Origin of the sequence: Marinobacterium sp. xm-d-579, assembly GCF_013282935.1 — a bacterium.
Taxonomy (GTDB): domain Bacteria; phylum Pseudomonadota; class Gammaproteobacteria; order Pseudomonadales; family Balneatricaceae; genus Marinobacterium_E.
Genome location: NZ_WBYP01000002.1, coordinates 115,343 through 230,685 on the forward strand (window position 1 = coordinate 115,343; position 115,343 = coordinate 230,685).

The 115,343-nt window shown below is 48.1% G+C and carries 105 protein-coding genes (2 of these 105 running past the window's edge); 57 read left to right on the forward strand and 48 right to left on the reverse strand.

All coding sequences use genetic code 11. The features are described 5' to 3' along the window. On the reverse strand, positions 1 to 262 hold the beginning of the coding sequence (locus tag XMD579_RS04260; RefSeq protein ID WP_173505900.1) for an alpha/beta hydrolase. It extends 539 nt beyond the left edge of the window; only the first 262 of its 801 coding nucleotides appear in the window; the start codon lies at positions 260 to 262; its stop codon lies off the left edge, out of view. A gap of 140 nt (positions 263 to 402) precedes the next feature. Between XMD579_RS04260 and XMD579_RS04265 the strand changes: the two genes are divergently transcribed. Beyond that, a complete protein-coding gene (locus XMD579_RS04265; protein WP_173505901.1) occupies positions 403 to 2,118 on the forward strand; it encodes a long-chain fatty acid--CoA ligase in 1,716 nt (571 codons plus the stop codon). A gap of 132 nt (positions 2,119 to 2,250) precedes the next feature. On the opposite strand, the gene pgi is transcribed toward XMD579_RS04265, so the two are convergent. From pgi to gap, 11 genes are all read right to left on the reverse strand, one after another. Next, a complete protein-coding gene (gene pgi, locus XMD579_RS04270) occupies positions 2,251 to 3,837 on the reverse strand; it encodes a glucose-6-phosphate isomerase (RefSeq protein WP_173505902.1) in 1,587 nt (528 codons plus the stop codon). Positions 3,838 to 4,208: 371 nt separating this feature from the next. Further along, complete coding sequence (locus XMD579_RS04275) at positions 4,209 to 5,093, reverse strand: porin (RefSeq protein WP_173505903.1); 885 nt, start codon at positions 5,091 to 5,093, stop codon at positions 4,209 to 4,211. A gap of 594 nt (positions 5,094 to 5,687) precedes the next feature. Further along, positions 5,688 to 6,728 carry a LacI family DNA-binding transcriptional regulator gene (locus tag XMD579_RS04280; RefSeq protein WP_254443753.1) on the reverse strand — a complete coding sequence of 347 codons (1,041 nt, stop codon included), beginning with the start codon at positions 6,726 to 6,728 and terminating at the stop codon, positions 5,688 to 5,690. Between the two features lie 139 nt (positions 6,729 to 6,867). After that, entirely contained in the window at positions 6,868 to 8,484 is a 1,617-nt protein-coding gene (locus XMD579_RS04285; RefSeq protein ID WP_173505905.1) for an alpha-amylase family glycosyl hydrolase, read from the reverse strand. A gap of 182 nt (positions 8,485 to 8,666) precedes the next feature. Further along, complete coding sequence (locus tag XMD579_RS04290; protein WP_173505906.1) at positions 8,667 to 10,004, reverse strand: glycoside hydrolase family 32 protein; 1,338 nt, start codon at positions 10,002 to 10,004, stop codon at positions 8,667 to 8,669. Positions 10,005 to 10,207: 203 nt separating this feature from the next. Next, the gene (locus XMD579_RS04295; RefSeq protein ID WP_173483174.1) at positions 10,208 to 11,359 is read right to left on the reverse strand and encodes a carbohydrate ABC transporter permease; all 1,152 of its coding nucleotides are present in this window, start codon (positions 11,357 to 11,359) and stop codon (positions 10,208 to 10,210) included. After that, a complete protein-coding gene (locus XMD579_RS04300) occupies positions 11,359 to 12,357 on the reverse strand; it encodes a carbohydrate ABC transporter permease (RefSeq protein WP_173483173.1) in 999 nt (332 codons plus the stop codon). The genes XMD579_RS04295 and XMD579_RS04300 overlap by 1 nt, the downstream gene beginning before the upstream one ends. A gap of 136 nt (positions 12,358 to 12,493) precedes the next feature. After that, positions 12,494 to 13,852 carry an ABC transporter substrate-binding protein gene (locus tag XMD579_RS04305; RefSeq protein ID WP_173494355.1) on the reverse strand — a complete coding sequence of 453 codons (1,359 nt, stop codon included), beginning with the start codon at positions 13,850 to 13,852 and terminating at the stop codon, positions 12,494 to 12,496. 99 nt (positions 13,853 to 13,951) lie between these two features. Beyond that, positions 13,952 to 15,055 carry a sn-glycerol-3-phosphate ABC transporter ATP-binding protein UgpC gene (locus XMD579_RS04310; RefSeq protein WP_173505907.1) on the reverse strand — a complete coding sequence of 368 codons (1,104 nt, stop codon included), beginning with the start codon at positions 15,053 to 15,055 and terminating at the stop codon, positions 13,952 to 13,954. A 421-nt stretch (positions 15,056 to 15,476) separates the two neighbouring features. Beyond that, positions 15,477 to 16,925 carry a pyruvate kinase gene (gene pyk, locus XMD579_RS04315; RefSeq protein WP_173505908.1) on the reverse strand — a complete coding sequence of 483 codons (1,449 nt, stop codon included), beginning with the start codon at positions 16,923 to 16,925 and terminating at the stop codon, positions 15,477 to 15,479. A gap of 128 nt (positions 16,926 to 17,053) precedes the next feature. After that, a complete protein-coding gene (gap, locus tag XMD579_RS04320; RefSeq protein ID WP_173481556.1) occupies positions 17,054 to 18,058 on the reverse strand; it encodes a type I glyceraldehyde-3-phosphate dehydrogenase in 1,005 nt (334 codons plus the stop codon). Between the two features lie 294 nt (positions 18,059 to 18,352). On the opposite strand from gap, the gene XMD579_RS04325 reads away from it, so the two are divergent. Together XMD579_RS04325 and glk are read left to right on the forward strand one after the other, a co-directional pair. Beyond that, positions 18,353 to 19,204 (forward strand): MurR/RpiR family transcriptional regulator, encoded by an 852-nt coding sequence (locus XMD579_RS04325; RefSeq protein ID WP_173481555.1) that lies wholly within the window; start codon positions 18,353 to 18,355, stop codon positions 19,202 to 19,204. Between the two features lie 2 nt (positions 19,205 to 19,206). Continuing rightward, positions 19,207 to 20,160: a glucokinase gene (glk, locus tag XMD579_RS04330; RefSeq protein ID WP_173494357.1), complete on the forward strand. Its 954-nt coding sequence runs from the start codon at positions 19,207 to 19,209 to the stop codon at positions 20,158 to 20,160. A gap of 97 nt (positions 20,161 to 20,257) precedes the next feature. On the opposite strand, the gene XMD579_RS04335 is transcribed toward glk, so the two are convergent. Further along, complete coding sequence (locus tag XMD579_RS04335; RefSeq protein ID WP_173505909.1) at positions 20,258 to 21,130, reverse strand: helix-turn-helix domain-containing protein; 873 nt, start codon at positions 21,128 to 21,130, stop codon at positions 20,258 to 20,260. A gap of 143 nt (positions 21,131 to 21,273) precedes the next feature. Here XMD579_RS04335 and XMD579_RS04340 point away from each other — a divergent pair, with 143 nt between their 5' ends. Genes XMD579_RS04340 through XMD579_RS04350 form a run of 3 tightly spaced genes read left to right on the forward strand, consistent with a single transcriptional unit; the run spans position 21,274 to position 24,012 of the window. Continuing rightward, on the forward strand, positions 21,274 to 22,314 hold the full coding sequence (locus XMD579_RS04340; protein WP_173505910.1) for an aromatic ring-hydroxylating dioxygenase subunit alpha: 1,041 nt from the start codon (positions 21,274 to 21,276) through the stop codon (positions 22,312 to 22,314). Next, complete coding sequence (locus XMD579_RS04345; protein ID WP_173505911.1) at positions 22,307 to 23,248, forward strand: PDR/VanB family oxidoreductase; 942 nt, start codon at positions 22,307 to 22,309, stop codon at positions 23,246 to 23,248. Before XMD579_RS04340 ends, XMD579_RS04345 begins: the two co-directional genes overlap by 8 nt. 5 nt (positions 23,249 to 23,253) lie before the next feature. Next, positions 23,254 to 24,012 (forward strand): CLCA_X family protein, encoded by a 759-nt coding sequence (locus tag XMD579_RS04350; protein ID WP_173505912.1) that lies wholly within the window; start codon positions 23,254 to 23,256, stop codon positions 24,010 to 24,012. A gap of 141 nt (positions 24,013 to 24,153) precedes the next feature. On the opposite strand, the gene XMD579_RS04355 is transcribed toward XMD579_RS04350, so the two are convergent. The 12 genes from XMD579_RS04355 to purM all read right to left on the reverse strand — a co-directional run bounded on the left by XMD579_RS04355 (position 24,154) and on the right by purM (position 35,751). Then, the gene (locus XMD579_RS04355; RefSeq protein WP_173505913.1) at positions 24,154 to 25,611 is read right to left on the reverse strand and encodes a deoxyribodipyrimidine photo-lyase; all 1,458 of its coding nucleotides are present in this window, start codon (positions 25,609 to 25,611) and stop codon (positions 24,154 to 24,156) included. A 134-nt stretch (positions 25,612 to 25,745) separates the two neighbouring features. After that, positions 25,746 to 26,393: a phosphatase PAP2 family protein gene (locus XMD579_RS04360; RefSeq protein WP_173483167.1), complete on the reverse strand. Its 648-nt coding sequence runs from the start codon at positions 26,391 to 26,393 to the stop codon at positions 25,746 to 25,748. Then, complete coding sequence (locus XMD579_RS04365; protein ID WP_173505914.1) at positions 26,383 to 27,840, reverse strand: glycosyltransferase family 39 protein; 1,458 nt, start codon at positions 27,838 to 27,840, stop codon at positions 26,383 to 26,385. The genes XMD579_RS04360 and XMD579_RS04365 overlap by 11 nt, the downstream gene beginning before the upstream one ends. After that, positions 27,840 to 28,841, reverse strand: coding sequence for a glycosyltransferase family 2 protein (locus XMD579_RS04370; protein WP_173498113.1), 1,002 nt, complete (start codon positions 28,839 to 28,841; stop codon positions 27,840 to 27,842). The genes XMD579_RS04365 and XMD579_RS04370 overlap by 1 nt, the downstream gene beginning before the upstream one ends. Positions 28,842 to 28,915: 74 nt before the next feature. After that, positions 28,916 to 29,815: a lysylphosphatidylglycerol synthase domain-containing protein gene (locus XMD579_RS04375; RefSeq protein ID WP_173505915.1), complete on the reverse strand. Its 900-nt coding sequence runs from the start codon at positions 29,813 to 29,815 to the stop codon at positions 28,916 to 28,918. Between the two features lie 61 nt (positions 29,816 to 29,876). After that, a complete protein-coding gene (locus tag XMD579_RS04380) occupies positions 29,877 to 31,634 on the reverse strand; it encodes a sulfate permease (RefSeq protein WP_173506133.1) in 1,758 nt (585 codons plus the stop codon). A 26-nt stretch (positions 31,635 to 31,660) separates the two neighbouring features. Beyond that, complete coding sequence (locus XMD579_RS04385; RefSeq protein ID WP_173483163.1) at positions 31,661 to 32,080, reverse strand: TIGR01244 family sulfur transferase; 420 nt, start codon at positions 32,078 to 32,080, stop codon at positions 31,661 to 31,663. 15 nt (positions 32,081 to 32,095) lie between these two features. Continuing rightward, positions 32,096 to 32,959, reverse strand: coding sequence for an MBL fold metallo-hydrolase (locus XMD579_RS04390; RefSeq protein ID WP_173483162.1), 864 nt, complete (start codon positions 32,957 to 32,959; stop codon positions 32,096 to 32,098). 158 nt (positions 32,960 to 33,117) lie between these two features. Then, the gene (locus XMD579_RS04395) at positions 33,118 to 33,354 is read right to left on the reverse strand and encodes a YfcL family protein (protein WP_173498112.1); all 237 of its coding nucleotides are present in this window, start codon (positions 33,352 to 33,354) and stop codon (positions 33,118 to 33,120) included. Beyond that, entirely contained in the window at positions 33,347 to 34,033 is a 687-nt protein-coding gene (locus XMD579_RS04400; protein WP_173505916.1) for a DUF3108 domain-containing protein, read from the reverse strand. Before XMD579_RS04400 ends, XMD579_RS04395 begins: the two co-directional genes overlap by 8 nt. A gap of 18 nt (positions 34,034 to 34,051) precedes the next feature. Then, entirely contained in the window at positions 34,052 to 34,690 is a 639-nt protein-coding gene (gene purN, locus XMD579_RS04405; protein WP_173498110.1) for a phosphoribosylglycinamide formyltransferase, read from the reverse strand. Between the two features lie 2 nt (positions 34,691 to 34,692). After that, entirely contained in the window at positions 34,693 to 35,751 is a 1,059-nt protein-coding gene (gene purM / locus XMD579_RS04410) for a phosphoribosylformylglycinamidine cyclo-ligase (protein ID WP_173505917.1), read from the reverse strand. A 127-nt stretch (positions 35,752 to 35,878) separates the two neighbouring features. On the opposite strand from purM, the gene XMD579_RS04415 reads away from it, so the two are divergent. Genes XMD579_RS04415 through tcdA form a run of 6 tightly spaced genes read left to right on the forward strand, consistent with a single transcriptional unit; the run spans position 35,879 to position 40,407 of the window. Then, positions 35,879 to 36,892, forward strand: a complete 1,014-nt coding sequence (locus tag XMD579_RS04415; protein WP_173505918.1) for a hypothetical protein — start codon at positions 35,879 to 35,881, stop codon at positions 36,890 to 36,892. Next, on the forward strand, positions 36,892 to 37,965 hold the full coding sequence (locus XMD579_RS04420; RefSeq protein ID WP_173505919.1) for an AI-2E family transporter: 1,074 nt from the start codon (positions 36,892 to 36,894) through the stop codon (positions 37,963 to 37,965). The genes XMD579_RS04415 and XMD579_RS04420 overlap by 1 nt, the downstream gene beginning before the upstream one ends. Then, positions 37,965 to 38,693 (forward strand): DnaA regulatory inactivator Hda, encoded by a 729-nt coding sequence (gene hda / locus XMD579_RS04425; RefSeq protein WP_173505920.1) that lies wholly within the window; start codon positions 37,965 to 37,967, stop codon positions 38,691 to 38,693. Before XMD579_RS04420 ends, hda begins: the two co-directional genes overlap by 1 nt. Beyond that, complete coding sequence (locus XMD579_RS04430; protein ID WP_173489116.1) at positions 38,690 to 39,373, forward strand: TIGR01621 family pseudouridine synthase; 684 nt, start codon at positions 38,690 to 38,692, stop codon at positions 39,371 to 39,373. The genes hda and XMD579_RS04430 overlap by 4 nt, the downstream gene beginning before the upstream one ends. 13 nt (positions 39,374 to 39,386) lie before the next feature. Then, positions 39,387 to 39,602 carry a hypothetical protein gene (locus tag XMD579_RS04435; RefSeq protein ID WP_173481538.1) on the forward strand — a complete coding sequence of 72 codons (216 nt, stop codon included), beginning with the start codon at positions 39,387 to 39,389 and terminating at the stop codon, positions 39,600 to 39,602. Further along, positions 39,592 to 40,407: a tRNA cyclic N6-threonylcarbamoyladenosine(37) synthase TcdA gene (gene tcdA / locus XMD579_RS04440; RefSeq protein WP_173505921.1), complete on the forward strand. Its 816-nt coding sequence runs from the start codon at positions 39,592 to 39,594 to the stop codon at positions 40,405 to 40,407. The genes XMD579_RS04435 and tcdA overlap by 11 nt, the downstream gene beginning before the upstream one ends. Before the next feature lie 29 nt (positions 40,408 to 40,436). Here tcdA and XMD579_RS04445 read toward each other — a convergent pair whose 3' ends face one another. Continuing rightward, complete coding sequence (locus XMD579_RS04445) at positions 40,437 to 40,616, reverse strand: RSP_7527 family protein (protein ID WP_173481536.1); 180 nt, start codon at positions 40,614 to 40,616, stop codon at positions 40,437 to 40,439. Between the two features lie 122 nt (positions 40,617 to 40,738). Here XMD579_RS04445 and gcvA point away from each other — a divergent pair, with 122 nt between their 5' ends. Further along, complete coding sequence (gene gcvA / locus XMD579_RS04450; protein WP_173505922.1) at positions 40,739 to 41,650, forward strand: transcriptional regulator GcvA; 912 nt, start codon at positions 40,739 to 40,741, stop codon at positions 41,648 to 41,650. A gap of 5 nt (positions 41,651 to 41,655) precedes the next feature. Beyond that, positions 41,656 to 42,123 carry a hypothetical protein gene (locus tag XMD579_RS04455; RefSeq protein WP_173484270.1) on the forward strand — a complete coding sequence of 156 codons (468 nt, stop codon included), beginning with the start codon at positions 41,656 to 41,658 and terminating at the stop codon, positions 42,121 to 42,123. Between the two features lie 419 nt (positions 42,124 to 42,542). On the opposite strand, the gene XMD579_RS04460 is transcribed toward XMD579_RS04455, so the two are convergent. Both XMD579_RS04460 and nhaB read right to left on the reverse strand, forming a co-directional pair. Then, positions 42,543 to 43,409, reverse strand: a complete 867-nt coding sequence (locus XMD579_RS04460) for a prephenate dehydratase (protein WP_173481533.1) — start codon at positions 43,407 to 43,409, stop codon at positions 42,543 to 42,545. A 143-nt stretch (positions 43,410 to 43,552) separates the two neighbouring features. Beyond that, positions 43,553 to 45,055 carry a sodium/proton antiporter NhaB gene (gene nhaB / locus XMD579_RS04465; protein WP_173505923.1) on the reverse strand — a complete coding sequence of 501 codons (1,503 nt, stop codon included), beginning with the start codon at positions 45,053 to 45,055 and terminating at the stop codon, positions 43,553 to 43,555. A gap of 148 nt (positions 45,056 to 45,203) precedes the next feature. Here nhaB and nudC point away from each other — a divergent pair, with 148 nt between their 5' ends. Continuing rightward, a complete protein-coding gene (gene nudC / locus XMD579_RS04470; RefSeq protein ID WP_173505924.1) occupies positions 45,204 to 45,959 on the forward strand; it encodes an NAD(+) diphosphatase in 756 nt (251 codons plus the stop codon). A gap of 20 nt (positions 45,960 to 45,979) precedes the next feature. Here the strand turns inward: nudC and XMD579_RS04475 are convergent, their stop codons facing one another. Next, positions 45,980 to 46,303 carry an SCP2 sterol-binding domain-containing protein gene (locus XMD579_RS04475; protein WP_173483150.1) on the reverse strand — a complete coding sequence of 108 codons (324 nt, stop codon included), beginning with the start codon at positions 46,301 to 46,303 and terminating at the stop codon, positions 45,980 to 45,982. 76 nt (positions 46,304 to 46,379) lie between these two features. On the opposite strand from XMD579_RS04475, the gene sohB reads away from it, so the two are divergent. Genes sohB through XMD579_RS04495 form a run of 4 tightly spaced genes read left to right on the forward strand, consistent with a single transcriptional unit; the run spans position 46,380 to position 50,065 of the window. Next, positions 46,380 to 47,444, forward strand: coding sequence for a protease SohB (gene sohB / locus XMD579_RS04480; protein ID WP_173505925.1), 1,065 nt, complete (start codon positions 46,380 to 46,382; stop codon positions 47,442 to 47,444). Then, a complete protein-coding gene (locus tag XMD579_RS04485; RefSeq protein ID WP_173505926.1) occupies positions 47,444 to 47,920 on the forward strand; it encodes a L,D-transpeptidase in 477 nt (158 codons plus the stop codon). Before sohB ends, XMD579_RS04485 begins: the two co-directional genes overlap by 1 nt. A 12-nt stretch (positions 47,921 to 47,932) precedes the next feature. Further along, the gene (gene nagZ / locus XMD579_RS04490; protein WP_173481527.1) at positions 47,933 to 48,934 is read left to right on the forward strand and encodes a beta-N-acetylhexosaminidase; all 1,002 of its coding nucleotides are present in this window, start codon (positions 47,933 to 47,935) and stop codon (positions 48,932 to 48,934) included. 24 nt (positions 48,935 to 48,958) lie between these two features. Further along, complete coding sequence (locus XMD579_RS04495) at positions 48,959 to 50,065, forward strand: mechanosensitive ion channel family protein (protein ID WP_371815182.1); 1,107 nt, start codon at positions 48,959 to 48,961, stop codon at positions 50,063 to 50,065. On the opposite strand, the gene XMD579_RS04500 is transcribed toward XMD579_RS04495, so the two are convergent. Both XMD579_RS04500 and mfd read right to left on the reverse strand, forming a co-directional pair. Next, complete coding sequence (locus tag XMD579_RS04500) at positions 50,062 to 50,727, reverse strand: CsiV family protein (protein WP_173505927.1); 666 nt, start codon at positions 50,725 to 50,727, stop codon at positions 50,062 to 50,064. The two genes, XMD579_RS04495 and XMD579_RS04500, sit on opposite strands and share 4 nt — an antisense overlap. Positions 50,728 to 50,752: 25 nt before the next feature. Continuing rightward, positions 50,753 to 54,202 (reverse strand): transcription-repair coupling factor, encoded by a 3,450-nt coding sequence (mfd, locus tag XMD579_RS04505; protein ID WP_173505928.1) that lies wholly within the window; start codon positions 54,200 to 54,202, stop codon positions 50,753 to 50,755. 309 nt (positions 54,203 to 54,511) lie between these two features. On the opposite strand from mfd, the gene XMD579_RS04510 reads away from it, so the two are divergent. From XMD579_RS04510 to XMD579_RS04520, 3 genes are all read left to right on the forward strand, one after another. Further along, positions 54,512 to 57,841, forward strand: a complete 3,330-nt coding sequence (locus XMD579_RS04510; RefSeq protein WP_173505929.1) for a hybrid sensor histidine kinase/response regulator — start codon at positions 54,512 to 54,514, stop codon at positions 57,839 to 57,841. A 63-nt stretch (positions 57,842 to 57,904) separates the two neighbouring features. Then, positions 57,905 to 58,852, forward strand: a complete 948-nt coding sequence (locus tag XMD579_RS04515) for an AEC family transporter (RefSeq protein WP_173494373.1) — start codon at positions 57,905 to 57,907, stop codon at positions 58,850 to 58,852. Between the two features lie 44 nt (positions 58,853 to 58,896). Further along, complete coding sequence (locus tag XMD579_RS04520; protein WP_173505930.1) at positions 58,897 to 60,246, forward strand: class II 3-deoxy-7-phosphoheptulonate synthase; 1,350 nt, start codon at positions 58,897 to 58,899, stop codon at positions 60,244 to 60,246. A 550-nt stretch (positions 60,247 to 60,796) separates the two neighbouring features. Here the strand turns inward: XMD579_RS04520 and XMD579_RS04525 are convergent. Continuing rightward, on the reverse strand, positions 60,797 to 61,729 hold the full coding sequence (locus tag XMD579_RS04525; RefSeq protein WP_173481522.1) for a LysR family transcriptional regulator: 933 nt from the start codon (positions 61,727 to 61,729) through the stop codon (positions 60,797 to 60,799). 264 nt (positions 61,730 to 61,993) lie between these two features. Here XMD579_RS04525 and XMD579_RS04530 point away from each other — a divergent pair, with 264 nt between their 5' ends. The 11 genes from XMD579_RS04530 (at position 61,994) to fba (ending at position 74,095) form a co-directional block, all read left to right on the forward strand. Next, entirely contained in the window at positions 61,994 to 63,412 is a 1,419-nt protein-coding gene (locus tag XMD579_RS04530; protein WP_173481521.1) for a form I ribulose bisphosphate carboxylase large subunit, read from the forward strand. Positions 63,413 to 63,481: 69 nt separating this feature from the next. Then, the gene (locus tag XMD579_RS04535) at positions 63,482 to 63,838 is read left to right on the forward strand and encodes a ribulose bisphosphate carboxylase small subunit (RefSeq protein ID WP_173481520.1); all 357 of its coding nucleotides are present in this window, start codon (positions 63,482 to 63,484) and stop codon (positions 63,836 to 63,838) included. 61 nt (positions 63,839 to 63,899) lie between these two features. After that, the gene (locus tag XMD579_RS04540; RefSeq protein ID WP_173484313.1) at positions 63,900 to 64,712 is read left to right on the forward strand and encodes a CbbQ/NirQ/NorQ/GpvN family protein; all 813 of its coding nucleotides are present in this window, start codon (positions 63,900 to 63,902) and stop codon (positions 64,710 to 64,712) included. A gap of 14 nt (positions 64,713 to 64,726) precedes the next feature. Next, complete coding sequence (locus tag XMD579_RS04545; protein ID WP_173484260.1) at positions 64,727 to 67,069, forward strand: nitric oxide reductase activation protein NorD; 2,343 nt, start codon at positions 64,727 to 64,729, stop codon at positions 67,067 to 67,069. Positions 67,070 to 67,077: 8 nt separating this feature from the next. Next, positions 67,078 to 67,386 (forward strand): hypothetical protein, encoded by a 309-nt coding sequence (locus tag XMD579_RS04550; protein ID WP_173481517.1) that lies wholly within the window; start codon positions 67,078 to 67,080, stop codon positions 67,384 to 67,386. Between the two features lie 169 nt (positions 67,387 to 67,555). Then, complete coding sequence (locus XMD579_RS04555) at positions 67,556 to 68,263, forward strand: HAD-IA family hydrolase (RefSeq protein WP_173505931.1); 708 nt, start codon at positions 67,556 to 67,558, stop codon at positions 68,261 to 68,263. Between the two features lie 37 nt (positions 68,264 to 68,300). Then, positions 68,301 to 69,392 carry a class 1 fructose-bisphosphatase gene (locus XMD579_RS04560; RefSeq protein WP_173505932.1) on the forward strand — a complete coding sequence of 364 codons (1,092 nt, stop codon included), beginning with the start codon at positions 68,301 to 68,303 and terminating at the stop codon, positions 69,390 to 69,392. Positions 69,393 to 69,415: 23 nt separating this feature from the next. Continuing rightward, positions 69,416 to 70,300, forward strand: a complete 885-nt coding sequence (locus XMD579_RS04565) for a phosphoribulokinase (protein ID WP_173481514.1) — start codon at positions 69,416 to 69,418, stop codon at positions 70,298 to 70,300. A 25-nt stretch (positions 70,301 to 70,325) separates the two neighbouring features. Next, positions 70,326 to 72,344 (forward strand): transketolase, encoded by a 2,019-nt coding sequence (gene tkt, locus XMD579_RS04570; RefSeq protein WP_173505933.1) that lies wholly within the window; start codon positions 70,326 to 70,328, stop codon positions 72,342 to 72,344. Positions 72,345 to 72,355: 11 nt separating this feature from the next. Next, on the forward strand, positions 72,356 to 73,018 hold the full coding sequence (gene gph / locus XMD579_RS04575; RefSeq protein ID WP_173505934.1) for a phosphoglycolate phosphatase: 663 nt from the start codon (positions 72,356 to 72,358) through the stop codon (positions 73,016 to 73,018). 42 nt (positions 73,019 to 73,060) lie between these two features. Then, positions 73,061 to 74,095, forward strand: coding sequence for a class II fructose-bisphosphate aldolase (gene fba, locus XMD579_RS04580; protein ID WP_173481511.1), 1,035 nt, complete (start codon positions 73,061 to 73,063; stop codon positions 74,093 to 74,095). 278 nt (positions 74,096 to 74,373) lie between these two features. On the opposite strand, the gene XMD579_RS04585 is transcribed toward fba, so the two are convergent. Next, positions 74,374 to 74,829, reverse strand: a complete 456-nt coding sequence (locus XMD579_RS04585; protein ID WP_173505935.1) for a PaaI family thioesterase — start codon at positions 74,827 to 74,829, stop codon at positions 74,374 to 74,376. Between the two features lie 114 nt (positions 74,830 to 74,943). Between XMD579_RS04585 and grxB the strand changes: the two genes are divergently transcribed. From grxB to htpG, 11 genes are all read left to right on the forward strand, one after another. Beyond that, a complete protein-coding gene (grxB, locus tag XMD579_RS04590) occupies positions 74,944 to 75,594 on the forward strand; it encodes a glutaredoxin 2 (protein ID WP_173505936.1) in 651 nt (216 codons plus the stop codon). A 128-nt stretch (positions 75,595 to 75,722) separates the two neighbouring features. Continuing rightward, positions 75,723 to 77,108, forward strand: a complete 1,386-nt coding sequence (locus XMD579_RS04595; RefSeq protein WP_173505937.1) for an MFS transporter — start codon at positions 75,723 to 75,725, stop codon at positions 77,106 to 77,108. Between the two features lie 413 nt (positions 77,109 to 77,521). Continuing rightward, positions 77,522 to 78,856 carry a DEAD/DEAH box helicase gene (locus XMD579_RS04600; RefSeq protein ID WP_173505938.1) on the forward strand — a complete coding sequence of 445 codons (1,335 nt, stop codon included), beginning with the start codon at positions 77,522 to 77,524 and terminating at the stop codon, positions 78,854 to 78,856. A gap of 99 nt (positions 78,857 to 78,955) precedes the next feature. Further along, positions 78,956 to 80,905 carry a GGDEF domain-containing protein gene (locus tag XMD579_RS04605; protein ID WP_173505939.1) on the forward strand — a complete coding sequence of 650 codons (1,950 nt, stop codon included), beginning with the start codon at positions 78,956 to 78,958 and terminating at the stop codon, positions 80,903 to 80,905. A gap of 42 nt (positions 80,906 to 80,947) precedes the next feature. Further along, positions 80,948 to 81,283: a thiol-disulfide oxidoreductase DCC family protein gene (locus XMD579_RS04610; protein ID WP_173481506.1), complete on the forward strand. Its 336-nt coding sequence runs from the start codon at positions 80,948 to 80,950 to the stop codon at positions 81,281 to 81,283. Between the two features lie 49 nt (positions 81,284 to 81,332). Then, positions 81,333 to 81,656, forward strand: coding sequence for a DUF3301 domain-containing protein (locus XMD579_RS04615; RefSeq protein WP_173505940.1), 324 nt, complete (start codon positions 81,333 to 81,335; stop codon positions 81,654 to 81,656). A 2-nt stretch (positions 81,657 to 81,658) separates the two neighbouring features. Continuing rightward, positions 81,659 to 83,101, forward strand: coding sequence for a YdiU family protein (locus XMD579_RS04620; RefSeq protein ID WP_173505941.1), 1,443 nt, complete (start codon positions 81,659 to 81,661; stop codon positions 83,099 to 83,101). Positions 83,102 to 83,145: 44 nt separating this feature from the next. Continuing rightward, a complete protein-coding gene (locus XMD579_RS04625) occupies positions 83,146 to 84,234 on the forward strand; it encodes a DUF2235 domain-containing protein (RefSeq protein ID WP_173481503.1) in 1,089 nt (362 codons plus the stop codon). Between the two features lie 10 nt (positions 84,235 to 84,244). Beyond that, on the forward strand, positions 84,245 to 84,724 hold the full coding sequence (locus tag XMD579_RS04630) for a YaiI/YqxD family protein (protein WP_217362031.1): 480 nt from the start codon (positions 84,245 to 84,247) through the stop codon (positions 84,722 to 84,724). Continuing rightward, positions 84,721 to 85,446, forward strand: coding sequence for a DUF599 domain-containing protein (locus tag XMD579_RS04635; protein WP_173505942.1), 726 nt, complete (start codon positions 84,721 to 84,723; stop codon positions 85,444 to 85,446). Before XMD579_RS04630 ends, XMD579_RS04635 begins: the two co-directional genes overlap by 4 nt. A 67-nt stretch (positions 85,447 to 85,513) precedes the next feature. Further along, the gene (gene htpG / locus XMD579_RS04640; RefSeq protein ID WP_173481501.1) at positions 85,514 to 87,427 is read left to right on the forward strand and encodes a molecular chaperone HtpG; all 1,914 of its coding nucleotides are present in this window, start codon (positions 85,514 to 85,516) and stop codon (positions 87,425 to 87,427) included. A gap of 223 nt (positions 87,428 to 87,650) precedes the next feature. On the opposite strand, the gene rarD is transcribed toward htpG, so the two are convergent. From rarD to XMD579_RS04655, 3 genes are all read right to left on the reverse strand, one after another. Then, positions 87,651 to 88,547, reverse strand: a complete 897-nt coding sequence (gene rarD, locus XMD579_RS04645) for an EamA family transporter RarD (protein WP_173505943.1) — start codon at positions 88,545 to 88,547, stop codon at positions 87,651 to 87,653. Continuing rightward, a complete protein-coding gene (hisC, locus tag XMD579_RS04650) occupies positions 88,544 to 89,620 on the reverse strand; it encodes a histidinol-phosphate transaminase (RefSeq protein ID WP_173505944.1) in 1,077 nt (358 codons plus the stop codon). Before hisC ends, rarD begins: the two co-directional genes overlap by 4 nt. 219 nt (positions 89,621 to 89,839) lie before the next feature. Continuing rightward, a complete protein-coding gene (locus tag XMD579_RS04655; protein ID WP_173505945.1) occupies positions 89,840 to 90,028 on the reverse strand; it encodes a PA3496 family putative envelope integrity protein in 189 nt (62 codons plus the stop codon). 212 nt (positions 90,029 to 90,240) lie between these two features. Here XMD579_RS04655 and XMD579_RS04660 point away from each other — a divergent pair, with 212 nt between their 5' ends. Further along, positions 90,241 to 90,915, forward strand: a complete 675-nt coding sequence (locus tag XMD579_RS04660) for an AzlC family ABC transporter permease (protein WP_173484244.1) — start codon at positions 90,241 to 90,243, stop codon at positions 90,913 to 90,915. After that, positions 90,894 to 91,205 carry a branched-chain amino acid transporter permease gene (locus tag XMD579_RS04665; RefSeq protein WP_173481496.1) on the forward strand — a complete coding sequence of 104 codons (312 nt, stop codon included), beginning with the start codon at positions 90,894 to 90,896 and terminating at the stop codon, positions 91,203 to 91,205. Before XMD579_RS04660 ends, XMD579_RS04665 begins: the two co-directional genes overlap by 22 nt. Here XMD579_RS04665 and XMD579_RS04670 read toward each other — a convergent pair. Next, the gene (locus XMD579_RS04670) at positions 91,202 to 91,525 is read right to left on the reverse strand and encodes a metalloregulator ArsR/SmtB family transcription factor (protein ID WP_254442871.1); all 324 of its coding nucleotides are present in this window, start codon (positions 91,523 to 91,525) and stop codon (positions 91,202 to 91,204) included. The genes XMD579_RS04665 and XMD579_RS04670 overlap by 4 nt on opposite strands. A 204-nt stretch (positions 91,526 to 91,729) precedes the next feature. Between XMD579_RS04670 and XMD579_RS04675 the strand changes: the two genes are divergently transcribed. After that, positions 91,730 to 92,632 carry a universal stress protein gene (locus XMD579_RS04675; protein WP_173505946.1) on the forward strand — a complete coding sequence of 301 codons (903 nt, stop codon included), beginning with the start codon at positions 91,730 to 91,732 and terminating at the stop codon, positions 92,630 to 92,632. Between the two features lie 5 nt (positions 92,633 to 92,637). Here the strand turns inward: XMD579_RS04675 and xthA are convergent, their stop codons facing one another. Next, positions 92,638 to 93,453: an exodeoxyribonuclease III gene (gene xthA / locus XMD579_RS04680; RefSeq protein WP_173505947.1), complete on the reverse strand. Its 816-nt coding sequence runs from the start codon at positions 93,451 to 93,453 to the stop codon at positions 92,638 to 92,640. Between the two features lie 299 nt (positions 93,454 to 93,752). On the opposite strand from xthA, the gene gorA reads away from it, so the two are divergent. Beyond that, complete coding sequence (gorA, locus tag XMD579_RS04685) at positions 93,753 to 95,111, forward strand: glutathione-disulfide reductase (RefSeq protein WP_173505948.1); 1,359 nt, start codon at positions 93,753 to 93,755, stop codon at positions 95,109 to 95,111. A 55-nt stretch (positions 95,112 to 95,166) separates the two neighbouring features. Here the strand turns inward: gorA and XMD579_RS04690 are convergent, their stop codons facing one another. After that, positions 95,167 to 96,333: a cation diffusion facilitator family transporter gene (locus XMD579_RS04690; RefSeq protein ID WP_173481492.1), complete on the reverse strand. Its 1,167-nt coding sequence runs from the start codon at positions 96,331 to 96,333 to the stop codon at positions 95,167 to 95,169. A gap of 119 nt (positions 96,334 to 96,452) precedes the next feature. Here XMD579_RS04690 and XMD579_RS04695 point away from each other — a divergent pair, with 119 nt between their 5' ends. Then, the gene (locus XMD579_RS04695) at positions 96,453 to 97,988 is read left to right on the forward strand and encodes a chloride channel protein (RefSeq protein ID WP_173505949.1); all 1,536 of its coding nucleotides are present in this window, start codon (positions 96,453 to 96,455) and stop codon (positions 97,986 to 97,988) included. A gap of 17 nt (positions 97,989 to 98,005) precedes the next feature. Here XMD579_RS04695 and XMD579_RS04700 read toward each other — a convergent pair whose 3' ends face one another. Next, positions 98,006 to 98,218 carry a hypothetical protein gene (locus tag XMD579_RS04700; RefSeq protein ID WP_173481490.1) on the reverse strand — a complete coding sequence of 71 codons (213 nt, stop codon included), beginning with the start codon at positions 98,216 to 98,218 and terminating at the stop codon, positions 98,006 to 98,008. A 206-nt stretch (positions 98,219 to 98,424) separates the two neighbouring features. On the opposite strand from XMD579_RS04700, the gene XMD579_RS04705 reads away from it, so the two are divergent. The 5 genes from XMD579_RS04705 (at position 98,425) to XMD579_RS04725 (ending at position 105,086) form a co-directional block, all read left to right on the forward strand. Continuing rightward, positions 98,425 to 101,577 (forward strand): DUF3427 domain-containing protein, encoded by a 3,153-nt coding sequence (locus XMD579_RS04705; protein ID WP_217364084.1) that lies wholly within the window; start codon positions 98,425 to 98,427, stop codon positions 101,575 to 101,577. Between the two features lie 37 nt (positions 101,578 to 101,614). Beyond that, positions 101,615 to 102,595: a hypothetical protein gene (locus tag XMD579_RS04710; RefSeq protein WP_173505950.1), complete on the forward strand. Its 981-nt coding sequence runs from the start codon at positions 101,615 to 101,617 to the stop codon at positions 102,593 to 102,595. A 112-nt stretch (positions 102,596 to 102,707) separates the two neighbouring features. After that, positions 102,708 to 103,478, forward strand: coding sequence for a type IV toxin-antitoxin system AbiEi family antitoxin (locus tag XMD579_RS04715; protein ID WP_173481488.1), 771 nt, complete (start codon positions 102,708 to 102,710; stop codon positions 103,476 to 103,478). Beyond that, positions 103,475 to 104,374, forward strand: coding sequence for a nucleotidyl transferase AbiEii/AbiGii toxin family protein (locus tag XMD579_RS04720; protein WP_173482312.1), 900 nt, complete (start codon positions 103,475 to 103,477; stop codon positions 104,372 to 104,374). The genes XMD579_RS04715 and XMD579_RS04720 overlap by 4 nt, the downstream gene beginning before the upstream one ends. Positions 104,375 to 104,393: 19 nt before the next feature. Continuing rightward, the gene (locus tag XMD579_RS04725) at positions 104,394 to 105,086 is read left to right on the forward strand and encodes an aspartate/glutamate racemase family protein (protein ID WP_173482313.1); all 693 of its coding nucleotides are present in this window, start codon (positions 104,394 to 104,396) and stop codon (positions 105,084 to 105,086) included. Positions 105,087 to 105,234: 148 nt separating this feature from the next. Here the strand turns inward: XMD579_RS04725 and XMD579_RS04730 are convergent, their stop codons facing one another. Then, the gene (locus tag XMD579_RS04730; RefSeq protein ID WP_173481485.1) at positions 105,235 to 106,596 is read right to left on the reverse strand and encodes a TrpB-like pyridoxal phosphate-dependent enzyme; all 1,362 of its coding nucleotides are present in this window, start codon (positions 106,594 to 106,596) and stop codon (positions 105,235 to 105,237) included. Between the two features lie 210 nt (positions 106,597 to 106,806). Between XMD579_RS04730 and XMD579_RS04735 the strand changes: the two genes are divergently transcribed. Genes XMD579_RS04735 through XMD579_RS04745 form a run of 3 tightly spaced genes read left to right on the forward strand, consistent with a single transcriptional unit; the run spans position 106,807 to position 109,554 of the window. Continuing rightward, positions 106,807 to 108,213 carry a DUF2130 domain-containing protein gene (locus XMD579_RS04735; protein WP_173505951.1) on the forward strand — a complete coding sequence of 469 codons (1,407 nt, stop codon included), beginning with the start codon at positions 106,807 to 106,809 and terminating at the stop codon, positions 108,211 to 108,213. Further along, positions 108,213 to 108,710 carry a hypothetical protein gene (locus tag XMD579_RS04740; RefSeq protein ID WP_173505952.1) on the forward strand — a complete coding sequence of 166 codons (498 nt, stop codon included), beginning with the start codon at positions 108,213 to 108,215 and terminating at the stop codon, positions 108,708 to 108,710. Before XMD579_RS04735 ends, XMD579_RS04740 begins: the two co-directional genes overlap by 1 nt. Positions 108,711 to 108,720: 10 nt before the next feature. Beyond that, complete coding sequence (locus XMD579_RS04745; RefSeq protein WP_173505953.1) at positions 108,721 to 109,554, forward strand: SDR family NAD(P)-dependent oxidoreductase; 834 nt, start codon at positions 108,721 to 108,723, stop codon at positions 109,552 to 109,554. 537 nt (positions 109,555 to 110,091) lie between these two features. Here the strand turns inward: XMD579_RS04745 and queE are convergent. From queE to hemN, 7 genes are all read right to left on the reverse strand, one after another. Further along, the gene (queE, locus tag XMD579_RS04750) at positions 110,092 to 110,742 is read right to left on the reverse strand and encodes a 7-carboxy-7-deazaguanine synthase (RefSeq protein ID WP_173481156.1); all 651 of its coding nucleotides are present in this window, start codon (positions 110,740 to 110,742) and stop codon (positions 110,092 to 110,094) included. Next, the gene (locus tag XMD579_RS04755) at positions 110,742 to 111,659 is read right to left on the reverse strand and encodes a recombination-associated protein RdgC (protein WP_173482390.1); all 918 of its coding nucleotides are present in this window, start codon (positions 111,657 to 111,659) and stop codon (positions 110,742 to 110,744) included. The genes queE and XMD579_RS04755 overlap by 1 nt, the downstream gene beginning before the upstream one ends. Positions 111,660 to 111,758: 99 nt before the next feature. Then, on the reverse strand, positions 111,759 to 112,163 hold the full coding sequence (locus XMD579_RS04760; RefSeq protein ID WP_173482391.1) for a thioredoxin fold domain-containing protein: 405 nt from the start codon (positions 112,161 to 112,163) through the stop codon (positions 111,759 to 111,761). A gap of 25 nt (positions 112,164 to 112,188) precedes the next feature. Next, positions 112,189 to 113,067: an alpha/beta hydrolase gene (locus XMD579_RS04765; protein WP_173505954.1), complete on the reverse strand. Its 879-nt coding sequence runs from the start codon at positions 113,065 to 113,067 to the stop codon at positions 112,189 to 112,191. A 100-nt stretch (positions 113,068 to 113,167) separates the two neighbouring features. Next, positions 113,168 to 113,686, reverse strand: coding sequence for an adenine phosphoribosyltransferase (locus XMD579_RS04770; RefSeq protein ID WP_173505955.1), 519 nt, complete (start codon positions 113,684 to 113,686; stop codon positions 113,168 to 113,170). A 13-nt stretch (positions 113,687 to 113,699) separates the two neighbouring features. Continuing rightward, a complete protein-coding gene (gene fnr / locus XMD579_RS04775; protein WP_173480778.1) occupies positions 113,700 to 114,461 on the reverse strand; it encodes a fumarate/nitrate reduction transcriptional regulator Fnr in 762 nt (253 codons plus the stop codon). A gap of 121 nt (positions 114,462 to 114,582) precedes the next feature. Continuing rightward, on the reverse strand, positions 114,583 to 115,343 hold the 3' portion of the coding sequence (gene hemN / locus XMD579_RS04780) for an oxygen-independent coproporphyrinogen III oxidase (RefSeq protein ID WP_371815184.1). It continues 625 nt past the right edge of the window; 761 of the gene's 1,386 nt are visible here — the last part of the coding sequence; its start codon lies off the right edge, out of view — the gene reads right to left on this strand; it ends in the stop codon at positions 114,583 to 114,585.

Here is a 115,343-nt window from a genome sequence, read left to right on the forward strand (position 1 = left end):
CACGTGTACTCAGGTTGCGAGCATTGCCGTGCAGATAGACAAGTGTCTCTCGTCCAGGCTTAGCTGGTTTGTACCAAGTATGAAGGCGGTTGCCATGTGGGGTATTGATAAAGAGCTCGCTTGCACCGGGGAATACCTTCTCAACCGACTTCGTTTCGTAGGTCGGCTTAAAGATCAAAGAGTCCTGCGCAAAGTACATATACCCACAAGCGGATAGGTAGATGAGTGTTAGCAGGACTGAAGTGCGTTTAATCAATTTCATTGGTCAATTATTCTCTTTAGTACAGCTTTACACTGTCATCCGCCCTTGAATAACAATTTATATTCAAATCTAATACGCACATAGCACCAAGTTAACACTAAACGCGTATTTCCATTAAATTTATAAGAAAAAAGACAAACATGAACCTAGTATCCCGCTTCTACAAACAGGTTGATCGTTATCAAGATCGTACCTTCCTTGGCTATAAATCTAACGGAGAGTGGAAGACGCTCTCTTGGCAAGAGACAGCCGATCAAATTTCAACACTCAGTCACTATTTAACCCAGTACGGCGTCGGTAAAGACGATCGCGTTTTGATCCTCTCTGAAAACCGTCCTGAGTGGGCCATCAGTGATTTAGCGATCATGTCTGTGGGTGCTTATGTGGTTCCAGCTTATACAGCACACACTGTTGATGATCTTCGCCATATTCTCTCTTTGACCAGCCCTAAATTTGCCATTGTCTCCTCTCAGGAGTTGGCAGATAGAGTACTAGAGGCCAATATTAGCCACGAATGTGTCACACATATGATTGTGATCGACCAGGGTGAGCATGATAAACCGGATTGGCACACAGAGATTCTGTCCTGGCCAGAGGTTCAACAAGGAGCCGAGCGTCCAGATCTGTCAGCCATAGAAACTGACGATGTCTGTACCCTGATCTTTACCTCGGGCACGGGCGGTCATCCTAAAGCGGCGATGCTGACCCACAAGAACATCATTCATAACGTCGAAGCTGCTGCGCGAGTGTTGGATACCATTCCGGTTAATGAGGAGGATCGATTCCTCTCATTCTTGCCACTTGCTCACGCGTACGAGCATACAGCTGGCCTGCACATGCCGATTACACAAGGGGCTGAGATCTTCTACTGCGAATCAACCGATAGGCTCGCGCAGTATCTAACCGAGGTCTCTCCATCTATAGCAACAGCGGTTCCTCGCCTCTACGACATGCTCTATGCGCGTATCAAGTCGGGTGTGGATCGAGCCAGCGGTTTCCGAAAAGGGCTCTTTTACAGGGCTTTGGCGATTGGCACGAAAAAGCTTAATGATGAAAAACTCTCGCTACTCGAAGCCATTCTTGATCCTCTATTAGAGAAATTGGTTCGTAAAAAACTGCGTGATCGTTTTGGCGGCAAGATTAAATACTTTGTTTCAGGTGGTGCACCGCTGAACCCAGAGATTGGTAACTTCTTTGCTGCTTTGGGGATTGGCATTATTCAGGGCTATGGCCAGACAGAAGCCTCGCCTTTGGTGACGGTCAACCGTCCAGGCAATATCCGAATGACAACCGTTGGCTTGCCGTTGGATTGTGAGTTAAAAGTAGCGGACGATGGTGAGCTGTTAGTCCGTGGTGACAACGTCATGAAAGGGTATTGGCAGAATGAGTCAGCTACGGCAGTCACCATCAAGGATGGTTGGTTGCATACGGGTGACCTGGCCGAAATCGATGAAGAGGGATTTGTTTCTATTGTAGGGCGTTCGAAAGACCTTATCGTCACTTCAGGTGGTGATAACGTTGCGCCTGCCAAGCTAGAAGCGAAGCTGACACTGGAGGAGGAGGTGGATCAAGCAGTTGTGCTTGGCGATGCCAAACCTTGGTTGTCCGCGATTATCGTTCCGTCTGAAGTCCTGCAAAAAGCAACAGACTCCGATGAAGAGCTAGAAAAGATCATCTCGAAAGCGGTCAAACGGGTTAATCAAGAACTTAACGGTACTGAACGTATCCGTAAGTTCATTGTGCAACGCCAGCTCTTTTCGATTGAGAATGGCTACGTAACACCCACACAGAAGATCAAACGCTCTAGGGTAATAGAAGATAACCAGGCTGCGATTGATCGGTTGTATGGGAAGTAGCAACCTATGTTGTTGGAGCGGTCTTAAAAAGGCCGCGATAAGCACAGTTTGACTTATTTGTTGGAGCTAGCCGAAGGCGAAGCGATTAAATCGCCTCATCTTCGATAAGGCTCCAACAACCTCGGCTGGTCTTTAACCCATATGCTTCCGCACCAACGCCATCAACCCCTGCGTTGACTGATCATAACCTTGCGTCGACTCTCCAATCTGTTGGCTGATCTCATTCGCCAAACGCTTACCTAGCTGAACACCCCACTGGTCAAACGAGTTGATGTTCCAGATCGCGCCTTGTACAAACACCTTATGTTCGTAGAGTGCAATCAGCGCCCCTAGGTTGCGGGGGCTAATTCGATCCATTAACAGTACGTTACTTGGGCGGTTACCTTGACAGCTCTGGTACTCTAGCAGACCGTCTGAATCATCACCGTTCATAAAGGCGTTGGCTTGCGCTAGCATATTGGTTAGCAGTGCGAAGTGATGCTCTTCCGTCTGCTCGTCTGCCTCAAGCGAGGCGATAAAGTCGATCGGTACGAATCGTGTCCCTTGGTGCAGTAACTGGAAGAAAGCGTGTTGGCCATTCGAGCCGGTCTGACCCCAGACGATAGGTCCCGTTGCATAATCGACAGGGTCGCCATTGATATCCACCGACTTACCGTTTGACTCCATATCTAACTGCTGTAAGAAGGCCGGCAGTTGGTGAAGAGCCTGGTCATAAGGAATCACTGCCTGAGTCTCAGCACCCAAGAAGTTGATGTACCAGATACCGATCAGCGCCATAATCACCGGCATGTTCTGATCCATTGGCGCCTCCACAAAGTGGCGATCCATCTCGTAGGCGCCTTCCAGCATATCAATGAAGTTGTCATAGCCAATCGAAAGCGCAATCGGCAGACCGATTGCAGACCAGAGCGAATAACGTCCACCGACCCAAGCCCAGAACTCAAAGATGTTCTCTTGTGCAATGCCAAACTCCATTGCAGCGGCTTGATTAGTCGATACCGCCACAAAATGCTGGCTGATATCTTCGTGGCCGCCGGTCTGTTCACGGAACCAGCGACGAGCTGTTTTAGCATTCAGTAGAGTCTCTTGGGTAGAGAAGGTCTTAGTCGAGACAACAAATAGTGTCGATTTAGCATCCAAATTTTTAAGCGTCTTCTTAATATGCTGGCCATCGACATTAGAGATGAAGTGGAACTTGATATCTGGGTGGCGGAATTGGAGTAGGGCGCGTACCACCATATTAGGTCCAAGATCTGAACCACCAATCCCGATATTAACCACATCGGTAATGCGGTTGCCTTTATAGCCTTTCCAGTCGCCGTTACGAACCTGCTCACTGAATACCTTCAGTTTGTTTAAGCTAGCGCGAATCTCAGGCATCACATCCACACCCTCCACAATCACCGGCTCATCACCGCGGTTACGCAGTGCGGTATGTAAAACAGGACGTTTCTCGGTCACGTTAATAATGTCCCCCGAGAACATCTGGGCACGGCGTTGGCGTAAGGATGAGTGTTCTACTAGATCGATGAGCGCCTTAAAGACATCGTCATTAATCTTGTTTTTAGAGAAGTCCAAAAATAGCTCGCCCAATCGGACACTCATCTTATCGAAGCGTTTAGCGTCTTGGTTAAAGTATTCGCTAATACGGTCATCTTGAGTCTCTTGCGCAAGCTGCTCCAGCTTTTTCCAAGTCACAGATGAGGTGAGAAGATTCATTTTTGGCCCCCTAAAATAAGGTTTTTTGTTTAAGTTACGTTAATTCTACGGGAGTTAAGCGATTAAATGAATATATTTACGTAATTTTACTACATACTTTGTTGCAGGGCTTATTACGGTGACTGGCTTTAGCCTGTCAACCGCTGTTGCAAGTGGCAGAGATTCTGGAAAACGCTGCTGGACAGTTTTACCCAAGTCTCTGGAAGTCGCTTGGTAGAGCCGATGACAGGCTGAAGGCCAGTCACGGTTACTCCGTAGTGGGTTTAGCACACCGGAGATAGGCTGAAGGCCTGTCACGGTTGCTATGTACAGGCGAAAAAAAACCCGCTGCGTGAGCAGCGGGTCCTGTATGTTGTCTATCTAAGAAGATCTTAGAAAGAGAAAGACATACCAGCAGTGTACGAATCAACGTCTGAAGCAGTACCGTCTGCGTCAGTGTTAGCGTACTCAGCGTAAGCAGATAGACCGCCACCTAGGTTGTGAGCAACTTTAACTGCAGTTAGGTCAGAGTTAGTCTTAGCTGTAGCTGAAGTGTACTCTTCTTGGTCAGCTAGGATTGCAGAGATAGTAGTTGCACCCATAGTGTAAGAACCAGTCACACCGAATACATCGATATCGCCATCGTTAGTGCCAGCAACGTCTAGGTCAGCTTTGTAAACAGCAACAGAGTAAGCGTCTGCAGTGTAAGAAGCTTTAAGACCAGTGCTCTCTTGAGTACCGTTTGAAGTTTCGTAACCGTAGTTGAATGCGAAACCGTCAACCGCGTAGCCTAGAGCAGCAACGAAACCGTCGTTGTCAGTTACAGCATTAACTGCAGCGTTCTGGAACGCACCGATAGACGCTGTGAAGCCGTTTGAAGAAAGTGTTAGTGCAGCAGCGTTGTCGATCTCACCAGAGAATACGCCTAGCTCAGCCGTGTCAGAGAAACCAGCCGTTTCAGCAGCGTTTGCTGGGTTGCCGATTTTACCAGCGCTTAGAGTAACCATGTCGTTACCAACAGTTAGGTATGCTAGAGTAGGTTCTGCGAAAGTACCTTCAGTTTTGATTTCAGCACCAACAGTTAGGCCACCGTCAGTAGTTGAAGAGCCTTTCATACCGAAAACAACGTCATCTCTCTGAATCTGTGAATCAGTAGATGAAGTAGTAGCGCTTTCAGCAGAGATGAAGTCAACTGCTACGGTACCGTAGATAGTCATGTCAGCCATTGCTGGCGCAGAGATAGCTGTAGCAACAGCAACTGCAAGTAGTTTTTTCATTTTGGAAATCTCCAGAATTTTTAATTTAAGCCTCAAATATCCGGCCAAATCTAAGTTTAAGTTAAAACCCAAACCCGTTCGGCTTTGGACAGAATGCACTTTATCCCCCGAAATACCTGGGGTCAACCCGCTTTTTAAAAAAGTTCCTAGAAAATAGACTTTTTTTTGTTAATTTTCTGTTCAGAAAAGCATTGGGTTGTAAAAGTTATTTTAAATCAATAGTTTATCTATACCGTTAAGTTTCGGTTAACTTTGAGATCTTTTGGTTATATAAATTATTCTTTTTTGGAATATGTAGATTTTTTAGGATGTTGGAGCGGTCTTATAAAGGCCGCGATGATGATCGCCTCATCTACGATAAGGCTCCAACGGGGTGTCGGTTGTTTTGTTGGAGCAGTCTTATAAAGGCCGCGATGATGGCGGTTTTCCAACAGTAGATGACAGGCTGAAAATGTTGGGTCAGACCGGAGGTCAGACCCAGTGGTGTGAAGTTATGTTGGCGCTCCGGTGTCTGACCTCTGGTCTGACACCACTCTCAAATTAAGCTTATTGGCTGTGTTCATCGCTTCATCTACGATAAAGCTCCAACCGTTTTTACGGACAAGACTCGCCGATCAACAATTCTGTCGGCATCACAATATCCTCACTCATACGATTCTCTATAAGCAGCTTTGCCGCCATACGGCCTTTTTCGAACGAGTGTTGTTGTATGGTGGTGATCGCTTTGGGCATGGCTTGTGCCTCTGGAATGCCGTCAAAGCCTGTGATTCTTAGATCCTCTGGGAACTTGATGCCCATCTGCAGGGCGGCTCGCATGGCGGCGATGGCCATGACGTCTGATTGGCAGAGCAGCAGGTCAGGGCGGTTGGGTTGGCTTAGTACTTGGTAGGCCAGTTTGAACGCTTCGTCGTAGTCGTTAACGTGAAGGTTCCAGATTTGATCCATGGGTCGTTCTATTCCCGCTTCATCGAAGGCATCAAAGTAACCGTTCAAGCGATCCAGTGAGAGGCGAAGGCCGACGGTTTTTAGGGTCTCTTCGTTTGCTTGGGTAATGCCATCATCTGAGGTGATACGTAGAGCTAGGACAGCAGGGTTTTTCGGTGGCTGTTTTAGGGCGTGTCTAGCGATTTGGTAGCTCGCTTCGCGGTTATCGATGTTAACCGACCCATAGCCCTCTATCTTATGATCCACAACAATCAGGCGCTTCTGCTGACGTTTTAGGTGTTCTAGCGTTGGGCCAGGTGGGATAAAGCCGTAGACAATAAATCCATCAACCATCGATTCATGCAGGCGCTGACGGTTTGCGTGATCCAAGTCCCTTGCCGAGAGCAGCAGCATATTGAGATGCGCCTTATCGAACTCATCGGCTAAGCCAGAAAGAAAGTGGCTAGCGACGTAGTCGTTCATTGAATAGGCAAGACGATCGGTTAGCACAATACCCACTACCCCCGAGCGACCGGTGCGTAGGTAGCGTCCAGCCGCGCTAGGGCCGACGTAACCTAGCTCTTGGCACTGAGCTAAGATTTTGGTGCGAAGCGCTTCAGAGAGCTGATCAGGGCGGTTAAAGGCGTTTGAGATGGTGGCTGTAGAGACACCAATCGCTTTCGCCACCTCTTTTATTGTCATTTTTTTCATAATCATCTCTACCTGTTGGAGCCTTATCGCCTCTACCCGTTGGAGCCTTATCGAAGATGAGGCGATCCCATTTAAGTTAAAAGCATCGCGACCTTTTTAAGGACGCTCCAACAGTCTGCTAAGGGCACATCTACGTTATTCAAACCTCTGCAAACAACGCCTGATAGGGCGGCAGTACCATCGCACCATTTTCGTATCTTCCGCTAAAACCGTGCTCGGTTAACACTGAGTTGATCGCTCCGCTGTAGGGCACCGTTAACTCTTTACTGGTCATATTGATCGCAACTAACAGTGACTGTTCCTCAGATTGACGCGTGAATACAAAGGCTTCGCCTGTCTCTTCAATAAGTTCTATATCACCTTGAATCAGTGCCGGCTGTTGCTGGCGCCATTGAATGAACTGACGCATTTTCTGAAGCAATGAGTCGTTCTGCTGTTCCTGCGTCTCAACAGACAGTGGTAGATGTCTTGGATCGACTGGCAGCCATGGCTTAGCGTGGGAGAACCCCGCTTGCTCGCTGTTATCCCAGACCATTGGGGTACGACAGCCATCACGGCCTTTGTATTCGGGCCAGAATTCTATGCCATAGGGATCTTGTAGAGCTTCAAAGGGGACATCCGCTTCTGGTAGCCCAAGCTCTTCGCCTTGATAGAGACAGACGCTACCGCGCAGGCTCATTAGCATGGCCATGGAAACGAGTGGGAATTGGTTTGGATCCTCTTGCTCACCCCAGCGTGTCGCGCTGCGCTTCACGTCATGGTTGGATGCCGCCCAACAGGGCCAAGCATCACCCGCGTTCGCTTTAAAGGTAGTTATCACTTGACGGAAGTAGTCAGCACTGTGTTCTGATGACAACAGGTCAAAGGTGTAGGCCATGTGCAGCTTATCACCACCGGCCGTATACTCAGCCATACGTTGCAGTGGATCAGTATGGTCGACGCCGATCTCACCGACCATTCCACGATCGTCATACTCATTGAGCAGGTCTCGCATCGCTTTCAGGAAGTTCAGGTTTTCCGGCTGACTTAAATCGTACTGGTGAGTTTGGCGAACATATGGGTTCGAAGCGTCAACACTGTTAATGTACGGCATGCCCTCTGGATGAGGAGGGTTATTCTCTAGCCCAGCGCTATGGTAGTAGAGGTTCACGGTGTCCAAACGGAAGCCATCAACACCCAAATCTAACCAGAAGCGCATGTTATCCAAGTTTGCTTGGAACACCTCTGGGTTGTGGAAATTAAGATCCGGCTGGCTCGTTAGGAAGTTGTGCAGGTAGTACTGCTGGCGCTGGGTATCCCACTGCCATGAAGAACCGCCAAAGATCGATAGCCAGTTATTGGGCGGTGTGCCATCCGGTTTTGGATCGGCCCAGACATACCAGTCGGCTTTCGGATTGGTTCTATTAGATCGGCTTTCGGTAAACCAGGGGTGTTGATCCGAGGTGTGTGATAGCACCTGATCGATCATAACTTTTAACCCCAGTTCGTGTGCGCGAGCAACCAGCGCTTTGAAGTCATCAAGCGTGCCAAACATAGGGTCGACATCACAGTAGTCAGAGACGTCGTAGCCAAAGTCTTTCATCGGTGACTTGAAGAAAGGGGAGAGCCAGATGGCATCAACGCCCAGTGAAGCGATGTAATCCAGCTTGGATGTGATACCGGGAAGATCACCAATCCCGTCGCCGTTGGAGTCCATATAACTGCGAGGATAGATTTGGTAGATGATACCGCCTTTCCACCAGGGGTTGTTGCTCATAGTCTTGTCTCTACTGTTTTCTATTATTGCGGATGACAGGCTGAAGCCAGTCACCGGTGTTTCTTTTCGGGTGACTGGCCTTCAGCCTGTCACCCCGCTTTTGTTGGTGCCTTATCGAAGATGAGGCGATCCCAGATCTATTTAAAGCATCGCGACCTTTTTAAGGACGCTCCAACACTCTTTTAAGGGCGCTCTGGAAATGACCTTTGCGTAATACTCATCAATCCATCGGCCAGCAGCATCTCCAGCCCCGCTTCACTGAAGATCCACTCAGCGTATAGTGGCCCGTTCACGTTTAACTCTCGGCTGTATTGATGCGAAAAGTGTCGGTTTAACTCGTCATCATCGGTATCAACAGAGCGACCAATACTTATCTGGTAACGCTCTTCTATTCGCTTAATCTCAATTCGATGTGCATCATCGTCTGATGCAAAATAGGCAGATTCACCGACGTCCAAATTGAATTGAGTGCTCTGGTGTTTGCCCTTGTTCAACCTAATAGAGTCGGTTGGCTGAATGGCCTCGGCTTCTGAACGACTCGCAAACTGTTGTGCAATTCTTAATCCATCAGCGGTCTCTATCAGTCTTAACTGACGGGGTAGAGTCATCTGGCCATTGGTGACCGAGCAGGGGAGTTCATTGGCGTAGCGCCAGTTGCTAAACCAAGAGATGGCCTGTCGTTGTTGATTGGGGGCGTCTGACCAGCTCTGTGTCGCATAGTAGTCGCGCCCCTCATCTAACAGCAAAACCGTGCCGGCCGGGTTTCGGTTAGTAAACTGTATTCCGTCAAAGTCACCGATAAAGTATTGGGTGTACGAACCGTAGTGGATGTCGGGTGTCATACCAATTCCCACTACCAATACCCAAGCGGTTAGACCATTCTCGGTGGTCAGTTCGAATAGATCAGGGCACTCCCAAGGGTGCCATTCGTGTGCCCCTTGGCCTTCTCCAAACTCTGAGCAGAAGCTCCAATCGAGCAGATTTTTGGAACGGTAGAAAGAGATGGTTTGACGTGTTGCCAGACACATAATCCAGTGCTGACTCTCTTCGTGCCAAAAGACTTTAGGGTCACGGAAGTCAGAAAAACCGGGGTTGCTCAAAACAGGGTTGTTTGAATATTTGGTCCAGGTCTCACCACTGTCGCTAGAGTAGGCGATGCATTGATCTTGCTCGTAGTCGCGATCAAACCCCTCTTTGTCACGATGAGCGGTATAGAAAGCGATCAGGCCCACTTGGCCATCAAATAGGCCCGAGTCATCCTTCCAATCGACAATGGCGCTTCCAGAGAAGCACATACCCTGTTCGTCAGGCTCTAAGGCAATGGGTTTATGCTGCCACTGATTCAGATCGGAGCTGACGGCATGTCCCCAGTGCATAGGGCCCCAGGTCAGTCCTTCTGGGTAGTGCTGGTAGAAGAGGTGGTAACGACCGTCAAAATAGACCAAGCCGTTTGGATCGTTGATCCAACCGCGCTGAGCTTTAAAGTGCTCGGGTAGTGTTTGGTCTGGTTTGTTGGTCATGTTTTATTCGCTGTTTTGGTGACAGGCTGAAGCCAGTCACCTTTGTTTTTTTAATTCACCAGTGACAGGCTAAAGCCAGTCACCTAATTCAGTTCATATCAACAGTGACAGGCTTTAGCCTGTCATCTGCTTTCTCAGTAATTTCCACACAGTGGGTGACAGGCTGAAAGCCAGTCACCGTGAAAGGCGGCAGCCATTTAGGCTTAGCCTTTCACTGATCCTGCTACTAAGCCGCGTACGAAGAATCGTTGCAGTGCAAAGAAGACGAGCAGCGGCAAGATAATACTGATGAAGGCGCCTGAGGTTAGCACTTCCCAGTTGGAACCGCGGGTGCCGAGTAGGGCACGCAGTTGGGCAGTCAGTACAATCTGATCTTCGCCCTGTCCTAGGAATACCAGTGCCACCAACAGGTCATTCCAAACCCAAAGGAACTGGAAAATCGTGAAACTGGCCAGTGCTGGGAGAGACAGTGGCAGAATGATTCTAGTGAAGACCTGGAAGTGGCTAGCTCCATCGACACGCGCACTCTCGATCAAATCTCCAGGCAGACTCTTCATGTAGTTACGCATCAAGTAGATTGCCAATGGCAAGCCGAAGCCCGTATGCGCCATCCAGACGCCGGGGTAGCCCTTACTCTCAAAGCCGAACATCTGACCTAGATCTGAGTAGAGACGCAGTAGCGGAACCAGTGAGGTTTGTAGCGGCACGACCAATAGACCGATAACCACAGCGAACAGCCACTCACGACCGGCAAACTGCATCCAGCTGAAGGCGTAGGCCGCAAAGGCTGCGATCAGAACCGGAATAACGGTCGCTGGGATGGTTACGGCCAGTGTATTAAGAAACGCCTGACCGATTTTGCCTTTATCCAAGACATTGTCGTAGTTCTCTAGCGTAAAGCGTGGCGGTTGACCGTAGGCGAAGAAGATACGCTTGCCACGGCTGCCGGTAATCTCTTTGTCCTGGACATAGGTGTAGCTACCGTCACTGTTCACCGTTAGCTGCGCACCATTTTTTAGCGTTGCTGTCTCACCGGCTGGAACCTCTTCTGGATCCCGTGAGCTGCTGCCGAACGCTAAGATGTTTGTGAATGCAGTGCCATCGTCAGCCGTCAGTTGACCGCTTAAGACAAACTGACCATCAATCTGCTGTTGTGTCTCAGGTAGATCGGTCCGGGCAAAGGTGACCTGTTTTGACTCATTAAACGAGGTCCACCAGCCCGATGCCGCCAACTGATCTTTGTCACGGATAGAGCTGACAAACAGACCCAGTGTTGGGACTAGCCAAAGAATAACCAGGGCGGTTAGTGCGGTGCCGTTAAAGAACCTTGGCAAGAAAGAAGATTGTGTACTCATTAGCGTCCTGCCTCATCTTTACGGAAACGGTAGATGTTCCAAGCCATGATTGGTGTCACTGACAACATGATAATGATGGCAATGGCACTGCCTCGGCCAAAGTCACCGGCACCGCGGAACATCCAGTCATACATTAGGTTGGCCAATACTTGGGTTTCCCACTGGCCATTGGTCATCGCTAAGACGATGTCGAATACTTTCAAAACCAGAATGGCGATGGTGGTCCAAACCACGATGACGGTTGGCATGATCTGGGGTAGTGTGATTCGGAAGAATAGCTGACGACGGTTAGCGCCATCGATGATCGCTGCTTCTAGTGTCTCTTCAGGAACACTGCGAAGTGCAGCACCTAAAATCACCATCGCAAAACCGGTCTGAATCCAAATGAGGATGACCATCAGCAGTACAGAGTTCCAGATCTCCATCGATAACCAGAACTGCGGTTCGCCACCGAACGCCACCACTATGGCGTTAAGAATGCCGATTTGAGTATCGCCTTCACCGTTGTAGTGGTAGACAAACTTCCAGATAACCGAGGCACCAACAAATGAGATCGCCATCGGCATGAAAATAATTGATTTGGCGATGGTGCCGAACTTGGCACGATCGGCTAACACAGCTACTGCGAGACCAAAAACAGTAGAGAGTGTAGGCACAATGATCAGCCAAAGTAGGTTGTTGCGCAGCGTAATATGGAACTGTCCATCATTAAACAGCCATGCGTAGTTGGACCAGCCAACAAACTCTGTGGAGTCGGAGTTTTGGAACGACAGCCACAGGGTTTCGAAAACAGGGTAGACAAGGTAGAGCGTCAAGAAGAAGAGTGCCGGCCCCGCAAATAGCCATGGGCGGATTTTCTCGCGAAGTACCTCTTTGTTAGCGCGTGATGATTTTGAAATCAGCGCATCTAGAATCCAGTTGCTGCCCCAGAAGTAGATAATAACCGCGGATACACCAATAAGGATCGCGATTAGGGCAGAGTAGATCTGTTCAGTCATAGTGGTCTCAATATGAGTCGATCAGAGAGTGGGATCAGACCTTGAGTCTGATCCCTCTTTTGAATCGCGACCTCTGCGAGATCGCTCCTACAAGAGTGTAGGAGCTTTATCGCAGATGAAGCGAAGGTGGGCGCTATTACTTGATAGCATCCCAAGCTTTTTGGATGTCGGTAGTGACTTCTTCAGCCGATTTGCCTGAAGTGAAGTCAACCATACCTGTCCAGAATGCACCGGCACCGATAGCACCTGGCATTAGGTCAGACGCATCGAAGCGGAAGGTTGTTGCATTCAAGAAGATCTCACCTTGCTTACGTAGCGTGTCGCTTGAGTAAGCTTCAAGCTTCGCGCCTTTGTGTGGTGTTAGGAAGCCTTGGCCAGCCATCCACAACTCGTGTGCGATTGGTGAAGTCAGGTAGTCCATGAAGACTTGTGATTCTGGTGAGTCCTTCATCATCGTGATCAACGTACCACCGCCAAGAACAGGGTTACCTAGATCTTTGCTTTCGTACGATGGGAAGTAGAAGAAGTCAGAATCTGTACCGATCGTCTCTTTGTACTGATCTGGGAAGAATGCAGGGATGAACGACGCCTGACGGTGCATGTAACACTTAGGTGGTGTATCGAACAAACCTTTTGGTGAGTCACCGAAGAAGATCGAAGCAACAGCAGAAGATGAACCATCCACGTAGTCGTCGTTCAGCACGAACTGACCGAAGGTGTTCATGACTTCAATCACTTTAGGATCGTTGAATGGCATCTCGTTTGAAACCCACTGATCGTAGACAGAAGGTGGCTGAGTGCGAAGCATTAGATCTTCCATCCAGTCAGTACCAACCCAACCGGTTGCACCACCAGACTCCATGCCGATACACCAAGGTGTGCCGCCATCTTTAACGATCTGATCAGATAGGGCAATTAGCTCTTCCATCGATTGTGGAATTTCGTAACCCATCTCTTCAAAGTTCTCTGGTACGTACCAAACGAGTGACTTCAAGTTAACGTTGTATGGAAGACCAAACATCGCCTCTTTGCCGTCAGCGCCTTTGTAAGTACCTAGATCAACCCAGCTTTGGCCTGCTGCGTAGTTAGTTGCTACCGCTTGCTCAACACTGTCAGATAGAGCGACTAGGTTACCCTGTGATGCTAGCTCAGACACGGTACCAGGTTGTGGCCATGCTGCTAGGTTGGGTGGGTTGCCCGCTTTCATATCAACTAGAACAAGCTGTTCGAAGTCGTTAGAGCCGTTGTATTCAACAGTCGCGCCGGTCGCTTCTTCGAAGTAGGCAATCACTGTGCGAAGGTTAGCTTCGTCACCATCGATCCATGGGCCGTCAAAGCGAATTGTTTTGCCATTTAGATCCATCTTTTCGAATTTTGACAGTGAATCCCAAGAGAAACGGTTGTCTGCTTTATCGAACTTTAGACCTTCAGCTGCCGCTGTGCCTGAAAGAGTAGCAAGTGCGATTGCTACCGAAAGAGTCTTACGTAGAGTCATCAGGGTAAACCTCTGTTTTGATTTTATTGTGTGAGCGGCTTGCACTATGCCGGGTGCTCAACCCGTGAAAATCATGCCGAATGCACGAAACTCAAATTCTTATTCAACCGGAAGCACACGCTGATCGTTCTGATCAAACAGGTGACAACGTTCAACCGGAATGCCGAGCTTTAATGTTTGGCCGCTCTTTGCAGTGACATCGCCATCAGCGACAACAACAACGGGTGATTCCAAACCTTCCAAATCCATATATATCATGCACTGGTCACCAAGATGCTCGACATGGCTGACGGTGCTCTCAATAAAGAGATCGCCGCTACCATCTACTGTTAGGTGTTCTGGGCGAATGCCAAGTGCGGCTTTATCGCAGGCAAAAGCATCAGTTTGGCGATCTAGCGTCAGAGAGTGACCATCAAGAGAGATCGTGATCTGATTTTTCTCGACTGCATCGACACTCACTTCTAGGAAGTTCATCTTCGGTGAGCCAATGAAACCAGCGACAAAACGGTTAGCAGGGCGGTGGTACAGTTCCAGTGGCGCACCCACCTGCTCAATGCGGCCTGCGCTTAGAACGACGATTTTGTCTGCAAGCGTCATCGCTTCGATCTGATCGTGAGTCACGTAGATCATAGTGTTCTTTAGCGTACCGTGAAGACGAGCAATTTCGATACGCATCTGAACACGTAGTGCCGCATCTAAATTAGAAAGAGGCTCGTCGAAAAGGAAGACTTTAGGCTCACGAACTATGGCGCGACCTATAGCAACACGTTGGCGCTGGCCACCTGATAGAGCTTTAGGCTTACGATCCAGTAGATGATCCAGTTGCAGAGTCTTAGCCACTTCAGTTACGCGGCTGCGGATCTCATCCTTAGGCATGCCAGAGAGTTCAAGACCAAACGCCATGTTGTGGTAGACGGACATGTGCGGATAGAGCGCATATGACTGAAAGACCATGCCGATGCCACGCTCTTTAGGTGTGTGATCGTTGACGCGCTCACCAGCGATATTCAGGTCGCCTGAAGAGATCTCTTCAAGTCCTGCAATACAACGAAGTAGGGTTGATTTACCACAGCCTGAAGGCCCAACGAATACCACAAACTCACCGTCGGTGATGTCGAGATTAACATCATGAAGAATGTGGACCGGCGTTTTGCTTTTTTCGCCGTAAATTTTGTTTAGGTTGCTCAGATTGACCGATGCCACCAAAAACCTCCAGTTGCTTATTATTAATACTGCTTCCTGCAGTTATAAGATTATGCAAAACAGACGTTTTACTTAATCGATTTAGTAGCTACGTAATTTAGTCAGGGAACGATTAAGAAACAAGTCAAAAATACCTCTTAACGGCTTCTTAAATTTTTTGCAGTGCGTTAAGAGTGTGGCGTAGGAAAGCGTTGGAGCGGTCTTGAAAAGGCCGCGAATCGGCTTATTTTGTTAAGTTCGCTTCGCCTTTGGCTAGCTCCTACATAACTACTTAGCGGTGTAGGAGCTAGCCCTGGGTGAAGCGAGAAGGCTATCGCCTCATCTTCGATAAGGCTCCAACAAAAATGGGCCAGACTGTTGGTCTGACCCATTCAATAAATAAGGGTGTCAGGCTGAAGGCCAGACACCTCAAGTGATGCGGTTACTTAATATTCGGTCCGACGCGAACGATCTTCATGGTGTTGGTACCACCCTGAGCGTTGACGTAGTCGCCCTTAGTAATCAAGACGATATCACCCTCTTTTACTACCTTACGACGCTGTAGCTCTTCGACAGCACGTTGGTTGATCTCTTCGTTGGGAACCGCTTCTGAATCAAACGGAACGGTTTTAACGCCACGGTAGAGTGCCACGCGGGTCTGTGTCTTTGGATTCTTTGAGAAGGCGAAGATCGGTAGGCCAGAGCGAATGCGTGACATCAGAAGGGGTGTAGCCCCTGATTCAGTCATAGAAATAATCGCAGTGACACCCTCTAAGTGGTTAGCCGTATACATAGCCGCCAAGGCGATCGATTCATCGATTTTGTGGAACCGCTCGTTCATACGGTGCTTAGAGACTTGAGATTGACGATTCTTCTCAGCGCCAATAATGACGCGAGACATCGCCTCGACGGTCTCTATTGGGAATTCACCAGCGGCGGTTTCTGCTGAAAGCATTACAGCATCGGTTCCATCTAGAACAGCGTTGGCTACGTCAAAAACCTCTGCACGTGTCGGCATTGGGCTGGAGATCATCGACTCCATCATCTGCGTTGCTGTGATTACGGTGCGATCCAGTGTGCGTGCACGATCGATGATCAATTTCTGAATACCGATCAGTTCTGCATCGCCGATCTCTACGCCCAGGTCGCCACGAGCCACCATGACGCTGTCGGATGCCAGAATGATCTCATCGATATTTTCGACACAGCTAACCGTCTCTGCCCGCTCGATCTTGGCAACAATACCTGCGTCACCACCGGCCGCATTCATCAGTTCGCGCGCTTCTGTGATGTCAGCACCTGAGCGAGGGAAGGAGACCGCTAGGTAGTCCACATCGATCTCTGCTGCGGTAATGATGTCTGCCTTATCTTTTTCAGTCAGAGCGGCCGCTGAAAGGCCACCGCCCTGTAGGTTGATGCCCTTATTGTTTGAGAGTGGGCCACCCACGGTCACTTCACACTCTAAGCGGTTTAGCTTCTTCTCAACAACGCGCATCTGTACACGACCGTCATCAAGCAGTAGCACATCACCTGGTTTACAATCTTCTACCAGTTGCTCGTAGTCGATACCAACAGCCTCTTGTGTGCCGGCCGTTTTGTCCATGCTTGAGTCCAGAGCAAAACGATCACCCACTTTGAGATGGATCTTAGTGTCTTTGAATCGAGCAATACGAATCTTAGGGCCTTGTAAGTCACCCAGGATCGCAACGAATCGACCCGCTTTAGCGGCTGCTTCGCGAACCATTGCTGCGCGCTTCTTGTGATCATCCGCCTCGCCGTGCGAGAAGTTTAATCGGACAACGTTCACACCCGCTTGAACGAGGCGTTCAAGTACCTCTGGTGAATCGGTTGCTGGGCCAAGGGTAGCGACAATTTTGGTTCTGCGTTGCATCTTAAATCCTTAAGCAATCTGCTTTCGGTGGGTAAGCAGGGCTAACCGGTGTTAGCCCTCAGTTGTAGATAGTTGTAGAGATCTTATACCACGATTAGATGGCGTTTGTATGAAATGGTTGTTCAGTTTTATTGAGCAACGACTTTAGCAAAACGAAGCATGTTACAAGTGTAGCCATACTCGTTGTCATACCAAGCGACCACTTTCACAAAGGTATCGTCCAGTTGGATGCCAGCCTTGCAGTCGAAGATCGATGACTTGTTACAACCACGGAAATCCGTTGCAACAACGGCATCATCAGTAAAGCCTAGCGTTTCACCCAGAGCACCTGTCTCTGAAGCTTCACGCATTGCGCAGCAGATATCCTCGTAGCTCGCTTCACTGTTTAGCTCAACGGTCAGGTCAACGACTGAAACGTCTGTTGTTGGTACACGGAATGCCATACCGGTAAGTTTGCCGTTGAGTTCAGGAAGTACCACACCCACTGCCTTCGCTGCACCAGTTGAGGAGGGGATGATGTTCTCTAGAATGCCACGACCGCCGCGCCAATCTTTTGCCGATGGGCCGTCAACGGTTTTTTGAGTCGCTGTAGCGGCGTGAACCGTTGTCATTAGACCGCGTTTCACACCCCATTTGTCGTTTAGGACTTTAGCCACGGGTGCAAGACAGTTGGTTGTACAAGAGGCTGCAGAGACGATCGCTTGGCCTGCGTAGGTTTCATGGTTTACGCCATAAACGAACATCGGAGTGCCGTCTTTTGATGGAGCCGACATGACGACTTTCTTAGCGCCTGCTTCAATATGTTTTTGACAACCCTCTTCGGTTAGGAAGAAGCCAGTACACTCAAGGACGAGATCGACATCGATATCACCCCAAGCAAGATCAGCAGGATCGCGCTCAGCGGTTAGGCGGATGGTTTTGCCGTTCACAATTAGGTTGCCGTTGTCGGTTTGGATATCGCCTTTAAATTGACCGTGCACTGAGTCGTATTTCAGCATGTAAGCCAGGTATTCAGAGCCAAGTAGGTCGTTAATACCAACCACCTCAATATCACCATTGAACTCTTGGTAGATTGCACGGAACGCCATGCGGCCGATACGGCCAAAACCGTTAATGCCAACGCGAATTGTCATTTCAAAACCCTCGTAACTAATTTTATTATCAGTTTATGTTGTAAATTTACGTACAGTTTTGCCGACTTTCGTCTAAAGTTCAATCGTATGGGTTATAAAATCCCTATTCTTTTTTGCAATAATGACCCTATTTATAGCGTATATAGCCAATTTTCATAGGGTTTACGCTATTTAAGGCTACTCTCATAAAAGTTATTAACTTACGTAATTTCTTTTAATTCGTAAGTTTTTTACTAACCTTTGGTGTGTTAAAGTAACTTAATTAGATTTCGATGAAATTTGTTGAGGTAGCTAATGCCATCTAACATCATGCAGCAGATCAGTGCAGAGCTTGAGTCGCTGAACCGATCCGAGCGTAAAGTCGCTGAAGTCATTCTTGCAGACCCGCAGGCGGCGACAAGATCCTCTATTGCCGTATTAGCTCGCGCTGCTCAGGTGAGTGAGCCGACGGTTAATCGTTTTTGTAAACGTTTCAATACAGCCGGTTTCCCAGATTTTAAACTGCATCTAGCTCAGGCGTTAGCACACGGTGTTCCCTATGTTAGTCGCAGTGTCGAACCTGATGACGACTCAGAGAGCTACACCAACAAGATCATCGACGCGACCATCGCTGCGTTGGTCACTGCTAAGAAGACCGTTGATCCACAGATGATCAATCTAGCGGTGGATCAGTTGATTCAGGCTAAGCAGATCATGTTTTTTGGCTTGGGTGCCTCTTGGCCGGTTGCGCAAGATGCTCAGCACAAGTTCTTCCGCTTTAACATCCCAGTCGTCGCTTACGACGACGTACTGATGCAGCGTATGACTGCGGCTGCTTCTTCTACAGGCGATGTTATTGTCATTATCAGTTACACCGGTCGTACTCGTGAGTTAGTTGATATTGCTGAGCTAGCCCGTGCGAGTGGTGCCACCGTGGTTGGCATTACCGCACCGAATTCACCACTGGCACAGCACTGTTCTATTGTTGTTGAGGTTGATGCACCAGAAGATACCGATGTCTACATGCCAATGACCTCTCGTATTATGCACCTGACCGTAATCGATATACTGGCGACGGGTGTCACGTTACGTCGCGGACCGGACTTCCTTAAGCACCTCAAGAACATCAAAGACTCATTAAAAGAGACACGTTACCCAGCAAAATAGGTATGAGTGTGGACAACTTCTCTCTAATTGCCGATATCGGTGGCACCAACGCGCGTTTTGCCATGGTTGAAACGGGTTCTATTAATCCGACTAATATTCGTAATTTAGCAGTCGATGACTTTGCATCGATTGATCTGGCGATTAAACAGTACCTTAGTGATCTTGGAAGTGATGTTCCCGATCGTTGCTGTATTGCCATCGCTTGTCCTACTCACAACGATAGGATTTCGATGACCAACAACGGTTGGGTATTTTCAAAGCGAGATCTGCAGAACCATTTTGGTATTGAACAGCTCTCTGTCATCAATGATTACGCTGCGATGGCCTATGCTGCGGCTAATCTGACGGGTGATCAACTGATTCAGGTGGGTCGTGGAGAGCCTTTAGAGGATTTCCCGATTGCTGTGTTGGGCGCAGGCACGGGTTTAGGTGTGTCAGGGTTAGTTCGCTCAGGAGGAGCGTCTATTCCTCTGGTGACCGAGGGCGGGCATGTCGATTTTGCACCGACCACAGAGCAAGAGGTTGCGATTCTGCGTTGGTTGTTAAAACGTTATGAACGTGTCTCAGCAGAACGTCTTGTGTCGGGTATGGGGATTCAAAACATCTACCAAGCGTTAGCGGAATTACGTGGCTCTCCGGTTGAGCGAATCTCACCTGCCGAGATCAGTCGCTTAGCGTTTGAAGAGCGAGATCAGTTTGCATTAGAGACGCTTGAGCAGTTCTGTAAAATCTATGGCAGTGTTGCCGGTAACTTAGCTCTCTCATATGGAGCCCAGGGTGGTGTATTCGTCACTGGAGGAATTGTTCCTAAGATGCTCGACTTCTTTATCGAGAGTGGGTTTAGACAGCGCTTTGAAGCTAAAGGGCGTTTTGATCAGTACATGTCGACCATTCCGACCTATGTTATGACGGCTGAAGAGCCGGGTTTGATTGGGGCTGCAGCGGCGTTGGTATAGGGTCTGGAAGTCTGCTGGTAGTGCCGATGACAGGCTGAAGGCCAGTCACGGCGGCTCCGTAGCGTAATTTGTACACTGGTGACTGGCATTCAGCCTGTCACCCGCTCTCTACGTCAAACTGATGTCTTTTTCGAAACGCCATCGGTGTTTCGCCAAGTTCCCGTTTTACAAACCTTGTAAAGTAACCCGGATCACTGAACCCTAACTCATCCGATATCAGGGCGATTGACCTCTGAGTGAAGGCTAACCGTCGTTTGATCTCAATGGCTAAACGCTGATTGATCGTTTGTAGAGCACTTTTTCCAAAGTGCTTTTTGCACAGACGATTGAGGGTACTCGTTGAAACTCCGCACTGAGATGCGTAATCATCAATATCCAATCGGTTCTCTAAATTTCTTTCGATCAGTTGAGAAAACTGTTTCAACGCATCGGGTAGCTTCTCACTCAATGTTAACGCGGTATCCACTCTTTTGATCATTGCGAACAGTGTGTGGATCAGTTGCAGTGAAACGCTCTGTTGATCGGTAGGTTGTTGCTGCTCTTCTATTAAAAGTTCTGCGATCGTCAGTATCTGTTTTGCCGCTTCCTCTTTATCCCCCAAAAGAAGAATAGAGGCGCTGCTGGTCACAATATCGATGTCTTGCTGAATAATCGGCAGAGCGATGCTTAAAATGACTCCTCTTATACCGCTGTGAAAGTGAAAACCGTGTCTGTTCTCTGGTGGTAACGTAACAATGACCGGTTCGTTAATTGAGACTTGATCCTCCTCCAGTTGAATCTCAGCTTCACCTTGTTCAATGATTAAGACCTGAAATAGATCGCTATGCTTATGCGGTTTGATAACACCGCGATAGGGTCTGCTACTCTCTTGAACTGTTTCTATATGAACAAACCCCGCTTGAGCGTCACTCTGGCTGTCACCGTAGAGTGCATAGTTGGGTGTTGTAGATGACTTTGTAGATCTTTGCATGACGAAAAAAGTAAATCCATTGATGTTATTTACCTTTAATTTCTATTATTTGACCGAAAAGTGCAATTAATTGGCGTTTTTTTGAGTTGGGAGTTCTTAAGCCAATTGAGATACTGACTTCATAAAATTAAAAGGAGTGCGTCATGCATATTCAAAACGCCTGGTACGTCGCGGCTATGTCATCTGAAGTGACCGATAAACCACTCGGTCGCACCATCTGTAACCACAACTTGGTTATGTACCGTGGTAAAGATGATGCCATCGCCTGTATTGAAGACTTTTGTCCTCACCGTGGTGCGGCCATGTCGTTGGGGTATGTAGAAGAGGGTGAGTTGGTCTGTGGTTATCATGGCCTGCGTATGGGACCAGATGGTCAGACGATCTCGATGCCTAAACAGCGTACCGATCGATTCCCTTGCACGCGCTCGTTCCCAGTGATGGAGAAGTACGGGTTTATCTGGGTGTGGCCGGGTGATAAAGCCCAAGCGGATGAGTCTAAATTGCCTAAGTTCCATTGGGCTGAGAATGAAGGTTGGGCTTATGGTGGAGGCCTGTTCCACATCAAGTGTGACTACCGTTTGATGATTGATAATCTGATGGATCTTACTCACGAGACCTACGTTCACTCGACCAGCATCGGTCAGAAAGAGATCGATGAAGCACCGGTGAAAACGCGTATGGAGGGTGATCAGGTCATTACTGAGCGCTTTATGCCTGAGGTTAAAGCCCCTCCGTTCTGGCAGATGGCGATGGAGTTTCAGGGGTTAGACCCTAATGCAATCGTCGATCGTTGGCAGATCTGCCGTTTTAATGCACCGAGTCACATCATGATTGACGTAGGCGTAGCGCTGGCTGGTAACGGTGGTATTGATGCACCGCTTGAGAAACGTGCTAGCAGTGTGGTGGTCGATTTTATTACCCCTGAGACGGATTCAACCATGCACTACTTCTGGGGTATGGCGAGAAACTTCCAGCCTGAAGATACAGCGCTGACCGATAAGATTCGTGAAGGGCAGGGTGGTATCTTTACTGAAGATCTTGAAGTACTGGAAGCGCAGCAGAAGAACTTGGATCGTTACCCAGATCGTGACCTGCTTAAATTGGATATTGATGCCGGCGGTGTTCAGGCGCGCCGTATGATTGAGCGTGCGATTAAGTTAGAACAGGAGGCGGGCAATGCTTAAGCTGCGGGTTGCGAGTAAAGCTCCACTCACCGATCAGATTGTGAGCCTGAAGTTGGAATCCGTATCAGGCGAGCCACTGCCGGAAGTAGCTGCAGGAGCACATATCAATTTACACCTAGGTACCGGTTTGAGCCGACAGTACTCAATTTGTAACCCTGGCACATCAACTCAGTACTATGAACTTGCAGTGTTGATTGAAACTGAATCACGTGGGGGTTCTAAAGCCGTTGCTGCGCTTGAATTCGATGACGTCATTGAGGCGGATGAGCCGCAAAATCACTTTGGCTTGAAAACAGCGTCCAATCACCGTTTATTTGCGGCAGGCATCGGTATAACACCGATGCTTGCGATGGCGCGTGAACTGAACGCACGAGGCAGTCAATTTGATCTACTCTACCGAGCAAAGTCACCGGAGAGAGCGGCCTTTTACTCTCAACTTCAGCAGTGTGATTTCTCTGAGGCCTGCCGTTTCTCTTTCTCTAGTGATGGCGGGCTTGATCTGGCTTCTGAGTTGGCAAATCCTCAGGCCGATGAGCAGCTCTATGTGTGTGGCCCACAGCGTTTTATTGATGCGTTATTAGAGGCCGCCAAAGAGACTGGCTGGCGCACAGATCAGATCAATCGTGAGTATTTCAATGCGACCGTTCTAGAAGTGGAAGAGGGTGACCAGCCCTTTACCGTGAAGTTGAAATCGACCGGTGATGAGTATCTGGTACCGGTTGATCAAACCATTGCTGAAGTTCTAGAGAATGCAGGCGTCTTTGTGCCTCTCTCTTGTGAATCGGGTGTCTGTGGTACCTGTCTAGTTGATGTTGTTTCCGGTGAGCCGGATCACCGAGATCTGTATCAAAGCGAAGAGGAGCAGGCCTCAAATCGACAAATGACGGTCTGCTGTTCACGCAGTAAAACGCCTCTGATCGAGATTGATTTGTAGAACGAATGCAGCGCGTTTGGCGACGAGGCCCTCCCCGAAATCTGGGTCACAACCCTGGGTTTAATGAGATTCGCAATTTCTTCGATTTTCGTTCGGTGCGCATTGGTGGGTGGGTCACCGCTGAAGAGCAGGCGATACGGGCTGAAGAGTTCTTTATTGCTCTGTTAGATCTGCAAGAGATTCTCGGTCTTCCAAATTTTGCGCTGTCACTTCGTGGCGAACTATCACTCCATTATGGCACCGGTGGACGTCCCGGTGTCTGTGCGCACTATCAACCCTCAGCTCGAACCCTCGCCCTGGCTAAAAAAGCCGGAATTGGCAGTTTGGCTCATGAGTGGGCGCACGCTTTAGACCACTATCTGGCTAAGACCTCTTTCGAAGAGGAGGTTGGCGCACGTTTCGCAACGACAGCATGGTTGGCTGACTTTACCCACAAAGTGCATCCGCTGAATGATGCCTTAGACCGGCTCTACACGACGCTCTACCTTTCAAAGGATAAGCAGAGTCCAAGTGACTATGTCACTCGATCCGTTGTTCTAGATAAGCAAGCAGGATCGCTCTATTGGAGCTTGCCAGAGGAGCTGTTTGCTCGTGCTTTTGAGGCTTGGATCTCGAGAGCCGTTATCAAAAATAGCCTATTGATCAACCCTAAGGATATTGTGCGAGATACGAAAGGGCTCTATCCATTTGAGTCTGAAGCTAATGTGATTGATAAAGCGTTTGAGGATTACTTTGGGTTGTTGGGGTATGCGCTTTCTAGGTAGTTTCTGAAACGCTGTTGGTGCCGATGACAGGCTAAAGCCAGTCACGGGAGCTCCGTTAGGTGACAAGCTAAAGCCAGTCACGTCAGTACTACCAAGGTGACTGGCTTTCAGCCTGTCATCCGCTGTTGAGTTAACGGCAAGCTACTCAATCACATGCCTCCTAAGAATGGCTCGATTATGCATCTGAACCTCTGGCCGTTCACGCCAACCCCAAAACAGCTCTCTGGCTTCAGCAGCTGAATGTTTTAGATCGATAATTGGATCTGGATAGCTCTGCTCACTCTCTAGCATCTGTCTCTCAAGTCCACCCATAGCCCAGGGGGTGTATCTTAGCTCTGTAGGTAGTTCCGCTAGTTCAGGTACCCATTTCGCGATGAAGTGACCCTCTGGATCATGCTCCTCGGCCTGAAGGGTGGGGTTGTAGATTCTTAACGTATTAATACCCGTTGTACCTGCTTGCATCTGTAACTGTGGGAAGTGAATGCCCGGTTCAAAATCGAGAAACTGTCGAGCTAAGTGAGGTGAGCCGAGGCGCCAATCAATCTTTAGGTAGTGGCATAGAAAGCTTACAAGCATCGCTCGCATTCTAAAGTTGATGTAACCGGTACGATTGAGTGCTCGCATGCAGGCATCAACCAGAGGCACGCCTGTCATACCACTCTCCCACGCCTTTAGATCTTCTTCGACTTTTTTATCTGTTCGCCACGGAAATTGGTTGTAGCCGGCATTGATCGGTTGGGTTTCTATCTCGATCTGAGATTCAAATTTTTGAATGAAGTGGCAGTGCCAGTGCAGACGAGATCGAAACGCTCTAAGAGATTTCTCCCACTGACTTCTGACGCAAGAGGGTTTGGATTGTTGGTAAACCTCAGCCAGGCTGATATTTCCCCACGCAAGGTAGGGGGACAGTCGACTGCAGTGCTTGCGAGAGGCGGAGGGTTTCGAGATCGCTTTGGAATAGAGCTGACCACGCTCCTTGAAAAAGCTCTCTATTACAGATGCTGCTGCAGTTGGGCCGCCGTATTGCACCAGGGAGTCAGCCTCTAACCAATCAGGTTGAGGTTTGAAGTAGGTTAGTGGGTTTGAGTTACCAAGCCTAGCAGGGATCAGTTGGCTTAGGTCCGGTTGATGCAGTGGACCTTTGATCCGTGCATCCCAATTATCCAGCCAGTTATCGCGACTGCGAGCGCCTCTAATAACGGCTCCGTAGGGTGACTCATTCCACTGAATGCCCTGCTTCATGCATAACCTCTTTACCCGTTTATCACGGGCAAAGGTTTTGGCCATGCCGATCTCTTCGTGGCTATAGATTGAGTGAACATTCGTGATCGAGAGTATTTTAGAGAGCACCTCGGTTGGCTCACCGTTGAGCATGACTATTTCAGAATTAAATGCCGCAAGCTGATGATTGATATCGTTGATGCTCTGATAGATAAACCGCCAGTGACGTTCACTGTAGTGGCTATCTTCCATGAGCTCAGGTTCGAAAATGTAGATAAGCAGTAGAGGTAAGCCTGATTCAATCGCCTCTTTTAGAGGTCGGTGATCGGTCAGGCGAAGATCGCGTTTGAACCAGACAATATTGATGGGGGTTGGCATGTGTACCTCTGTTGATGCAGAGGTATAGGTTGAGGGGAATGAATCGGATCACTGCCGGCTGATAAAGCCGATGACAGGTTGAAGCCAGTCACTTTATAGTTTGTTCGGTGACTGGCATTAGCCTGTCAGCCGCTCTAAATGGGGGATTTGATCTTTAATATCTTGCCCAACCCCATGTTCACCCAATAAACCGCCCAGAGTGCAAAGACAGTATCGGATAGGAAGTGCCCACCTTGGACAATCCGTGTGATACCAACAATCACGCCAATTCCTAAACCAATGTAGAACCAGCGCTTAGATTGCATTAACCAGCCCAAGCCGATAAAGAAGAATCCCATCGACGCGTGACCGCTGACAAACGAGCAGTTGCTGTCACAGGCGCCTGAATATTCAAAGGCACGAGTAAAGTCTGCTTGCCCGCCAAACTCGGTGATTTGTGACGGGCGAGCACGGCCGATCGAGTTGTTTTTCAACAGGGCGTTAACCAATATGCCCGGGCCTAAAATCAAAGAGAGTGACAAAAAGGTATAGATCCTTTTTTGAAAAGGGTCACTTTTATCAGTGGTCGTCATCCAGAAATAGATCGCAAGAATAATAAGAATCGGCAAGATTGCAAAATGAAGATAAGCAAATAGCCAGTAGATTGAGCCAAAGAAGAGAGATGATTTTGAGAAAAACGTACCATCATAAAAAAGTGAAGAGACCCAAAGATCTAAATTTGGCAGTGTAGTAAATAGGATCACTGATAAGATGGTTAGTAAGAGGTCACTCCTAATTGTCATCTTTAAAACCTCTGACTAGTGTGACATAGACCTGTCGCTCAAGCCCCTTCATGACAGTCACTTTTTTGTAATCTAAATGTACTGCTTGATTGAAATAACGCTCCAGTGATTTTGCATCCATTCGCTCACTTAAAAATAAAAAGCTCGCTTCCGGTTCATTTGAGACAGGGTAGAGGAGTTCGTAGTGACTCTTAATGTGATTGTCTAAATCTAACGCTCTTGCATTTAAATTTTTTGGATCACGGTAGAAACCAAAATAGGCGGCAACTTTGCGAGATTCACTAGCAACAATTAATTCAGGGTACTGAGCTAATGATGGGGCAATCTCGTTAGAGAGTTCATACCAACCCTGGATTCTAGAGTAAGGATTGTTTTTCGGGGTTGGTTCGAACCCTAGACCCTTTTGAATTGATGTGTAGTGATAAAAGCCAATCATTAATAATAGATTGATGCTCACAGCCAAGGTGAGTATTTTGTGGCTGTTTCTGAGTGATAAAAGAATCGCTACCAGTAATACACCGGTTATGTAAGCCGGTGCACCCCAGTTAATATTGGCTCGTGCTGAGAGTGCTTGAAAACTGATAACCAAAAAGATGGGTATGAATATTGCCCATAGAAGCTTTGTACCTTTCACTCTTTTTAGCATGAAAGTTGATGCGAAAAGCGCTAGTGCACTCACGGGGCCAACTACGGCAAGTTGAGTAGCCAAAAATTCGATTAAACGAACAATGCTGAAACTGGATTCAGATTGTTGAGAGATCTCAGCCGTGTGCTGAAAACTGATGAAGTCGTGTTGATAGTTCCACCACAGGTTCGGTAGTAGCAATAGAATAGCAATGCCACAGGCGACCCAAAATCTGGGGTTAGCTAGGAGTTCGCGACCCTCTTTTGAAATCGCAGCGTAGACTAGAAAGCCTGCCGGAAAGAGTATGAAGGTGTATTTAGAGAGCAACCCCAGTCCACCTACGATACCAGCAGCCATCCATACTACCCATTGATTGGACTGCTGTGCCTTCAAAAAGAGCAAAAGAGCTAATGTCCAGAAAAAGAGCAGGGGTGCGTCCGTGGTAATGAACAATGAATTGAAACTAACCAGCGGCATGGTAAGAAACAGTAAGCCGGCATAAAGTCCTGCTCTAGTCGAGTGCAGACGTTGACCAATCGAGAACAGGATAAGCGAAGTGATTGAGTAGAGAAGCGGGGAGGCCAGTTTGATTGCCCACTCGCTGCTACCGAATAGATCCGTGGTGATTCGAATCAGCCATGCCACCATTGGTGGCTTAGAGTAATAGCCCCAGTCTAGGCTCTGCGACCAGCCAAAGTAGTAGGCTTCATCAAAAAAGAGGTGAATCGGTGCTGACTGCGTAATCCATTCACGGTAAGCAAATAAAAGCGCAGCCGCAAATAACAGAAATTGAAAACTGCGATCTCTAAACAGCGTTAGCATTATTCGTGATCAGCTCTTTTCCAGCACTCATCATCAGCAATGGGAGCTGATGGACGAACAACAAAACTGGCGCTTCGATTATCTTGGAAAAAGATTCGACTCAACATCTCTGCGATAACGCCAGTGGTTAGAAACTGCAAAGCCATCAAGATCAAAAAGATGGCGATCATCAACATTGGACGGCTGCCGATGTCTTCGCCTAAGAAAAATTTAACGGCAAATAGCCAGCTCAGCATAGCACCGCCGATGGCACCGGATGCTAGGCCAATCGACCCGAAGAAGTGTCCAGGGCGTGCTTTGTAACGAAGAAAGAAGAAGACGGAAATGATGTCGATAATCACTCGAAAGGTTCGGCTAATGCCATATTTAGACTCACCGAATTCACGAGCATGGTGTGTTACAGGTGTTTCACCAATCCGTCTGGGTGAAGTAACACCAGCAACCCAGACGGGAATGAAACGGTGCATTTCACCGAACAGACGCACCTGTTTAAGCACGGACGCGCGATACACTTTAAGACTGCAGCCGTAATCGTGAAGTTTTACCCCAGTAATTTTTGCAATCAAACGGTTGGCAATTTTTGACGGCAGTTTGCGTTTGATGGCGGCATCTTGACGATTGACTCGCCAGCCTTGGAGTAGGTCGAGGTCTCGTTCAATGAGCTCATCGACCATTCTAGGGATGTCTTTAGGATCGTTTTGTAGATCCCCATCCATAGTCACGATCAGTTCACCACGTGCTGCATCAATGCCCGCTTGCATAGCCGCTGTCTGACCAAAGTTACGTTGCAGCTCAATGACTCTAACCTGATTACCAAACTGTTCTGCGGCGGCCTTTAAGCGATCTACCGTCTGATCGGGTGATCCATCGTCCACACAGACAAGTTCCCAGTTACCTTGGTAATCAGAAAGACCATCATGAACCCGCTCGACAAGCAGTTGTGCGACATCTTCCTCTTTATACATAGGAACTACAACGGAGAGGGTGGGTCTGTTTGACATGGTGATCTCGTATCTGGATTTGAGTGGTGAATCATACCTTATGGCTGACTCTTAACAAAGTTTGTCGTCTCTTTTTAAAAGCTAGTTTTCCTGCTAGGGCTGGGCAGAAGTAGCGCAATAGGGACAGATAGCAGTGACGCGCCCAAAAGGTAGATGTGCACATTAATGGCCGCTTTTACGGCCTCTATGGTTTCAAATCCCATCGGGTATAAAGCAGCTAACATTGCAGCCTCATAAGTGCCAGAACCTGCTAGTCCATGAATCGGCAAAACGCCTGATATGTCGGCCAATATGACAGCCAGTGCACCATTGAAAAAGTCGATATTAAGGAAACTCATTAGGATCAGAATAAGTGCGACCAACTTCACAATCCATATAAGTAGAGTAATAAGGTAGGTTTTGCCTAACAGCCTATAGTCTTTTGGCCATAGGTGTTCAACTTTGTTGAGTAAGTTCTTAATTTTGTTAGGAAATAGACGGATTAGTGACTCTCCTCCAGCTCTCATTAACAGTGGTAACAAGATAAGGGCTGTACAAGCTATGCCTCCCAGTAAGGGTGTTACTGAGAAGAGGGCAAACGAAGCAAGAAGTAGTAAAGCATGGAGGTCCATCAAACGAATCACCAGCAACCCCGCCGATGTGGTCAGCATGGATTCTGAAAATTCACGTTTCATCAACAATGGGAAGGCGGCTTCACCGAGTCTCATCGGTAAAAAGTTATTCAGCGCGTTATGTAGAAAGCTGATCTTTATGTAGCTAACGCGGGAGTGTGATTCAGAGGCAAAGTAGTTAAAGACACGTTCAGCTCTTAGGAGGTATGAGATAAAGGTGAGTAGGGTCAAAAAGAGTAGATTGGTTATAGAGAGAGTCTGCCAATCTTCGAGAATGGATCTCCACCTGATTGTTAACTCAACTCCAATCGCTAGGGCTAAAAATAGAGTGGTCGCGATAAACCAACGAAGCGTTTTACTCATGAAACCATACACACTTAAAGTTAGCCTTCAGTGTGCCATTAAACCACTCTAATGTCTGTCTTTAGTCGGACAAAGCCGCTTTGGCACATTTGCTCATGCGCGTATCGGACTCGTTATGAAGAGTGCACCAGGCTTGGTATTGGCTGAGGAATACTTGGCCAGTCAGTTCGTTTAGGAAATGACTCTTCTTAAGCTGATCCATTACCGGGCCTTTTACCTCTGACAGGTGGAAGCAGACGCCAAAGTCTTTGAGTCGCTGGTTAATCGCCTCAAGGGACTCTAGGGCTGACGCATCAATCAGGTTGACGGCTGGGCACATCAGAACAAAGTGCTGGACCCCTTTTTGTTGGGCAATCAGGTCGTAGACACGATCTTCTAAATAACGCGCGTTAACGAAGTAAAGGCTCATGTCGATACGCAGTGTGATGATCTTCTCATCGTACTCCACCTCAAAACGATCGACGTTACGGAAGTGCTCTGTACCGGGAATTCGGCCGACAATCGCATCGTGTGGCTTACTCGTGCGATGCAGAAACAGTGCGATCGATAGGGTAACACCGGCGATGATGCCTGCTTCTACACCGACTAACAGCGTCAGCAGTATGGTTGCCAGCATTGCCATGAAGTCAGGCTTCGAGTAGCTCCAGGTGCGTTTTAGCGCGCCAAGGTCGACCAATGACAGAACAGCAACAATAATCGTTGCGGCCAGTGTCGCTTTGGGTAAGAAGAATAGAAGCGGTGTTAGGAAGAGGGTAGCGACTGCAATACCCACTGCTGTGAATGCGCCCGCAGCCGGTGTCTCTGCGCCGGCATCAAAGTTGACAACGGAGCGAGAGAATCCACCTGTCACTGGGAAGCCGCCAGATACTGCTGAACCTACGTTGGATGCGCCTAAACCAATCAACTCTTGGCTGGGATCGATTCGTTGACGACGCTTCGCTGCCAGTGTCTGCGCAACAGAGACTGACTCAACAAATCCGACAATACTGATCAGCATGGCTGATATGAACAGTTGTTGCCAAAGTTCTGCATCAAAATGTGGCAGTGCAAACTCTGGTAGTCCTGTTGGAACGATGCCAACGACTTTGACCCCCTCAAGCTCTAGGCGGTAGTAGTAGGTCGCAAAGGCCGTGGCGGCTACAGCTAAAACAGGTCCCGCTTTGGCAATGACATCAGCCAATTTTGAGTTCATGCCGGTGTTAAGCAGAAGGGGCTTTAAGCTCTTACGTGTCCAGAACAAGAAGACTGTAGCAGAGACGCCGATAATCAGAGTCGGGATGTTGGTGTCCTCTAGGTGAATGATGATTGAAGAGAGAATGTCATATAGGTTGTGGCCAGACGCGTTGATGCCAAGAATGTGTTTTAGCTGACTGGCGGCGATGATCAGTCCAGAGGCGGTAATAAAGCCGGATATCACCGGGTGGCTGAGCAGATTGGCCATCGCGCCCAATTTGAAAAAGCCCATCAGTATTAGCAGGGTGCCCGAAATGAGCGCCAAAGCACCGGCAGCAGCAATATAATCGGTGGTGTTGGCAAGTCCGAGGCTGCCTAAAGCGGTCGCGGTCATCAGGGAGACAACCGCAACTGGACCAACGGCTAAGGTACGGCTGGTTCCGAAAATAGCGTAAGCGATCAGTGGCAATATACTTGCATATAGCCCCACCTCTGGCGGTAATCCAGCAAGCAGAGCATAGGCCAGTGATTGAGGAATCAACATGATCGTTACAATCACTGCCGCGATAAGATCGTTGGTCAGCGTCAGCTTATTGTACGATTTTGCCCAGTCTAAAATCGGAAAATAGTTCTTCAAAGTATTAATCCTGAAAAGCAGAAAACGCTGCTTTATTACTGACGTGCCTCGATTCGCGCTCTAATTCCGTTAAGGTCATACCCAGCATTAGCGGCCTTATCGATAATCGCTTGGGCTTCCTGTCTTGACCCTTCTGCCATTCCCCATAGCATGGTGCAGCGAGTGCCGGTGCGACAAAAAGCGAAGATTGGGGTTTGCGCAGAAGCTAAGAATTGATCAAATGCCTCAACATCTTGGTCGCTGATGTTGCCAGAGATAACGGGCTGAGAGACGTAGGTTAACCCTAGCTTCTGACACTCCGCTTCAATCAGTGCTAAATCAGGTTGATCCTCACTCTCGCCGTTTGGTCGGTTGCAAATGACGGTTTTAAAGCCTGCATCAGCAATGGACTTAATATCTTCAATCGCTACTTGAGGTGACACGCTGATTGAATCGGTGAGTTTTCTTACATCCATGAAATGTTTCCTTAATCAGAAAAGGTCTACCGGAATTTTTAGGTAGCGCTGCCCGTTATCTTCAGCCGGTGGCAGGTGACCAGCACGCATATTGACTTGAACCGACGGCAGAATCAGGCGAGGCATATCAAGTGTTGCATCACGTGATTCACGCATTTGAATAAAGTCAGCCTGATCATGCTCTACGCTGACGTGAATATTGTGCTGGCGCTCTTCACCGATGGTGGTTTCAAATTGGTACTCATCACGACCAGGTGCCTTGTAGTCATGACACATAAAGACACGGGTCTCATCCGGTAGGGTGAATAGCTTCTGAATCGACTGGTAGAGGGTTGTTGCATCGCCCCCAGGAAAATCGCAACGCGCGGTTCCGTAGTCAGGCATGAATAAGGTGTCACCCACAAACAGAGCGTCACCGATTAAATAGCTCATACAAGCAGGGGTGTGTCCGGGTGTGTGGATCGCTTTTGCAGCGATTGAGCCGATATTAAATGACTCATCATCTTTGAATAGATGATCAAACTGGCTGCCATCACGTTCGAATTCTGTACCGGCATTAAACGCTTTGCCGAAAACATCTTGTACTACAGTGATGTGATCACCAATGGCTAAGGTGCCGCCCAGTTGATCCTTTAAATAGGGTGCTGCAGATAGGTGATCGGCATGAACGTGAGTTTCAAGAATCCATTTGGTCTGCAGTCCCTCTTCTTTTATGTAGGTGATGATTTGATCGGCTGATACTCGATCAGTTTTACCTGACGCGTAATCGAAATCGAGAACGGAATCGATAATTGCACACTCTTTCGTTTCAGAGTCTGAAACAACATGGCTGAAGGTAAAGGTTGGTTCATCAAAGAAGGTTTTAACGATAGGCTGCATTGGATGCTCCATCTAGCTTTTAAGGTGCAATTAACGGTCTGTCTAGACTTTAGTTATATGCTTATAGCTTAAGATAAGTATCGTACTCTTAATTTGCGAATTGTCAATTACGACGGGGGATGTAAAGGGGATTTATTCGAAGGTGTAGAGTCTAAGAATTAAAATGAATTCAACAGCTCTAAAACAAGTGATTGATCGGTTGCTGACATCTTGTCGACCTTGAATGATTCGCTAATCTCAGTGATCAATTGAGCTAGATTCAGTTTTGCATCTTGGCTATGAAGTAGATCGATATGCCCCCTGATATAGGAGATCGCAAACAGCTGATCAGGGTTGTCCAGTGAGACGGTTTCAAGCTCTAACAGTTGATCGGATAGGGTCTTTAAATCAATCATAAAATTCCACGGATTTTAAGTTAAGAAGGTGCTCTTTGCCGTCTGCATCGATTCGGATTAAACGTATGGTGAGGTAGTCGAGCTCTTTTGCCATCCAGATAAGAGTCGTATGCTGTTGGCCGGCTCGAACCAGTTGCAATTTTTCACATAGAAAGGTTCCAGCAGGGGTTCTCAGTAACTCTTCGCCCAGCCGATTAAACTGATAATTTTTTATCTGCCCACCATCAGCGATTCTATAGTCAAGTTGTTGCCGCCCTGACTTTAAATCTTCTCTGAGTTGAAACTGGTAACTGAGCCTATCTTGAACTGCACTCTCCCAAGGTTGATTCCAGGGGTCCCCATTGACCAGTGTCGTAATTCGGCCTCCAGCCTCATCAAAGTCAATTGAGATAGAGCGTGAGCGACCAAACAGACTGCGCTCGTAGTTGTATAAGAGCGGTGACCACTCACCATGACTGAATTTGAGCTCGCTGGTTTCTCTCTGCTTGGCCATAAACGCTGAGGCTCTGTTGGTAAATCGCCAGGTTCCTGTGGAGGTTTTAACGAGCTCTCGTGTCGCAGTCACTGGAACATCAATTAAAAGATCGATGTTGGCACTGTAAGAGGCTTTAAAAGGGGTAGGTTGAGCAAAGGATGGGCCGATAAGAAGTATCGATAACAGTGCTACCCAACTTCTCATCTTCCCATTAATCCTCATTTACACTCGGTAAAGGTAGCCTGTTTCACCCAAAGGTGATCCGTCTAGAAAGACTCGGTTGTTCTCTAGAGTGATGCGTTCAGAGGCAAACCAAGAGACTGCAAGTGGGTAGATTTTATGCTCTAGCTGATGCACTTTTTGGATCAATGAATCAACAGTGTCGCCTTGCTCGATGTAGGTAGCAGCCTGAATGATGGCAGCTCCGCCGTCCAGCTCTTCTGAGACAAAGTGCACAGTACAGCCATGCTCTGTATCGCCAGCCTCCAATGCTCTCTGATGGGTGTTGGTGCCTTTATATTTAGGCAGAAGAGAGGGGTGGATGTTAAGAAGTCGACCGCTGAAGTGCTGAACAAATTCGTCTGTCAAGATCCGCATGAAGCCAGCCAATACCACGAGGTCCGCTTGCCATGCATCGATCTGCTCCATCAGTGCACTATCAAACGCAAGGCGTGAATCGAAATGGGTATGATCAACCACAGCTGTCTCTATACCGGCTTTTTTAGCGCGCTCTAAACCATAGGCTCTCTCTCTGTTTGAGAGCACGCCAACAACACGGCAGTGCTGGTCGTTGGCGGTAGCATCTATGATGGCTTGTAGATTCGATCCCGACCCTGAGATTAGAACTACAATGTTCTTCATAGTTAGTGGCTCATACCTGCCAGCTCAACTTGCTCGTCGCCCGCGGCAGCGTTTGCGATTGAACCGATCAGCCAAGCCTCTTCGCCAGCTGCAGACAGGATCTCAATGGCCTTATCAGCTTCACTGCCAGGAACACAGATCACCATGCCAACGCCACAGTTAAGGGTGCGGTACATCTCTGTTTGATCAACGTTGCCGCCGGCTTGAATCCAACGGAATACTTCTGGAATCTCCCAGCTATTGGTATCGATCACCGCTTTTGCGCTCTCAGGAAGTACGCGTGGGATGTTCTCTAGAAGGCCACCGCCGGTGATGTGAGACAGAGCGTTAACCTGTACCTTCGAGATCAGCTCAAGAACCGATTTAACGTAGATGCGAGTGGGCTCCATCAGTGCATCTGCGAGCGTACCCTTGCCCATTGGTTGGTTTAGGTCCGCGTTAGACACTTCAAGAATCTTACGAATCAGTGAGTAACCGTTTGAGTGAGGGCCCGATGAGCCCAGTGCGATTAGAGCGTCACCGGCTTTTACTTTAGAACCGTCTATGATCTCAGATTTCTCGACAACGCCAGTACAGAAGCCGGCTAGATCGTAATCGTCGCCTTCGTACATACCTGGCATTTCGGCCGTTTCACCACCGACCAGTGCGGCACCGGCCAGTTCACACCCTTTACCAATACCGGATACAACGTCTGCCGCCATATCGACGTTCAGTTTGCCTGTAGCGTAGTAGTCAAGGAAGAATAGTGGCTCTGCACCAGCAACGACTAGGTCATTGACACACATGGCGACCAAGTCGATACCGATGCTGTCATGACGGCCAAGATCCATGGCCAACTTAAGTTTAGTACCGACACCGTCGGTGCCAGAAACCAGTACTGGCTGGCGGTAACCCTCTGGGATTTCACACAGAGCACCAAAACCACCCAAACCGCCCATCACTTCTGGACGGGCTGTGCGTTTAGCAACACCTTTGATTTTCTCGACAAGGGCGTTACCTGCATCGATATCGACTCCAGCATCTTTATAGCTGATTGAAGGGGTATTGGTATTGCTAGACATCTGTGTTTAACCTCAGGGGTGAAAGCGAATTTAATAGGTAGTGAATTCTATCAGTTTGCGCACCGCTGAGCTATTGTGTGTTACAGTTCTTAGCAAATTTAGCGATGATTTTTTCTTAGGTTTTTTGATGTCTCGCCATTTAATGAAAATCAAGGTTCTAGCTCTTGCTTCAGCTCTACTGACTTGCTCAGTGAGTGCGGTGGCTAAAGATCTACTATTGTGGCCAGTTGATGGGCGCGATTCGCCGGTCAAAGCTGAGCAAGAGAGTGCTCGTTGGGTGCAATTCTTGGTCGAAAAAGGTCGATCTGAATCTATCTCAGTCGCACTGCCCAGTGAATTTGGCGTAGGGCCACTCTTCTACCCTCAACTGGTTCAGGGACAATCCATTGATGAAACACTTCAGCGCAGTGCGGCTGGCACCGGTAATGGTGCGGCAGTGCTCGTGCAATTGAACGAGGGTGGTATCAATTGGCGTTTTATTAAAGAGGGCGTGGGTCAAAATCTTCGCACTTCCGTGACCAGTGATGGCCTTGCTTTGGGCGTCAGTTGGCTGAAGATGCAACTGGATTTAGAGGCAGGTCCGGCCATAGATGAGCGCTCCACCGCTGATGAAATAGCCGAGCAGCCAAATGCTAACACCGTAGAAGTTGAATCGATTAAACCGGAAAGGGTTGAAGCTCCAACGGCTCAGGTAGATCAGGTTGCGCCTCCGGTTATCTCGGCTGTTGAAACCGCTGCGCCCGTTTTACCCACACAGAGTGCCGCGATTGTCTCTAGTAACTATCAACACACGGGTCATGAGATCAGCGTGACAGGACTGGATGATCTCTCTTCACTGCTACGAGTGACAGGTAAACTGCGTGAAACAGAGGGTGTTAAATTTTTGTATGTGTCACAGATGAACGACGTTGAAACTCGTATAGTAGTGGGTTCTGATCTCGGGCTTGCGGAACTGAGTGCTCTATTGGCTGAGCAATCTTGGTTAGAAGAGACAGGTATTGATGCCTACCAGTACAAGCCCTTTCAACTGGAAGAACCGGCAACCCTTGAAGCGTTGTTAGAGCCTTTGGCGACTGATAACGATGCTACTCTTCCATCTGATGGTGAAACCACTCCATCAATTGAAGAAGTGATCGAATAATGCAGCAGCGTTGGTTTGTTCTCTCGGTTCTAATTGTTATCACAATCTTTCTATATCTATTGGCACCGGTATTAAGTCCCTTTGTTGCGGGTGCTCTATTGGCTTACATATCAGATCCTATTGCTGATCGATTGGAGGCAAAAGGCATGGGCCGAACCCCGGCTGTCATTGTTGTATTTACCTCTTTAGCCTTGGTTCTGGTAGGTGCATTACTACTGCTGATTCCGCAATTGTCACATCAAATTCAGATTGTGGCACAACGTGTGCCAGTGGTTATCGAACTGGTAAACAACGAGCTGATTCCTCTGATTGAAGCCAATCTAGGTCTGTCCATTGCTAAACCAGATCTGGCTCAAATTACAGCCGTGTTGGCTCAACACTGGCAGAGTACCGGTTCAATCGCGACCGTTCTTATATCCTCTATTACGCAGTCTGGATTGGCTATCGCTGCTTGGTTAGCCAATCTGGTGTTGATACCAGTAGTCACTTTCTATCTGTTGAGAGATTGGGACAAGATGGTCGCAAACATCGCTGAGTTGTTGCCAAGAAATCTAGAACCTACGGTCTCTATCTGGGCAAAAGAGTGTGATTTTGTCCTCGGTGCTTTCATGAAAGGGCAGTTAGTGGTCATGCTGGTATTGGGTGTTATCTATGCGATCGGTTTGGCACTTCTCGGGGTAGACCTTGCTCTGCTGTTGGGATTAATTGCAGGGTTGGCGAGTATCGTTCCTTACCTTGGCGTGATCATCGGCATTCTATCCTCTTCGGTTGCGGCTTATGTTCAGTTCCAAGATCCGACCATTCTTCTTGGTGTGGCGGCGGTCTTTATAGTCGGTCAACTGCTGGAAGGTATGGTTCTGACCCCGAAACTCGTCGGTGATCAGATCGGTCTTCATCCGGTTGCGGTCATTTTTGCAATCATGGCGGGTGGCCAGCTGTTTGGCTTCATTGGTGTGTTGTTGGCGCTGCCGGTGGCGGCTATTATTCGCGTGTTATTGTCACATCTTCACAGTGGCTATAAACAGAGTTCGCTTTACCATCACGCAGTTGATCAGGATGAACCGTCAGTCTGATGTCTCTCTCATCACAGAATACTCCTCAGCAACTCCCTTTAGGTGTTCAGCTTCGCAGTGACGCTAAGCTATCTCGTTTTGTGCAGTCCCAACAGAGTGCATTAATACCAGCGTTAAAGGGTTTGATTAATAGACAAGAGAATCAGTCTCAAGAGTCCTTTGTCTATCTATACGGTCGCGAGAATACCGGTAAAAGCTATCTTCTTCAGGCGCTTTGTAACGAGGCAGAGCTTCTCGGTATTTCTGCGATCTATCTACCACTGAGTCAAACCGATGAATTGTCGGTAGAGATGCTTGAAGGGTTAGAATCTTTTCAGCTGGTCTGTTTGGATGATGTCGGCGCTGTGATTGGAGATTCAGCATGGCAAGAGGCGCTGTTTCATCTTTTCAATCGCATTCGAGATATTGGCCACTCACTGCTGATCAGTGGTGACGATTCGCCCGCAAACAGCCAAATTGAGCTTCAAGACCTTCGTTCACGCTTGGCATGGGGGCTGACTTTTAAGCTGGAGGCTCTCTCGGATGAGCAGAAGCGGGAAGCGATTCAGCAAGAGGCTGCCGCTAGAGGCTTGGTGTTGGCTGATGAGGTCGCACAGTATCTATTGAATCATGGTGAGCGAGATCTTTCGAAACAGTATGAATACCTTGATCAGTTGGATCGAGCCTCATTGCAAGCGCAACGAAAACTGACCATCCCTTTTGCTAAACAGGTGTTGGGTTGGCTGTGACGCTGCAACGCCTTTTTGATCACCCCGATTTTATGGCCATCTACAAGCCGATAGGTGTTGGGATGCACTCTGAGTCTGGGGAGTTAGGTCTTCAGGTTATTGCTGAACAACAGTTTGGGTTAAAACTTTGGATGGTGCACCGGTTAGATAAGGTGACATCGGGCGTGCTTCTGTTCGCTAAACATGCCGAAGCAGCCGCGCAGCTATCAAACCTGTTCAGTGAACAGTCGATTCAAAAAACTTATCTCGCCCTAAGCCAATCCAAGCCGAAACGAAAGCAGGGTCGCATCAAAGGTGATATGGCAGCGGCGCGGAATGGAAGTTATAAGCTGCTCAAAACTCAGTCTAACCCTGCTATTACTGACTTCTTTTCACTCTCTATTGAGCCGGGTTTACGTCTCTTCGTCTGTCGACCTAAAACCGGTAAGACGCACCAGATTCGAGTCGCCCTGAAAAGTGAAGGTGCGGCAATACTCGGTGACCAGCGATATGGCCAGCCCTCTGATCGTACCTACCTGCATGCTTGGCGTATCGCATTTCAGTACCAAAAAGAGGCTTTTCAGATAGAGGCAGTCCCTCTAGAAGGTGAGTGGTTCAACAAAAACACTTTTATCGACAAGCTGAAGCAACTTGAAAATGGCAACTATTGGCCAGAACATTGGCTTAAGAACCAGAATTAATGAGACAAAAGTTATGAGTGATGATCGAGTCATTAGAGATTTTACACTGCGCAGCAAAGAGGATCGTGAAGAGCTGCTACTGCATACCTGGTGCGACCATTGTCAGAAAGTGGATCTGGGTATGAGTGATCCTGTTGAGTACGAACTGCACGGTATTATCTTTCTGGAAGGGAAATGCCAGATGTGTGGAGAGGTTGTTCTGACTGAGATTACAGACGATGAATTCTGATTACCTTGATCGATTCGCAGGTATTGGGCGCCTCTATGGCACTGATTCACTCGAAAAGTTTCACAAGGCTCATGTTGCCGTTGTCGGTTTAGGTGGCGTTGGCTCCTGGGTGGTAGAGGCGCTTGCCCGGAGTGGTATCGGTGAGCTTAGCCTCATTGATCTAGATGAAATTTGTGTCTCAAACACGAATCGCCAGATGCATGCGGTTAGCTCAAATTTAGGTGCCTCAAAAGTTCAGGTGATGGCGGATCGTGCGCGCGAGATTAATCCCGATTTAATTATTCACGAGCATGAGTGTTTTGCGACGCAAGATAATCTTACTGACCTATTGGTTGAGCCGATTGATTATGTCGTCGATGCCATTGATAGTGCCGGTGTTAAAGCGGCAATGATTGCGTACTGCCGTCGCCGCAAGATTCCGATCGTTACCACCGGCGGGGCTGGTGGGTTGATTGATCCGCTTAAAATTGAAGTTGCTGATCTAAGTAAAACTCAGCACGATGCGCTGGCCGCTAAGGTTCGTTCAATATTGAAACGTCATTTCGGGTTCAGTCGAAGCGGTAAACGATTTGGTGTCGAGTGTGTCTTCTCGCAGGAGCAGGCTAGGTATCCACAGTTGGATGGATCTGTCTGTGCAACAAAAAACTTTGGTGAGAGTGATGTGCGTTTAGACTGTTCTGGAGGATTAGGGGCAGTTACTTCAGTCACGGCTGCGTTCGCGAATGTTGCGGTAAGCCGAGTGTTGATCAAGATGAGTGAGCGAGTCGCCCGAGAGAGAAAACAGGCCGATCAGAGCAGAGCCTGACCGGCCAAAGAGCAATATGCTTTGGAGGCTTAAGCAGCCTGAGTTAGACGTGCTAGCGCTGATTCGCGAGTCGTGCGAAGTTCGCTAACAAAAACACGGCTTAGACGTTTGCTTGTAGTGTCAACCAACTCAGCCAGTGCTTGGCTGCGAAGTGCTTGAGCTTCTTTGATTGCTGCTTCTAGATCTACAGTTGCGTATGTGTAAGGCATGTTCATTTCCTCTAATTCGTTTCGCTGTTCAATTTTTGATCATACTAAAGGTGTATAAGTCTCTCGACAAACGATCCTTTTTTGATTTATTGTTGAGTTAAATTCACTTACAGGAATCTTCTATGCGACGCTTACCACCACTTAATGCTCTTCGTGTGTTCGATGCTGCTGCCCGCCATGGTAGCTTTAACCGCGCCAGTGAAGAGCTTTGTGTCACGCCATCGGCGGTTAGCCATCAGTTGAAGTCACTTGAAGAGTTTTTAGGTGTTGAGCTTTTTAAACGTGAGAAGCGAACCATTTCGTTGACGGCTGCAGGGGAGCGTTATTTACCCTCGGTGCAGATAGCCTTAGACGAACTGGAGCAGGCGACACGCAGATTGGTTGCAGCGCCTAATACCAACGTGGTGAAGGTGAGCATCGCGCCAGCCTTCTTAACACGTTGGTTGGTACCACGCATCACGCGTTTTCAAGAGCGCTTTCCTGAAGTTGAGCTTCGAGTTGAATCTTCGATTGAGTACATCGACTTTGATAACTCCGAGACTGATATGGCTGTCTATTATGGTACTGGCCATTGGAAAGGAATCGAGTCGCATATGATGCGTAATATCTTTCTGACACCCGTCATGAGTCCCAAACTCCTTGAGGGTAAAGATCCGCTCAACACGCCCAAAGACATGCTAAACCACACTTTGATTAATGTCTCAGGTCGTAGTCATGAGTGGACAAAGCTGCTCCAAGAACAGGGGATCTCCATCACTGAGATAAACAAAACCATCTCCTTCTCCAGCACCTCGTTGGCGGTATCGGCGGCATCAGAAGGGATCGGTATAGCACTGGCTGATACAGCGCTGTTAGGCCGAGAACTAGATAGCGGTCGTTTAATCGCACCCTTTGATATCAGTTTGGATAGCCATAATGCTTTCTATCTGGTCTACCGCAAGAATCATGGACTTACGCCTGCAATGATGGCGTTCCGCGACTGGATTCTGGAAGAGATGCAAGCGGATATCGATGCCGCTAACGTTGGAAGCTAACTTCAATGCAGCGTGTTAAGCCTCTCCTAACGGCACTGCTGATCATTTTGCCCTTGGGTGTCAGCGTCTATCTATTGCAGTCTGTGTTGAGTGGTTTCCTAGAGCGGGATCCCATTACAACGGATTGCGACGTTAATTTCGAGACCTGTCTTATTGAACTCCCGTCCGATAGCGAGAAGAGCAGGGTGCTGAGCCTCAGCATGAATCCAAAGCCAGCTAAATCTCTAGTTCCTCTGACATTCAGCTTTACAATCGATGGGCAGCAACCAGAGAGTGCATGGCTCGATCTACAAGGGACCACTGAATATATGGGTATCAACCAGACACCGATAAAATTCAATGGTGAGAGTTGGTCGGGAGTCACCGAGCTGTCAGTCTGCACGACGGGGTTAATGGTCTGGAAGGCTCGCTTGATCATTACCGAACAAGATGGCGAGAGTTATCCCGTCGATTTCTTTTTTGAGGCAGAGTGATTTTTTGGTGGAGTCATATCGAAGATCTGACGATCTTTTCGGTGACAGGCCTTCAGCCTGTCATCCGCTGTTGAAATCGATCGGGGTTTCAGCTGAGCTGAATTCCCTCCTACAATAGGACTTCGCGATAAGCCCGCAACGGAGTCCTACTGTAGGAGTGAATTGCCCGTAGGGCAAACCACGAAAATATTCCGAAGCCAGTCACTGGGAATAAAAAAGCCCCGCACTGCGGGGCTAAAAAGGAATCTTCAATCGATGAAAAATGAAGAAAACGAACACAAGGGATTTGTTCGTTACCTAATCCATTAGGCATGTATTAAATATAAGTCTTATTTGTGCGGTGCACAATATGTAAAAGCTGATTTTTAAGTCAACTTATTTATAAGACTCAATCCTGTATGCTGCGGTGCGGAATAAGGCTACTCTTCGATAATTAGATTGCTCTTTCTGAATGGGTGTGCGGCATAGGTGCCCATGACGCGAACCTCTTTAGCAAAGAAATGAAGCTCTTGTAGGGCTAGCTGCATGGCTGGCTCTTGAGGGTGCGAGGCTACATCTAGGTGGAAGCTGGTGACCTGCATCGTATCCGAAGCCATGTAACTTTCTAGCTTAAGAATGTTCAGGCCATTAGTGGCAAAACCACCCAATGCTTTATACAGCGAGGCTGGGATATTTCGAGCGGTGAACAGGATCGAGGTCATGAACTCTTTGTCAGCATCGTATTCCGGCACCTTACTGTCACGTGCCAGAATTAAGAAGCGCGTGGTATTACCTTCGACGTCTCTAAACCCCTCTTTGACGATATCTAAACCATAGAGTTCTGCAGCAAGTGAAGAGGCGATAGCGCCTAGCTCTGGATCTGGATTCTCTGAAAGATCCGACGCAGAGCCTGCCGTGTCAAGTGCCGCGATAGGTTCAAGTCCTAGTGCTCGAATGTTGCCATCACACTGTGCCAGCGCCTGGGGGTGTGACCAAACACGTTTTAGCTGCTCAACTTTAGTGCCCGGAATAGCGAGTAGGCAGTGATTAACCGGCTCAAAGTGTTCAGCAATGATGTGCAGTTGAGTCTTAGGCATTAAGCGGTAGATCTCTTCGACACGACCGGCAGTGCTGTTCTCAAGTGGGATCATCGCTAAACGCGCTTCACCACGTTCAACCATAAACATTGCATCAGCAAAGCTCTCACATGCGTGTGCCTCCAATTCTGGGTGGACACGGGTACAAGAGAGGTGAGAGTAGGCACCAGGAACACCCTGATAAGCGATTTTTGCGGGTAGGTCTGTCATATCAACTGCTTAATGAGAGAATTAAAGCGATATTATTGCACATCTCTTTACTCGGCCAATAGCCTTCAGAGGACTGAGGGAAGTTTTAAAGATAAAAAAACCTGCCGAGCGTGAGCAGGGCAGGCTTTTATTCAAGTCAGATTTTAGAGTGCATATATGACTGCAAGCAGACCGGTTACCGACATCGTAATCGTGTAAGGCAGTGCCATCCACACCATCGTACCGTACGAGAGGCGAATCAACGGAGCAATCGCAGAGGTTAGCAGGAATAGGAACGCTGCTTGACCGTTAGGAGTCGCTACCGATGGGATATTAGTACCGGTATTTACAGCAACTGCTAGGTGGTCAAACTGTTCACGAGTGATATCACCTGCGTTCAATGCCGCTAGAATCTCATTAATGTAGACCGTCGCAACAAATACGTTATCCGAGATTGCCGATAGCACACCGTTTGCAATGAAGAAGACAGACGGCTGTTGACTTGGCTCTAGTGAAAGTGCCATGTGAATGATCGGCTGGAACAGGTGCTGATCGTGAATCACTGATACCACTGTAAAGAAGACAACCAGCAGCGCGGTGAAAGGGAGTGCCTCTTCGAAGGCTTTACCGATCTGGTGCTCTTCTGTGATGCCGTTGAAGGCGGTCAATAGAATGATAACGGTCAAACCGATCATGCCGACAGGCGCCAAGTGGAAGGCTAGACCAATAACTAGGAATACCGCGACAGCAGCCTGAACGATTAGGCTAACGCGCTGTTTCTTAGTCATTTTAGCCGATTGGTCTTTATCGTAATCGACTAGGATTTGGCGAACGTTCTCTGGCAATTTAGCGCCGTAACCGAAGGTGCCGGTCTTCTCTAGTACTACAACGGTTAGAAGTCCAACCGCCAGTACAGGCATAGTGATCGGTGCCATGCGCACGAAGAACTCAACAAAGGTCCACTCCGCTTTCTGCGCAATCAATAAGTTTTGTGGCTCACCGACTAGTGTACAGACGCCACCCAATGCAGTACCGACAGCACCATGCATTAACAAGCTTCTAAGGAAACCACGGAACTCATCTAGATCCTGGCGGCGCTCTTCATGAACGTCATGGTCAGACGTATGGTCGTGTGCCGAGTCGTTATTTTTGCCCGAAGCGACCTTGTGGTAGACCGAGTAGAAACCGACACCGACACTGATCAACACAGCAGTCACCGTCAATGCATCTAAGAAGGCTGATAGAAAGGCTGCAGAGATAGAGAAAAGTAGAGAGATCGTTGTCTTAGAGCGAACTTTAACCAGTATCTTAGTGAAGACCCACAGCAGGAGGTCCTTCATAAAGTAGATACCAGCAACCATGAACATCAACAGAAGGATGACTTCTAAGTTGGCGTTGATCTCGTGGTATACATTATGTGGATCGGTTAAGCCGATCACGACCGCTTCAATTGCAATCAAACCACCCGGCTGAAGTGGGTAACATTTAAGCGCCATCGCCAGTGTGAAAATGAATTCGAAGATTAGCAACCAGCCTGTTACGACAGGGCCAGCTGTTAAAAGTAGGATAGGATTGGCTACAAGGAAGAAAAGGATTGCTTGCTTGTACCAAATTGGCGAGTTGCCCAAAAAGTTTCGGGTAATTGCCGACATGGTTGATTGATTCATGTAGGGTCCTTACAGTTATTTTAATTTGCCCAAAAGCAAAAAAGCGCAAAGATTATAAGGTTATTCCTTTATTTTGGAAACTGTGGTTTTAATACTTTAGTTTTATATAACTATTACAAATAAACATTGCCGTTTTTAGGGAGTCTTCTTGAACTACTTAATTGCCCATCAAAATCGTCTGATCTTGGCTGACCCAAAACTAGGGGTTGTGTTGGATCGTATTGATCTCTCCCTATCCTTTGACAGCGAGTATGAGATCGAACGTTACCCTGTGTTACCGGGCTATGAGTTGGTCAGAATGTCTGAGGTACCTGGCAGTGCCAAAGTGGTGGATCTTCGAGCTGAACTTGAACGGTCTGATCCATTCCAGTATCAGTTGCTCTCCAGAGCTCAGCAGTTATTGAATTGGCGAGTGAATCATCAGTTTTGTGGTCGCTGTGGTGGGGGTATGGCGTTTGGTTTAACCGAGATGGTCTTGAAATGTACGGACTGTGGGCATCACGCTTACCCGAGACTCTCTCCCTGTATCATCACTCTCGTTGAGGATGGCGATCGAATCTTGTTGGCCCATAACGCTAAGTTCACACCCAATCGATTCAGTACTTTAGCTGGATTTATTGATGCCGGTGAGACGGCTGAGCAGGCGGTAGCACGAGAGGTCAAAGAGGAGGTAGGTGTTGAAATCAGCGACATTCGTTACTTCAAAAGCCAGCAGTGGCCATTTCCTGACTCGCTGATGTTGGCGTTTTTTGCGCAGTATGCCGGTGGCGACATTAAACCTGATGGTCGTGAGATATTAGAAGGGCGTTGGTTTACCAAGGAAGAGCTACATAAAGTGGTGCTGCCACCCAAATTCGCTATTTCTAGAGCGTTGATCGACGACTGGGTTGCACGTCAAAGTTGATTTGCAGCTATAGCTGGGTATCAGTGCCTAAAGAGTTTACCCAGTTTGGTGGCGAGCATCACATCGCCCTCGGCGCGCAGCAGACCTTTCATAAAAGCACTCATGCCATCGATCTCACCCTGAATAACGCCAATGAAGGTCGCTTCATCCATGATCAGTGTGATGTTTGGGTCGGAGTGCTCACCCCAGTTGGCATCTAACTTAGAATCCTCGATCGTTAGGTAGAATGAATCTGCATCATTCAACGAGAACTGAAACGTCTTATTTAGACCTTTGGCGTTGTCAGAATTGAATCGATCTTGCAGCTTGTTGAAAACCTGCGTGAGGGTGACATTTGAAGACATAAAAACCTAGCGCTCATTAGAAGTGGCTATGTTAACCTACCCCTCTCTGTTAATCGACTTTCTTACGAGGTAATCAGTGGTCGAATTTTTTTCTGAATACGGTCTTTTCTTGGCTAAAACGGTCACTTGGGTGGTTGCGATTGGGCTGGTGCTTGCGATGATTGCAGCGACGGCTCAAAAACGTCGTAAGCCGAACGACGGAGAAATTGAAGTCGAATCGCTGAATGATCACTTCACCGAGCTAAAAGAGACGTTAGAAGACCACATATTGGATGAGCATCGCCTCAAACAGATGCATAAAGCGCAAAAGAAGCAGGATAAAGAGGAGGCTAAAGCCCGTAAAAAGGCGGCCAAGTCCGGTGCTCAAGCAGAAGAGGATCGCAAACGAATCTATGTCATCGACTTCGATGGCGATATCCAAGCCTCTGAAGTCGACAAGATGCGCCAAGAGGTCACAGCGGTTCTGACGTTGGCAAGAGAGGTCGACGAAGTGGTTGTTCGTCTAGAGAGCCCTGGCGGCTTGGTGCATGGCTACGGCTTGGCTGCATCACAACTCGAGCGCATTCGTCGTAAGCAGATTCCACTGACGGTGTGTGTCGATAAAGTGGCGGCCAGCGGTGGTTATATGATGGCTTGTATCGCCAACAAGATTGTCGCAGCTCCCTTTGCACTGATTGGTTCCATTGGTGTGGTTGCACAGATCCCCAATTTCCATCGCCTTCTTAAGAAGAATGACATCGATTACGAAGTCCTAACGGCGGGTGATTACAAGCGAACTCTAACGATGTTTGGCGAGAACACCGATAAAGGTCGTGAAAAGTTTGTTGAGGAGCTAGAAGATACGCACGCTCTTTTCAAAGAGTTTGTCTCTGACTACCGCTCGGATTTAGACATTGAAAAAGTCGCGACGGGTGAAGTCTGGTTTGGACGTCGCGCCATTGCCAATGGTCTTATTGATCAGATAGAGACCAGTGATGACTATCTGGTTAATGCCTCCGATGAAGCTGATATCTACAAAGTGAGCTATCAGGTGAAGCAGAGTCTACAAGAGCGCCTCGAACACTTTGGTGTCTCTGCTGTTACGGGCGTTGCTGGTAAAGCTTGGTCGAGCCTGACGCAGAGCCGTTTCTGGGCGCGCTGATGAGTCGTATTGAGATCTCCATTGCTGATCAAACCTTAAGGTTACTGACCGAATCGGGTGAGCAGAGTTGGAGCGTCTCAACGGCTTTAAACGGGTCGGGAAATCTAAAAGGGTCAGGCTGTACACCGCTTGGGCAGCACAAGGTAAAGCTTACAATTGGCGAATCTGCACCGATCAACAGTGTCTTTGTTGGTCGTCGATCAACCGGTGAAATCTACTCAGAAACGCTTGCCAAGCAGTACCCAGAACGAGATTGGATTTTGACACGCATCATCTGGCTACAGGGTATGGAGTCCGGCTTCAATCGTGGTGGTCAGGTCGATACACTAAGTCGTTTCATATACATCCATGGCACACCTGACACTGAGCCGATGGGCGTGCCTAAATCACACGGCTGCATCAGAATGAGAAACCAGGATCTGATTGAACTGTTTGATCAGGTCAACAACAACATGATCGTAAATATTACGGCTTAATTGGAGAGAGTAATGAGCAGTGGCGCCCTAATGCTGGATATTGCTGGGACTGAGTTAACGCCCGCTGAGGTTGAGACGCTCAAGTCTCCCCAAGTGGGAGGGTTGATTCTATTTGCTCGTAACTACCAAAACCCTGCACAACTTCGACAGCTCATGACGTCGATCCGTCAGGTCCGTCCTGACCTGTTAGTGGCGGTCGACCAAGAGGGTGGTCGTGTGCAGCGATTTAAAGAGGGCTTCACCCGACTGCCACCAATGCGAGTATTCAGTGAAGCTTGGCAAGAGAACCCTAGCAAAGCGGTCGCTTGGGCTCATGAGTTTGGCTGGTTGATGGCTACAGAGTTGCGCGACTATGACATCGATATCTCATTCGCCCCTGTGTTAGATCTCGATTACGGCCACTCAGAGGTGATCGGCGACCGTTCGTTTGGCAGCGATAGCGAACAGGTTGAAGCACTGGCGGGAGCCTTCATGTCAGGCATGCATGAAGCGGGCATGGCGACCACGGGTAAGCACTTTCCAGGGCATGGCTGGGTGGAGGTGGATTCACATTTGGGTCTTCCAGAAGATCAGCGCAGTTTTGCTGAGATAGATGCTCAAGACCTACAGCCCTTTGCCAAGTTGATTAAACGCGGCTTGGATGCGGTCATGCCGGCCCATATTAAATACACCAGTGTCTGCTCACAGCCCGCAGGCTTCTCAGAGTTTTGGTTGCAACGCCAACTGCGTGAGCGATTAAGTTTTGATGGCGTGATCTTCAGTGATGATCTCTCTATGGAGGGGGCAGCAGAGACTGGCAGTTATTCTGATAGAGCCGACGCCGCGCTGGCAGCTGGCTGTGACATGGTGCTTGTCTGCAACGCACCCGAGCGTGCGCAAGAGGTGTTGCAGCACCTAACCAACCTTGGGCACACTGGTTCTGATCGAATTGTAAGAATGCGTGCTAGACCTAAGCGCCCGAGTGATTCTGAACGCTTGGCTCGCGTAAGAACGATGGCGAAAGAGTTGGTCTAACTGTTTGATTATTGGAGTTTTTAAGTGACTGAATTGTTAAGTTGGGTGCTTAACCCACTGTTAAATGCCATTCCGGCCTTGAATCAATATCAGTGGTTGCTACAAGGCGCTGTGATTCTGTTGATGACACTGATCGTCTCTCTAGTCAGCAATACCTTGTTGAATCGACTGATTCCCTTCATCAATAATCTCTCGTCCGTTTGGAATCAGGTGTTCATTGATACCGTGCGTGCCCCTTTAAGTCTTCTAGTCTGGGTGGTGGGTTTTACGCTCTCACTCGATATTGCCGCTCGAGCACTGGACGAGATAGACCTGGTTCTGACGCAATCTTTGCGCTCACTAGCGTATATTCTGTTAGCGGCATGGACGTTGATCCGTCTAATTAAGCGGGTTGAGCAGCAGTTAGTGGATGGCGTTTCTGGTCGTCCTGGTGTTGATCGAACCACCGCTGATGCGGTCGCAAAACTACTGCGATTAACCGTCCTTCTGTTTGCGGGTTTGGTGCTGCTTCAACATTTGGGCGTCAGTGTCTCAGGCATACTAGCGTTCGGTGGTGTTGGTGGTTTGGCTGTCGGTTTTGCCGCAAAGGACCTACTGGCTAACTTCTTCGGTGGGTTGATGATCTACATGGATCGCCCCTTCAAAGTGGGGGATTGGATTCGCTCCCCCGACAAAGAGATTGAGGGTACAGTTGAAGAGATCGGCTGGCGCTTAACCCGAATTCGCACCTTTGATAAACGACCGCTCTACGTCCCTAACTCAACCTTCGCCAGTATTGCCGTTGAGAATCCATCGCGTATGACCAACCGTCGTATCTATGAAACCATTGGTGTTCGTTATGACGATGCGGCTGTGGTTGAGCAGATTGTTGCAGATATTAAATCGATGTTGCAGAGCCATGCTGACATCGATCAGAGCCAAACTCTGATCGTAAACCTGAACCACTTTGGTGCCTCATCAATCGATATCATGGTCTACACCTTTACCAAAACGGTTAACTGGGTGGAGTTCCACTCGGTTAAGCAGGATGTACTGGTTAAGATTATCAATCTGGTTGAAGCGCGTGGCGCAGAGATCGCTTTCCCAACCTCTACGATTCATATTGCCCCGAATGAGGCGCCGTCGAACTAGTTTAGGGTGTTTTCTGTCTCTGTTGAGGTCACCAGATCGGTGACCTCCATCTCAACCGCTTCGACCGGTCTAAAGAGTACCAGCATTCCCAGAACGGGGTGATCGATGTAGTGCAGATCCTTCGATCGCATGCGACGTGACTCCTCAAAACGGATCGTTTCAGCGGGCTCGTCGGTCAAGCTTAAACCGTTAGGGTAGTAGTTGATCGATGGGTAGATATGCAGATAACGCTGACGCTCAATGCGTAATGTACCTTCGAAGTTTCCAAATGCATCCAATAACAGAGTGGTGCGGTTAGCGCCAGGTTTAAACTGATCCAGCCAGCTATTGTGGTAGAGCAGCTCATACCCTTTTTGCGCCAATCGATTGGCTTGTTCAGTCAATGCAAAGGTGGTTATTGGCAACTCTTCATTCAGGGCTAAGGGTTCGCCATCATTGACGAGAGGAAGCTCAGCGTTGGTGAATTCTATACTTTCTAAGTCGGCAGGCCAGGTTTCGCTCTCTTTGTCGGCTTCAGCCTGTTTGAAAATAACCACTTCAACAGTGTAGAGACTCTCTTCACTGATCAGTTCAGGGGCAACCGCTAGCTTGACCGCCTCATCGTCAGCCACGGCTTGGCCGATACCAGCCAATAGCAAAAGGGTCGTTGCAATCACTCTCACTTTAATATGCTCCTGAAGGTTCAAATCAATCACTTGCCGGTGTCAGTGTATCAAGCAGCGCTTCAACTGTCTGGAATCGAGTTTCACTGTTTTCCATCGGTACACTGAACTTAAACGCGGTAGCCCCATCGAGTTTATAGACCTTTGGCTGTGTCTGCACCAGTTTTACAAGGGTGTAAGGATCGACACAGGTCTCCTCAGCAAACTCCAAGCGTCCTGACCCAGCGCCAGCATCCAACTTGATAATATCGAGTTTTTCAGCCCGCAACTTGATTGAAGTCTGTCGAATTAGGTTCTGAAGAGGCGTTGGTAGCAGACCAAAGCGATCAATCATCTCCACCTGAAGCTCACGCAACTCTTCGTCATTGGCTGCATTGGCAATGCGTTTATAGAGCGTCAATCGGTTATGCACATCCGGCAGATAGTCATCGGGAATCAGTGCCGGTAGGTGCAAGTTTACTTCACAGCCGTGATGAAGAGGCTGATCAAAGTTGGGTGTTTTACCCTCTTTAATCGACTCTACTGCTTGCTCTAGCATCTCCATGTAGAGGGAGAAACCAATTGTCTGCATTTGACCCGACTGCTCTTCACCTAACAGCTCACCGGCACCCCGTATCTCAAGGTCGTGGGTTGCTAGGGTAAAGCCTGCCCCTAGAGTGCTCGCTTCGACAATCGCCTCCAGACGTTTGGTGGCATCTGAGGTCATCGCCTTGTGGTGCGGTGTAAGCAGGTAAGCGTAAGCCTGATGATGCGAACGACCGACTCGTCCACGCAACTGGTGCAATTGAGCCAGACCAAATTTATCAGCGCGATCGATGATGATCGTATTGGCGTTAGGAACGTCGATACCGGTTTCGATGATGGTGGTGGAGACCAATACGTTGAATCGCTTGTGATAGAAGTCACTCATCACCTGTTCCAGTTCACGCTCCCGCATCTGGCCATGGCCGATACCAATACGGGCCTCTGGAATCAGCTCACCCAACTCTTTAGCGGTCTGCTCAATGGTTTTCACTTCATTATGCAGATAGTAGACCTGACCACCGCGAAGCAATTCACGCAGAATGGCCTCTTTAATCAGCGCTGGATCTGATTGACGCACAAAGGTTTTAACCGATAGACGCTTAGCCGGTGCCGTCGCGATGATCGATAGGTCACGCATGCCCGACATCGCCATGTTCAGCGTACGAGGGATAGGGGTCGCGGTCAGCGTGAGAATATCAACCTCAGAGCGAAGCGACTTGAGTTTCTCTTTCTGCTGAACACCAAAACGGTGCTCCTCATCAATTATTAACAGCCCTAGGTTGCTGAATTTCAAATCGCCCTGAATCAGTTTATGTGTACCAATCAAAATATCGACCTGACCGGCCTCTACCTTGGCTGCGATCTGATCCTGTTGTTTGCCTGTTTTGAAGCGAGAGATCAGATCGATCTCCATGGGCCAGTCGGCGAAACGATCACGGAAATTCTCAAAGTGCTGTTGGGCGAGTAGGGTAGTTGGTACCAATACAGCGACCTGTTTGCCCGCTTGTGCCGCAATGAAGGCGGCCCGCATCGCGACCTCGGTCTTACCAAAACCAACATCACCACAGACCAAGCGATCCATAGGTTGAACGGCTTGCATGTCTCGGCGCACCGCCTCAATGGCCATCGCTTGATCTGGCGTCTCCTCGAACGGGAATGCACGAGAGAATTGATCGTACATGGCATCATCGATGCTGTACTGATACCCCTGTCGAGCGGCACGACGTGCATAGATGTCTAACAGCTCTGCAGCAGCATCACGTACCTTCTCGGCCGCTTTACGGCGCGCTTTGGACCACTGCTCTGTGCCAAGACGGTGCAGCGGTGCAGACTCTTCACTGGCACCGGTGTATCGGCTAATCAGATGCAGAGAGGAGACCGGAACATAGAGTTTGGCATCATTCGCGTACTGCAGGGTCAGAAACTCGGTGGCTGATCCATCCAAATCGATCGTCTGCAGACCGAGATAGCGACCTACGCCGTGATCAATGTGGACCACAGGATTCCCGACGCTCAGTTCAGACAGTGATTTAACGGCTTGGTCGGCATCGCTCTGTTCACGCTGGCGACGACGACGTTGGAAGACCTGATTGCCAAACAGCTGTGCCTCCGAGATCACCTCAAATTGATCACTGATGGCAAGACCCTGTTCAAGCGGTGCAACGCTTATTGCGAGTGACTCATTGCTGTTTTGAAAAGCGTGCCAGCTGTCGAGTTGCACAGGCTTGATCGACATCGCTTGCAGTTGCGTTAATAGAGATTCACGACGGCCCGCTGATTCAGCAAGAATGAGAACCGGAGTAGTGGCTTTGTCTAGGTGATTGGCCAGTGGGCGCAGAGGCTCTGCCGCAGTGGGAGAGGTGCTTAAACTGGGAGGTTCAGTCGCACCGATATTCTCACGCCCCGGTTTAACCTCTTCAGGCTCAGCACTTAGTCGGATTCCCGGCCAACGTTTTAGGTCACTTGCCAAGTTATCCGGTGTTAAAAAGAGCTCATCTGGCGTCAAGATTGGGCGAGTGATATCGCCTTGGCGTTCGTTATGTCGACTTACCACACCGCTGTGGAATTGTGATGCGGCCTCCAGTATCCCTTTCTGCTGAATCACTAGGGTTGATTCAGGAAGGTAATCGAACAGGGTAGAGCACTGCTCAAAGAAGAGCGGCAGATAGTACTCGATACCCGCCGGTGCTAAACCGCTTGAGATGTCCTGGTAGATAGGGCAGTTGCCATAATCGACATCAAATCGTTGACGCCAACGCTGTTTAAAGCCATCAATCGCGTTGGAGTGAAAAGGGTATTCACGCGCCGGCAAAATGCGAATGCGCTCGATCTGTTCAATGGAGCGTTGTGTCTCCGGATCGAATGTTCTTAGAGTATCGATCTCATCATCAAATAGGTCGATACGAAGAGGCGCGCTAGTGCCAGTAGGGTAGAGATCAATAATGGCGCCACGTACAGCAAATTCACCGTGCTCATAGACGGTGTCGACCAGGTTATACCCTGCATCGATCAGTTGCTCTCGCATCCTGTCGGCGTCTAATTGCTGACCTTTCTCAAGCCAGAAGACATTACCACTGACAAACTCTTTAGGAGCGACACGCTGCATTGCCGTCGAAGCAGGCACTACAATGACACCTGACTTTAAACCTTGAAGTCGGTACAGCGTTTCTAAACGAGTGGAGGTAATATCCTGGTGTGGAGAGAAGCTATCGTAAGCTAGGGTTTCCCAGTCTGGAAAGAGCATCACAGGCAGAGAGTCACCGGCAAAAAAGCGTATCTCACGACGAATACGGCTAGCGCTCTCACTGTCGTTGCAGAGCATCAGAATAGGTCCCTGATGCTTGTCGCGTATCTGATCGATTAGCCAACCGGTGGCGGCCCCTTTTACATCACCAATACGGCGCAAATCACCGGCTTTAGTTGGGGCAATAAACTGATCTAGACCTGACAATCCTGGACTCCAGTGAAAATAGCATGAGAAAGATTCTATTGTAGCGATCAATCAGTAATTAGGGCAGGTAAGTAGAGAAAAAATCACAGTTTTTTCCTGCAATTCCTGGGCTTGTGAGCTCCGAAAAAGTTAAATTTTTAGGTTCTGCATTCTAGCTAGCTCAATGCTAATAGCCCAGCCTTATGGTTTTTTATTCGCTTGGTTTTTTGTGATTAATTGGCATAAAACTTGCTTAATTTGCCGTAACAGAAGTTTTTTTCAGTCGTTTATTCAAGCAGACGGTTTACAGAATAGGTAAAGAATAGCGTTATGCATTTGTTAAAGAGAGTGAATCCAGAGAGTTGGTTTTCAAAAATCAGTAGCGACGAACTTAGAGCACAGCGTTTTACTGGCATGGGATATATTGCTGTGTTGTTGATGGCGATGGTCACTCGCACTTTGCCACTACTTGTTGAAACTGGATGGAGTACAGCACAGTGGGTTGTATTCCCTATCGTTATGACGCTGCTAGCTTCAACATTCATACAACTTGCTAGGGGCGCTAAGTCTGGCCGCTTATTACTCACTACAGTTGTCTGGTTGCTATTGCCACTCTTCGCTTTTGGTCTGTTAACAGTGGACTACACCCCCTTTTCGATGGTTCCAGGTTCGATGTTGATTGCTATGTTCTTGCTTCCCAATCAGCACCGTCGTTTTTATCTCTATCTTGGGTTACTAGCACTTCTAATCATTACCTTGCAAAAATTTAACGATGATCAATTGTTGTTCGGATTACGGTCTCTCAGTGCGGCTCTGGTCGGTGGTTTGGTTTTTATTAGGATGTTAGAGGGTGAAAAAGCCGTTACAGAAAGTGGAAGATATGAATTAAGAGACTTTATAGGTCTTTTTGCTGCTTTAGGTGTGCTTGTAGTACCTGTTTTGGGGCTAGTCTCTAATGACTTTGGATTCTCTAATCCAGAGGGAACTTTGATGGCAGCGTGTCTTTTTATTGGTCACGCAGCAGTCAGCAAATTTTATCCAGCCTACCCACACAGGGCAAAATTGTTTCTTATTCTTTTCTGGTTAGTCACGGTCTACGAGTTATACACCAATCAAGAGTCGGGGATGCTGTTCCTCCCTGCAGCTGCAGTTGCTGTCTATTTTGTTGCTCCAGTGAAACTGGCGAGGCGTTTTATGCTATCGCTGGTGGTTGTAATTTTGTTGGGATTTGTACAATTTTTTGATGTTGAAGAGTTAGAACTTTTCCCGCGACTATTTATTTTAGCGCTGGTATGTTGGTTGGTTGTTGAACTGGTGGTCGTTAAGCAAGCGCAAGTTGAGCAAAAAAAGCCTACTGATTTAAATCCTGAAGGCTCAAACCCGATTAGTACCCTGTTGACCCGTACTGCCGTGTTTACTGTGCTTATCACAACCCTTGTTTTGATGGCTCTGGTGCCAATCATTCAGCACATCGATCGCGCACGTTACCAAGAACAGCTCCAATTTGCTGCTTCACACTTAGATTCAAATTTACACCAATTTAACCAACAGCTTCTGCGTTTTGTGAGCGAAATTCACGTCCGTGCTTCTTCAAGCTTAAGTCAGAACTATTTGACAGGTCGTCCGGAGAACTTGCGTCTACTGTTGGAGCAAGAGCTAGTCTCAGTTATAGATAATGACCCGTTCGTTTTGCAAGCGAGGCTTCTAGACTTAAATGGATTGGAGCTAATTAGAGCTAACCGTTCCGCTGTTGGAGTCTATGTAGTGAAACAAACTGAGCTTCAGGATAAATCTAGCCGTGCCTACTTTTTTGAAGCCAAAGCCTTAGGATTAGATGAGATCTATGTCTCTGAAATTGATCTCAATGTTGAAAATGGTGTTGTAGAGGTTCCACATCAGCCTGTGATTCGCCTCGCCGTACCTGCCTTCGATACATTGGGCAATAAACGTGGCGTTTGGATTTATAACTATGATGCGGCCTCCTTCCTTCAAATTTATGCTCAGTATGACCCGCATAAAGAGGAGCAAAACTTCATAGCAACTAAGAGCGGTTCAATGGTTTTGGCGCCTGAGGGTTTTCCTCTCTGGGCTGACTCTTTAAATTTAAAGGATGCTCGCGTTGGCGATTTCTACCCCGCTTTATGGGAGCAGACGGCGCTAATTGAGGTGGGTGATTCTTCACAGGTTTTTGAGTTTGAGGATAAGGTCGCATTCTTTCAACGCGCTGATCCTAGCAAAGATTTAACAACCCTCATGCAGCAGGAGTTGAATGTAAACCACATAGATACCAAGAGCATTAATAAAATTAAGCTAAGCCATCCTCTCTATTTTATACAGATATTACCGAAAGCAACCCTTTCGCAATTTGCGCTAATTGGCAGCCCCATTGCACTCTTTTGGTTAGTAGTGACGTTCATTTTGATTTTGCTGGTCGCCTTTTCAATTGCTTCGTTGTTGGCACGCTCAGAAGAGTTGAGCAGGCAAGGTCAAAAACTTGAAAACGCTCTTTCACTGGCGGAAGAGTCCGCGGAGGCTAAGGGGCGTTTTCTTGCGACCATGAGTCATGAGATACGTACGCCTCTCAATGGGGTATTGGGTATGTTGGTGTTGGCTAAAGAGGAGTGTGTTGATACGCAACTCAAGTCTCGCCTCAATTTGATTGAGTCCTCTGCTAATGCGCTGCGTAACATAGTGGATGATATTTTGGATATCTCGAGGCTGGAACAGGGCGGAATAATGCTGGAAAAACGCAGTTTTTCGCCCAAATCGATGCTCGAAGAGGTTTCGGCATTGTTTAAGCCAGTTGCCCAGCAAAAGGGTGTGGAACTCCTCATGCAGAGCAGCTTAGAGAGGGTTAACCTACTCGGCGATAACCATCGTATTAAACAGATATTGTCTAACCTTGTGGGTAATGCCATTAAATTTACTGAACAGGGTAGCGTAACTATTCGTTCTGAACTTATTGATGCTCAAGGTGTAAAGCCGCGCTGGCAGATCGCTGTTGAAGATACAGGTATAGGTATGGGCGCCGATCAGATCGAAAACTTGTTCGAGCGCTTTACCCAGGCCGATGACTCTATTAGTCGCCGCTTTGGTGGTTCTGGCCTAGGTTTAAGTATCTCCAAGCAGTTGGCTGAATTGATGCAAGGCGGCATCACCGTTACCAGTAAAGAGGGTGAGGGTAGCTGTTTTACCCTGGAGTTACCGGTTGAGCTGGCTTCAGCTGATCAAATCCAAACTGAGGTCCAAGCGCTTAACCCCTTTGATAGTGTTAAAGAATTGGCAGGTAAGCAACTGTTGGTGGTGGATGATAGTCCAACCAACCGCATGGTTGCACAAGGCTTGCTTAACAAGATGGGAATGAAAGTTACGACGGCTGATGGAGGGAAGGCAGCACTGGCTGCAATCCGAGAATCACTACCGGACCTTATTCTCCTAGATATTCACATGCCAGAGATGGATGGTTTGGCAGTGGCTAAAGCTATTCGTGCTGGCGAGGCGGGTGATAAGGCTAAGGCGTTGCCAATTATTGCCCTTACCGCTGCTGCTTTTGAGTCCGATCGTGATAATGCGAAAAAAGCTGGCATGAACGGCTTCATCTCGAAACCGATCAACCCAGCTGAATTAGCTGCAGAGTTGCTAGATCAATTAGCTGATTAGGTGTTACAAGCGTAGAGCCAATAAGGGATAATAATCATCTTTGTTATTCCTATTGGACTCTAAATGAATCACTTCGAGCTCTTTGCTCAAATTTTTGCTGTTACGGCACCCATTTTCTCTCTGGTCATCATCGGATTGTTGCTAAAGCGTTTTAATCTGTTGAGTGATGGCTTCATCAGTGGTGCCTCGATGTTGGTCTACAAGGCGACCCTGCCAACGCTGTTAGGTTTAGCTACTTACCGAGCGGACGTGGTGGGACTGCTTGATTCCGTTCTGTTTGGCTACTACATCCTGGCCAACTTCGCAGTAGTCATACTCATGGGATTCGTCGCTTATCGGTGGATTCGGCCGGATCAGCGTGCTGTCTTTATTCAGGCGGGTTTCAGAGGTAATCATGGCATCATCGCACTGGCGCTGGTATTGAGCCTCTATGGCAATGAGGGGCTGCAAGTGGCCGGATTAATGGCAGGTTTAGCGGGAATCCTAAACAACGGTCTTTCGGTTGTGCTCTTTTCGGTCTTCAGTACACGCTATCGCCCTACGCCATTGGTTGTTGCCAAAGAGGTGGTGCTGAACCCGATGATTATCGGGGTGTTAATTGGTGCGCTGTTGTCACTGTTGCATTTGCGATTGCCACTCTGGGTAGAGGAGTCGGCGCAACTATTCGGCTCTATGTCACTGCCGCTAGCACTGCTCTGCATTGGCGCAACGCTGTCGTTAAAAGCCTTTCGACTGTCGGGTTGGTTGGCCGTCAATGCCACGCTGGTAAAGTTGATTTGGGTGCCGCTGCTGTTCACGGCCATTGGCGCCTACTTGGGTATCAGTGGAATGGAGTTAGGGACTCTGTTTCTGTTTCTCGCATCTCCTACCGCGGCTGCCAGTTATGTGATGGCTAAAATTGCAGGAGATGACGATGAGCTTGCCGCCAACATTATTGTTCTGACGACCTTTGTGTCGATGATCACGATAACTTTCGGGCTCTACCTACTGCAGTTGTTGGCATTAATTTAGTAGACTAGCAACCTCTTTAATCACCACCTAAAGGAATATTTCACATGAGCGTATGGACGCCCAATAGCTGGCGCGATCTGCCGGTTAAACAGTTACCGACTTACCCAGACCTAACGGCACTGCAATCGATTGAGGCTGAGCTGAAACAACAGCCGCCTTTGGTTTTTGCAGGAGAGATCCGATCTTTAAAAGCTGATCTGGCTCGTGTCAGTCGTGGTGAAGCGTTTCTGTTACAGGGTGGTGACTGTGCAGAGAGCTTTAACGAGTTCAGTGCCGATAAGATTAAAGACACGTTTAAACTGCTGATGCAGATGGCCGTTGTATTGGCGTTCTCGGGCAGTTGTCCTGTTGTAAAAGTCGGGCGCATTGCTGGTCAGTTCGCTAAGCCTCGCTCTAGTGATACTGAGACGATTGATGGTGTCGAGCTACCCTCATACCGTGGTGACAACGTCAACTCGGCCGAGTTTACTGCAGAAGCACGGATTCCAGATCCTGAGCGTATGTTGAAGGCTTATCATCAATCCTCAGCCACATTAAACCTACTGCGCGCCTTCTCACGTGGTGGCTTTGCCGATCTGCATCAGGTTCATAAATGGAACCAAGGCTTCGTGTCTCAGTCGCCTGCGCATGAAAAGTATGAAGCGCTAGCCGCACAGATCGATCAAGCGTTGTCGTTCATGGCGGCCTGCGGATTGAATTCTGACAATACGCCGCAACTCTCTGAGACAACACTCTACACCTCTCACGAGGCACTCTTGCTGCCTTATGAAGAGGCATTAACGCGTCAAGACAGTTTGACCAACGGCTGGTATGACTGTTCAGCGCACATGCTCTGGATTGGTGATCGTACTCGCCAGCCTGATCATGCTCACGTGGAGTTCTTGCGCGGTGTTCAAAACCCCGTTGGTGTAAAAGTAGGTCCAACCACTCAAGTGGATGATTTGAAACGTCTTCTGGAGATTTTAAACCCAGAGAACGAAGCAGGTCGTATCAATCTGATTGCCCGCATGGGTGCCGAGAAGATCGGCGATCACCTGCCACAGCTAGTGCGTGCTGTGAATGATCTGGGCGTAAATGTGGTCTGGAGCAACGACCCGATGCACGGCAATACGGTAAAAGCGAGCAGCGGCTACAAAACCCGCTCGGTCGATGCGATCCTCTCAGAGATGAAATCCTTCTTCGAGATTCACAAGGCAGAGGGTAGCTACGCCGGTGGTGTCCACTTTGAGATGACCGGTAACCATGTAACCGAGTGTGTCGGTGGTGCCTACCAAATCACAGAATCTGCCCTAGCAGAACGCTACATCACCCAGTGTGACCCACGCCTCAATGCTGACCAGTCACTTGAGTTAGCGTTTATGATTGCGGATACACTCAAGGCAGCGCGTAGGTAATCTAAGTTGGAGCGGTCTTAAAAAGCCCGCGATCTTTGGTGACAGGCCTTCAGCCTGTCATCCGCTGGTAAGATTTACTAATAATCTGGAAAACGCTGAGAAAGTGGATGTCAGGCTAAAGCCAGACACCGGTGCTCCTAGCTAAGCTTAACTTAATACCTATCGCGGCCTTTTCAAGACCGCTCCAACAGCGCCAGATTCGAATCTGGCACCCCGTTCCCCGTCCGACTGAGAACGAGCACGGTGCTCTTTTTCGTTAAGACGTTGAAAGGATCGAGCCCCGGATGGGCGAGAGTTTCAGCGCCTGCACGGAGCAGGCTTAGAAACACGATGTTTTGTATGCAGATGATGCAGGAGCAAATCATCTGTCTGAAATGTGCCTTTTGATGTTAGAAAAAGAGTATCGCGCGCAGTGTGCCGAAGGCCGAAGGAGCGGGGTGTGTTTTCTTGCTTCTTCTTTGCTCACACAAAGAAGAAGGCTAGCCGACGCTAGTCGGATAGAAATGCGGTTGACAGGCTGAAGGCCAGTCACCGAAAAGATCGCGCAAATCTACTCTAACCGCCCAAACTGCTCAGCTAGGAAGCTCTCTGCACGCTCAAGCATAAAGTATCGGAACGCCTCTGCAGCAGGGGAGAGTACCTTCGATTGTGTATGCACAAGGTTCCAGGCTCTAACAATGGGTGCGCCATCGACATTGAGTATCCCCAGTTTTTGGTGCTCCAGTTCTAAACCGACTGTGTGCTGTGACACAAATCCTATCCCCAGATCGGCCATTACGGCCTGTTTGATCATTTCGTTGGAATCCAGTTCAAACTTATAATGCGGTTCAATACTTCTCCCCTCGAAAAAGCGTTCCATCGCTGCTCGTGTGCCTGAGCCCTCTTCACGAACAATAAACGGGATATCTCGCAGCTCCTCGGGTGTTAACCGCTCATCCAGGCTTCTTAAAAATAACGGGTTTGTGGGCGCGGCCACAAAAACGTGTGGGTGAGCCGCAAAGGGTTCATTTCGGGTCCGCATCTCTTTGGGTGGTCGACCCATAATAGCGAGATCAACTTCATTGTTTTGCAAAGATTTGAGCAGCTGTTCACGATTACCAATCGATAGCTTTATGTCGACGCTCTTATGTTCTTCAATGAATTCAGAAATAAGGTGCATCATGAAGTATTTTGCGGTTCTAACAATCCCTATCGTAATTGTTCCAGCTTCTGCGTGAATTAATCTTGCTGCTGCATCTTCAGCGTCTTTAACGGTCGCTAGAATTCTTCTAGCGTAGACAAGCATATATTCACCGGCTGTGGTCAGCGTGACTTTTTTGCCAGCACGATCAAACAACGGCATGCCTACGTTACTTTCAAGCTCTTTAATTTGCATGGTAATCGCCGGAGGTGTTAGGTGAAGTGATTCCGCGGCTCTAATGAAACTCAGCTGTTTTGCGACTTCGTTAAAGACTCTGAGCTGACGAAAGGTGGTATTACGCACTGGCTCCTCCGATTAATGATTTGAGTTATTTATTGTGGTTAATTCAAGATAGTTAAGATTAACCTTAATGTAAACAGTATCTATTTAATTATTGGTTGAATAGTTATGTTAAGTAATTACTTATCATTTTGATAAGAAAGTCTGTGTTGTTCTTAATATTACTTTCCCATAACGTCTCTCTTAAGCGATTGCTAAGTTGATCTCAGCCTGGCACTCAAACAGCACAACAATAATCAAGGTTTAATCCAACAGGAGAAATTGACCATGGCAAAAAGCTATCAAGCAGGTGTAAAGGAGTACCGTGAGACGTATTGGATGCCCGATTACACACCAAAAGATACGGACTTTCTGGCGTGTTTTAAGGTAATTGCACAAGATGGAGTGCCACGTGAAGAGGCGGCAGCAGCAGTTGCGGCAGAGTCTTCTACCGGTACTTGGACGACCGTGTGGACAGATCTGCTCACTGATCTTGAGTACTATAAAGGCCGCGCTTACGCTATCGAGGATGTTCCTGGTAATGACGAGGCGTTCTACGCATTCATTGCCTACCCAATTGACCTGTTCGAAGAGGGCTCTGTTGTCAATGTATTGACCTCTCTTGTTGGTAACGTATTTGGCTTTAAGGCAGTGCGTTCTTTGCGATTGGAAGATGTTCGTATTCCAGTCGCCTATGTAATGACCTGTGGTGGACCACCGCACGGCATTCAGGTAGAGCGCGACATTATGAACAAATACGGTCGTCCAATGTTGGGGTGCACCATCAAGCCTAAGCTGGGTTTGTCAGCCAAAAACTACGGACGAGCAGTTTATGAGTGTCTTCGCGGTGGTCTCGATTTTACCAAGGATGATGAGAACGTTAACTCTCAACCGTTCATGCGCTGGAGACAACGATTTGATTTTGTCATGGAAGCCATTGAAAAAGCCGAAGCTGAAACGGGTGAGCGTAAAGGTCACTACCTGAACGTGACAGCTCCAACTCCGGAAGAGATGTATAAGCGTGCCGAATACGCAAAAGAGATCGGCGCCCCGATCATTATGCACGATTATCTGACCGGTGGTTTTACCGCTAACACAGGTCTAGCAAATTGGTGTCGTGAAAATGGCATGTTGTTGCACATTCACCGTGCCATGCACGCTGTTCTAGACCGCAACCCTAATCACGGTATCCATTTCCGAGTGCTGACTAAGATGCTTCGTCTTTCCGGTGGTGACCATCTTCACTCTGGCACGGTGGTTGGTAAGTTGGAAGGTGACCGTGAGGCGACCTTGGGCTGGATCGATCTAATGCGTGACTCTTTTACAAAAGAGGATCGCAGTCGCGGCATTATGTTTGATCAAGACTGGGGATCTATGCCGGGTGTTATTCCGGTTGCCTCGGGCGGTATCCATGTTTGGCACATGCCTGCATTGGTTAACATTTTTGGTGATGACTCAGTTCTACAGTTTGGTGGTGGTACTTTGGGTCACCCGTGGGGTAATGCCGCAGGTGCAGCTGCGAACCGTGTGGCTCTTGAAGCCTGTGTTGAAGCGCGAAATCACGGTGCTGAACTTGAGAAAGATGGTAAACAAATCCTTCTCTCTGCAGCCGAGCACAGCCCTGAGCTAAAAGTTGCCATGGAAACCTGGAAAGAGATCAAGTTTGAATTCGATACGGTCGATAAGCTAGACGTCTCTCATAAATAAAGTAATGGGAGGGTTCCTTAGAGACCCTCCTTAATAAATTGAGCTCTTATTAGAGTTGAGGAATAGATGATGAGTGAAATGCAAGATTACGCATCAAGCCTGAGTGATGTGAATAGCCGTAAATTCGAGACATTCTCTTACCTGCCTGAGATGAATGCTGAACAAATTCGAAAGCAAGTTGAGTACATCGTGTCTAAAGGATGGAACCCGGCGATAGAGCATACAGAGCCAGAGAATGCGTTCGATCACTACTGGTACATGTGGAAGTTGCCACTGTTCGGTGAGACCGACGTTGATCGAGTTCTGAATGAGGCTGAAGCTTGCCACCAAGCCCACCCTAATAACCACGTTAGGTTGGTCGGTTATGACAACTATGCTCAGTCAAAAGGTGCTGAGATGGTGGTTTACCGAGGCAACCCAGTATAACGCTATAGATACCCCCTCTAATGAGGGGGTTTTGCTCTCAATGGATACAAAAGGTAAGAGTATGAGTGCAGTGAATACGGATCAATACATTATCAAGGACGAACCCTTTTATAAGGCGGTAGGCAATGAGGTCGATATGTATCAAGCCGCCTATGCAAGACGTATGCCGGTGATGCTCAAAGGGCCAACGGGATGCGGCAAATCAAGATTTGTGGAGTATATGGCCTGGAAACTGAAGCGTCCTCTGATTACGGTTGCCTGTAACGAAGATATGACGGCCTCAGATCTGGTTGGACGTTTTTTGCTCGATAAGGACGGTACCCATTGGCAGGATGGTCCATTAGCGACAGCTGCCAGAATAGGGGCAATTTGTTACTTGGATGAGGTCGTTGAAGCAAGACAAGATACCACCGTTGTGATTCACCCCTTAACTGACCATCGCAGAACACTGCCTTTGGATAAAAAAGGGGAACTGATCGAGGCGCACCCTGATTTTCAATTGGTTATCTCTTATAACCCCGGTTATCAAAGCCTGATGAAAGATCTTAAACAATCCACTAAACAGCGATTTGGTGCGATGAACTTTGACTATCCGAAAGATTATGATGAAGCTGAAATTGTAGATAAAGAGACAGGTGTGGGTCTTGATATCGCCAATAAATTGGTTCAAATAGCCCACCGTGCGAGGAATTTGAAAGGGCACGGCCTTGATGAAGGAATATCAACTCGTTTGCTTGTCTATGCTGGGCAGATGATCGCTGAAGGTGTAGATCCGTTGTCTGCGTGCAAAATGACGTTAGTAACACCATTGACCGATGATCCAGATATGCGAGAAACCCTAGATGCTGCAGTCAACACATTTTTTGTGAGCTAACAGGGGCAGCACCGATGAGTATCGACATGGACCAGTATCGTCAATCTCTTGAGAGCATCGCTCCAGAAATGAACGATGTTTTAGAGAGTCACTTTCATGAAGCCGCACGAGTGATGTCATCGCCTGCCTTACAAGACTATCTTGAGGGTGCACAGAGTTTGGCGAATCTAGGTCGTGGTAAAGAGCTCGTGATCGCGTTTATTGAATGCATGCCACAGGTCGTGAAAGAGTGTGGTGAGGATGTCATGAGTGACTGTATTCATGCAGCCATGAAACTCGCTTCGATGACCTCTGGTGAAGTCATTACTCTGTTATTGCAATCCCTGCCGATTGCTGCAAATCGTCTTGGTGATCCTGAATTGCTGAGAGGGTACCTTACTCTCATCCATCAATTGTCTGCTAAGGCAGCTCGCGGCCTTAGGCCGATGCTGAATCATATGGATGAGCTGCTATCAAAGCTGACGCTTTCAGGACTTCGACGTTGGGCTAACTTTGGGGCGGATGCTTATCGAAGAGATTTTGTTAATCTAGTCAGTTATTTCGAGCTCAAGACCGCTGATAGTCAAAAAATGCTGCAACAAGAGCGCAAGGGTACGCTGTTTATTGATGCGCAACGCAAATTAAATTTTTACTTAAGGGCTTTATGGGGAAGAGATTTTTTTCTTCGTCCCACCTCGGCAGATTACGAAGACTTTAAACCTTACATTGAACATCATGTTATGCATTTGCCAGATGCGGTTGATGATCTCAACCAGGTGGATGGCGTCTCGTTATATCGTGCTCAAGTGGCACACGCTGCTGCTCATATGAGTTATACGACTGACCGAATGGATGCTAGCGGCCTTAGTCAGGCGCAGATGTTCTTTATCGCATTGATCGAAGATGCCAGGGTTGAGTATTGTGCGATGCAAGACTTTCCTGGACTGCGTTCCACTTGGCAAGCGTTACTGTCAATTGAGCCGGAGGGCCGTGAGGAACACCCAACCTTACAGCGGTTGGGTCAGTTTGCATTGATGCTGATGGATGAAACAGTAAGATCAGACGACCCAGAGTTGAATGAATTATCGGCTAAGTTTCATCATGAAATTTCTGCTAAAAAAGACTCTTCTGAAATCAGCTTTCAGTTAGGACTGGCGCTTTTTGCTCTGTTTGATGACCGTAAAGAGGTGCCCAGTCTACGTATTCTGCAGTCCATGCGCACACCTTATCGTGATGATAATCGTTTTGTTTGGGAGTTTGAGCCTTTCAATCTAGCTGAGCATGGTCTGGAGTATATTCCCGCTTCGCAACGACAGGTAAGAAAGTATGTCAGTGCCGTCGAAATGGCGAATGAGGTGGACTGTGAGCTAGCGGGCGATGATGCCCAAGAAGTTTGGGTATGCGCGACAGAGTTCATGCCTTATGAGGATGCAGGTGAAGCGACCGAGTCTTTTAATGACCGCTGGGGTAAAGAGCCTATTTCAGATCCATACCACTATCAGGAGTGGGATTATCAGGTGCAGTTATACCGACCCGATTGGGCAACGGTGTACGAAAAAAGAGCTCAAAAAGGGGATCCAGAAACGATTGATCGGATCTTTCAAGAACATAAGCCGATAGTGCAGAAAATTAAACAGGTTGTTGATCTTCTCTCACCGGATGGCGTTCAAAGAGAGCGAAATATGGAAGATGGTGATGAGATTGATCTGAATGCGGCCATCGATGCGATGATTGCCATCAGAATGGGTGAACAACCCAACCCCAGAATCACAATGCGTAATGTTGTCAAAAATCGCGATCTTGCAGTGACTGTATTGTTGGACCTATCTGAGTCGACGAATGAGACCATGGAGGGATCTGATAAAAGTGTGCTTGAGTTGACGCGTGAAGCAGCGACGCTGGTTTCAAGCGCGATCAATGGCATCGGTGATCCTTTTTCGATACATGGATTCGCTTCTGATGGTCGACACGATGTTCAATACTTTAAATTTAAAGATTTTAATCAGAGCTTTAATGACGAAGCAAAAAGTCGTCTTGCAGGAATGACGGGAGGGCTGTCAACTCGTATGGGAGCAGCCATGCGACATGCTGGAAGTCTTTTGATGAAACAACCTGAACGCCGCAAGCTGCTCCTGTTGGTCACAGATGGGGAACCAGCTGATATCGATGAGCGTGATCCCCAACACCTTAGGCACGATACCAAGAAAGCTGTCGAAGAGCTGTACAGCCAAGGTGTTTTAACCTATTGCTTAACCTTAGACCCCAATGCTGATAGTTATGTTAAACGAATTTTTGGGGCCAATAACTATACGGTGGTCGATAACGTTGATCGTCTGCCAGAAAAGCTACCCAGCTTATTTGCCAGCCTGACCTGTTAGGAGTCGTTATGCAAAAATCAAAAACATACGTCGGCATTCACAATGACCTTTACGGAGGGATGACCGATACCGGAAAAATCATCAGGGATGCTTGGGCTTTTGGTTTGATTCCGGAAACGGAAAGTTGTGAGGGTTGGTTAGTGCAGGGGCTGGAGACACTCTGGCGTCAGGTCAATGATGAGTGGGAGAATTATGGATTTTCTGTCAGTCAGTTGCCAGATGAGATCCGAGTGCGTTACCTACATATTCAAGAACAAGCCATTGTTCATGCAAAATCAAAGGGGTGGGACGCGGATAGAGATTTGATGGCAGATTAACTTTTATTTAGTAAGCCTCGATGTAAAAGCATCGGGGCTTTTTTACGTCGGTTGTTAGTTAAGTGATTTCTTAATCCTAATATAACCTCATTTTAATTGCGCTTACTTAGCACACTGAATACTCTTAGTTAATAGAAAATAAACATAAGAATATAACTGAAGGTATTAAATGGCACTTAAAGCGTTAATTTTTGATGTCGACGGTACATTGGCAGACACCGAAATGGCGCATATGGCTGCTTTCAACTATGCCTTTGAAACAGCGGGCCTCACTTGGTTATGGGATTTAGAGTCCTATACAGAGCTGCTTGAAGTCTCGGGCGGCAAAGAGCGAATTCGTCACTACTGGAACCAACGGCCTGATCGAGGTGTTCAAGTCAGCGAAGAGCGCATCGACTCAATCATTCCAGAGCTGCATGCCACTAAAACTGCTCGTTATGAAGAGATGGTTGCTTGCGGAGAGGTTGCGATGCGCCCTGGTGTTTTAGAGCTAATTAAAGCCGCGAAGTCTGCTGGTTTAAAGCTAGCCATCGCCACAACGACCAGTCCAGCCAATATAGAAGCACTGCTCTCTCACGCCATGGGCGATGACTGGCAGGAGACGTTCACCGTTGTCGAAAACGCAGAAACTGCCCCGAATAAAAAACCAGATCCTAGTGTCTACCTTCAAGCATTGGAGCGTCTTGGTGTCTCATCGGCAGAGGCAATAGCCATTGAAGATACCAACAATGGGTTAAGAGCCGCTAAAGGCGCCGAATTGGCTACTGTAATAACCCCTAATGAGTTTTCCAAGCACCATGATTTCACAGGGGCTGACTTAATTGTTCCCTCATTAAGCGATGTGAATTTAGAGCAGTTGTCTCGACTGATCGCTTAACAATACCGATTTTCAAAAATAATAAGAGGCAACTGATATGCCATTTAGAACCAATAGAACGACCTTAACTCAATACCTCATTGAAGAGCGTCGTCGTTACCCAAGCGCCAGCGGTGATTTTAACGCCTTGATTTTGGATGTGGCGATGGCCTGTAAGCAGATCGCTAAAGCCGTAGCCTATGGCGAGTTAGCGGGCTTGCACGGTGAGCATAATGAAGATGCTGGCGGCAGTATCAATTTCCAGGGTGAGGCTCAGAAAAAACTGGATGTACTCAGTAATGACATCTTCATCAAGACGACAGAGTGGGGCGGACATCTTCTTGGTATGGCCTCGGAAGAGATGGATGAGGCACTGGATATCCCAGAGGGGAATCCGAAAGGACGCTACCTGATTGTATTTGATCCACTCGATGGCTCATCGAACATTGATGTGAACGTCTCGGTGGGCAGTATTTTCTCGATTCTTCGTGCACCGGATGATGCAACAGCGCCTATTCAAGAAGAGGTATTTCTTCAGCCCGGATCACAACAGGTAGCGGCGGGATACGCGCTTTATGGTCCCTCGACCATGCTGATTCTTACGGTGGGTAACGGTGTAGTTGGTTTTACTCTGGATCCCGCTTTAGGTGAGTTTATGTTGACTCACCCAAGTATCACCATACCTGAGGATACTCAGGAGTTTGCGATCAATACCTCTAATAGCCGTTTCTGGGAAGCGCCCGTTAAACGTTATGTCGATGAGTGCCTTGCGGGATCGACGGGTCCGCGCGGTAAAGACTTCAACATGCGTTGGATCGCTTCGATGGTCGCGGAGGCGCACCGTATCCTAATGCGTGGCGGTGTATTCATGTACCCACGTGACACCAAAGATCCAAGCAAAGCCGGTAAGTTGCGACTGCTGTATGAGGCGAATCCTGTCGGCATGATTATCGAGCAGGCCGGTGGTCGTGCCAGTACTGGCAGCTACCCCATGCTGGATGTGAAACCGACCGAGCTTCACCAACGCATAGGGTTGGTGTTTGGTTCCAAAAACGAGGTCGAGCGCATCGAACGTTACCACAACGAACCGATCGAAGAGAAAGGCGAAGATATGCCGCTCTTTGCTGAACGCAGTCTATTCCGCGATTAAGTTACTGGACCTGGAGAAACATTATGTCAGAACGTCACCCAATTATTGCGATTACCGGCTCATCAGGTGCAGGTACTTCAACCGTTACTCGTACATTCTCAAACATCTTTCGTCGTGAAAATGTTAAAGCCGCGATTGTCGAGGGCGATAGTTTCCACCGTTACGATCGTACCGAGATGAAAAAGCAGTTGGCGCAAGCCGACGCCGCGGGCAATAAACATCTCAGCCACTTTGGTCCAGAGAACAACCTGTTTGATGAGCTCGAAGGCCTGTTTAAAAGCTACTCTGAGACGGGTACCGGTAAAAAACGCCTCTACCTGCACAACCAAGATGAGGCTGAGCCCTACGGACAAGAGCCAGGTACCTTCACACCTTGGGAAGAGATCGATAAAGATACCGATATCCTTTTCTATGAAGGCCTGCACGGCGCGGTGAAAACTGAGCAGAACGATATAGCCCAATACCCAGATCTACGTATCGGTGTGGTTCCCGTCATCAACCTTGAGTGGACGCAGAAGCTTTGGCGCGATAAGAATCAGCGTGGTTACAGTGCTGAAGCGGTAACGGATACGATTCTGCGTCGCATGCCTGATTACATTAACTACATCTGCCCTCAATTTGAACATACGCATGTGAATTTCCAACGCGTACCGATGGTCGACACCTCTAACCCTTTCATCGCTCGGGACATCCCTTCTGCCGATGAGAGCATGGTGATTATCCGCTTTGCTAACCCTAAGGGGATCGACTTCCAGTATCTTTTGAACATGATTGGCAATAGCTTCATGTCACGTGCCAATACCATTGTTGTCCCTGGGGGCAAGATGGAGCTGGCAATGCAGTTGATCTTCACACCCTTTGTATGGCGCATGATGGAACGTCGTAATCGCGCCTTGGGTCGTGGTTAAGGCCGTCGCTAATTAGGAGCAACAGATGAACAGAACAGCACCGAATGCCGCTATGGCAAATGAGATGGCCAATGCGATTCGCTTTCTAGCGATCGATGCCGTCGAAGCCGCAAAATCGGGACACCCAGGTGCACCGATGGGTATGGCAGAAATTGCAGAGGTTCTTTGGAACCGTCACTTGAAACACAGTCCAGCCAATCCACACTGGCCAGATCGCGACCGTTTTGTTCTCTCTAATGGTCACGGTTCAATGTTGATCTATGCACTGCTGCATTTAACGGGATACGATCTTCCAATCGATGAACTTAAACAGTTCCGCCAACTGCACTCTAAGACACCAGGTCACCCTGAAGTGGGCGTTACAGCGGGTGTGGAGACTACGACGGGTCCATTAGGCCAGGGTATCTCGAATGCTGTCGGTTTGGCACTTGCCGAGAAGATGTTGGCGGCAGAGTTTAATGAATCAGGGCACACTATAGTGGACCATTTCACCTACTGTTTCTTGGGTGATGGCTGCATGATGGAGGGGATCAGTCACGAGGTCTGCTCACTGGCTGGGACCCTAAGAACGTCTAAGCTCATCGCGATCTACGACGACAACGGTATCTCGATTGATGGCCACGTCGAAGGCTGGTTTGCTGATGATACGCCGGCACGTTTTGAAGCTTATGGCTGGAATGTGATTCGTGATGTAAACGGTCATGATGCGTCAGCTGTCGATGCAGCGATTCGTGCAGCCAAAGCTCAAGCGGTCTTAGCTGATGGCAAACCGACACTGATCTGTACTAAAACCGAGATAGGTAAAGGGTCGCCCAATAAGGTCGGTACACACGACGTTCATGGTGCCGCACTGGGTGCTGACGAGGTCGCTGCGACACGCGCTGCACTGAATTGGAATCATGCGCCATTTGAGATTCCTAGCGACGTGAAGAGCGCTTGGGACTGCACCGATTCAGGCAGAGCAGAAGAGGCGGAATGGGATATTCGTTTTGCTGAGTACGCTAAAGCATTCCCAGAAAAAGCCGCAGAATTCAGACGTCGTATGACCGGTGAGTTGAGCGACGAGTATCAATCTAAGATTGCCGATATCATGGCTCAGATTGCAGCAGCAGAAGGGGACGTAGCGACTCGTAAAGCGAGTCAAAATGCGCTAGATGCTATCGCACCTCTTGTTCCTGAGTTTTTTGGCGGAAGTGCCGATTTGACCGGTTCGAACCTGACTAACTTCAAAACAGCCACCTATGCGGGTCGGGATACTTGGGGTAACCACCTCTCCTACGGGGTTCGTGAGTTTGGTATGGCTGCGATTATGAATGGTATGGCACTGCATGGTGGATTCCTACCTTATGGCGGCACCTTCCTAACCTTTAGTGATTATTCTCGTAATGCGATTCGAATGGCTGCACTGATGAAACAGCGTGTGGTTCATGTCTTTACTCATGACTCCATTGGTCTGGGTGAAGATGGCCCAACACACCAAAGTATCGAGCACGTTCCAAGCTTGCGCATCATCCCAGGCCTTGATGTCTGGCGTCCTTGTGATGCCCTTGAAACGGCAACGGCCTGGGCGCACTCGGTTGAGCGACAGGATGGTCCCTCTGCTCTAGCGCTGTCACGACAGGGGATGCCTAAATTACTGAAGGCGGCCTCTGATGCAGATAAGGTTCGCAAAGGTGGCTACATCCTCTCTGATATGGCCAGTCCACAAGCGGTGATCATGGCAACCGGTTCTGAAGTGCAATTGGCGTTGCAGGCTCAAGAGACTCTAGCGGCTGAGGGTATCTCAACTCGCGTTGTCTCAATGCCTTGTACCAATCTGTTTGATCGCCAATCTGAAGATTACCAAGAGCAGACGATTCCATCGGATCTTCCGGCTGTTGCAGTGGAAGCTGCGCATACCGATTTCTGGCGCAAATATGTGGGCAGAAAAGGCGGTGTTGTAGGTATCGACAGCTTTGGTGATTCAGCACCGGCTCCTGTTCTCTATGAGTACTTCGGCATTACTGCTAACGCAGTTGCTGATGCTGTTCGCCAGCGAGTTTAGGGGTAACAGAAATGTATAAAGCGATGTTATTTGATCTTGACGGTACCTTAGTCGAGACGGCGCCGGAGATCTATGATGCCACCAATGCCACTTTAGAAGAGTGTGGTTATGCAAGGGTGACTCAAGAACAGGTCAACTCGTGGATAGGGCACGGCACACGTGCGCTGTTGATTAAAGCCCTGGCTTACATCCACAACCAATCCATTGAAGAGATTGAGTCTGGAGCTATTTTGGCAGGCGCACTACCTGTCTTTGATAAGCACTATCAACGCTGCTGCGGTACCACCAGTTACCTCTATCCACATGTTTTAGAGGTGGTTAAAAAGCTTGGGTCTGAAGGGGTCAAGTTGGCAGTGGTTACCAATAAAGAGAGCCGATACACCGATCGTGTGTTAGCGGCTCACGGCTTAACGGAACTCTTCGATATTGTAGTCAGCGGCGACAGTTTTCCAGTGAAGAAGCCTGACCCAACGTCAATTTTAGACTGCCTTGAGCAGTGGCAAATCTCAGCAGAGGATGCACTGTTTGTGGGTGACTCCTCGATCGATGCGGCCACGGCGCGTAATGCAGGCATTGATGTTTGGTTACTTCCTTACGGTTACAACATGGGTGAACCGATTGAGTCGGCTAACCCCGATCGCGTCATTCAAGACTTTTCAGAGTTGGTGGATTAACCCATCAATTCAATAACTTAATCGACTCTTCGGAGGTAAATAATGGCACTTGTATCCCTACGTCAGGTACTTGATCACGCCGCAGAGAATAGCTACGGTGTTCCTGCGTTTAACGTTAACAACCTTGAGCAGGTGCAAGCGATCATGCAAGCAGCGCAGGCAACAGACAGTCCTGTGATTCTGCAGACATCTGCTGGCGCTCGCACCTACGCCGGTGAGGCTTATCTTCGCCATCTCATTTTGGCGGCTATCGAGACACACCCGGATCTTCCGGTTGTCCTGCATCAGGATCACGGTGCATCACCTGCAGTCTGTATGCAGTCGATCCGCTCTGGTTTCTCCAGTGTCATGATGGATGGTTCGTTGATGAGCGATGGTAAAACGCCATCCACCTACGAATACAACGTCGATGTCACTCGACAAGTCTGTGAAATGGCGCATGTTGTCGGTGTATCGGTTGAAGGTGAACTGGGCTGTCTTGGTTCGCTAGAGACAGGCGAAGCCGGTGAAGAGGATGGTCAGGGTGCTGAGGGTATTTTGAGCCATGATCAAATGCTGACCGACCCTGATGAAGCTAAAGACTTTGTTGAGAAAACTGGCGTCGATGCCCTAGCAATTGCGATTGGTACCAGCCACGGTGCGTACAAATTTACACGCCCACCGACGGGCGATATTCTCGCAATTGATCGTGTCGCGGCGATTCATAAAGCAATCCCGAACACCCATCTGGTGATGCACGGTAGTTCCAGCGTGCCACAGGAGTGGTTAGCGATCATTCGTGAGTTTGGTGGCGAGTTGAAACCGACCTACGGTGTCCCTGTAGAGGAGATCGTTAAAGGGATTCAAAACGGTGTTCGTAAGGTCAACATTGATACCGACATTCGCTTGGCAATGACCGGTGCTATGCGCCGTATGATGGCCGAGAAGAAGAGCGAGTTTGACCCACGTAAATTCCTAGCCGCAGCCCGCGATGCAGCCTCAGGTATCGTCAAAGATCGTTTCGAAGCCTTCGGCTGTGCCGGACAGGGCAGTAAGATCAAACCGATCTCAATGGATGACATGGCGGGTCGATACTAATCGACCCAAGATCCATTCAAAACGTTGGAGCGGTCTTGAAAAGGCCGCGATATCTCCTAAGATCAAAAGCATTTCTATCCGACTGGCGTCGGCTAGCCTTCTTCTTTGTGTGAGCGGTATTGACGGTGACTGCCCTTCAGCCTGTCATCCGCCGTGAGAATTTAATGCCTATCTGGAAAACACCGAAAAAGCAGATGACAGGCTGAAGCCAGTCACTGTTGCTTTCAGATAAACTCTAATGAATACCAATCGCGGCCTTTACAAGACCGCTCCAACAATCACTCAACGCCAAACGCAACCATCTCAGCCTCTGCACAGAGCCTTTCATTGGCGGATAAGGTCAACTTAACTCGCACTTTACGCCCCTCGATGGATAGCAGCTCGCCATGCAGCTGCAACTCTACGCCCATTGGAGTGGGGGTAAGGTATTTGATGTTCAACTGCCCCGTAACGTGGCGTTGAATCTTTGCATCTTTTTCGAGTGTTTCATGCTTCTGCAGGTAGCTTAAAGCGGCCGCTGATGCAGTGCCATGACAGTCGAGTAGGGAGGCGACCGCGCCGCCGTAGAGGTGTCCAGGAACGCCGCCACTGTATTTGTTCTCTGGCGTGAAGCGAGCTAGAGTTGTGTCACCTGTTACATAACTTTTCAGGTGCCATCCATCCGCGTTTGATCGACCACAGCCGAAACAGTGGCTATGGCTCTCTGGATAGAGATCTTGAATGGCTTGGTTCATTGAGACTCCTACTCACATCTTTGAATAGAGAATAGCAATTATCTTATCTAGGTTGATACATACTGATGGATAAGTTGTGCTCTAATAAGCCACCCCCGATGTAAGAGAGTTATTATGAAACTTTTCCAATATGATCATTGTCCATTCTGTGTTCGTGCTGACATGGTCGCTAAATACAAACAGGTTAATTTTGAGTCGGTCTACCTGCTGAATGACGATGCCGACAGCTGTATTGAGCGTGTTGGCAAAAAAATGGTGCCGATATTAGAGATTGATGGCCAATCTATGGGCGAGAGTCTTGATATCGCTCATAAGTTGGATGAGTTAGGCAACGTTGATCAGGTAATTGTCGAAGGTGGTGATTCTGATCGTTTCACACAACCACTGATGTCAGTAAATCGCGCGATTTTCTCACTGCTTTTTCCTCGCAATGTACAGATCGGTTTGCCTGAGTTTGAAACTCAATCGGCAATTGATTTTTATCGCGTAAACAAGGAAGCAATGATTGAGTGCAGTTTTGAGCAAGCTCTGGACAATACAGCTGAACACCAAGCCCTTGTAGAGCAGGTCTTAAATGATTTGCCTAAGCTAATTAAGCCTTCTGATAGAGGTGGGCAGCTTAGCTGGGATGACGTTATGATTTTTCCAATGTTGCGCAACTTAACCGTGATCAAAGATATTCAGATGCCCACGCAGGTTGTAGATTACATCAATGAAGTAGCACAACTGACCAATGTTGAGCTCTACACAGACCGGGCCATCTAAAGGAAGAAAAAAGAAAGAGAGGGGAAAGGGCTTCACCCTCTCAAAGGGGTGTTTACAACAGCTAGGTTCATAATAGTGTGCAAAGCTGACATTTAGCTGATGGCTAAATTTTTTCACAAGGACGTTAGATGACACAGTTTGCGCGTTACTATCAGCGTTATTCAAAAGCTCGACTTAAAGCACTGATTATCCTCAGTCTAGCGATTCTGCAGTTTCCTTTAGCCGTGTCGGCATCTCTGGTCGCACTACCTGCCATTGCTCAAGACCTTCAAGTCAATGCGGTATTGATCAGTTGGATACCGGCCATCTTCCTTCTGGTGAGTTTGATCTCCCAACTGCCAGGCGGTCGTCTATCGGATCTCATTGGTCTTAAAAAGGCTTTTCTCATCAGTTGTGGTCTTTTTGGGTTGGGTGGCGCCATGGCGGCTTTTGCGCCCAATATTGAAATACTGTTAGCAGGGCGTGTGGTACAGGGGGCTGCCGGGGCTATCCTAGCCAGCGCGGGTATGGCCATGATCTCCCGTATCTACGCAGCAGGTGGACGAGGGGCCGCTTTGGGTTGGATGACATCAGCCGTCTATCTCGGCATGACTGCAGGCCCGCTAATAGGTGGCTGGTTGGTCGATCTGTTTGGCTGGCGATCTGTGTTTATGTTGCCGGTACCGATATTGCTAGGGGTCATTTTATCGATTCGACTCTTTATCCCAGGCGAATGGAAAAGCAGTGAAAAGCATAAGATCGACTGGGTCGGTACAGCCATTTTCTCAGCCGCCATTGCAGCTCTCTATTTTGGCAGTACTCGCCTGATTGAACTCAACGGTTGGTTGCTTGCACTCTTGGGAGTAGGTCTGGGTTATCTCTTCATCAAATGGTCTGGCAAACAGGCATTTCCACTGGTGAGAATCGACTTGATGATGAAGAATAAAACCTTCATCAACTCTGCAACCGCGGCCATGTTTATGTACGCCAGCCAGTACGGCATTGTCCTGATTTTGTCACTTTATCTGCAATACAACCGCCAACTGTCGCCAACGGATACTGGGCAGCTGATGATGCTTCAAGCGTTGATGATGACGATCATCGCGCCTCTGGCAGGACGCGTCTCTGATCGAATAGGGCACCGTCTACTGGCGACGGGAGGAAGTTTGTCCATAGCCCTTGGCTTACTGGCGTTAGCGTTGATGAATCACGAGACACCACTTTGGGTGATCGGGCTCTGTATAATGGTGATTGGAACGGGCCATGGCATGTTCTCTACCCCAAACAACTCCGCCGCACTGGCAACACTCCCTGCAGAGCGAATGGGTATAGGCTCAGCCATCCTCAGTCTATCGAGACAGAGTGGCCAGTTGATCGGAATGGCGGTGATTACCCTGTTACTAGGACTCTACTTTGCTGGCGCCGCAATAGGGGAGTCTGATCCACAGCTTCTCGAAAGTGTCACAACCAATGCCCTGACAGTATCGCTGTTAACCGCACTGCTAGCGGCTTGGTTCTCGTGGAGAAAGGTTTAAATTGAAGCAGGTGACAGGCTAAAGCCAGTCATCCGCTGGTAGGCTTTACTCCATTTCTGGAAAACGCTAAGAAAGCAGATGACAGGCTAAAGCCAGTCACTGGAGCGCTGATCTTCCTACGAAGTATGGTGACTGGCTTTCAGCCTGTCACCCGCTGTTGAAATCGATCGGGGTTTCAGCAGAGCTGAATTCCCTCCTACAATAGGACTTCGCGATAAGCCCGCAACGGAGTCCTACTGGAGCTAGCCCTAAGCTCGAAGCGCATCGCGGCCTTTTCAAGACCGCTCCAACAGTGCCTGATTCGAATCAGGCACCCTGATCCCCGTCCGACTGAGAACGAGCACAATGGTTTTTCACGTGTGCCTAGCCACGCTTTATGTTACTGTGCGCGCCTTAATATTTTGAGTGTCCTCATGTCTTTCAAATCTCTTGGCCTTTCGGCTCCTCTTACCCGTGCAATAGCTGAAAAAGGCTATTCAGAGGCGACTCCTATTCAACGCGAAGGCATTCCTGCCGTGATGTCCGGTAAGGACGTTATGGCGGCTGCGCAAACGGGAACGGGTAAAACGGCTAGCTTTATTCTGCCTCTGCTCGAGAGATTGCAATCTGGCCCTAGGGTGAAAAGCAATAATGTTCGTTCATTAGTGCTGACACCGACTCGTGAACTGGCGGCTCAGATCCAAGACAATGCTGAGTTCTATGGCAAATACACCGACTTAAAAAGCAATGTGGTTTTTGGTGGGGTTAAGATCAACCCGCAGATGCAAAAGCTTCGCTCTGGCACGGATATATTGATCGCCACACCGGGTCGCCTTTTGGACCTCTACTCGCAGAATGCAGTTCGTTTTGATCAGCTTGAAGTGCTGGTATTAGATGAAGCGGATCGCATGCTCGATATGGGCTTTATTCGTGACATTCGCAAGATCCTTAACCTGCTGCCTAAACAGCGTCAAAACCTAATGTTCTCTGCGACCTTCTCCCCAGAGATCAAAGAGCTGGCTCACGACATCGTCAACAACCCTGTAGAGGTCTCGGTTTCACCAGAGAATGCGACTGCTCACACCGTTGAGCAGTGGGTCATTGGGGTTGATAAGAAGAGTAAGACAGCGGCTCTCATCGATTTGATCAAGACTAACAACTGGTTTCAGGTATTGGTCTTCAGCCGAACTAAGCATGGCGCAAACCGTCTAGTCGTTCAGCTGGATAAGGCAGGTATTACGGCAGCGGCTATTCATGGCAACAAGAGTCAGGGTGCTCGCACACGTGCTCTACAGGCCTTTAAACAGGGCGATATTCAGATCCTTGTAGCTACTGACATTGCAGCACGCGGTATCGATATCAAAGAGCTACCTCACGTGATTAACTTTGATCTTCCCAACGTGGCAGAAGATTATGTACACCGTATCGGCCGCACCGGTCGTGCCGGCAGTGTGGGTCAGGCAGTATCACTGGTCTCAATTGATGAGTTTGATCAGCTTCGAGCGATCGAACGTTTGACGCAAAAGCTTCTGGAACGTCGCGATTTGAAGGGATTTGCTCCAAACAATCCACTGCCAGAATCTAAGCTACAACCGCCGTTGAAGCCGAAAAAACCTAAAAAGCCAAAGCAGAAAGCGGAGGGTGCATCAGCACAAACAGCACCGCGTCAAAATCAACCAAGACGCAATAGACCGGCTGATGGAACACCCAAACGTAAACCTCGCCGTTTTGGTGGTAATCGCAAAAAGCCAGTCAACCGCAATCTATAGGAATTCAAGAAGCAGCAATCTTACCTTTGATTGCTGATTTTGTAGGCAAAAATTTTAGTCTGATCTAAACTGAAATAAGCACATTTCAACGAGAAGATCATGCCTAAAATATTATTCATCTGTTTTGCAGCTCTTTTATCCCTGTTACCTTTACACAGCATGGCTGCGGACAGGGTTTTAATCATTAATGGTTATGTTGATGGTTTGCCATTTCCTCGTCGAGTAAAAGAGTCGATGAGAGACCAGCTTGAGTTGCTTGTTCCTCGCGTTGTCATCCATTCTCAATCCCTTGATATCTACCGACCTCAAACAGAGGAGTATAAGCAGTTACTCGTTGATTTGATTACTAATACCTATAAAGATCAGGTTGACCTTGTGATCGCTTTAGATCCTTTGGCGTTTGAGTTTTATCGTGATCGCTTGCAGCCAGAGTTTGGATCTGTACCTGTTCTTTTTTCAAATGATAGGGGAAGGTTAGAAGCAGTTCAGTCACACGAATATCAACTGTTAATTAGGCCAAATCTTTCAGAAACATTGCGAATAGCGAAGCACCACTACCCTGAGTTAAAGCGTATATTTTTAGTTGGAGATCAGTACAACCAAAAACTAGCGCACAATACTTTTGATAAAGAGAAGGGTGACATATCAATCGAAGAATTAGGCGGTTTGCCTCTCGAAGAAATGCGCGACAAAGTTAGATCATTAAAACGAGGTGACTTGCTCTTTTTTCAACTCCTGTTTGCTGATGGCGATGGGAAACCAATGGTTCCACCAGCTCGTTACATTCAAGAGTTCGCTGCATCAAGCCCAGTGCCCACTGTCTGCATGTATGCAAATTTTATTGAGCTGGGTTGTGCGGGCGGATCCGTATCCAGTCCTGAAGATCAAGCGACGGCTATTATTAATGCGATACAGGTTTTTGACTTTAGCGATGTTAATTTTCTCACCAAGAGTGAGCTTCCAATGACCGATTACCAGAGAGAGGGGAATAACATCACCATGTTTGCTTCTAACTCTCTATTTGATCAAAAAGCCATTGAGCGTTTTGATCTTGTTGATACTGAGTTAGAAGGGGTTGTCTATCTAAATAAGCCAGAACCTTTTTACTCCGGTTATGCCAGGGAACTTTCGATTGTTATAGCAGGATTAACACTCCTAATGGCAGGGTTAATGGTCTATCTATACCTGATCAAAAGACAGCATCAATTAGCGAATCGGCTATCAACTCTAACGAACTCAGCGCCTACTGGAGTGTTTGTGTTAAACCCTAAAAACGGTGCTTGGGAAGGTAATTTAAAAATTACTCAGTGGTGTGCAGAGTTACAGATGACTCAGGAAGAACTGTGCGAGCGTATTCATGAAAATATCAGTACTTCAGGAAGTACATTAAAGGATTTAGAACTTCATGATGCTAACTGTTTTAAACGTTATTTCTCCATTCAGGTTGCCGGTGATAGAGAGTCGCCGGAGATGTTTATGCTTGAGGAGAGCACCGATACTCACCAGGTGCATAAGCTTCTGGAAGAGCAAGCTTTAATCGACCCGTTGACTCAGCTTCCAAATAGACGTGCTTTGTTAAATGAATTGAAACAGTGGACTGCCCATAATGAACGAAATCCTGCCCCCTTCGCCGTTATGATGATAGATCTGGATGGCTTTAAATTGATTAATGATCAGTATGGCCACTCAGCTGGTGATAAGGTTTTATCTGAAATAGGGGCACGCTTAAAAAAACGCACTCGAGAGAACGATGTCATTGGTCGCTTAGGCGGGGACGAGTTTATGATGTTAGCGGCCGATATAACTTCTCATCAAAACTGTCAGGAGCTATGTAAAGATTTGATAAAGCTTATCAAGCAACCTATCGAGGTTAGTTCTGAGGGAGTTCAGCATACAGTTTCGATTGGAGTCAGTATTGGCATATCATTCTGCCCAGAACACTCTAGCATTGATACAGAACTTGCAGAGTTGGCTGACCAAGCTATGTATCAAGTAAAGAACCATAAAAAAGGTGGCTGGGTTATTTTTGAAGAGAGCGAATCACATTAATCATCAATCATCTGATTTGGTGTACGCAGCGTACTTCAAATTATGAAAGAGACACTCTACTACGACGGAAAATGTTCGCTCTGTGTTGCCGAGATGGATAAGTTGGCAGTCATTAAGGGCGAACAGTTAGAACTCCAAGATATCCATGAGGTATCGGATCAACTGACAGAAGAAGAACGCATTAACATGCTCAAGGTTCTTCATCTGCAGCGTGGTGAACAGTGGGTAACTGGAATCGACGCGAACATAGCCGCTTGGCAACATACCCGCTGGGGCTGGATTTGGCGCATCCTTGGTTGGCCAATCATCAAGCCCATAGCCAATCTGGCTTATAAGCGCTGGGCACGTTGGCGATACGATCGACTCTATACTAAATAAAGATGCTTGATTAGACTGTCGACATTCTCACACTTTATAGGCCATCAGCGTGTTTATTGAACTTACCGATCTCTTTCTCCTGACTCTAGTCGCAGGTGTTATCTATGTTTGGTACAAAGGCCTAGCCGTTAGAGAGCGCGCACTGAATGCAGTTGAGAGTTACTGCAACAAGTTGGATCTGCAGTTGTTGGACCAAAACGTCTCACTGCGTGCACTTTGGCTAAAACGAGATGATAGAGGCCGCTTGACACCTTGGCGTCGATATCAGTTTGAGTTCACCACGACCGGCGATCAACGCTACCGTGGCCAAGTTGTTTTGCTTGGCAATCGTCTAGAGAGCATTACCTCAGAGGCTCATAAGTTTGAGGATTAGCCATGTCTAAGCTCAATTTCGATAACAGCTATGCCCGTTTACCTTCTCACTGGTATCAGTCGGTCTCTGTCACTCCGTTAAAGAACACGCATTTAATCAGCTTCAATGCACCTCTGGCTCAAACATTAGGGCTAAATCCCTGTGAATGGGCGCCCAGTCAGTTGGTGGATACCTTCACCACTGAGCAGGGCCCTGAGGGTGCTGAACCCTTGGCCATGAAATACACAGGTCACCAGTTCGGTGTCTATAACCCAGATCTCGGTGATGGGCGTGGTATCTTGCTCGGCGAGCATCTAGACCCTGCTGGCAATCGATGGGATTTCCACCTTAAAGGGGCAGGTAAAACCGCCTATTCGCGCTTTGCTGATGGTAAAGCGGTACTTCGCTCCAGCATTCGTGAGTACCTTGTTAGTGAAGCGATGTTTGGTCTGGGTATTCCCACCACACGTGCGTTGGCTATTTTTGGCAGTGAGGAGTTTACCCTACGAAATGGGGCAGAGCCCTGTGCTCAAGTGCTTAGGGTGACACCTTGTCACATACGTTTTGGTCACTTTGAGTACTTCTACTATTCAGGCCAGCATGAGGACCTGAAACAGCTTGCCGATTACGTGATCGATCGTTACTACCCTGACGCGAAACAGGCTGAAAATCCCTATCTGTTCATGTATCAACAGGTGGTTGAGCGAAGTGCCTACCTGGTTGCACAGTGGCAGAGTTACGGGTTTGTTCATGCCGTGATGAACACCGACAATATGTCGATCATAGGAGAGACCTTTGACTATGGTCCGTTTACCTTTATGGATCGATATGAGCCGGACCACATCGCAAATAAGAACGATGACAGAGGTCGATACGCGTTCAGTAATCAACCGAGCATCATGCAGTGGAATCTTGCGGCCTTAGCTCAGGCGTTAATCCCTCTGATTGATAAATCCGACTTGGAGGCTCAACTCGAGAGATTCTCAACGCTCTATTTTGACGCCTACTACACTAAGTTCTCTCAGCGATTGGCACTACCGAATCCAGGGGTTACTCATAAAGCGCTGATCGATGAGATGCTCGCGTTGTTAGAAAAACAGCAGGGTGATCTCAATCGTTTTATTCTAGCTTTAACTGATCTAGAGAAGGGCGACGCTTTGGGGGCTGAAGTAGATAGCCCCGAATCCTATTCAGAGTGGTTAAGCCGTTTTTATGCGGAACGTCATACAGAAGAGGAGACAATAAAATCACGTCTGGATTACGCAAAAACCTTAAACCCTGTCTATATTTTACGTAACTACATGTGTGAAGAGGCGATTCGCGACGCTCACGAAGGTGACTATCAACGCGTGAATCATCTGCTTGCCATGGTTCGTGAACCCACTAAGTACTATGTGCCACTGGCAGACTATGCAGATGCTCCACCGAAGTGGGCAGAGGGAATCTTCTTAACCTGCTCGTCATAGCAACCTAAAGCGCACAGTACTTTTAAAAACGATAGGAGAGTCTGGTGCGCAATTTACTGCTGGCCTTTGATGGTACTTGGCAAAAAACCGATTCGGATTTGAGTGATGGCGATCAAAACAGCCATGTTGTGCGCTTAGTTGAGGCTCTTCACAATTCAGACACAGATATTCCACAACAGGTTCATTATCTCCCCGGCGTTGGTACTTCAGCCTGGCAACAGATTAGAGGAGGCATCTTTGGTTGGGGGCTCTCTGACAAGATAGCCGAAGCCTATCTATGGTTGATGGAGCACTACCAAACGGGCGATCGGGTCTACCTGGTCGGCTACAGTCGAGGGGCATTTGCGGCGAGAAGCCTGTCGGGTCTTATTGATCGATTGGGTCTGCTTAAATTTGAGCATCTAGAGCAATTCGATTCCTGCTACCAGCTCTACAGACGCGGCACCCGTCGTGAACAAAATCGATTCAAAGCCCAGTTTGCCACCCCGATACAGATTGAGGCGATTGCCGTTTGGGATACCGTCGGGTCGTTGGGCATTCCATTGGGTAGCTTTAAACAGTTAAACCACTATTTGTGGGGCTTTCATGACACACGCTTAGCTTCCAATGTGAAGCGGGGCTTTCAAGCACTAGCCATTGATGAGCATCGTGCAGATTTCATACCGACACTCTGGTCACCCAAGCTTGAAGAGAATCAGATCGTTGAGCAAAGATGGTTTGCCGGATCGCATGGGGATGTTGGCGGAGGGACAGACTCAACGCTCTCAACCCACTCTTGCCAATGGATATGCGAGTCACTGATTCACTCGGGTCTGAAGCTGGATGCTGAGTCTGTGAAGACTCAAACCTCTAACTTTGAACTGCCTCACGACTCCTATGATCTGTTTTTGGGTGGGCTGTATGACTGGTTTAGCGATCGCCATTGGCGTCCAATAGGTACTTGTCAGAATCGCTTTGAGACGATCGATTCGAGTGTGTTTGAGTTAATGAACAACACCAGTTACCGTCCCAAAAATCGAGTAGGGCCCCATCTGACTTCCCCTATCTCTCACCAATTGTGTGAAATTGATCATCTATATCAGTTTCAGGCTTGTTTTCTCGACGGGGAAGAGGGGATACTGAACGCTTCTTAGATTTCAAGGAATGAGTGTGAAAGTTTGGGTTGATGCGGATGCGTGTCCTGTGGTGATTAGAGATATTCTCATCAAGGCAGCACTTAATCGAAAAGTAGAGATGGAGTTCGTTGCAAACCACTTCTATCAGTTACCTAATTCCCCCTATTTAAACTGGCGTCGAGTCCCTCAGGGTGCCGATCAGGCTGATCAAGAGATCGTTGATCGAGTGACCGCTGGTGATCTTGTCATCGCTACAGATCTGCCGTTGGCTAATGATCTGATCGATAAAGGGGCTCGCGTACTTACCCATCGTGGCGAGGCCTTAACGAAAGAGAACATCAAAGCGCGCCTCAATCTGCGTGACTTCTACGAAACCATGCGCGCTAGCGGTATTCAGTCTGGTGGCCAATCGGGTATGAGTCAGGCAGATCGTCGTGAGTTTGCCAACGCGTTGGATCGCGCCTTAACGGCAGCACAGCGTCAAGCGAAGCAAGGAGGCAATGCATGAATTCATTTTGGGATATGCTGATTTCACTCAATCTGGACCTGGTCGCGTTGATCTGGTTTTTGATCTGTTTCAACGGCTATTTCATATACGCTAAGCGAGCCAGTTATCGTGTCACCTGTCTGGCTAGCCTAATGCACCTCTATCGTAAGGAGTGGATGCGCGCGGCGCTGGATCGTGAGGTGAGGGTGGCTGATACCACAACGATCACCAATCTTGAGCGCGGTGTCACCTTCTTTGCCAGCACCACCATGCTGATTTTGGCCGGCCTTCTGACCCTGCTCTCTCGCTCTGATATGGCGATCGACCTTCTGTCTGAACTGCCGTTCACAGAGCCGATGACTCGACTGCAATGGGACCTGCGCATCATCGTGCTGATGGTGATGTTTGTATACGCCTTCTTTAAGTTCACCTGGTCTATTCGCCAGTATGGATTTGTCTCGGTCATGATTGGTGGCGGCCCCAACTCCAAAGAGAATGCCGATCCACGGACTCTCGATATGTACGCAGAACGCTCGGCTCGCATGGCCAGTATGGCAGCGAACAACTTTAATGCCGGCCTACGAACTTACTACTTTGCCATCGCAGTGCTAGGGTGGATGGTCAATACCTGGCTCTTTATGTTCTTGTGTGCAGTGGTTGTCTGGATTCTCTATCGTCGTGAATTCAGCTCTTCGACGCTAAGAACCTTAATGATGAGTACTGATATCAACGCCAAGGGTTGAAATTAGATCGGCATCCCCCATATCTGATGGAGTGTTAATCAGTAACTTGGGAATTCAGGTCTAAGCTATGACAACCGAAACGAAACAAGAAACTCTTGGCTTTCAAACCGAAGTGAAACAGCTGCTGCAGCTGATGATTCACTCTCTATACTCTAATAAAGAGATCTTCCTACGTGAATTGATCTCCAACGCTTCAGATGCGGCTGAAAAGCTACGCTTTGAAGCCTTGTCTAACGCCGACCTCTACGAAAACGATGGTGAACTGCGTATTCGCGTCTCTGCTGATGAAGAGAACAATACCATTACCATCGAAGATAACGGCATCGGTATGTCGCGCGATGAGGTCATTGAGCACCTAGGTACCATCGCTAAATCAGGTACCGCTAGCTTCCTGCAAAATCTGACCGGCGATGCTGCAAAAGATTCACAACTGATCGGTCAGTTTGGTGTCGGTTTCTACTCGGCCTTTATTGTGGCTGATCAGGTTGATCTATACACCCGTCGTGCTGGTCTAGACGCGGCAGAGGGTGTTCACTGGTCCTCTAAGGGTGAAGGCGAGTTCGATATCGCAACCATCGACAAGCCCGAGCGTGGCACGCGTATCGTCATGACTCTGAAAGAGGATGCGAAAGAGTTTGCCAGCGATTGGCGCCTTCGCTCTCTAGTCACCAAATACTCAGATCACATCGCGATGCCTGTGCAGATGGAGAAACAGCCCATGCCGGCAGAGGGTGATGAGGAGTCATCAAAGGATGCGCCTGAGATCGAAACGGTTAACAGCGCAACGGCATTGTGGACTAAGAACAAGTCAGAGGTGACCGAGGAGGAGTACAAAAACTTCTACCAGCACGTCTCTCATGATTTCCAGGAGCCAATTAGCTGGGCCCACAACCGCGTTGAGGGTAACTTAGAGTACACCAGTCTTCTCTACCTACCGTCCAAAGCACCGTATGATCTTTGGAACCGTGAAGCACCTAAAGGGCTTAAGCTCTACATTCAGCGTGTCTTTATCATGGATCAAGCGGATCAGTTCTTGCCGCTCTACCTGCGCTTCATTAAAGGTGTCGTTGATTCGAAAAACCTATCACTAAACGTCTCTCGTGAGATTCTTCAGAAAGATCCAAACGTTGATAAGCTGAAGTCCGCTCTGACTAAGCGAAGCCTCGATATGATCGAGAAGTTCGCTAAGAAGGATGCCGAGAAGTACCTAGAGTTCTGGAAAGAGTTTGGTCAGGTCTTGAAAGAGGGCCCTGCGGAAGATCATGCGAATCGTGAGCGCATTCTTAAGCTAATGCGTTTTGCATCGACCGAGAACAGCAACGGCGATCAGAACGTCAGCCTAGACAGCTACATAGAGCGTATGGGCGAAGATCAAGAGAAGATCTACTACCTAGTCGCCGATAACTACAACGCGGCTAAAGCGAGCCCACATCTAGAGATCTTCCGTAAGAAGGGCATTGAAGTGCTGCTTCTGACTGATCGCATTGATGAGTGGATGATGAGCCACTTGATGGACTACTCAGGCAAGTCGTTCCAAGACGTCACCAAAGGCGAGTTGAAACTGGATGGTGAAGAGTCTGAAGAGAGCAAAAAAGCTCAAGAGGAGCAGAACGAGCAGTACGCATCACTGATTGAACGTCTTGGCGGTGTATTTACCGACCGTGTCGACTCTGTCCGTGTCTCACAGCGTCTAACCGACTCTCCAGCCTGTCTGGTGCTTGGGGATTACGATATGGGTCTACAGATGCGTCGTATCATGGAAGCGGCTGGCCAAGCAGTTCCAGAGACTAAACCCGTCTTTGAGTTCAACGCAGAGCACCCACTGATCGGTAAGCTTGATCAAGAGTCCGATGAAGATCGTTTTGCTGATCTGGCAATGATTCTATTGGATCAAGCTCAACTAGCGACCGGCGGTCAGCTAGAGGATCCAGCAGCTTACACAGCTCGTCTGAACAAACTGCTGTTAGAGTTGAGTGCTTAAACACTCCACTTGAAGCAAAAAGGCCTGACACTGTCAGGCCTTTTTTGTTCGCGGCCTTTCCAAGACCGCTCCAACAAAATTAGGCACAGTTGGAGCGGTCTTGAAAAGGCCGCGATTACTATTTCAGGTGACTGGCCTTCAGCCTGTCATCCGCTGGTCAACATTACTGTTCATCTGGAAGACGCGGAAAGAGTGGATGTCAGGCTAAAGCCAGACACCACCATTAACTCTTAGCCTTACGAAATAGATCGACACTGAACACAATCAGCCCCACCCAAATAAAAGCAAAGCTGATAAAACGATCGATGCCGAAGGCTTCGTTCAAAATGAACACAGCGCTAAGAAACTGCATGATCGGGGCGATGTAGTTTAGGAAGCCTACGGTACCTAACGGAAGCTTTCTGGCGGCAGAGGCAAACAGCATCAGTGGAACAGCGGTCATGACGCCGGCACCGATTAACTCCCAAGTGAATGCTCCGAAATGATCAACACCCTGGGTGGCTAGCAAGCTTAGGTAGATCAGAGCGATCGGCAACATGATTAGGGTCTCAATCAACAATCCGCTGACTGAATCGACCGCTATCTGCTTACGCACGACGCCGTAAAAGCCGAACAGCAGCGAGAGGCTAACAGCGATCCATGGGAACTCGCCAATGGCGACTATCTGCCATAAGACCCCGACAGAGGCGAAGAAGACCGATGTTTTTTGTAACCTGTTGAGTTGCTCTTTAAAAAAGATAAGACCCAACAACACCGCAACCAAAGGCGACAGAAAATAACCCAGACTGGCCGCGATCACTTGGCCACTGCCTACCGCCCAGATATAGATCCACCAGTTACCACTAATGAGCAGTGATGAAATGGTTAACCAGAACAGCGTCTTCTTGGACGTTAACATCGTCCAGGTGGAACGGATTTTTTTCTGTAGAAGAATTAGCAAGCCAACAAAGAGCACACACCAGACAATACGGTGTGCTAACACCTCGTCGGCGGGTACCTCGGCGAGTAGGGTAAAGTAGAGTCCAAAGCAGCCCCAGATTAGATAAGCTAGGGTGCCTTGGAAGAGTCCTTGTCGATACTCTTTGTGTGAGTCCTGTTGTGACGCTATTGATTGGTTCAAGCGTCTAGCTCGACCATATCAGGGTGCGATTTGAGTGCGTCGATCAATGCATCCATCTCAGCATCGGTACCAATGGTGATGCGAAGGAAGTTCGCGATCTCAGGGCGACTGAAGTGGCGAACTAACACCCCTTTAGTACGTAAATAGCCCATCAACTCACCCCCCTCAATAAACCGGTGCTCGGCAAAGAGGAAGTTGGTTGCTGATGGAAGTATGTTGAAACCTAGCTTTTCAAGGCGATCACGAGTGGTCTCGCGCGTTGCGATGATTTTGTCACACATCTCCTTGAAGTAGGCGCTGTCTTTCAATGAGGCAACGCCAGCTGCGATCGCGAGCATATCCATAGGGTAGCTGTTGAATGAGTTTTTAACTCGATTCAAGCCGTCGATCAGATGGGGTTGTGCGACTGCATAACCGATGCGCAAACCAGCAAGTGAGCGCGACTTAGAGAAGGTCTGTGTCACCACAAGGTTAGGGTATTGATTCACTAGCTCAATGGCCGATTCGCCACCGAAATCGACGTACGCTTCATCCACCAATACCACCGTTTCAGTGTTGCGATCGAGTAGGTTTTTGATCTGATCTAACGGCAGAGCTAACCCAGTAGGAGCATTCGGGTTGGCAAAAATGATACCGCCATTATCCAGTGGGTAATCCTCTAAAGAGATTGAGAAATCATCATTAAGTTTTTGATTCTTAATCTCAATTCCATATAGATCAGCATAAACATCGTAGAAGCTGTAAGTGATGTCTGGTTTGACCAGTGGCTTCTCTTGACGGAAGAAAGCCATAAACGCATGAGCCAACACTTCGTCTGAGCCATTACCGACAAATAGATTTTCGTTAGGCACACCCAGAGTGGTTGAAAGCTCGTTGATGAGCGCAGAAGACTCAGGATCTGGATAGAGGCGTAAGCGATCGGTCTCAAACGCGTTTAACACTTCCTGAACCCCATGTGCAGGGGGGTAAGGATTCTCATTGGTGTTGAGTTTAACTAAGTTGGCAACCTTAGGTTGTTCACCGGGTGTATAAGGAACGAGATCATGGATCTGCGGGCTCCAAAACTTACTCATAACGAAACCTTACAAATGGATAAATTTGAGCTGAGATAGTATCAGAAGCGAAGTAGGGAAAGAAGAAGAGGTCGACCGGTGTCAGCTATTGATACTGCCACCGGTCGGGTGTGCCGAACTTGCCCTCAATAATTAAGGTCAACTTCAGTCAACTCCATATAAACAAAGTTAAACTTTGACCACAACCTTTTTTATTAAGACTTAGGTGGTATGGGGAGCCTAGTAAAGTTCGTCGTAAGCGTCACGTATCTGACTGGCGAGAACGCGATCCTCCATAATATCTTCGATCTGACGTCTGCGCTTAGCATTGTATCTGGATCGGTTACGTTGGCTCTCTTGCTCTTCGAATTGATCATTCCAATCGTCGAGGTCTTCGATCTTTTCATCGACACGGACTTTGCTGCCCATCTCTTAATCTCACTCTATAAAATTGATCGCTCAGTTCTGACGCTAGTCACGGTCGAGGGTTACCGTTAATGCGGAATATAGTTCATGCTTAGAATTTTGAGAAAATTAATTTTTTCAATCTGATTTCAATAAAAATCGATATTTTAACTATCTATAAAGTTGACCTGATCAAGAGCCTGAGCGAGGATCGCTTTTTTACGAGAAGTGAATGCATGCATCTTTTTAGACTCTCATTGCCGGTTCTATTTGGCTACCTTCCACTTGGGATGGCCTTCGGCGTGCTGTTTGTCACCGAGTTGGGATTGGATTGGTATTGGGCCGTCGCATTCAGCGTCATTGTGTTTGCCGGCTCTGCCCAGTTTTTATCGGTGGGTTTGATTGCCAATCATGCAGGGCTGTTAGAAGTGTTTGTGGCTGTTTTCCTCCTGAACAGTCGCCACATCTTCTATGGCCTGACACTGCTATCTTCGCTAAAGCTTACTGGGTGGCGTAAGGCCTATATGGTCTTCGCATTGACCGATGAGACCTTCTCACTGATTACCGGGCTGCCAAAAGAGAGCGGCCTGCAGCAGCAAGATTATTGGCGCTTGGCAGGCATCAATCAGAGCTACTGGGTTTTCGGTACATTGATTGGTGCACTATTGGGTGCTCAACTGACACTGCCCGATTTAGGTTTGGAGATAGTGCTGCCAGCACTGTTCGTGGTACTGGCCGTTGAACAGTATCGAACGCATAGAGCGGCGGGTTTGATGTTGATAGCCTGTTTGATTGGGCTGATTGCCATTTGGCTTTGGCAAGATCAGATGCTGTTGCTATCGATCACTACCGCACTGGTTCTAATGTTAATTAACTACTTGAGGCAGCGATGGACCAGTCACTCTATCTGATCAGCTTTATAGCGTTAGCAGCGTTGGCAACAGTGGCAACACGTGCGCTACCGTTTCTCTTTTTATCGCGTCACAGTCAGCACCCACTACTGGAGTATCTGGGTCGCTATCTGCCACCGGTTTTGATGGTGCTGTTGGTGGTGTATGCGGTCTCTGATCTGCCGATGGCCAATCAACAGTGGGTAATCAGTCTGGGAAGTTTAATACTGGTAGCCGTGACTCAGTGGTTGAGCAAAAATGCGCTGCTCAGCATTGCGCTCGGCAGCCTGTTGTACATGCTATTGATTTAAATACCGCAGTACATACCGTGCAGAGTGCTGATAATTCGTTGTGCACGATCGCCTTCAAGTGAGTAGTAGATCGTTTGCGAATCTCGACGAGTTTTAACTAGGCCATCACGACGCAGCACCGCTAGGTGTTGTGACAGGGCAGACTGGCTAAGATCCAGATGCTCGTTTAGTTCGGTGACAGAGAGCTCTTTACCTTCCAAGTAGCAAAGAATCATCAAGCGACTACCGTTCGCGAGTGCCTTCATCAAGCGCGCGGCCTCTTTTGAGTTTTCACGCATTAGCTCTAATGTGTCTGCGGGTAGGCGTTGTGTATCTGTCATAGTTGAACTCGGTATTGATCTGTCCCAAAAGGGATGTGAATTTGCTTAATTAGCAGTTTTGAATATAACGACTTGATGGGTGTTTGTAAATTTTTATTATCCTATCGCATCGTTTAATCGCCCTTAATTGCGCTGAGTCAGGCTCATTTCGACAGTTAACGCTATACTGCAATTAATCACATAGTAGAGGGTAGGAGAGTATTTATGTTCAAACGAGTACTGGTCACCAGTGAAGAGTCACACTACTCCCCGCAGCCACTGTTAAAAGCGTCTGCACTCTGTGCAGAGTCGTCTCATATTGAGTGGTTTCAGTCGGTCTATAACGCTGCGTTTGAAACGGCGACGGCGGAAGATCAACCATCACAAGAGGATGCGTTGGCACTCTATGTGACGCACAGGCTCAACCAAGCTGAGCGGCACATCGAAGAGTTAGACCTACCACAGGATGTAGCGGCTGATATTCGCTGGCACCCTAGCTTTCTTAAAGCGGCACTGGAGGAGTCAGATCGTTACCAGCCTGACTTGATGGTGGTACCCCGTGTCAGAAAACATGATCTGTTGGATTGGCTAATCGGTGGCGATGAGCAAGAGCTGGTCCGCCGACTCCATGAACCGGTTCTGCTAGCCAATGATCAACCCTGGCAGGCCCACCCAAGGATTGCCGTAGCCATTGATCCTTTCCATCTGGATAGTCGCAATCACAAGTTGGAAAAACGCCTGCTTGAGGTGGCTGATCAGTTTGCACAACGGCTGTCAGCTGAGCTTCATGTCGTTCACTGTTTTCAAACGCTTCCGCAGAGTGTCATCTACGATGAGCATATAGTAGAAGATTTTGAGTCGCTTCAGAAACAGGTGGGTGAAGAGCATCGCCAAAGAATTGAATCGTTGATTGAGCCTCTAAACCGTCCATTGGGTTCGCCACTGCTTAAATTGATTGTGGGGGATGCGGATGAAAAATTGCCTGAGTTCTGTCAGCAAGAGAAGATCGATCTGTTAATTCTGGGCGCACCCGAGAAAGGGTGGGTGGAGCGCTTCTTAATGGGCAGCACCACCGCACGCCTTTTAAATCGAATAGAGTCCGATATTTTGGTCATTCACGACCAATAAAGTATTTAAAGATCGAACTTAGCCCAGACAGGTGCGTGGTCAGAAGGCTTCTCCATACCACGAATATCAAGATCGATGCCGGTATCCACGCACTTTTGCATTAGAGGTTTGGTCGGCATGATCGCATCGATACGCAGACCTCGTTTAGGCGTATCCTCAAACCCGCGACTGCGGTAATCGAACCAACTAAACAGATCATTGGTCTCTGGATGTTGCTCACGGAATGAGTCAACCAATCCCCAGTCATATAGACGCTGTAACCACTCACGCTCTTCGGGTTGGAAGCTGGTTTTACCGGTTTTCAGCCAGCGCACACGGTTGGGTTCACCGATACCGATATCCTTGTCGGTCGCAGAGATGTTCAAATCCCCCATCACTAGAAGATTGCTGTTGGGATCATTATCATTTTGCAGGTAGTCACTGAGATCCGCGTAGAATTTGCGTTTAGCAGGGTATTTTGTCTCGTGTGCTATGTTCTCACCCTGTGGGAAATAGCCGTTAATAACACGCAGCGTATCGCCCTTGGCTGTTTTGAAATCCCCGATGATCATGCGGCGTTGAGCATCCTCATCATCGGTGATAAACCCTTTTTGAATTGATAAAGCCGGCTCTTTGGAGAGAAGGCAAACCCCATAGTGGGTCTTTTGACCATGGAAATAGGCGTGGTAACCCAGTTTCTCCATTTCTTCGATCGGAAACTGATCATCATGCACCTTGGTCTCTTGAATACCGATGAAATCGGGCGAGTGGCTATCCACCAAAGCCTGCAACTGATGAAAACGCGCACGAATGCCATTGGTATTAAACGAGACAACAAACATAACAACCTCCAAAGTTTAGTGGCTTGGATGCTACCGAAAATGGGGGAGGGTTAAAAGAATAACCCTGATAATTAACCAATCGCGGCCTTTTGAAGACCGCTCCAACGCGGTCTAAATTTGTTGGAGCGGTCTTGAAAAGGCCGCGATCAGATCTTTTTAGGCGAGTAGAAAATTTTAAAAACAAACGTTAGTCCAATAGCCCCACTCAATCACATCATTTGCGCTTCTTAATTGGATGCAGCCTCTCACACAGGGTAAGCTTAAGTGATTGAATATTAATGATCTCAGATAGGTAGAGCATGAGCGGTTACGATTACGATCTTTTTGTTATTGGTGCAGGGTCTGGTGGTGTGCGTGCGGCGCGTATGGCGGCGGCGAAAGGGGTTAAAGTGGCCGTGGCAGAGGATCTCCATTTGGGGGGGACCTGTGTCAACGTCGGTTGTGTGCCTAAAAAACTCTACGTCTATGCATCGGAGTACATGCAAGAGATCGAAGAGAGTCGCGGCTTTGGTGTCAATGCAGACTCCGTCAGCTTTGATTGGGCGACACTGCGTGACAACAAAAAGCACGAGATCGCTCGCCTCAATGGTATCTACGGTAAATTGTTGGATAACTCGGGTTGTACCCGCATCAATGGACGCGCAACGGTGACAGGTCCTAATTCAGTCAGCGTGAATGGCGAGACGATCACGGCTGAGCGTATCTTGGTGGCTGTCGGTGGTTGGCCATTTGTGCCCGATATTCCCGGTAAAGAGCACGCCATCACATCAAACGAAGTCTTTGATCTAGACAGCTTCCCACAGCGCGTCATGGTGGTCGGTGGTGGTTACATTGCCATTGAGTTCGCCGGTATTTTTGCCGGTCTGCAAGCACAAACGGAACTGGTCTACCGAGGCGATCTATTCTTGCGTGGCTTTGACCAAGAGGTGCGCGAGTTCACGGCAACTGAAGTGGCTCGCAAAGGCATTAAATTAAGCTTTAATACCGATGTCGCCAGCATTGAGAAACGTTCTGATGGTGCACTCGATGTGACCCTGTCTAACGGTGAAGTCCGTGTTGTTGATCAGATTCTGTACGCCACAGGTCGTGTGCCTAAAACGGCCAACCTTGGACTCGAATCAGCCGGCGTTGCGATGAATAGCAAAGGTGCTATTGAGGTTAATGATCATTTCCAAAGCTCAGTGCCATCAATTTACGCCTTAGGTGATGTGATCGATCGTGTTCAGTTAACGCCTGTCGCGCTCGCTGAGGCGATGTCGTTGGTTGATCACCTCTATGGCAGCGGTGAGGGCGAACTGCCTAACTATGAGTTAATCCCAACGGCGGTCTTTTGCCAGCCTAATATTGGCACCTTGGGTTTAACGGAAGAGCAGGCGCGTGAACGCTTCGATAGCGTGGATATTTACGTCTCTGATTTCAGAGCGATGCGCCACACCATCTCGGGTAGTGAAGAGCGTACGTTGATGAAACTGATCGTGGAGTCTGCCACTGACAAAATCGTGGGCATTCATATGGTCGGCGCGGATGCTGGTGAAATCTTGCAAGGTCTTGCTGTTGCGGTTATTGCTGGTGCTACTAAGCGTGATTTCGATCGAACGATCGGCATCCACCCAACGGCTGCTGAAGAGTTTGTCACAATGAGGCAGAAAACCCGTTAACCATTAAAGCCACTGGTATCGGTGTGTTTAATGGCCGATACCAGTGTGTTACTTCTTATTGTGCAACCACCAACACTTCTAGATGGTGAAGCCAACTGTGTTTGCTTAACGTCTCTTTAAGCGCCTGCTTCAACTGACTGGGCGTCAGTGATTTCTCATCCAGTAACGGCTGCATAGCCGGTAGTAGACGAATCTCTAAATCAACCTTCTTCGGCGAATAGTAGAGCTGCAGCTGATAACCACTGCTGCTGCCAACGGCATCGTTCAATGCAGCATCAACCGCTTCTCGAATGGTGCCACGAGTCGGCATGATTGGGCAGCTCAACTCATCTAAATGCTCATCATTGTAGGTATCGATGTGGAAGATCACTTGGCTGATCTCCGGAAACGCCTCGGTCAACGCGCAGACAGCTTGGTCCCCTAAATAGTGGCCTTCGCTGGCGCTTAAATGCGGAGCAACCTGAAGGTGCATCTCTAGAATGATCTGGCTTCCCATAGGACGCGATTTGAAGTCGTGAACATTAATGATGCCCTCAACCTCATTCACAACGGCACGAAACTCGGCGGCTTGCTCTTCGGGTAGGGCGGTATCAACCAACTCAGTAAGACTGCGTTTAACCAGTCCCCAACCGATCTTAGTGACTAGGCCCGCTACCAATACTGCCGCCACTGCATCAAGCCAAACCCAGCCGAGCATGGCCCCAATGAGTGCAACAAACACCACAATCGATGACAGTGCATCGGTACGAGAGTGCCAGGCGTTCGCAATCAATAGATCCGACTTAAGGCGCTTGCCCACCGCAAGGCTGTAGCGGAAGATCCACTCCTTAGAGATGATCGAGATGGCAGCAACAACCAGAGCCGGCCAGGTAGGCACCTCGGCAGGGACACCTGAGAATAGATTGCTGATTAACTCGTAGGCCATACCAAGACCGACCAGAATCAAGACAACACCCAACGCCGTGGTACCCACCGTCTCAAAACGACCATGACCCCAAGGGTGATCTTCGTCGGGCTCTTGATGGGAAATGCGCAGAACCGCAATCACCATAAAATCGGTGGCAAGATCTGAGAGCGAATGAACACCGTCAGCAATCAGGGCAGCCGAGTTGGCAAAAAAACCAACCACAATTTTAGTCACCCCTAAAAAGAGGTCGACGGCTGAACCAATGAGTGTGACTTTTTCGGCCTCTTTACGGCGGGTATCCAATTCGTTTTGCATGAAAGCTCCCAGAGTTAACTCTGATAAGGATAAGTGACTAAGGCATTCAGGGCCAGAGTCTCTGTAAAATGAATGTGATAAAATTTTGTCTATTCATTCATGACTATTGGCCTAGCGACATGTCTTCAAAGCCGTCAGATACGACACCTAACTCAAGTAGAGCGTCGTTTAATAAGTTACCCCAGCTTGTGCTATTAGGTATCGCCGTCGGCGTCGTTACCGCATTGGTGATGGGGCTGTTCCGTTGGCTCATTACGCTACCGACTGAACTGGTTAGCGGGCTTGGGTTGTCGACATCTGATCCTTGGGTTCTTTTTGCTCTGCCTGTAACGGGTTCTGTGCTCTTATGGCTCTTTTGGAGTGGTCAATCTAAAGACAGCCGCCGAGTGGGCATACCGCATCTTTTTGAGCACCTCTCTTACCAACATGGCGCCTTACCCTTTAAAAACTTATTGAATCAGATCGTGGGTGCGACCTTGGCCATAGGCACCGGACAACCCGTAGGTCGTGAAGGGCCTGGGGTTCACATTGGTGCGGCGTTCAGTAGTTGGTTGGGCACCAAAGTGGGCGTCTCTAACAGTTATCAAAGGCTGCTGATAGGCTGCGGCTCTGCGGCCGCCATCGCTGCGCTCTTTAATACCCCGTTAGCCGGTGTTCTGTTTGCGATGGAGGTCATTCTTCTTGAATACAGCCTGGTCGGCTTTACCGCCATTATTGTCGCTTCCATCAGTGCCGATGCCATCTCCAGAGCCCTATTTGGTTCTCCAGAACTGTTGGGTCACAGCCTGAAAAGCAGTGACCTGTTTGCTCACCTGCCAGTTCTGGTGCTGTTGGCAGTACCCATCGGTGTCGCGGCGTTTCTGTTTCACGAGATCGTCACGCGATTAGCAAAACAGCGTGGGCAATATTGGCCAGCGAAATTGATCTTCTCAGGCCTGTTAGTTGGTGCGCTGGTTGCATATGAACCGATCCTGTTCACCCCAGTACACGAAGTGATGCTGGGTACCCTTGATCAAGCCTATGCTGAACAAGCCCTCTATCTATTACTTCTCTTCTACCTATTTATACCGCCTCTAGTAATCGGCCTAGGCATACCAGGAGGAATGATAGGGCCCTCGCTTACCTTAGGCGCCTTGATTGGATCCATCCTTGGGTATCAATTACTCGGTACCGATTTTGAGATTGATCAGGCGAGCCTGTCCCTGATCGCGATGGCTGCGATGTTATCAGCGGTCATACATGCACCACTGGCAGCGCTACTGGCCGTATTTGAACTCAGCGGCAATGTTCATACTCTAACGCTAGCCCTCACAGTAATCGTACTATCAGACCTGATCATGCGATCGCTGTTTAACCGTCCCTCGATCTTTGAACGACTGCTGTTGCTTCAAGGGTTGAGTCGAAATACTCAAATTTACAGACGCGTTATGACCAGCCACAGCGTTAAAGAGTTAATGATTCAGCTGAGTGAAAGTGATGCTGATTTTGGTACGGATGAACAGGTTGTGATTGAGTCCAAAGCGACCCTGTTACAAGCGATGGAACTGATGCAATCGAGTGGCCAAGATGAGTTGCTTGTCTCTAGAAAGGGTCGACCCATAGGCAGGGTTCTAAGAGACGATATTGAGCGCTTTTTTAAAGAGGCGAGTGAGTAACAATCACCACCACAACCTTACATAAAGTCTCGGCCAATACTCTTTTTTGCAAGGACCTCCTCGTAGAGTTCAAGGATTGTTTGGCTATGTTCTCTTGCAACATCAGTCAAACTTTCCTTAGCCATAATGACTTTCTCGTCTCTGATCGCTTCGCGAAGCTGTTCAGGCGTCCACTGTTCCGCGTAAGACCTAAGGGACTCGATGTAGCTATGTGGTTTTACTTTAATCATACATAAGCTCTAATGTGTATATTTATACAGTATATTGGTTTGTGCCATTGTAATAAAGAGCTTTTGAGGCTTATTTGATTTGAATCTGGAGTGGATGCTGATTGAAGCGTGGCTTTTAATTAGGTGGCCAATAGGTACTGTGTACTAAAAAAATCTCTAATCGATATTATAAGATCAAGACAGCTTATCAAAATTTGGACTCACCTATGAATGACACAATGCAGCAAGTTGGTATTTATGAACAGTTAATTACTCAATTGGTCTCCAGTCGTCTAGATAGAGATCATTACTACGTAGGTGAACGCACTCTAAGTGGAGACGAAGCATCTCTGTGGTTGTCGCGGTTTCTGGGCCAGATACTAGAATATGCGATTGAAGCGGTGCCCTCGGGTGACGATCGTCTCCAGCAGCAGATTAATCTATCAAATGAGTTATTGCTTTGGCTAAAAAAGCAGATTCAGGATGATGGTTTCTTAGATGATAATTTATTGGCAAGCCAAGGGAAGATCCTGACTGCTCTTTACGAACTCGATAATCCTGTTGCCGCGGACTTGAGAAGCTATGTTGACGACATATTCCCAGTGACTGGACTTACACAAAGTGAGCTGTTCAGCGGCAGTAATGCAGGGCTGTCGCTAGAATCTGAATTGAAAAGAGAGATTCTTTCAGCCGATAAAATTTATTGGCTCGTTTCGTTCATCAAGTGGGCTGGGATTCGTATTTTCCGTAAGGAGCTGGAGGCGTTCACTGCTAGCGGTCGGGAGCTCAACATCATAACTACTTCGTACATGGGCGCGACAGACGCTAAAGCAATTGAGTATCTAGCTGGGTTGCCAAATACCAAGATCAAATTAAGCTACAACACTGATCGAGAACGCCTACATGCAAAAAGCTATCTATTTCTACGCAATACTGGCTTTCACACTGGATACATAGGGTCTTCAAACCTGTCGCGCTCAGCGCTGACCAATGGCCTTGAATGGAACCTAAAAATCACCTCTCAAGAAATACCCCATATCATCCATAAATCGATGAGTATGTTTGAAACCTACTGGGCCTCTAACGAATTCGAGATATTCACCGGCGATCTTGAAAGTGTGCAAAAGCTTAAAACAGCACTGCGCCGGGAACGTGGTACTGAAGAATCAAGTCCGAATCATTTTTTCGATATAACACCGTTTCCGCATCAGCGAGACATATTGGAACAACTGACGGTTGAACGCGAGATTCACAACCGCTATCGCAATCTGGTAGTTGCCGCAACCGGGACAGGCAAAACTCTAATCTCAGCTTTTGACTTCGACAGATTCTTGAAATCAAAGCCAGACGCCAAGTTTTTGTTTGTTGCCCATAGAGAAGAAATACTGAAGCAGGCGCGGTGGGCCTATCGGGGTGTTCTGCGCAACGGAAATTTCGGGGAGTTATGGGTCGGCGGTCACACCCCGGAACACTATCGCCAGTTGTTCGTGTCGATCCAAACCCTCAACAACCAAATTTCTAATTTACAGCTCACTTCTGACTACTATGACTATATCGTGGTCGATGAGGTACATCACATCTCAGCTGGGAGTTACCGAACACTACTTGAACACTTCGCCCCTTCAATTTTACTAGGTCTTACTGCCACACCCGAGCGTCACGATGGTGGTGATATCCTCGGAGATTTTTGTGGTGTCATAGCCGCTGAAATTCGATTGCCAGAAGCCATTAACCGCCGGCACTTGTGTCCATTTCAATACTTTGGCATCGATGATGATACCGATCTTCGAACGATTCCTTGGAGTCGAGGACGCTACGACATCGCGCAGCTAACGAACCTGTACACCCATAATCATGCGCGATTCGCGAGAATTTTACTGAGTCTGCAGGAAATTATTACTGACCTCAGGAACATGAGAGCGCTGGCATTCTGTGTTAGCAAAGATCACGCTGACTATATGGCGAAACAGTTTTTGCTAAAGGGCATCAAAGCTGATGTCTTAACCAGTGATAACAGCCATGAACGTCAACAGAAGCAGCAGGCAATTCGATCGGGATCGATCAACGTTCTTTGCGTAGTTGATATATTTAACGAGGGTATCGACATTCCCGAAATTGATACGCTTCTATTTTTGCGACCTACCGAAAGTTTGACCATTTTCCTACAACAGCTGGGCCGAGGTTTGCGACTCTCGGATGGAAAGGACTGTTGTACTGTGCTCGACTTCGTAGGTAATTCTCGACCTGAATATGATTTTGCAAACAAGTTCCGCGCCCTAGTAGGTAAAAGTAGCAGTGCGATTTCAGACGAAATTAAACAGGGCTTCCCACATGCTCCACTCGGTTGCCGTATAGAGCTAAGCAAACGAACTCAGGAAATGGTTCTGACCAATATTCGTCAGGCCACACTCACAACACAGCGTCTTTTAGGAATGATTCGACAATTCCCACAGCATTCTTCTCTACCGTTAACGCTTGGCAATTTCCTGATCCATAACCCTCATATTGACCTTGCTGACCTATACAAACGCGGCTGCTGGACTGATCTTGTGCAGCAAGCACAAGACAAATCTTTTCCGGAAAATGTGGAATCAAGCCAACTGAGTATGCTCCGTAAAGCCATACACAATCGTATTCTGACGTGCGACGATCATGCCTACTTAAAATACTTGCAACAGCTGTGTCAAAACGGTTTTACACCCCCAGACGACCCAGGCCGGCATGGGCTTATGGCCCACTATGATTTCTGGCAAAAAACAGGACCAGAGAGTGGATTCAGCACACTCTCAGAAAGTTTAGGGGCATTGAATATTGATCCCCTAAGAAATGAATTAATCGACTTACTGAATTGGCAGATTTCAAGAATAAAGCATCAGCAACCCATGATAGCTGGACTCAGTATAGTTCCGTTGAGATTGCATGCGCGTTATGCCCGTGAGCAGATCTTAGTCGCCTTTGGAGCAACAACCTTTGAGCGCCAGCCTCCCGCACGAGAGGGCGTCTTTGTGATTCAAACTGAGAACATCGAGCTCTTGTTCGTCACGCTCGACAAGAACGAAAAGCAGTTTTCGCCCACAACGATGTACCATGATTACGCCATAAATGAAGAGTTATTCCATTGGCAGTCACAAAACTCAGCAAGACCCGATCGAGGGCGTGGCCTCGATTACATCCGTCACCGGGAGATCGGCAAGCGGCTGTTCCTTTTTGTGCGTGAGAACTCGAAAGACGCGATAGGGCGCACTATGGGATTTGTTAACTATGGGGAAGTTGAATACGTGTCACATACGGGTTCGCAGCCAATGAATATTACTTGGCGGTTGAAAGAGCCGATGCCGAACTTTATGTGGCATCAAGCCGCAAAGCTGGCTGTCGGTTAGATTTAGTTGATATGCATAAAGAGCGGTCAAAGTAGCTATGAAGAATGTGAACGGGGTTTTGTGCCCTTGCAGTAGCGGTAAGTTTGAACACCACTGCTGTGCGATCAAGGATTACGCAGCAGACTATGAGGACCTCGAAGCGTATTTAAACGCGCGATCTCACAATTCGATAGATGACCTGCAGCGGTCAGCGGATGAATTCATGAAAGGCAAGAACAACGTGCCCTTGCAGGAGTTCTGCGGCTTCTCCGCCAGCCAAATGGGTTACTTGTTGTACGAGCCGTTTACGTCTGACAGTACGATCGTATTCAACGAGTCCATCTCGCCGCCGATGAACTCTCCAGTCATGATCGCGCTAACCGAACTGATTGAAGGCATCCCCACGGATGGTGTGAAAGCCACGACAAAGGGAAATTTACCAATGGCTATCTGTCGTCCAGTAGCCGCCAAACTGCTTGAGCAAACACCTGAGCGTGGCCGCTATCGCTACGAGAAGTTTCGGAACGAAGAAGATTTGATGCCCTTGCTTTTAGTTCGACTTCTGTTGGGCATTGGTGGCTACTTAAAGAAAACGAAAGGGCGGTTTAACTGGACGAAAAAAGGCAGAGACTTTATCGGTCACTCTGCGGGGCATTGTTATCTTGAACTTTTCAAACTGGCAGCTTCGCGCTTCAACTGGGGCTATTTTGACGGTTACCCTGATGTCCCTATTATCCAGCAAGGGTTCGCCTACACACTCTTTCTCGTGCAGTCGTACGGTGATTATCCTAAACCAGAATCGTTCTACACGCAGCTGTTTCTAGAGGCCTTCCCAATGGGTTTGATGGAGATCGATGACAGTGATCACCGAGAGGCGAACGCTCGTTTCGAAAGCTGCTACACCGTGCGCAGTTTCGATCGTTTTATGGAGTATTTTGGTTTAATCGAGTCGCAGCTTATACCTGCTGAGATGGGTAAAACTGTGGCACTGAGAAAGACCCATGACCTAGATGGTCTAGTTCGTTTTTGTATCACCTAGCACCCGAACTTGAGTTTATATTTTCAAATATATAGGTATTTTAAATACCTATAATCAAATAATATTAAACCTTCTTCTTGCTTTAGTTTACATTGTTTAATATATTGGCATCATGAATACCGATAATCGAAGTAAATTAAACCGCCTTCTGACATCACAACCCGATGGGGTTGTGATCGCATCTGCCTGGCTGACGACACAAGGCTACAGTCTTGATCTGCAGAAACAGTATCGGAAAAGCCGATGGTTTGATTCGATCGGACGTGGTGCCTTGGTTCGTCACAATGACTGTGTAAGCTATCTCGGCGCAATCTACGCACTACAAACGCAGCTAAACTTATCCGTTCATCCCGGCGGACGAACAGCGCTTACCCTACAGGGCAAGGCGCACTATCTGGAACTTGCCCTGGATGAGGTGCGTCTATTTGGCAGAGTGGGAGAAACACTCCCCTCATGGTTTCAGAAATACGACTGGGGTGTTCGACCTCAATACACCCGTTCTGACTTTCTTCCGCCCAGCATAGGGTTAATCGAACATACGTATGAAGGTTTCTCTGTAAAAATATCTTCCGCTGTGAGAGCCATCCTTGAATGTCTATATTTGGCTCCCGCTGAACAGTCACTGCTCGAAGTTTATGAACTAATGGAAGGGCTCAATAATCTGCGTCCAAGCCGTGTTCAAGAATTATTGGAGAGTTGTACCTCAGTAAAAGTGAAGCGCTTGTTTTTATACTTAGCTGACAAAGCAGGTCACGAGTGGTTCAACCATCTGAACGTCGAAAAGATCGACCTTGGGAAGGGCAAGCGCGCCTTAGTGAACGAGGGCGTCTATGTCCCCAAATACCAAATAACAGTTCCACCAGAGCTGGAGCGTGCCCAATGAATAACGGTTACAAACGCCAGGTAAAGCTGCTGTTAGACGTGCTCCCGGAGGTTGCCAGAGAGTCCAGCTTTGCGCTTCATGGTGGCACGGCTATCAACCTTTTTATTCGGGATATGCCGCGGTTGTCCGTAGATATCGATCTCACTTATATTGGATTTGACGATCGAAATACCGCCCTGCAAGGCATTAACGCGGGGTTAGAGCGAATCAAAACTCGAATCGAAGGTTTGCGTAGTTCGATCAAGGTTCAGCATCGTAGTGATGTTTGTAAGCTCTTAGTCGATGATCAGGGTGTAAAGATCAAACTTGAGGTCAACACAATTGGACGAGGACTGCTCCACGAAGCTAACCGGATGCCGCTGTGTGACAGGGCGCAAGAAGAGTTCGATGTGTTTTGCGCTATACCCGTTGTACCTCTATCTCAACTCTATGGTGGAAAGATATGTGCAGCATTAGACCGCCAACACCCGAGGGATCTGTTTGATGTCCGCCTTCTCAGTGATGAAGAGGGAATCGGTGATAATGTGAAATTAGGCATCATCTACGGACTGCTCTGCTCTAATCGCCCGACTCATGAAATGTTGAATCCTCGCTTGAGCGATCAACGTGCGGCTTATGAAAATCAATTCAGAGGCATGAGTGACGTCACTTTCTCTTATACAGATTTCGAAGAGACACGAGCTCTGCTCATTGCCAGAGTCAAATCACTACTGAATGATGTTGATCGAGAGTTCTTACTGGGTGTTAACCGACTCGAGCCGGACTGGTCTCATTACAATTTTCAGGTATTCCCCGCCATCAAGTGGAAGTTACTAAATCTACAAAATTTTAAAAACCAGAAACCTGACGTATACCGTGCACACTTATCAGCATTGGATGACTACTTGAAGAGATAGAGATGTCAGAGAGGTTTACATGAACACTATCGGTCTACTGGGCGGCATGAGCTGGGAAAGTACGCTTAGCTACTACAAAGCCATCAATGAAGGCGTTAAGAAAAGACTCGGTGGTCTTCACTCCGCTCAAATTGCACTTTATAGCGTCGACTTCGATCCGATTGAGAAACTCCAGCACGAGGGTAACTGGGACGGTACAGCTGAAATTCTGACAGAGGCTGCTCAGAGAGTTGAAGCAGCAGGCGCTGATTTCTTACTTATCTGCACCAACACAATGCACAAAGTGGCGCCACAAATTGAAAGCGGCATCAATATTCCGCTCATCCATATCGCAGATGCAACAGCGGAAACACTGGTATCCAGAGGTATCCAAAAGGTCGGTTTGCTCGGAACTGCTTTCACAATGGAGCAGGACTTTTATAAAGGGCGTCTCACAGATAAATACGGGCTCGATGTCATTGTGCCCGATGCTAATGACCGCTCCTTTATTCACCGAGTTATCTACGAGGAACTTTGTCTAGGCACAGTCACTGCTGAGGCGAAGGATGGATATTTACTTGTCATTGATCGACTTGCAGCAGAAGGTGCGGAGGCAGTTATCCTGGGCTGCACAGAAATTGGCTTGCTAGTAAAACAAGAAGATACAGAGGTCGATCTTTTCGACACGACAGAGATTCATGCACAAGCTGCAGTGAATGCTTGTTTGCGATAATGAAGTTTACAGGTAAAGAGTTAATGACCCCATTGGATCCTTGCCTGATGTCTCCGAAGCATTCCATTCCAGATAAGCCAAGCATTTACTCAAAAAAAACCGCACCAATATTTAGTGCGGCTTTTGGAGTAGGATTACCAAACGGCTATTAAAGGTTTGGTACGGTTTCCATCGATTTATCGATAACGGATTGTTCTAGATCCGCATCAACCATTTGACCCGCCAAGAAGTTCTCATAAGCGGCTAAATCTAAGTGACCATGGCCACACAGTGCAGTCAGAATGACCTTCTCTTCACCTGATTCTTTACACGCCAGTGCCTCACGAATAGCAGCGGCAATCGCATGAGTAGGCTCTGGCGCAGGAACAATGCCTTCAGTGCGAGCGAATTTCAGCGCTCCTTCAAAACATTCCGTTTGAGGAATATTAATCGCTTCGACCATACCCAACTCATAGAGGTGAGAGACCAAAGGCGCCATACCGTGATAACGAAGACCACCCGCGTGAATGGTATCTGGAATGAAATCATGTCCAAGCGTGTGCATCTTCATTAACGGTGTCATGCCGGCTGTATCGCCAAAGTCATAACGGAACTCGCCACGTGTCAGGGTAGGGCATGCAGAGGGCTCAACACAGCGTATGGTCGGATTCATCTTACCGGCCATTTTCTCTCTCAAGAACGGGAATGCTAAGCCACCAAAGTTAGAGCCGCCACCGGTACAGCCTACTAATACGTCTGGTGTCTCACCCACTTTAGCCAGCTGTAACAGTGCCTCTTCGCCAATAATAGTTTGGTGCATCAACACGTGATTAAGAACGGAGCCAAGTGCATAGCGTGCTTCTGGGTTAGCCGCAGCTTCACCCACCGCTTCAGAGATCGCTATACCTAGAGAGCCAGGGTGGTTTGGATCCTCAGCCAATAAGCTTCGGCCGTATTCCGTTCGATCTGATGGGCTTGGATGAAGTATTCCACCATATATCTCCATCATTGTTTTACGGTAAGGCTTTGAACGGTAAGAGGCAGCCACTTGCCAGATCTCACACTCCATACCAAATTGCGAGCAGGCAAACGCTAAAGAGGTACCCCATTGCCCTGCACCCGTCTCAGTAGTGAGTTTTTTGATGCCCTCTTTGTAGTTGTAATAAGCCTGAGGTACGGCTGTATTAGGTTTATGAGAGCCTGCTGGGCTAACACCTTCATATTTATAATAAATCTTAGCCGGTGTATCTAGCAGTTTCTCTAGACGACGAGCACGGAAGAGAGGCGAAGGGCGCCATAGTTTGTAAACGTCTAGAACCTCACCAGGAATGTCAATGAAGCGCTCTTGGCTCATCTCTTGCTCTATTAACGCCATCGGAAATAATGGTGCAAAGTCCTCAGCCGTTGCTGGTTGCATCGTGCCTGGATGAAGCGGTGGAGCCATTGGTTCTGGGAGGTCGGGAAGAATGTTATACCATTGCGTGGGCATTTCATCTTCGGTTAGTAAAATCTTGTTATCGTTCTCGAACATATTGCCTCTCTTTTATTTTTAGGATTCAGCTATATGAGGTTAAACGATTTTAAAATGTAAGTTCAACCATCAATCTAATGAGGATTTAATTGGGATACTGGTAGTTATTGAGTCGTTGAAATGACAAAATAAAGTGTCTCAATATTTGTACTTGTGCTGATTGTAGCGTTTACCCACTGGGACTGTTTACTCAGAAACCTTGGAGTTTTTATGAACGAAATCATCTGCCCACATTGCGATACGGCTTTCAAAATCGATGAAGCGGGCTACGCTGATATCCTGAAACAAGTCCATGACAGTGAGTTCGATGCCGCTCTTCATGAACGCCTCGCTCTGGCAGAGAAAGAAAAACAAAATGAACTCGCCTTAGCCAGTGAGCGTGCTACCGCTCAGGTACAACAAGCCACGGCTGAGAAAGACGCTCAAATACAAAAACTTCTGTCACAACTTGAGCAAAATGAAACTGCCAAACAACTGGCCGTCTCAGAAGCTCTCAAAGCCGTTGAGAAAGAGCGTGACACTCTAGCCAACACTCTAGAGCAAGTTAAGAAAGAGGCCGATACCGCCCAACAACTCGCCTCTGCAGAGCTCATTCGCCAACACCAAGAAAACGCTGCAGCACAAGAGCGGACCATTGCCGAGCTCAAAGCTCAACTTGAGGCGAAAAGCACTGAACAGCAACTTGCAATCACTCAAGCTGTCTCAACTGTTCAACAAGAGAGAGATCAGCTGAAGTACTCCCTCGATCAAGCTGAAATGCAGAAACAGATCTCTGAGCAGAACCTCAAAGAGAAGTACGAGACGCAGATCAAAGATCGTGATGAAGCCATCGAGCGATTGAAAGATCTAAAAGCGAAGCTGTCCACCAAAATGGTGGGTGAGACCCTTGAGCAGCATTGTGAAGTCACGTTTAACCAGTTCAGAGCGACTGCATTCCCAAACGCTTACTTCGAGAAAGATAACGACGATCGCAGTGGCAGTAAGGGCGATTACATATTCAAAGACTTTGATGAGTTAGACACTGAGATCGTCTCAATCATGTTCGAAATGAAGAATGAGAGTGATACAACGGCTACTAAGAAAAAAAATGAGGACTTCTTCAAAGAGCTCGATAAAGACCGCACCGAGAAGGGTTGTGAATATGCTGTGCTTGTCTCTCTGCTCGAGCCCGACAGTGAGCTATACAACTCAGGTATCGTCGATGTTTCTTACCGATATCCAAAAATGTACGTCATTCGTCCCCAGTTCTTTATTCCGATGATTACGCTACTACGAAACGCGGCGACCAATGCGTTGCAATACAAACAAGAGTTGGCACTGGTGAAAGCACAAAATATTGACGTCACCAATTTTGAAAACGACTTAAATAAGTTTAAAGATGCCTTCTCACGTAACTATGATCTTGCTTCTCGACAGTTCCAGACTGCGATTGATGAGATCGATAAGTCGATTAACCACCTGCAGAAAACACGGGAAGCTCTGCTGAAGTCGGGCAACAATTTGCGCTTAGCGAATGATAAAGCCCAAGATGTCACCGTAAAAAAGCTCACTCGTAAGAATCCTACGATGGCAGCAAAATTTGCGGAGCTCGATAGCCCTGAGACGGAGAATGAATAATGCCCGTTCTCCCATCAGGCTTGAAGGTCGCTATCTACAAGGACCATATCCTGCCACCCGACAAAAATTGGTTTAAAGCACCCGAGAATCATTTTTGGTACTGGACACCTGAACCGGAGAATCCACCACCCTTTAAGCCCACCGATGTCTGGGAAGCAACACCTGTCACAGCACCAATACCTGAGACACGCGAAGAGATGATGCAGTTCGTTCGGGTGGTCATAGGCCTTCCCGATGGAAATATGTATTGGGAAGGTGACTTCATGAATGACTTCCCATTCTTTAGAACGTTATCGCAAGAAGATATTGATGCTTGGGAGGCTTGGAAAACTCAGGGGTATGTCGGAGATTTTATGGATCATGGCATCGCACAGTGTATCGAGCAGTACATTGCGAACCAACAAGCTCAGGGTTATGTGGTGACTAAAGCCGATGGCAATGGTGAGTACAAGCAAAAAGAGATCATTCCACCTGATCCTGAATTTAACAAACAGTAATGAATGACTCATGAAACATATTTTGATTACAGGCGCCTCACCTGGCGGTATTGGCTACCACTGCGCTTTACGCCTAAAGGAACAGGGGTATCGCGTTGTTGGGACCGTTCGGACTGCTGAAGATGCTGAAACACTCTTATCTAGAGGTATCCCAACGGTTCACATGGAGATGTCCGACTACGCTAGCATCAACTCAGGCTTTAATGATGCTATGGTGTTACTTGATAACCGTATTGACGTAGTTTTTCAGAATGCAGGGTTTGGCCAAGCAGGTTTCGTAGAAGACTTACCCGTCGAAGCGTTTGAAGAACAGTTCAAAGTGAATGTTTTCGGATTGCACCAACTCAATACACTTGTTATCCCTTACATGCGTCAGCAGGGGGAGGGGCGAATCGTCATTCACAGCTCTGTATTAGGCTTTGTTGGTATGGCCTGTCGTGGGGCTTATGTCGCAAGCAAATACGCCCTTGAAGGCATGGTTCAATCCATGAGAGTGGAGATGAAAGGCAGTGGTATCGAGTTCAGTCTCCTCAATACAGGTCCCGTGGAAAGTAGATTCAGGGCTAACGCTTTAAAAGCGCTATTGAAACATGTGAATGTCGAGCGCTCTGTTAACAAAGATATTTACAATGAAACTGTGTTACCACGCCTGAATAAGCCTGATCATGAGAGCACTGGAAACTACCCACAAGAATATGTTTTTAAAGCGCTAGACCATGCCATCAATGCACGAAAACCCAAAGCGAATTACTACATCACACCACCAACCAAAGCGCTGTTCTGGTTAGAAAAGCTGCTTCCTAAGCATCAGCTTGATCGTTTGCTAAGAATAGTGGATCGATAAATAAATCTAAGTGATGTTACTAATATAAGAGCAAAGGTATTCATCAAGGCTTTTGACTAGTTCTTGGAAGAGTAAGTCCGTACCAGTAAACCCTAGTTCCTTGTCTTTATAACCTAAGTATCAAGCTTAATTTGAATTTAAATATTAGGTTTTTTTAATATACATCCACAGCCCTCTCCAATGCACAGCTTTAAATTCAAATAATGTTGATACCAGTATCAAACTTAGTTTGAAATAACATAATTCTGCATCAGTGTCGCCAAAGTACTAACTTAAGTTCTATTTTCGACATTATGAACAAGTTAGGCCCAAAATAGACAATTTAAGATTACATTGCCAATGTAAGTTATTGTTTATTATAGGCTTAATGGTATTGGTTAAATTTTAACCAATTTTCTGCTTTTACCTTTTAATGACGCTTTAGTTCACCTTTGATGACTCTGTGCACAGGGTTATCCACAGATAATGTGAGCACACTTTGCTAGCCCCCATGGTTACTGGGGTGGTCGATTTTAGAGAATTAAAGGTTAAAAACGATCAGTCGATGTCAAGGATTTTGTGGGTCTGAATGCTCAATTTCCATTGAGGATTTTGCATACAATATTCGATACAACGTGCACGATTTTCAAGCGCGTTTTGGTCATCCAGGGGTTGGATGTAGAAGTGTTCGAAGCTTAGATTTTGGAACTGTTCTGGCTGTGCTCTGAGCTCTTTTTGCGGGTAGACCAGCTTCAACTCGTGGCCCTCTAAAAGAAGAATCTCGGAGCTCCCTTTGGGGCTGACACAGACCCAATCGATTCCGTTTGGAAGCGGTAGGGTGCCGTTGGTCTCAATGGCGATCTCAAACCCTTGGTTATGTAGAGCATCGATCAGATCGCTGTCCATCTGCAGGGCAGGCTCGCCCCCGGTGATGACGACAAAGGGTTGTCCTTGCTTAGGATCTGGCCAGAAGCTAGCGATCCTTTGTGCCAGGGCTTCGGCGGAGGTGAACTTGCCGCCGTTTTGACCATCCGTACCCACGAAATCGGTATCACAGAATTGGCAGACTGCAGCCACTCGATCGGCTTCACGACCACTCCAAAGATTACAACCGGTAAAGCGACAGAACACCGCAGGGCGTCCTGCGTGAAAGCCTTCGCCTTGTAGGGTGTAGAAGATCTCTTTTACGGAGTAGGTCTTTGCCAAAATTAAGCCTCTTCTGCCTCACCGCCCAGGGCTTCCAAAAGCTCAGGGAGTAGGCGGGTAAATTCAATGCCCAACAGGGCTAGATCAGCATCCAGTGCCAGTGCTTCGTCCTCTTGCTCGCGGTCGCTCTGTTGCTCTTGGTACTGATCCGTCATTTTAATCGAGTGCAGGGTTAGATCCGAGTGCATGACAAACTGCAGCTGATCGCGCCACACCAGTTCTAGGCGCTCTGCTAACATGCCGCCGCTAAGGTGCGCTTGGATCTCTTTGTCAGTCAGGTTTTGGCCTTTAATCTTGATCTGGCTGCTGGTCTCTAAAGGATCGGTAAACTCGGTGACAGCGCCCAGCTCAAGTGCACGGGGTAGATCACGGTTCTCTAGTAGCCAGTCGCTGAACACTTTGTTGGCCGGAAGCGCGGTCGAGGTCAGTTTTACCGATAGTGACCCTAGATCTTCACGCAGTGTGCTTAGCAGCTCTTCTGCGCGCTTAAAGCTGCTGCCCTCCACAATCAGTAGTTTATGGTGAGGCGCGATAAGAGCACGTGTGGTTTTACGGCGTGTAAATGCACGTGGCAATAACGTCAGGGTAATCTCGTCTTTAAGCTGTACCTTCTCTTTACGGTAGACCTTACGATCTTCAGTCGCCTCTATCTGCTCTACCTTCTCGTTGAGCTGATCTTTAATCACACTCGAAGGGAGGATCTTCTCCTCTTCACGCAGTGAGATTAGGTGAAAACCGTGACTGGTCAGTACCGGTAGATCTATGACACCAGGCGCCACTTCACCCCAACCCACTGAACGTGGTTCAGCGCCTTTACAGGGTACGAAGGGTCTGGCTTCTAGCGCCTCCATCAGTGCGGCTTCATTAAATGAATCACTGGGAGAAAAACGGTACCAAATGGCGTTACGAAACCAGAGCATAAAACCTCTAAATGCGGATTAGGTGAAGGGGCGCTATTATGTTGCTCTGATAGAAGGGATGCAAGCAGAGAGCCCTCTGCTTGCGGTTAGTTTCTGTGGTTAAAAGCTGTTACGAGCCGATTTAATCGCTTCATCGATGTAGTAACCGTAGAACTCTGGCGTGTTCACACCGACGATCTTTTTAGCGCGAGTCTCGCCCTTTGCATCGACAAATAGAATGGTCGGGGTGAAGCGTCCACCCAAGCTCTTAGCGACCTGTTCTGCCGAGCCCGTTGAGCCATCAAAGTTGATGACGGGAGTAGGGTTGCTCAGATCCAGTACCTGAATAGGGGGTGCATCGTTCGTTTGTAAAAGAGGTTTTAGGAAGTCCTCTTTGACGGTAACACAGAAGGCACAACCATCCTGAGAGACCAACAGAACAATCACTTCATTTGGGTTCGCTTTACCAAGCGACTGAAGATCTGTGGCTGTCTTAAGTGTTACCTCGGCTTGGGCGCTTATCATAAGGCCCAAGCTGAGAAGAAGTGCACTACAGGTTTTCGATAAAATCGACCGCATATTCCACCGCCTCGTCGGCAAACAGATCTAAGAAGAAGTGATCTGCATCCTCAACGACTACTAGTTCAATGTTCTCTTTGTCGATACTTTCCATCTTTTCAGGAAGATCTGCAACCACGGTATCCAAGCTGCCTGCGATGACCAGAGTAGGGATGTTAGTCTCTTTTAACACGGTGGGTGTGTCGTACTCAGGGTAGTTACCGTAGTAGCTTAAGACCGCTTCAGCTGACGCACCGCTGTTCTCACAGTAGATGATGCTGATGCCATCGATCATCGCCTTAGGGTCCATTCCCTTAGCTTTTTCTAGAATCGGCTCGATAGGCGTTTCATAGCGTTTGCCATAACCCTCTATGGTCTTAGTGTAGTCCCAAGTTGCAGGTGCTAATAGAACTTGGCCTTTGATCTTATCTTGGTTAGCTGCAGCAAACTGAGCCGTCTGGTTGCCGCCACGCGAGTGACCCATTACCCAACGATCGCCTGCGCCCTGTCCATCTAGCCAGGTTTGCCATGCATCCATTTCAGCCAGTGCTTGCTGCATGGTGTGTTGAGCCGGAAGGGTACAGTCATACATCGCTGATTCGCGGTTATCCAGGCCGTAACTTAGGTTGATGGCTAGAGTAGAGATGCCATAATCGACCATCTGTTCCTGCACGTAGCTGATGATCTCCATCTCGTTGTGAGCCAGGGTGCCGTGCGTCAGCATCAGTATACCGTCTGCTAAGGATTTATCAGCAGCCAGTTCAAGATTGCCGTTCAGTGTTAAACCCTCAAACGGTATCTGAACCTGTTCAGCTTGTGCAGCTGTCGCCATGAGTGATGCAGCGAGTAGGGTGGTCGATAGTCGAAGCATTTAAAACTCCATTAAACTTAAATTTTTTATCGTTTGTAGGTATAAAAAAACCGAGGTGGCTAAACCTCGGTTTCTATTAGAGACCGTCGTAGGCCAGTAATCAGTATACGGGGACGCCGGTGTCTTGGATTTTTTGTGATCCGTTAAGGTCTGGCAGGTCAATCAGCGCAGCCACCTCAACTACGCTAGCCCCTAGACCGTTGATCAGTGTGCAGGCCGCCAGAGCTGTGCCACCAGTGGCAATCAGATCGTCGATTAGTACCACTTTATCGCCAGCGGTAACGGCATCCTTCTGAATCTCCACAGAGGCGGTGCCGTACTCCAGCGTATAGTCTTGGTGAATCGTTTCACCAGGCAACTTGCCTTTTTTACGAACCAAAATTAGAGGCTTGTTCAGCTGGTGTGCAATAATCGCACCAAATAGAAAACCTCGAGCATCGATACAGGCTATGTGGGTAATATCCATCTGCATGTAGCGATCAATAAAGGCGTTCGCAACCATGCGAGAGGCACGTGGATCTTGAAAAATCGGTGTAATATCACGGAACAGAATGCCAGGCTCTGGCCAATCTGGAATAGAGCGGACAACCGATTTTACATAGTGCTCGTCGTAAGACATTAAAGATCCTTATTTAACCGTGGTGTTGATTGCACTCTGGGCTAGGTGCTTCACCTGCCGCATCCAGCAGCGCTGCTTGATCAAGAATTTCCAGCTCTTTACCTTCAACACGAATCAGCTCTTGTGAAGAGAAGCGTGTAAAGATTCGACTGACCGTCTCGACCGCTAGGCCAAGGTAGTTGCCTATTTCGTTACGTGACATCGAAAGTCGGAAGGATTGTGCAGAGTAGCCACGCAGGGCATAACGTTGCGACAGCTTGAAAATAAAGGTTGCGATACGTTGTTCAGCCGTCTTTTTAGAGAGCAGCATCATCATCTGTTGGTCATCGCTGATCTCGTGGCTCATAGAGCGCATCACAGAACGACGCAGCTCTGGCATTTGACCTGCCAGATCGTCCAAGCGTGAGAAAGGGATCTCACAGACAGTGGTCGTCTCAAGCATCTTAGCCGACATTGGGTAGCTGCCTGAATCGAATCCGGCTAGGCCAACCAGTTCACCTGGGAAGTAGAAACCGTTGATCTGCTCTTCTCCCTCAGGGTTTACAGAGTAAGTTTTTAACGACCCCGCACGAATGGCGAACAGTGACGTGAACTCTTCACCCTGTCTAAACAGGAAGTCGCCCTTGTGAAGTGGTTTGCTCTTATCAACGATATCGTCGAGGCGAAGCGCCTCTTCGTCGTTTAGAGAGACAGGCAAGCAGAGTGTACTCAAGCTGCAGGTGTTACAGCTTACCTGGCCGATGCTGGCGAGTTTGATGTTTTTGGTGTCAGACATAACTGCTCCTTAGTTGCCTGACAGTATATCCAAAAGCGCTTTATTGACCCAAGTCAATTTAGATAAAAAAGTGGACTTTTTAACGGTCCACTTTTAGTGAAATTTACTGTGCAAAATCGGATTAGATGATTTTAGAAAATCGCTGTTCTGAGTGATCGATATAGGCATCAAAGGTCATGCAGATTCGACGAATCAACAAACGCCCAGCGGCGGTGACATCCATTCCATCCTCTCTTAAATGAATCAGGCCATCCTGTGCCATCGGCTCAAGCAGTTTTAATTCGTTAGCAAAATACTCTTTAAAGTCGATATTGAGCGCTTTGGATTGATCGGCAAAATCGAGTTGGAAGTCACAGATCAGGCGGGTAATCACCGCTCTGCGAATTTTGTCATCCTCATTGAGGCAGTACTCTTTGGTTAATGCTGAGCCCTGAGATTCAATATCCTGAGTGTAGCGCTCAATGTTAGGGCTGTTCTGTAGGTAGTAATCGCCAATCTGACTAATAGATGAGACGCCTAAACCAATTAGGTCACACTGTGAGTGAGTGGTATAGCCCTGGAAGTTACGGTGCAGCGTTCCATCATCTTGGTGTTGTGTCAGTGTGTCGTCTGGCAGAGCAAAGTGATCCATACCAATGTTGCGGTAGCCCGCTGCCGTCAGCTTCTCAATACTTTGATGGTGAATCGCAAGTTTAGTGAGCGCGTCGGGTAACTCATCGGCATTGATGCGACGCTGCGGTTTGAAACGCTCGGGTAGGTGAGCATAGTTAAATACCGAGAGACGATCGGGTCGTAGCTCTAGAATTCGGTCCAAGGTCTCGGCAAAGCTCTCTTCAGTTTGCAGCGGCAAGCCATAGATTAGATCGACATTGATTGAGCGAA

Bases quoted from the DNA above. Each gene is read 5' to 3' on its own strand.
- XMD579_RS04605 (WP_173505939.1), top strand. From the start codon at position 78,956: ATGCCTAAAATATTATTCATCTGTTTTGCAGCTCTTTTATCCCTGTTA.
- XMD579_RS04765 (WP_173505954.1), bottom strand. From the start codon at position 113,067: ATGCTTCGACTATCGACCACCCTACTCGCTGCATCACTCATGGCGACA.
- XMD579_RS04420 (WP_173505919.1), top strand. From the start codon at position 36,892: ATGCAGCAGCGTTGGTTTGTTCTCTCGGTTCTAATTGTTATCACAATC.
- XMD579_RS04585 (WP_173505935.1), bottom strand. From the start codon at position 74,829: ATGAACCAAGCCATTCAAGATCTCTATCCAGAGAGCCATAGCCACTGT.
- XMD579_RS04520 (WP_173505930.1), top strand. From the start codon at position 58,897: ATGAGCGTATGGACGCCCAATAGCTGGCGCGATCTGCCGGTTAAACAG.
- pyk (WP_173505908.1), bottom strand. From the start codon at position 16,925: ATGCAACGCAGAACCAAAATTGTCGCTACCCTTGGCCCAGCAACCGAT.
- XMD579_RS04620 (WP_173505941.1), top strand. From the start codon at position 81,659: ATGTCTAAGCTCAATTTCGATAACAGCTATGCCCGTTTACCTTCTCAC.
- XMD579_RS04755 (WP_173482390.1), bottom strand. From the start codon at position 111,659: ATGCTCTGGTTTCGTAACGCCATTTGGTACCGTTTTTCTCCCAGTGAT.
- XMD579_RS04720 (WP_173482312.1), top strand. From the start codon at position 103,475: ATGAATAACGGTTACAAACGCCAGGTAAAGCTGCTGTTAGACGTGCTC.
- xthA (WP_173505947.1), bottom strand. From the start codon at position 93,453: ATGTTTGTTGTCTCGTTTAATACCAATGGCATTCGTGCGCGTTTTCAT.
- tkt (WP_173505933.1), top strand. From the start codon at position 70,326: ATGAACAGAACAGCACCGAATGCCGCTATGGCAAATGAGATGGCCAAT.
- XMD579_RS04555 (WP_173505931.1), top strand. From the start codon at position 67,556: ATGGCACTTAAAGCGTTAATTTTTGATGTCGACGGTACATTGGCAGAC.
- XMD579_RS04595 (WP_173505937.1), top strand. From the start codon at position 75,723: ATGACACAGTTTGCGCGTTACTATCAGCGTTATTCAAAAGCTCGACTT.
- fba (WP_173481511.1), top strand. From the start codon at position 73,061: ATGGCACTTGTATCCCTACGTCAGGTACTTGATCACGCCGCAGAGAAT.
- XMD579_RS04275 (WP_173505903.1), bottom strand. From the start codon at position 5,093: ATGAAAAAACTACTTGCAGTTGCTGTTGCTACAGCTATCTCTGCGCCA.
- fnr (WP_173480778.1), bottom strand. From the start codon at position 114,461: ATGTCTGACACCAAAAACATCAAACTCGCCAGCATCGGCCAGGTAAGC.
- XMD579_RS04510 (WP_173505929.1), top strand. From the start codon at position 54,512: ATGCATTTGTTAAAGAGAGTGAATCCAGAGAGTTGGTTTTCAAAAATC.
- grxB (WP_173505936.1), top strand. From the start codon at position 74,944: ATGAAACTTTTCCAATATGATCATTGTCCATTCTGTGTTCGTGCTGAC.
- XMD579_RS04385 (WP_173483163.1), bottom strand. From the start codon at position 32,080: ATGGATGTAAGAAAACTCACCGATTCAATCAGCGTGTCACCTCAAGTA.
- XMD579_RS04350 (WP_173505912.1), top strand. From the start codon at position 23,254: ATGCAGCGCGTTTGGCGACGAGGCCCTCCCCGAAATCTGGGTCACAAC.
- XMD579_RS04695 (WP_173505949.1), top strand. From the start codon at position 96,453: ATGTCTTCAAAGCCGTCAGATACGACACCTAACTCAAGTAGAGCGTCG.
- XMD579_RS04705 (WP_217364084.1), top strand. From the start codon at position 98,425: ATGAATGACACAATGCAGCAAGTTGGTATTTATGAACAGTTAATTACT.
- pgi (WP_173505902.1), bottom strand. From the start codon at position 3,837: ATGAATCTTCTCACCTCATCTGTGACTTGGAAAAAGCTGGAGCAGCTT.
- XMD579_RS04530 (WP_173481521.1), top strand. From the start codon at position 61,994: ATGGCAAAAAGCTATCAAGCAGGTGTAAAGGAGTACCGTGAGACGTAT.
- gcvA (WP_173505922.1), top strand. From the start codon at position 40,739: ATGCGACGCTTACCACCACTTAATGCTCTTCGTGTGTTCGATGCTGCT.
- XMD579_RS04550 (WP_173481517.1), top strand. From the start codon at position 67,078: ATGCAAAAATCAAAAACATACGTCGGCATTCACAATGACCTTTACGGA.
- XMD579_RS04290 (WP_173505906.1), bottom strand. From the start codon at position 10,004: ATGACCAACAAACCAGACCAAACACTACCCGAGCACTTTAAAGCTCAG.
- nhaB (WP_173505923.1), bottom strand. From the start codon at position 45,055: ATGAATCAATCAACCATGTCGGCAATTACCCGAAACTTTTTGGGCAAC.
- gph (WP_173505934.1), top strand. From the start codon at position 72,356: ATGTATAAAGCGATGTTATTTGATCTTGACGGTACCTTAGTCGAGACG.
- XMD579_RS04535 (WP_173481520.1), top strand. From the start codon at position 63,482: ATGAGTGAAATGCAAGATTACGCATCAAGCCTGAGTGATGTGAATAGC.
- XMD579_RS04295 (WP_173483174.1), bottom strand. From the start codon at position 11,359: ATGAGTACACAATCTTCTTTCTTGCCAAGGTTCTTTAACGGCACCGCA.
- XMD579_RS04345 (WP_173505911.1), top strand. From the start codon at position 22,307: ATGCTTAAGCTGCGGGTTGCGAGTAAAGCTCCACTCACCGATCAGATT.
- XMD579_RS04455 (WP_173484270.1), top strand. From the start codon at position 41,656: ATGCAGCGTGTTAAGCCTCTCCTAACGGCACTGCTGATCATTTTGCCC.
- gorA (WP_173505948.1), top strand. From the start codon at position 93,753: ATGAGCGGTTACGATTACGATCTTTTTGTTATTGGTGCAGGGTCTGGT.
- XMD579_RS04355 (WP_173505913.1), bottom strand. From the start codon at position 25,611: ATGCCAACCCCCATCAATATTGTCTGGTTCAAACGCGATCTTCGCCTG.
- XMD579_RS04460 (WP_173481533.1), bottom strand. From the start codon at position 43,409: ATGACAGACCTACCCGCAAAAATCGCTTATCAGGGTGTTCCTGGTGCC.
- XMD579_RS04715 (WP_173481488.1), top strand. From the start codon at position 102,708: ATGAATACCGATAATCGAAGTAAATTAAACCGCCTTCTGACATCACAA.
- XMD579_RS04740 (WP_173505952.1), top strand. From the start codon at position 108,213: ATGCCCGTTCTCCCATCAGGCTTGAAGGTCGCTATCTACAAGGACCAT.
- XMD579_RS04340 (WP_173505910.1), top strand. From the start codon at position 21,274: ATGCATATTCAAAACGCCTGGTACGTCGCGGCTATGTCATCTGAAGTG.
- XMD579_RS04325 (WP_173481555.1), top strand. From the start codon at position 18,353: ATGCCATCTAACATCATGCAGCAGATCAGTGCAGAGCTTGAGTCGCTG.
- XMD579_RS04515 (WP_173494373.1), top strand. From the start codon at position 57,905: ATGAATCACTTCGAGCTCTTTGCTCAAATTTTTGCTGTTACGGCACCC.
- XMD579_RS04390 (WP_173483162.1), bottom strand. From the start codon at position 32,959: ATGCAGCCTATCGTTAAAACCTTCTTTGATGAACCAACCTTTACCTTC.
- purM (WP_173505917.1), bottom strand. From the start codon at position 35,751: ATGTCTAGCAATACCAATACCCCTTCAATCAGCTATAAAGATGCTGGA.
- XMD579_RS04400 (WP_173505916.1), bottom strand. From the start codon at position 34,033: ATGAGAAGTTGGGTAGCACTGTTATCGATACTTCTTATCGGCCCATCC.
- nagZ (WP_173481527.1), top strand. From the start codon at position 47,933: ATGAGCAGTGGCGCCCTAATGCTGGATATTGCTGGGACTGAGTTAACG.
- XMD579_RS04635 (WP_173505942.1), top strand. From the start codon at position 84,721: ATGAATTCATTTTGGGATATGCTGATTTCACTCAATCTGGACCTGGTC.
- XMD579_RS04610 (WP_173481506.1), top strand. From the start codon at position 80,948: ATGAAAGAGACACTCTACTACGACGGAAAATGTTCGCTCTGTGTTGCC.
- XMD579_RS04335 (WP_173505909.1), bottom strand. From the start codon at position 21,130: ATGCAAAGATCTACAAAGTCATCTACAACACCCAACTATGCACTCTAC.
- XMD579_RS04560 (WP_173505932.1), top strand. From the start codon at position 68,301: ATGCCATTTAGAACCAATAGAACGACCTTAACTCAATACCTCATTGAA.
- hisC (WP_173505944.1), bottom strand. From the start codon at position 89,620: ATGAGTAAGTTTTGGAGCCCGCAGATCCATGATCTCGTTCCTTATACA.
- XMD579_RS04665 (WP_173481496.1), top strand. From the start codon at position 90,894: ATGGACCAGTCACTCTATCTGATCAGCTTTATAGCGTTAGCAGCGTTG.
- XMD579_RS04540 (WP_173484313.1), top strand. From the start codon at position 63,900: ATGAGTGCAGTGAATACGGATCAATACATTATCAAGGACGAACCCTTT.
- XMD579_RS04745 (WP_173505953.1), top strand. From the start codon at position 108,721: ATGAAACATATTTTGATTACAGGCGCCTCACCTGGCGGTATTGGCTAC.
- XMD579_RS04690 (WP_173481492.1), bottom strand. From the start codon at position 96,333: ATGCAAAACGAATTGGATACCCGCCGTAAAGAGGCCGAAAAAGTCACA.
- purN (WP_173498110.1), bottom strand. From the start codon at position 34,690: ATGAAGAACATTGTAGTTCTAATCTCAGGGTCGGGATCGAATCTACAA.
- XMD579_RS04655 (WP_173505945.1), bottom strand. From the start codon at position 90,028: ATGGGCAGCAAAGTCCGTGTCGATGAAAAGATCGAAGACCTCGACGAT.
- XMD579_RS04660 (WP_173484244.1), top strand. From the start codon at position 90,241: ATGCATCTTTTTAGACTCTCATTGCCGGTTCTATTTGGCTACCTTCCA.
- XMD579_RS04300 (WP_173483173.1), bottom strand. From the start codon at position 12,357: ATGACTGAACAGATCTACTCTGCCCTAATCGCGATCCTTATTGGTGTA.
- XMD579_RS04565 (WP_173481514.1), top strand. From the start codon at position 69,416: ATGTCAGAACGTCACCCAATTATTGCGATTACCGGCTCATCAGGTGCA.
- XMD579_RS04730 (WP_173481485.1), bottom strand. From the start codon at position 106,596: ATGTTCGAGAACGATAACAAGATTTTACTAACCGAAGATGAAATGCCC.
- XMD579_RS04375 (WP_173505915.1), bottom strand. From the start codon at position 29,815: ATGAGTAAAACGCTTCGTTGGTTTATCGCGACCACTCTATTTTTAGCC.
- XMD579_RS04600 (WP_173505938.1), top strand. From the start codon at position 77,522: ATGTCTTTCAAATCTCTTGGCCTTTCGGCTCCTCTTACCCGTGCAATA.
- XMD579_RS04725 (WP_173482313.1), top strand. From the start codon at position 104,394: ATGAACACTATCGGTCTACTGGGCGGCATGAGCTGGGAAAGTACGCTT.
- tcdA (WP_173505921.1), top strand. From the start codon at position 39,592: ATGAATTCTGATTACCTTGATCGATTCGCAGGTATTGGGCGCCTCTAT.
- glk (WP_173494357.1), top strand. From the start codon at position 19,207: ATGAGTGTGGACAACTTCTCTCTAATTGCCGATATCGGTGGCACCAAC.
- XMD579_RS04285 (WP_173505905.1), bottom strand. From the start codon at position 8,484: ATGAGCAACAACCCCTGGTGGAAAGGCGGTATCATCTACCAAATCTAT.
- XMD579_RS04760 (WP_173482391.1), bottom strand. From the start codon at position 112,163: ATGATAAGCGCCCAAGCCGAGGTAACACTTAAGACAGCCACAGATCTT.
- XMD579_RS04670 (WP_254442871.1), bottom strand. From the start codon at position 91,525: ATGACAGATACACAACGCCTACCCGCAGACACATTAGAGCTAATGCGT.
- XMD579_RS04415 (WP_173505918.1), top strand. From the start codon at position 35,879: ATGTCTCGCCATTTAATGAAAATCAAGGTTCTAGCTCTTGCTTCAGCT.
- XMD579_RS04735 (WP_173505951.1), top strand. From the start codon at position 106,807: ATGAACGAAATCATCTGCCCACATTGCGATACGGCTTTCAAAATCGAT.
- XMD579_RS04365 (WP_173505914.1), bottom strand. From the start codon at position 27,840: ATGCTAACGCTGTTTAGAGATCGCAGTTTTCAATTTCTGTTATTTGCG.
- gap (WP_173481556.1), bottom strand. From the start codon at position 18,058: ATGACAATTCGCGTTGGCATTAACGGTTTTGGCCGTATCGGCCGCATG.
- hda (WP_173505920.1), top strand. From the start codon at position 37,965: ATGTCTCTCTCATCACAGAATACTCCTCAGCAACTCCCTTTAGGTGTT.
- XMD579_RS04395 (WP_173498112.1), bottom strand. From the start codon at position 33,354: ATGATTGATTTAAAGACCCTATCCGATCAACTGTTAGAGCTTGAAACC.
- XMD579_RS04305 (WP_173494355.1), bottom strand. From the start codon at position 13,852: ATGACTCTACGTAAGACTCTTTCGGTAGCAATCGCACTTGCTACTCTT.
- XMD579_RS04545 (WP_173484260.1), top strand. From the start codon at position 64,727: ATGAGTATCGACATGGACCAGTATCGTCAATCTCTTGAGAGCATCGCT.
- XMD579_RS04770 (WP_173505955.1), bottom strand. From the start codon at position 113,686: ATGTCTTACGACGAGCACTATGTAAAATCGGTTGTCCGCTCTATTCCA.
- XMD579_RS04475 (WP_173483150.1), bottom strand. From the start codon at position 46,303: ATGTCTTCAAATGTCACCCTCACGCAGGTTTTCAACAAGCTGCAAGAT.
- XMD579_RS04700 (WP_173481490.1), bottom strand. From the start codon at position 98,218: ATGATTAAAGTAAAACCACATAGCTACATCGAGTCCCTTAGGTCTTAC.
- XMD579_RS04675 (WP_173505946.1), top strand. From the start codon at position 91,730: ATGTTCAAACGAGTACTGGTCACCAGTGAAGAGTCACACTACTCCCCG.
- XMD579_RS04710 (WP_173505950.1), top strand. From the start codon at position 101,615: ATGAAGAATGTGAACGGGGTTTTGTGCCCTTGCAGTAGCGGTAAGTTT.
- XMD579_RS04630 (WP_217362031.1), top strand. From the start codon at position 84,245: ATGAGTGTGAAAGTTTGGGTTGATGCGGATGCGTGTCCTGTGGTGATT.
- XMD579_RS04445 (WP_173481536.1), bottom strand. From the start codon at position 40,616: ATGCCTTACACATACGCAACTGTAGATCTAGAAGCAGCAATCAAAGAA.
- htpG (WP_173481501.1), top strand. From the start codon at position 85,514: ATGACAACCGAAACGAAACAAGAAACTCTTGGCTTTCAAACCGAAGTG.
- XMD579_RS04360 (WP_173483167.1), bottom strand. From the start codon at position 26,393: ATGACAATTAGGAGTGACCTCTTACTAACCATCTTATCAGTGATCCTA.
- XMD579_RS04485 (WP_173505926.1), top strand. From the start codon at position 47,444: ATGAGTCGTATTGAGATCTCCATTGCTGATCAAACCTTAAGGTTACTG.
- XMD579_RS04370 (WP_173498113.1), bottom strand. From the start codon at position 28,841: ATGTCAAACAGACCCACCCTCTCCGTTGTAGTTCCTATGTATAAAGAG.
- XMD579_RS04435 (WP_173481538.1), top strand. From the start codon at position 39,387: ATGAGTGATGATCGAGTCATTAGAGATTTTACACTGCGCAGCAAAGAG.
- XMD579_RS04265 (WP_173505901.1), top strand. From the start codon at position 403: ATGAACCTAGTATCCCGCTTCTACAAACAGGTTGATCGTTATCAAGAT.
- XMD579_RS04280 (WP_254443753.1), bottom strand. From the start codon at position 6,728: ATGAAAAAAATGACAATAAAAGAGGTGGCGAAAGCGATTGGTGTCTCT.